This window comes from Halocynthiibacter namhaensis (assembly GCF_000812685.1).
Lineage (GTDB): Bacteria > Pseudomonadota > Alphaproteobacteria > Rhodobacterales > Rhodobacteraceae > Halocynthiibacter > Halocynthiibacter namhaensis.
Map to the genome: position 1 here is coordinate 1 of NZ_JWIF01000022.1, position 84,186 is coordinate 84,186.

The following is an 84,186-nucleotide window of genomic DNA, read 5'->3' on the forward strand; positions in this document are numbered from 1 at the left end:
TGTCAAGGGCGGAGCAAAAATGGGCCAGTGAGGCGGCGTAAAAGTAGGCCAGTTGAGGCGTTGAGTGACGGTTGGTTTGAGGCGTGCGCCCGGGAACCAGCGGCTCGTCATAAAGCAAGCGTGTTCCCGGGCGTATTGCCCCTATTGGGGCAATTTCTGGTCAGTGTTTTTGGGTAGTTTTTCGGCTCTGTCCGAGGCGATAGCTTTCGCCATTCATTTCCAGGATGGAGACGTGGTGTGTCAACCGATCAAGCAGTGCACCGGTGAGGCGTTCGGATCCGAAGGTCTCGGTCCACTCCTCGAAGGGCAGATTGCTGGTGATCAGGGTTGATGACCGCTCGTAGCGTTGCGAGACCAGTTCGAACAACAGTTCCGCGCCGGTCTTGCTGAGGGGCACGAAGCCCAACTCGTCGATGATCAGCAGCTTTGGAGCCAGCATCTGTTTCTGCAGGCGCAGGAGACGTTTCTCATCGCGCGCTTCGATCAGTTCATGAACCAATGCTGCGGCTGTGATAAAGCGCACTGGCAGCCCTCTCTGGCATGCTGCCAACCCGAGCCCGAGGGCAATGTGGGTCTTGCCAGTTCCGGACGGGCCCAAGGCTATGACATTCTCACGTCGTTCGATCCAGCCGCAACGCGCCAATTCCAGCACCTGCACCTTGTTGAGCGCCGCGATCGCCTTGAAGTCGAAGCTGTCCAGGCTCTTTGGCGCAGGGAACTTCGCCGCCTTGATCCTGCGCTCCACCATGCGCCGTTCCCGATCGATCAGTTCCAACTCGATCAGGCGGCTCAGATAGGGCACGTGCCCCTTGTTCTCAGCAGCGCATTGTCGGGCCTGCTTCTCATACTCGCGCAACACCGTAGGCAGTTTGAGCTTCTTGAGGTGATCGGCCAGCAGAAGGTCGGAGGCCTCATTCATGATGCCCCCTCCGACAGCAGCGCCATGTAGCTTGAAGCCTTCGTGGTCTGCACTGCTGCACGCGGCAGATAGGGATAGAGCGACAGGTCGAGCCGTGCGGGACGGCATTCCACCTGACACAGCACCAGATGCTTGATTGCGTCAAAGGCGATGGCCCGCTTTTGCAGCGCCACGCGCACCGCCGCACACAAAACTGGAAGCTCAAAGCTCTCCAGGAGCCGTAGAACCTGGGTGAACTCACGTCGCCCCTGTCGGGCCTGACGCGCCTCCATCAAGCGGCGCAAGGTTTGCAGCTCTTCGGGCATCTCCCAATCGGCCAAGGGTGCAGCCTGATCAAGGGCACCGGGCTTTCTCTCCAGAAGCGCAAAGTAATGTACCGGATTGAACACCATCTGTTCCCGCTCGTAGCAACGGGGATGGCGGGCAATGATCTCGCCACCACAGCCGATCTCCACCACATTCACAAAGGCCCGGATCGTCACATCCCGGAAGCCATAGGTGCTGGGCACCGAGTAATCATTAGTCTTGTAGCGCACCAAGGATTGTGAACTGACGCGGCCAGTGGCTTTGGCGCAAGCCTCGTAGGCTGCGCTCGGCAATGGCGACATCGCCGCAAGGTCACCCTGCAAACGCTGGCCAATCGTCTCCGTATGCCCATGCAGAACCGCTGATTGTCGCTTGCGACATTGCTCTTCCAGCCAGGCGTTGAAGCTCTCGATGTCTGCAAACTCCGGCAGTGGCACCATCAAATTGCGCCGCGACCAACCAACCAGACCTTCCACCTTGCCCTTATCGTTGCCCTTGCCTGGGCGGCCATAGCGATCATCAAACAAGTAATGCGACAGCATCTCTGTAAACATCTGCGTCCGACGACGACGGCCATCCGCCTCGATCTTGGCAACAAGACAGCTATCGTTGTCGTAAACCACAGACAGTGGCACCGCGCCAAAAAAGCCAAAGGCGTGAACATGGCCGTCCATCCAGGCCTCTGATGTGGCCGCGTGATCGGCTCGACTGTAACAGCCATCGCCTTGGGGAAGCTCGAAAGCAAAGAAGTGACCCTTCTGCTGAATGCCGGCCAAGACAACAACGGCCTCGCCAAAATCCGCCTGCCCATGCCCGGGCGGATGCGCCAGCGGAATGAACATCTCGCGCGCCTTCTGACGGTGGGCCCGAACGTAGTCCTTTACCGTCGTATAACCACCGGTGAACCCTTTCTCCGCACAAAGCCGGTCGTAAATCCGCTTCGCCGTGTGACGCTGCTTCTTCGGGACCTCCAGGTCCTTCAAAAGCCACGCATCGACATAACCCGTGAACCCATCCAGCTTCGGACGGCGCACATCCTTCTCCCGCCGGTAGCCCGGCGGCACCGGAAACGCGCACATCTTGTCAACCGTTCCGCGCGCCAAGCCAAAATCACGTGCTATCGACCGCTTGCTGCGACCCTCATCAAAGTGCGCCCGGCGCACCTGCAAATAAACTTCCACAGTGTAAATCCTCCAGCCCTCCCTGCTCAAACAGTTCAGACAAAAAGTGGACGACTTTTGCGCCGCCCGCACCGGTGAAATACCGGCGCTACTGTGGCCTAATTTTGCACCGCCCTATACACGAAATATGCTAACATAATCCATGAAACTAAACTGGGGGAAAATTATGATTATTAAGAAAGCTATTCTATCATCGGCTTTGGTATTGGCGCTAAGTGCCGCAAGTGTGAGCGCCGGGGAAGTCCTGCCTCCGCCTGTAACCAGTTCAAGCTCGAATGACAGTGGTAAACTTGTGTTGGGCGCGCTGATTGTAGGGGCCTTGATTTGGGCGTTTACCAGTGGTGGTTCACAGGCGGAAGAACCCGAAGTCAGCCGGCAAACACCTGTTGAAGGTCGCACCAAAGGTGCTGTCGTTATGGAATTCTGATTGGGTCTATAAGAATCCAAAATCAATTGGGCCCAGTCTGCATGTCAGATTGGGCCTTTTTACTTATCATTCCGCTTTGGAAATAGACGTGATCGCATCTGGACCAGAGGGTAGGTTAAATTGTAAACCAGATCGTTTTCACGGTTTTTATCCTTTGACGCATCTTCTACGCCCAGAGTTATTTTCTCTTCGGATTCAATAATATATAGGGTCCCGAATACCCAATCCCAAACCGCAAGCGTATGCCCGTAGTTTTTGTTAAAATGCTTGGGGTTGGTGCTGTGGTGGACCTGATGTTGCGCGGGCGAGATCACGAGGTGCTCAAACAGCGGGCCAAAACTGATCCAAAGATGTGAATGGTGGAAGTTTGCCATGGCAAAATTCGCTAAGACAAATAACGCATTGATGCCAGCAATCGTGACAATCATTGTGCCGGGATCAAGCACACCAATCAGTAACCCTTGGAACAGGCCAATAAGGCTGCTGTTGATCACTAGAGATGACACAAGAACCAGCGGGTGTTGGCGATATGCGGTAAAAGGGGTGAGGACCTGGGCGCTATGATGCACGGCATGCAGCGGCCAGAGCAAATGGATCTGATGGTGGATACGATGGCTGCAATAGCTGGCAAAATCTGCAGCCAGCCACAACAATACGGTTAGGATGATGGGCGAAACAACCGCACCATCCGATTGACCAACAAGGGATGCGACGCCAACTGCCACGACACTTGTCAACGAGAGGCGGCCAAATACGTTGAAAAATCCCAACAATCGGCCGATGATGAACAGCTTTAAGTCCAAGACATGGGATCTGTGAAACCATATTTTGCGCGGCATAACCCATGACCAAAATCCGTTATCGACCTTGCGAAAACGATAAATAAGCCAAGCAATAGGCAGGCTGAACAGCAGATATTCAGGGGCTGTCATTATATACGAGCCAAAGAAAGATGCGTATAGATCGAGAAATGTTTCTTGCAAAAGAGGGACCTAAGCTTTGATTTCAGGGAACGCTTGACCAAGGAACGAACGCGGCAAGCAATGATGACGGTTAGTCTAAGCCCAGGAGGGCGTAATCGTAACCACGAAATCCAAGGTGCTGTGCCTACGTCTTTATATCAATTGTGCGATATCCGTCAAAGCACCATCTTGATATTTTCCCCATCACGGGCGCAGTCGCAGTTTCTGGGAAAAATCAGCTGAAGGGGGGCTTCTGCAATCGACACGCGGGCATTTGGGTGGTAATTGGCGCGCAAAGGAATCTTAGCCGGAGCGCCACAATGACAGATGCAAAAAACGGGATCACCTATGCGGATGCGGGTGTGGACATTGATGCGGGCAATGAGCTTGTCGAACGCATCAAGCCAGCAGCCAAGCGCACAACGCGTCCAGGCGTCATGTCTGGTCTTGGCGGTTTTGGTGCGATGTTTGACCTGAAAGGCGCGGGCTATAACGATCCGATCCTTGTGGGTGCGACCGATGGCGTTGGCACCAAGCTGCGCATCGCGATTGACACGGGAAACTTTGACACCATTGGCATCGATCTGGTTGCCATGTGTGTGAATGATCTGATCTGTCAGGGGGCTGAGCCGCTGTTTTTCCTAGACTATTTTGCCACCGGCAAACTGGACCTCGAAAGCGCGACCACCATCATCAATGGTATTGCCGAAGGCTGTGCGCAGTCTGGTTGTGCCTTGATCGGTGGCGAAACCGCTGAAATGCCCGGCATGTATTCTGAGGGCGATTTTGATCTTGCGGGCTTTGCGGTTGGCGCGATGGAACGCGGTGCGACTTTGCCGGCGGAAATGTCTGAAGGCGACGTGTTGTTGGGGCTTTCTTCCAATGGTGTGCATTCCAACGGTTACAGCCTTGTGCGCAAACTGGTTGATCTGTCCGGGCTTGGTTGGGACGCGGATTGCCCATGGGGCGACGGTACTTTGGGCGCGGCTTTGCTTGCGCCAACCAAGCTGTATGTCAAAGGTTCTGTTGCGGCGATGAAAGCGGGCACATTGCGCGGTTTGGCCCATATCACCGGTGGTGGTCTGACGGAAAACCTGCCGCGCGTCTTGCCTGAGGGCATGGGCGCTGAGATCGACTTGAATGCATGGGAATTGCCTGGTGTGTTTAAATGGCTGGCGGCGCAAGGTGGTATGGCCGAATCTGAGATGTTGAAAACCTTCAACTGCGGCATTGGCATGATCGCGGTCGTTTCCGCTGACAAAGTGGCAGAAGCACAGAAAATCTTTGAGGACGCAGGCCACGATGTGTGTACCTTGGGGCAGCTTTCCGCAGGCGAGGGCGTGTCTTACAAAGGCACTTTGCTGTGATTGCAGACAAAAAACGGGTCGCCGTCCTGATTTCAGGGGGCGGCTCGAATATGATGACCTTGGCGCAGGATATGCTGGGCGATCCCAGCCATCCCGGCACGCCGGTTTTGGTGCTTAGCAATATCGCAGATGCAGATGGTTTGGCGAAGGCGCAAGACCTTGGCATTGCGACCCAAGTCATTGATCAGAAAAGCCATGCCTCGCGTGAAGAATTTGATGCGTCCCTGAATGACGCATTGCGCCAAGCGGCACCGGATGTGATTTGCCTTGCAGGTTTTATGCGCATTCTATCCCCTGTGTTTGTGAACGCATGGGACGGAAAAGTTTTAAATATTCACCCATCTTTGCTGCCAAAATATAAAGGCCTGCACACCCATGCCCGCGCGATTGAAGCGGGTGATCCAGAAGCTGGATGTTCGGTGCACCGTGTCACGGCCGGGCTTGATGAAGGCCCTGTCTTGGGGCAAGCGCATGTGGATATTGAACCAGACGACACGCCTGAGACCCTTGCAAGCCGGGTTTTGGTACAGGAACACCTTCTCTATCCGGCGGTGTTACGTCGTTTTTTGGGGGGAAACGAGGGGCATTTGCGTCTCTGATCTTGTCCTGACGGGGCTTTGTGTCTTAGAATTACCGAAAAGAAAGTTTAAACAGGCCCTATGCAGACAATCACAACGACCGAAGCGCTTGCCGAATTCTGTGCCCGCGCCGCCCAACATCCTTATGTTACTGTAGACACCGAGTTTTTGCGGGAACGGACGTATTACTCCAAGCTGTGCCTCGTGCAGATGGCCTATTCTGGCAATGGTAAAAACGACGCTGTGCTGGTTGATCCCTTGGCGAATGGTTTGTCGCTTGAGCCGATGTATGACCTGTTTCGCAATGAAGATGTGGTCAAAGTGTTTCATGCCGCGCGCCAAGATCTTGAAATATTCTTTATCGAAGCGGGTGTTTTTCCAATTCCTTTGTTCGACAGCCAAGTTGCAGCGATGGTCTGCGGCTTTGGAGAGCAGGTGGGATATGAAACGCTTGTGCGTAAGATCGCTAAGCAACCTCTTGATAAATCGTCACGTTTCACTGATTGGTCGCGCCGTCCATTGACGGATGCGCAGAAAACATATGCCATTGGGGATGTGACTTATCTGCGTGAGATATATGAGAAATTGGCGGCTGACCTTGCGAAAAATGGCCGTACACCGTGGTTGGAAGAAGAACTGAAGGTTCTCTTGTCCCCCGAGACCTATCTTATTCAGCCGGAAAACGCTTGGAAGCGTCTGAAAACGCGCTCTAGTTCGGGGTCGTTTCTTGCGATCGCACGTGAGCTGGCGAAGTTCCGCGAAAGCTATGCCCAGGATCGCAATATGCCGCGAAACCGGGTGATGAAAGATGATGCGTTGATGGAACTTGCGTCGACCAAACCCCAGAACGAACAAGACTTGGGGCGTTCGCGCCTGTTGTTGCGTGAGGCCCGTAAAGGCAATATCGCTGATGGTATTCTGGCTGCGGTGAAGGCAGGGCTTGCGGTTGATCCAAAGGAATACCCCAAAGTTGCCAGCGACAAAGATAAATTGCAGGTTAACCCGGCACTTGCAGATCTGTTGCGTGTTCTGTTGAAAGCAAAATCTGAATCGGCAGGTGTGGCGCAAAAAATGATTGCGACGGCTTCTGAGTTGGATGAAATTGCTGCAGGAAAACGCGATGTTCCGTCTTTAAAAGGATGGCGCGGTGAGGTCTTTGGTGAAGATGCATTACGCCTATGCGATGGTGAAATCGCCCTGACGGCAAAAGGATCATCTGTGAAAGTGGTGAACCTGTAAAGGTTCACCTACAGATGTTTTGAACGCGCGTTAGGGGCGGGCGCTTAGCGCATTAGACGCGCCAATCACGCGGATGCTGTTCACACCTGTAAGCGCGCCATCTGACACATAGGTCGCAACAGTGACTTCGCGTGATGCTTGGGTGGATTCACTTTGAAACCCACTTGATGGCAGAGCGCGGAATTCAAAACTTAGCACGCCGTCAATGGCCACGCCTTCGTTGCGCGCAACCAGATCTGCATGGGCCCAACCTTGAACTGGTGGCAAACCTACGGCGTGAACGATGACCCCACCGGATGCGGGTTCAAGTTTCAAACCAATGATCTGTGGCATCAAAGGACGGGGATCGGCGGGGGCTTGCGCCTCTGTCGCAGCTTCTTGGGCGCGGTCTTTGCCACCAAACCAGTTAAAGGGGTTCGCCGAACTAAGAGAGCTCGCTGACCCACCACAGGCAGACAAAAAGACGCAACCTGCCAGCAGTGCGCTGATTGGTTTTACAGCAAAAATCGTCATGAAATACCCTCCGTTTGGGGGAAACCTACCGCAATACACACAGTTTGCAACCCCCGTGACGGTCCTCGGGCTGGACCTTTTAGTTCAAAGCCCCTAAATCGAACGAGACGGGCAATACGCCCATAAAAACCGCAGGACGGGGAAGATTGATATGGCCAGCGCCGCTTTTGAAAACATCGCAGAAGACTTTGATTTTCTTGATGATTGGGAAGATCGCTATCGCTATGTGATTGACCTTGGCAAAGAAATGCCTGGATTGGATGAGGCGCTGCAAGTGCCCGCGACCAAGGTTGACGGCTGTGCCAGTCAGGTTTGGATCCACCCAACGCTGGACGGTCAGGTGTTTCAGGCGAAAGGCGAGAGCGACGCGATGATTGTCCGCGGGCTGATCGCGGTGATCTTGGCTTTATACAACGGGCTGACTTTGGCAGAGGTCCTTGCGACAGATGCACAAGCAGAACTGTCGCGGCTTGGTCTTGATGAACATCTCTCGTCGCAGCGGTCAAACGGTGTGCGCGCGATGATTGAGCGTATTCGACTGGTCGCCACCCAGGCATCGGCTTAACGCCTTATTTATTAAGTGCGGCCAGTTCATTGTGTAAGTCGCCATATCCAGTGAACCGGCGTTCATAGCGCAACCCAAGGGTTTCGGCGGCTGCCTGCGCTTTTTTATCAAGGTCTGGGTCATTGACTTGGGCCTGATATACCAGTTTTTCATAGTTCCCAAAATACATCTCACGCAATTGCGGATGCTTATCAAGACCCATAGGTTTCATGATAAAGGCATCAAATTGGCGCACCAAAAAGTCAGTCAAATAGAAGGCCGTTATTTCGTCTTCGGCAAGATTGGCGAAGGTGTCGTTTCCTTCGTAGAAGGAATAGCAATGGGGGCCTTGCAGCATTTTAATGCCAAGGTCTTCGCATTTCGTTTGCAACATCCCACCTGTACCGCAATCGGCATAGACGACGAATATCTCGTCATAGGTTGAACGATGCTTTGCAACCGAGGCCTCGATCTCGGGGACGATCTTATCAGGAAATAGGTGGTATTTCGCAGGCAAACAGGTCAGATCCATATGATCCCAGCCATTTATATCTTTCAGCGCCAAGATCTCACGCGCCAACGCCCCACATGCGATCAATAGGATACGGCCGGGTTTTGTCGCAGCTGCACCATCAAGGCCGGTCTCTGTCAGTGTATTGTCATCGGGCAGCATTGGCGATCTCCTGGGTGTTCAACGATCCTGACACGGATGCTGGCAAAGAAAAACCCCAGTGCGAACACCAGGGTTAGGTCACCCGGATGCGAACATCCAGGAGAGTGATTTCGTTCGTTTAGCCCGCAGCGAGAGCGTTGTGCTTACGCGCCATGAATTCTTTTGCGGTCTCAACGGCAACAGCCGCGTCACGACAATATGCGTCGGCACCAATGGCTTTGCCAAATTCTTCGTTAAGTGGCGCGCCACCAACAAGAACGGTGTAGTCGTCGCGGATGCCTTTTTCGACCAGCGTATCAATCACAACCTTCATGTAAGGCATTGTGGTCGTCAGCAGGGCGGACATGCCGAGGATGTCAACATCGCCAGCGTCAAGCGCTTCGAGGTATGATTCAACCGCATTGTTGATGCCAATGTCACGCACTTCAAAACCAGCGCCTTCCATCATCATGCCAACCAGGTTTTTGCCGATGTCATGGATGTCACCTTTAACGGTGCCAATAACCATGGTGCCCATACGCGGAGCGCCAGTTGCTGCAAGCAAAGGTTTCAGGATGGCCATGCCGCCCTTCATTGCATTCGCTGCCAGCAGAACTTCAGGCACAAACAAGATGCCGTCGCGGAAGTCTTTACCAACAACAGTCATGCCGCCAACAAGTGCGGTGGTCAGAACATCATAAGGTGCCCAATCGCGGCCAAGCAAAATATTGACGCCTTCTTCGATCTCTTCTTTCAGACCGTCATAAAGGTCGTCATGCATCTGCAATACGAGTTCGTCATCGGGCAGTTCGGAGAGGATGATATCTTCTTCGTCAGACATGGTATTTTCCTGGCGTTTAGCGGGGAGTCCCCGGTGTTTCTCTCTTCCTTAATCTGCGATTTCTTGCCGCGCAACCTGCCGATTTCCGACATCAAGTGAGAGAGTTGCGACGATATCGATCTTTCTCTGGCAAAAACTTAATAAATGTTCTATATTTGTTCTCATGATTGAACAATGTGACGCGCCACCGCACCTAAGAATTAAGGGCCGTGCGGCCCTTGCCAATGAAACCCCACGCTTTGAGGCCCACACACGTGAAAATATCAGCGACGGCTGGGAAGCGGATCTAGATGATTTACCGGTGTTGCGCACAGAGGTTCGGGAAGAACGGGTGCGAAGCGCAATCAACAAAGTGCGTTCGCCAGATCTGCCGTTTGACCGCACATTAAACCCATATCGGGGGTGTGAACATGGTTGCATCTATTGTTTCGCACGTCCCAGTCACGCCTATCTCAATCTGTCTCCAGGGTTGGATTTCGAAACCAAACTTATTGCGCGCCCGAATATGCCCGAGGTTCTGGAACATGAATTGCGTGCACGGCGTTATACAGTTGCGCCGATGGCGATTGGTTCAAACACGGATCCTTATCAACCGATTGAAAAGGAATACGAGATCATGCGCGCCCTGTTGGACGTGCTGGCGCGTTACAACCATCCGGTGGCGATCGTGACCAAAGGCAGTCTGATCGAACGTGATATTGATATTTTGGCCCCGATGGCCGCCAAAGGTCTGGTGCGTGTTGGAATATCTGTAACCTCACTGGATCGGGATCTGTCACGGAAGTTGGAACCACGGGTGCCTGCGCCAGCGCGGCGTCTGGCAACGATCAGGCGTCTGGCAGATGCGGGCATTCCGGTGCGCGCCATGGTGTCGCCTATGGTGCCTGGGCTTACCGATCACGAGATGGAACAGATCTTAGAAGCCTGCCATGACGCAGGCGCACGCGCGGCCAGTTGGATCATGTTGCGCTTACCACGCGAGGTGTCGCCATTGTTTCAGGCGTGGTTGGCACAGCATTACCCGAATAAGGTCGAAAAGGTGATGGGTAAGCTGCGTGATATGCATGGCGGCAAAGAATATAGTACGGATTGGCATAAACGCATGCGTGGTGAAGGGCCTTATGCCGCGTTGCTTGGGGCCAGGTTTCGGCAGGCTTGTAGGCGGATGGGGCTAAGTGAAAAAGCCGCGGATCTGCGTTGCGATCTGTTTGAGGTGCCGCTGGAAAACGGACGGCAAATGGCCTTGTTCTGAGAGGCCTATTTTTTAAAAGCTTTCCGGAGAAATACCAGAATGGCGAAAAATAGAAACAGAAAGACCGCAACGGGCAGATAAAAGCCGAGCAGGATAAAACGATCTGGGGGTAGTTCCCACGGCCAGTTCGGGTCGCATGGCGCTATGCTGACATCTTCGCAATGTATCACGGATGTAAACAGCCAGAACCCGAACCAGGGGGGACAAATCATAAAAAATATTATCGCAGCAAAAGCTGCGATAAAGAGATGTCTCAATGCATCAGCCGCGACGGCGGGTGCGGCGTGGCTCGGGTGCATTGCCATCCGTGCCATCAGAACCTGAAGAAAAGCCGCCAAGTTTTTCAGCGATTTTGTCAAGTGATGGGCGCGGGCCAGAAGCTTGCGTTTCAAGCGCCTCACGCATGGCGCGCAGGTGCTCGGGCATGGTTCCGCAGCATCCACCAATGATCTTTGCACCACAATCACGTGCAAGCACAGCATATTCGCCCATCAATTCAGGTGTGCCATCATAGTGGATGTGGCCGTCCACATACTTTGGAATGCCCGCGTTGCCTTTGGAAATGATCGGCGTGTCTGCGCCTTGTGCGCTAAAGCCAAGAACTGTGCGCAACAGATCGGAGGCGCCAACGCCACAGTTTGCGCCAAAGGCGAGGGGAGGCGGAACAATTCCACCAACCAGTTCCGCCATGTCCGCGCTGGTCACACCCATCATGGTGCGCCCTGCGGTGTCGAAACTCATGGTGCCGCACCAAGGCATATCGACCATGGCAAAGGCTTCGGCGGCCGCTTTGAATTCTTCTGGGGCGGAAATTGTTTCAACCCAAAGCACGTCCACGCCACCGGCTTTCAAAGCTTCGGCCTGTTCATGGAACATTTCAACGGCGCCGGCATATGTCAGCGTGCCCATGGGCTGCATGATTTCGCCCGTCGGCCCAACCGAGCCAGCAACAATGATTTTACGGTCAGATTTGTCTGCAACTTCACGACCCAATTCAGCAGAGGCCCGGTTCAATTCATCCACACGTCCATCTGCGGCATGCAGCTTCAAGCGTGACGCATTGCCCCCGAATGTATTCGTCAGAAACAGGTCACTGCCCGCATCCACCGAACCCTGATACAGCGCGCGGATCTTAGCAGGTTCATCAACATTCCAAAGCTCAGGTGCGTCGCCAGAAGAGAGGCCCATATTGAACAAGTTGGTTCCCGTTGCCCCGTCAGCAAGGATCCAATCGCGGCTGTCCAGCATGTCTTTTAATGGGTTGTTCGCAGAAGCAGTGGTCATTTTCTGAGCCTTTGTTTTACTATCGGGGCTGCGTCTGCAGCGGCATAACAGATAAAGTTACAATTGCTGCGCGTGTCATCGCGCGATTAAATCCCGACATGACATGATCTCGCGGACAAAGCAAACTTTGCAATTGGCGATGCCTGTCAAAAAATTCATAATCATTGTGAGTTCTGTTCAATGTAATTTGCTGAGACATCGCGACATTGATGTGGCCTAGGCATTTGGGGGGCGACTGTTGCCGTTGGCCCTGCTGGGTATCAGTGTTGATATCATGTTCGAACCTCTCGGAAATTGGTCTGTTATCGATGTTTTGCCTGAAACAGACCCTGTTGGGATTTTGGGCGGTGATGTGATTGCACGACAGATGTCGAAACCGGCAAGGGTCAATCCCACCCAGCCAGGGCCGGCCATGTAAAGCGTTGTGATGTTGGGGGCGAAACTCTGTTTGAATTGTCGCAGCCCTTGGCCTTGTAAGCGCGCAGAAAACCGGTGCCAATTTGTTAGGAACAGACCACCTATGCCGCCCATAGGTTCTCCCTGCGTTTCAGCACTCGGGCGCGGGCAGGGCATTGCTGCAAGGCTTAAACGGAGGTCGGTTTTCGGTGCTGCATCAATGGCCGCAACGATCAACGCCTGCATCGTGCCATCGGCGCAACCGGGCCGGTGGCGCATAAGATCCAGCGCCCATTCACGTTGGTTGTGGTGAAAACTTGCAAATGCGGTGATCCGCCCGTCTTCGCAGGCAATAAACAGTTTTTGCCGCGACAGATGCTGGATGCAAAACCGCCCCATTGAAAACCCACGTTCGCCGCCGTTCTCTGATGTCCATGCCGCATTAATATCGCGGATGCTTTTCTGTTCAATCGCGGTCAAATGGTTCACTTCATATACCTGAAGATCTGACTTTTTTGCTTTGCGTAACTTTCGGCGCAAACCGCGGCGCGACGGGGTGTTCAGATCCCATGTGGCAGGCGTGACCCAAGCTTCCTCGGCGACCCTAAAGACGGCCCACCCGCGCTTGCGTGCGGCTTGGGCCATGCGGGCGGAACATTTATATAGGCAGGGCAGCTTTCCGCGTGCGCGTGCTGAGCGGATGAGAACTTGCAAAGCTGTATCCGGGCAGTTGCTTGCCAGCGGATCGCGTAAAGCGGTCAAGGCTTGTCCTGTCTCGCCGATCAGCCAAGAACAAGACGCCCCGGAAGCTGAGGCAACTTGGACTTGTCCTTGCCATGCCAGGGCGGCTTCTGCGAAGGGGGCGCTGTCAATCAAAAGCGCCCGTGGTTGAGAGCGCTTTTGAGTGTCCTCAAGGCGGCCTTCACGGGCAGGGGAAATGCGATGTTGTCCAAAGGCCAATGCACCTATGCCCAAGATCGCGGGGATGATGTAATAAACCATCCGCCACGCCAGGACGCCCGCCAGCAGTGGCCCGTCTGCGACCATGGGAAGCAGGGCAAATAATGCGACTTCAAAGGGTCCAACCCCGGCGGGCGATCCACATATTAGGCCAAGGCCAAACGCCAGTAAGAACACAGGGAAAAGCGTCATGAAATCAAGATTGGTGGTTTCTGGAAGCAGCGCCCAAAGCGCCCCACATGCAGCGACTGTATCGATCAGGGTCAAAACAAGCACCGAAAGTAAGATGGTGATCGGTGGGATCGAAGGTAGGGCGATGCGATGGGGAATTGGGACGACGTATTTCGCGAAGATTTGCGTTAACACCTTTGGGATAGGCAGGTGTTTGGGCTGCAACAATGAGGCCGCCAGTGAGAAAACTAGAACCGATATACCAATGAGGGTGACCAAAAAAATTAACCCTGGGGGACTTCCTATGATCGACGGGGTGAACGCGCCAAAAACCAGTAAGGTAAGCGCCGCAGCGACGACCCATCCGGACAGAAAGGTTACGGCAACGACAGCCGTCATTTGCGTCGCTTTCCAAAGGGTGAGTTCTGGCAACATGCGAAACCGCGACAGCGCCCCCGTGAACAAGCCAAAACCGGTGGTTTGGCTGACCGCGATGGCGACCATTCCCGCTTGGCTGGCCCGACGCGCGGGGACACCCGTGCGCAGTATGCGGTGTACGACGGCATCATATCGCCCGACAGCCATAAAGCTGATCACTGTGAAGATGAGCGCCCCAAACCATTGATGCGGCGCAACTTCGCGAGTCATGGCAAAGACCGCGACAAGATCCAAGTGATCCAACTGGCGAAATAAGAACAGTATAAAGGCGCCTGCGATAATCAGGGGCAATGCCTGTCGAAAGATTTGACGATAGGCCATACGACGTAGGAACGGGATGGCCGAATGTTGATGCGGTGAAGCTTGGCCTCGAGGGGGCACATTGCGTGAATGGGTGATGCCGGCATCTTGATCCGAAGACAGGAACTGCGTGTGATGCACAGGCCCGGTTCCATTTCGATTAGATATCTTTATTGAATTCAATCCCCAACGCATCAACGTTTCCCCTTATCCACTTAACCCAAGTGAATTATGAGGCAGGAGGGTGAGCTATTGTTTAACAGATAAAATTGTTCGGTAATTTAAAGGCGGTAATTTAAAGGCGGGCCAAGTTATAGGGACGCGCGGTGTTTTCGATTACCATTGAACAGTGGGGCAAACAAAAAACGCGCAACCCAGTGGTCACGCGTTTTTGTAGATTTATCGTTAGAGGCGTCAGTGTTTACTGTCGTCTCGGCAGGAGGTTAGACTTCGGACATCAGCTGTGATTTTGCTTCGGCCAAGCATTCTGCCATCTTTGCGCGGATCGCATCTTCAGACGCTTTGTCGCCCAGATCGGCAGAAACTTTACGCACGACATCATCATCGCCTGCTTCTTCGAAATCAGATTTGATCACATCTTTCGCATATGCGGCAGCTTCATCACCGGTTTTGCCCATCAGTTCAGCGGCCCAAAGCCCAACCAACTTGTTGCGACGGGCTTCTGCTTTGAACTGCATTTCTGCATCATGGGCGAATTTGTTTTCGAAAGCGGCTTCACGGTCGTTAAAGGTGTTCATCTTGTTCGGTTTCCTTTTGGAAATGGACATTTTAGGAGCGTTAATACCCATATGCCCCCCTTCTAAGCGCACATCAAGAGGGGAGATCGGGGGAATTTTGTGAAAACCACGCCGAAACAAGTGACGTCAGGGCCTCTGGCGACTTGCCCCAAAGCGTCGCTTACCTTATAGGGCGGCGAAAGCCTGTCAGAAAATCGTGTCAATCTACACGATCATTGCTGCGGCGGGCAAAAAAGGAGTTCCCATGGCCAGACGTAAGAAAATCTACGAAGGTAAAGCGAAAGACCTTTTTGAGGGCCCTGAGCCAGGCACGCTTGTCCAGTATTTTAAGGACGATGCGACAGCGTTCAATGCCGAAAAACATGACACAATTGATGGCAAGGGTGCGCTGAACAACATCCTGTCTGAATATTTCATGAATGGTTTGACCCAAATCGGCGTTCCGAACCACTTCATCAAACGCCTAAACATGCGCGAACAGCTGATCCGCAGCTGTGAAATCGTGCCGTTGGAAGTTATCGTGCGCAACTATGCCGCGGGATCCATGTCCAAACGCATGGGCATCGAAGAAGGCACACAATTGCCGCGCCCGATTGTGGAATTCTCTTACAAAGATGACGCTCTGGGTGACCCTTTGGTGCCTGAGGAATACATCATCGCATTGAACTGGGCCTCGCAACAGGATCTGGATGACATCATTTCACTGGCGCTGCGCGTCAATGATTTCATGTCTGGTGTGATGTATGGCGTTGGCATCAAGTTGATTGATTTCAAAATCGAAATTGGTCGCGTTTGGGAAGGTGATTTTATGCGCCTGATCGTTGCGGATGAAATCAGCCCAGACAGCTGCCGTCTATGGGACATTAAAACCGGCGAGAAACTGGATAAAGATGTGTTCCGCCGCGATCTGGGCAGTTTGACTGACGCCTATACAGAAGTTGCTCGTCGTCTTGGCGTATTGCCGGGCAATGTGGCCAATGCACCCAAACCGACAATCGTTCACTGATTTTTAAAATTGGATGAAGAGATTTAAAAAGGCCGGAGTTTTTGCTCCGGCCTTTTGTTTATTCTAGGTGGTTATTCCAGCCCATCGGTTATTAGGGCTTTTTTGTGATAATTGTGAAAACCGCCCCAAATAAAGGCCAGCCCACCGATCACAAAAGCGTATCCGGTGATTTCGGCGCCAAGGTTGTCCCGTAGAAACCCTACAATGGCGTTAAAGCTTGCAGCGCGTCGGGCGGAGTCGACGATGATCTCGTGACCCAGAGCTGTATAAGCCCCGAACCAGATCGTTACAAAACCAAGCGGAAGCAAGATCAGGCCGATAAAGAAATGCGGCAGTCTTTTGAAAAACGTTTTCATGATCAGGCCTCCTGCGCTGTGCTAGAAGAAAGCAGTTGGGCACGCGCACGCAGTCGAAGCAGGCGTTTGCTATGGGCTTTGTGGTAATACTCAAAGGTTGAATAAAGCAAATAGAACCCCAGACCCACGTAAAGCCAGCCTGTTGCTGCTTCACCAAGTGCACTCATTTGAAAATCAAAGATTTGAACAAGCAGGGGAGATTGCATGATTTCATCCATCAGGCTTGGTCCGGTGCTGGAAAATACGAAATTGAAGAAACGGGTCATGGCGCTGCCCCATAAGACATTTAACCCCATCCAAATCGTGAGTAGGCTGCAAAAGAGCAGCAAAAGCGTAAGCCCCCCACAAGAAGAGCGTAAAGTAGGCCTGTAATTTTTAACATGATGTTCTCGAGTTACTGTTTAACAAGCGGCAACTTCGCGGAAAATGGAGGGAAAGGCAATTAATTTGATGACGGGGCTTTTGAATGAGATGCAAAGCCTTGTTCCATGCAAGGAAGGCGTGTAAAGCCTGCGCAACGACTAGGCACAGACTGCGCTTTACTGGAAGGATCGATCTCATGAAAGCCCGTGTTCATATTATGCTGAAAAATGGTGTCCTTGACCCACAAGGTGATGCGGTGCGTCACGCGCTTGGCACGCTTGGGTTTGATGGCGTGAATGGCGTACGTCAGGGCAAAGTGATCGAACTTGATCTGGCCGAGACAGACGCGGCGAAGGCCGAAGCCTCTGTGACTGAAATGTGCGAAAAGCTACTCGCGAACACTGTGATCGAAAGCTACACAGTCGAATTCGTTTAAAGTGAGGTCATGATCGGCGCCTTGCCGGGATTGCCGTCACATTGATATAATGTCGCATCGATATAATAAAGGCCGCGCAGTGAAGAACTGCGCGGCCTTTATCTGTTTGAACTGGGCAGGAAACCGTTCCGAAATGTAAATTCATACGCGCGACAGAACACTGTTGGTATGAATTTACATTTTCAAAGTTTGTCCTACTTAGAACGGAATTTCATCATCTAAGTCAGATGCTGGGGCAGGGCCACCTTGATTGCCACCGCCTTGATTGCCGTAACCGCCACCTTGATTGCCGCCGCCTTGGTTGCCGTAACCGCCACCTTGGTTACCACCGCCTTGGCTGCCGCCATAGCCGCCACCTTGGCCACCGGATTGACCGCCGCCAAATCCGCCACCACCTTGGCCGCCGCCGCCTTCGCCGCGTCCATCAAGCATGGTCAGCGTGGAGCCGAAGCCTTGCAGAACAACTTCTGTGGAATAGCGATCATTGCCGGATTGGTCTTGCCATTTACGGGTTTGAAGCGCGCCTTCGATATAAACCTTGGACCCCTTGCGCAGATATTGCTCAGCAACGCGCACGAGACCTTCACTGAAGATCGCAACCGTGTGCCATTCAGTCTTTTCACGGCGCTCGCCGGTGTTCTTGTCTTTCCAAGTCTCAGACGTCGCGATGCGAATGTTGCAGACTTTGCCGCCGTTTTGAAAGCTGCGGACTTCGGGATCGGCACCGAGATTACCGATCAGAATGACTTTGTTGACTGAACCTGCCATGAAGCATTTCCTCTTTATGCGAATCTGTATTGATTTCACTGAAACTACACGACCTGCGGGTCGGGAACAGCGTTTAACGTGGTTTCGGGGGATCATACAGGCAGAACGCTGGGGATAAACCTAGAATTTCCCGATTTTCGGCAAGAGAGCGCCGTCACTCGTCGCAAAAATTGCGATCCCACTGGAGAAATGGTAAACAGCCTCTATATTGTGGGATGCTGGTATTTTGCCGGGTGTAATTGGGGGACGCATGAAAAACCTTTTGATCGGGGTGTTTTGCACAGGGCTTGCGGCAACTGTTGTGGGTGCGGCTTGGGCTGACAGCACGTCATCACGTCAAACGCGTTTGCTTCAGCAGATGTCGGTGCTTGATGGGCGTGCGGCGTCTCAATACACGAATTCCGTTAGATTACAGCCGCCCACGGTGCAGACGCCGGGGCGCGGATCTGATGTTCCAAGCTATGATGGACGGTATCGCGGTGAATATCTGAACATGGCACGTGCTGCGGCGCGGCGCTATAGTATCCCTGAAGATCTGTTTTTGCGCTTGGTTCAGCAGGAAAGCAATTGGAATCCCAATGCCCGCAGCAGTGCGGGTGCAATTGGACTGGCACAGTTGATGCCCGGAACCGCGCGAATATTAGGTGTAAACCCCAGAAATCCAAGGGAAAACCTTGACGGCGGGGCACGGTACCTGAAAACACAATACGACAAGTTCCGCAGCTGGCGCTTGGCATTGGCCGCCTATAACGCGGGCCCAGGGGCTGTGGAAAAACACGGTGGCGTGCCGCCTTATCGTGAAACACGCAACTATGTGCGCCGCATCCTCGGCCGAAGCTAACGCTCCATAATGTTGGCGGCTGCAGCCGTTTAATGCAGTTGTGCGGCGTTGATGAGATGATCAAAGACCTTGTCTTGCGCAAGCTCTGAATTCGTGACAAAGGGGCTTTCAAACTAAGTCAGGAAAGCTGTCATATGTCAGAGGCCAGCCGTGTTCAGAAAATTGCCAATATTGGGGAAGCCCTGCATCGCAGTGGCTGTGCGCCCTACAAAATTGAAAAATACGTGCAACATTACGCGCGAAAGCAAGGCATGACGACGACAGTGCAGGCGACACCCACAGGGGTCAGCGTGCAATTCCCGGATGATGACAATCGGATTTTGATGCGGCGCATGGATCCGGCGGGCATTGATTTAAGTCTGCTTGCCCGGACAATTTTGCGCATTCATGAGAACGCAGACGCGCCGGATGGGCCGCCGGACAGATATCCTGCTTGGTTGCTGGGATTGGCCAATATCGCAATCCCGCCAATTTTTCTGATCCTTGTGGGCAGTACGATAACCGCGATCGGCATTGCTGCCTTGCTGGGGGTTTTGGTTTGGCTGTGTCAGTTGATGTGCAGCGGGGATCGGGCGAATTTCGTTGAATTTCTCAGTGCGCTTGTGGTCGGTGTGACGGTTTCTGCGATCAATGCTGCGGGCGTAGATGTGCCCGTTTGGGGGCTGTGTATTGCGGCAATTGTGCTGTTTGTTCCGGGCTTGTCGATTGCCAATGCCTTGGAATGTTTGGCGTTTAACGATCTGATATCCGGCACCAGCCTGTTTGCGCAGGCGATATTTGTGTTTACGAAACTGTTTATCGGCATCTTCATGGGCCTCAATATTGGGGGCGCGATTTGGGGCGCTGGCCTGCATGTTGAAAACGTGAATGAGGTCATATGGTGGGTGCCGATCATCGCATTGCCGCTGTTTTCCGCAGCGCTTGGCGTGATTTTTAACGCGCGTTTGGTGGACATAGCATTGGCCTTGCCGGTGACGGCTCTGGGGCTTTGGGGGCCTGTTTGGTTGGGATTTGGTGCTGGTTGGATCGTGGGCACTTGGGTGACTGCGGTGTGTATCACGCTCTATGGCACATGGGTTGCCAAGATGATGAACCTGACCGGCGCGATCTATATCATGCCGGGGATTTTGCTGTTGGTGCCGGGCAGTCGTGTGCTGTTTGGTGCGACACAAACCCTGTTCAACGAAAGCCTCATGCCAGTGCAAGGTATTGGCCTATCAGCATTTTTGATGTTCGCGGCAATTGTCGCCGGGCAGATCACCGCACTTTCACTATATTCCCAGAAGAACCGGAATTTGGTGAGTTGAAAGTAAAAAGCCCGGGCGTTTGACCCGGGCTTTTGTTCTGGTTGTGGTCGCTTTATTCAGCGGCCATTTTGATGACGGGGCCCATACGGGCCAGGACATCGTCAGCAAGGTGGCATTTGATTTGGTGCTTGCCGTCGAACATCCGCATTGGCGGTACTTCCTTATCGCAAAGACCGCCAGGAACCTCAGATTTCCAGCGACAGCGTGTCTGAAAGGGGCAGCCAGATGGTGGGTTCATGGCCGATGGGATGTCGCCCTCAAGAACGATATGTTCTTTGGTAATCGAGGTGTCCGCGATGGGAACCGCAGACAGAAGCGCCTCAGTATAGGGGTGATAGGGCGGTTGGAAGACCTGATCGGTCGTGCCCAGTTCCACCACATGGCCCAGATACATCACCATGACGCGATCCGACAGATAGCGCACAATCGACAGATCGTGGCTGATGAACAGCAGCGTGGTTTTGTTCTCGCGCTGGATTTCCATCAGCAGATCAGTCACGGCCGCCTGTACAGATACATCAAGCGCGGACACGGGTTCATCCGCCACTACGATTTGTGCATCACCGGCAAAAGCCCGAGCAATACCAACACGTTGCTTTTGACCACCTGACAGCTGACGCGGCATACGATCGGCAAATGCACGGGGCAATTTCACCAGATCCAGCAGTTTCAGCATCCGTTCACGACGTTCATGATCATTGTTGCCAATGTCAAAGATTTCCAACGCGCGAATGATTTGACGACCGACGGTCATGGAAGGGTTCAGCGTATCAAAGGGGTTCTGGAACACCATTTGAACAGAGGAAATCGTTTCTGTGTCGCGGTCTTCAATTGGGGTGTCTTGGATCTCGTTACCATTTAGGATGATCTTACCATCCGTCGCGGTTTCAAGCCCCATAAGCACCTTGGCGAAGGTCGATTTACCGCAACCAGATTCACCCACAATTGCCAGGGTTTCACTTTCGCGAGCCTCAAAACTTAGGGTTTCATTGGCTTTGACGACTTTCTTATCGCCGCCGCTGAACAGGGCATTTGCGGCCACCTCATAATATTTTTTGAGGTTTTCCATCTTCAGAACGACTTTGCCGGGTTTGGCTTTTTCTGTCTGATTACCGGCGACAATTGGGGCGTTCCAATCGATTTCCTTGAACTTCAGACAGCGACTTTCATGTGTGCCGGCCTCGTTCGTGGGATCCATCATGATGTAGCCCTGGTCACAGCGCCCTTCCTCAAAATAGTCACAACGCGGGCCAAAGTTACAGCCGTTTGGACGTTCATGGGGCAGGGGGAAGTTGCCGGGGATCGCCACCAAGGGGCGTGCATTTTTGTCAGCACCTGGCAGAGGGATCGAACGGAACAGCGCCTGTGTATACGGGTGCTGCATCTCGTCGAACACCTCAGAGATAGAGCCACGTTCAACGGCCTCACCGGAATACATGACGCAAAGGCGGTCACAAGTTTCAAGCACCAGACCAAGGTTGTGCGAAATGAACAGCATAGAGGTGCCGTATTTCTTGCCAAGGTCTTTCACCAATTCCACAACTGCGGCCTCAACCGTCACGTCAAGCGCGGTTGTGGGCTCATCAAGGATCAGCAATGAAGGTTTTGACATCAACGCCATAGCGATGACGATGCGCTGTTGTTGACCACCAGAAAGTTGGTGCGGATAACTTTGTAACATCCGTTCTGGGTCGGGCAGTTTCACGTCGGTGACCACTTCTAAGGCACGCGCATAGGCGTCTTCCTTGCTGGCACCGTCATGCAACATGGGCACTTCCATCAGCTGCTGACCGATCTTCATCGCGGGGTTCAGGGATGCCATGGGTTCTTGATAGATCATGGCAATCTCATTGCCGCGAATATGACGCAGTTCTGCATCATCCATATCGGCCATATCGCGGCCTTTGAACTTAATGGAACCGCCCACGATTGAGCCGTTTTTGCCAAGATCCCGCATGACGCCAAGCGCCACCGTGGACTTGCCGCAACCGCTTTCCCCAACAAGGCCGACGGCCTCGCCAGGGGCGACAGAGACAGAAAAATCCATCACCGCCGGGATTTCATGAAGCCGGGTAAAAAAGCTGATGGAAAGCTTTTCGATTTCAAGAACCGGGCCGTCGTATTCAGGCTGTTTGTTCATCGTACTCTCCTATCAGTCTTTCATTGCTTCTTCGCGCAGGCCATCGGCCAGCAGGTTCAGACCAAGCACAAGGCTAAGCAGCGCAAATGCAGGGATAATCACCGGATGGGCGTAGGCGCGCAGAAGGCCGCGACCAAGGTTAATGGTTGTGCCCCAATCCGGGCTGTTGGTCTCAAGGCCAAGGCCAAAGAAACCCAAAGTTCCCAGAAGGATGGTGGCGTAACCGATGCGCAGACAGAAATCGACGATCAGCGGGCCGCGCACGTTTGGCAATATTTCCCAAAGCATGATGTACCAAGGACCTTCACCACGGGTTTGACCCGCCGCAACATAGTCGCGTGATTTGATGTCCAGGGTCAGGCCGCGCACGATACGAAACACAGTGGGTGAGTTCACGAACACCACGGATACGAACACAACAAGGATGTTTGGATCTGGGTTGAAGGCGTCAAGCGCTGCGGGCAGGATGCGGATTGCACTGTCGCCGCCATGCTGAGAGATGAAGGACAGGTAAATCCAGCCTCCAATGACCCAGACCGCGATAAGGATCGGGTTGCGCTTGCCCGGATCCGTGTAAAAGCGCGAGTTCAGCAACACGGTGAGGAAGACAAGTGGGAACATGAACAAGACCGCCGCCATATATTGTGGCAGGCCGGTTGCGACGATTTCCTTGGTGACCAAAAGGTAGAACAGTAGGATCACAGGGAACGCAAGGATCAGGTTGGCTAGGAACGATAAGACCGTGTCCAGTTTGCCACCGAAATATCCCGCAGGCAGGCCCAATGTGATGCCGACCATAAAGGCCATCAATGTCGCAAGTGGTGCGATCATGATCACGATGCCGGAGCCGTAAATCATCCGAGAGAACACATCGCGTGCTTGTTTGTCGCCGCCCAAAAGGTAATGACCTGATCCGTCGGGCAGGGCTTCGCCGGGCAGGGCGTGTTTCATCGAGACCTCAAAGAACTGAGGATCATTTGGCATCAGCCAGCCGAAGACATTAGAAAAGAGCGCAGCAAACACCCAAAACATCACAATGCCAAAGCCGATCATGCCAACGGTTGAGTCAAACAATTTGCCATAAAGGCCCAGTTTGCGTTTGTTAGAAATTGAGATCCAGAAGGTCGCGATAAGCGCAATCCAAACGGGGCTCAATTGAAGGAAAATGCGGGTGATGATACCACCCCAGGATAAAGTTTCCATCTTTCAGGCTCCCTTAAGAAATGCGGATACGCGGGTTGAGGAAAACATAGCCAATGTCAGAGATCAGCTGCGTCAGCAGCACGACCACAACAGAGACCACAGAGACCCCCAGCAACAATTCGATATCATTGTTGCCCGCAGCCTGAACAAGCGCCCAGCCGAAACCTTTGTAGTTAAACAAGGTTTCCACGATGACGACACCATTCAGAAGCCAGGGAATTTGCAGCATGATCACGGTAAACGGCGCGATCAAAGCGTTGCGCAATGCGTGTTTCATCACGATTGTGCGGAAACCAAGACCCTTTAGGCGCGCGGTGCGAATATATTGCGCGGTCATGACTTCGGTCATTGAGGCGCGTGTCATCCGGGCGATGTAACCCATGCCGTATAGGGAAATGGTGATCACGGGCAGGGTGAAGTTCTCAAGGCTTGGTTCGTCCATCGCCTTGGTGGCACTGCCTTTAAAGATCTTCCAGCCAACACCGGATGCAAAGAAGGTGATCAACAAAACACCAGACACATATTCCGGTGTCGCGGTGGTGATGATCGACAGTGTAGACAGGGATCGGTCGGTGCGGGACCCTTCGCGCATGCCTGCCAAAACCCCGATGATCAGAGATGATGGGACCATAACGATCAACACCCACATCATGAGATATCCAGTTAGGCCCAATTTGGTCGCGATGATCGATGAGACTTCGTCGTCAAGTGCCGTGGAACGGCCCCAGTCGCCTTGCAGAATGCCGCAGTAGCTGGGGGCGTCTTCGGCTGCTTGGCCGGGGGCAATACAACGTCCTGTGGTCTTGCCTTCTTCATTGGTGAAGGTAAACCCTGGTGCAATGCCAAGCCATTCGCCGTATTTCACATAAAGCGGTTGCGCATAGCCGCGTTCGGCAAGCCAACTGACAACTTCAGTATCCGCCATGCGTTGGTTGCCTTCGCTTTTCGCGAGTTTTTCCAAGTTCGGATAAAGGTTGGTTAGCCAGAACACTACAAATGTTAGGCAAAGCGCCGTGAGAATCATAATTCCCAGGCGACGTAGTATAAATAGTCCCATAATTTCCCCGCTGTCAGCTGACTGTCGTCAGATACATATGAACTGCGCCGTTGATCGGCGTCTGTCGCTGGCTTTAGCGTGCCCAGTGGTTGCGACAATTCTATGTGAATCTGTCTGTAACCATGTGGCAAAACGGGGCCGCGATGCAGCCCCGTTTATTATTCCCCGTTAGGGATTAGGCTGAAAAGCCCCATTTGTAGTGATGGTGTTCAAAGCCAATGTGCGCTTCGGTGCCGTGCAGACCTTCGATGGTGTGACGATACAGGTTGCGCCAGTATGGCTGAATGGTCACGGCTTCTTCTTGGATCAGTGCTTCCATCTTCGCCATAACTTCACGACGTTGATCGGCATCTGCCAAAGACAGAGCTTCTGTCAGAAGGGCGTCGAATTCTTCATTCGCCCAGCCAAATTCATTCCAAGCCTCACCGGAACGGTATGCCAAAGCGTGAATTTGCACGCCAAGTGGACGGTGGTTCCAGTTGGTCAGTGAGAACGGATATTTTGTCCAGTCGTTCCAGAAGGTAGAACCAGGCAAAACAGTGCGTTTACAAGGGATGCCAGCATCATTGAGCTGCGCAGAAACTGTGTCACAGGTATCTGAACGATAGCCGCTGTCGATTGAAATCAGCTCGTGCTCATAGTCACCCATGCCAGCTTCTTCCATCAAAGCTTTGGCGGCAGCAGCGTCAACAACTTGTGGAGGCAGCGGTGCATATTCAGGGTGAACAGGGGACACGTGGTGGTTTTCAGCAACTTCACCATTGCCGTTCAGGCCAAGCTGAAGACAGGTCGCGTTGTTCACTGCCATTTGCAGCGCCTTGCGCACACGTACGTCAGCATAAGGCTTAACGCCGTCAACTTCAGCAAGTTGGTTTGCACGCACAACAACGGTCGCAGCGGTGGTCACTTGGGATTTCACGAAATCAAGGCTGTCGAGAATCTCAATGTATTCACCTTCAGAACGGTGCAACATGTCGACTTCTTCGCCTTCCATGGCGGACAGATATGCAGCTGGCTCTGTGCCGTAATCGATATATTCGATCGCATCCAGATATGGACCACCATAAACAGCGGTGCCCCACCAGTCCATGCCAGTGCGTTCAATGCGGCCTTTAACGCCAACTTCGATTCCGGTGATCTTATATGGACCTGTGCCGATCAGATCTTCTGCTGCTGCTTCTGGATCGTAATCTTTGTGCACAACCGCTGCTGGATAGTCAGACAGACCTGGAATGATAGAAATATCCGGCTGTGGCATGGTCACGACAACAGTGTGCGTGTCGGATGCAACAGCTGCACCTTCGATCATTTTGCCAGTGTCAGCGTCGACAAGCGTTGCCATACGACCCGCCATTGAGTTCGCATCAACACCTTTGTCACACCAACGTTCAATGTTGCGCACAACATCTTCAGCGGTGAAATCAGAACCATCAGACCATTTTACGCCCTGACGGACACTGAGTGTATAAACAGTCGCGTCTTCATTTGCTTCCCAGCTGTCCAGCAGCATGCCGCGGAAAGAACCGTCGTTGTTATATTCAACGAGATATTCCAGCGTGCCACGGGTCATGTTCGCGATTTCTGACCAGTCGGCAGTGCGTGTGTCTTTTGGTGCGCGCACTTCCATTTGAACACGAAGCGTGCCGCCAGGTTTGATGTGACCATCCGCAAGGGCTTCAGACGGAGCAACCGCGCCGATCAGGCCGTAAGCCGCAGTTGCGCTTACGCCAAGTGCGGTAGAGCGGGTCAGAAATTCACGGCGGCTAAGTTTGCCCTCAGTAAATTCCTTCGCATACATATCCGCAGCCGGATGCATCTTGTTTGAAGTTGTGGTGTTAAGCGTCATCGTTTTCTCCCTGTGACACGTTATTTATCAAAGTCGCTTTGCCGTTGATCCGTTTTGCGTGGATCAGTTAGGATCTTCCTGAGATCTGACAGGCCCTGGTAGGCGGGCTCTTTTTGAATGCGGCAGCAAGCAGACTAATATTGTTACTTTGCCATTCGGCACCAGAAATCCCCCGGGGTCAATGTTTACATTCGGCATAAGAAGGGCTGTTTGCGACATTTATCGATCAAAAAAGCGACACGCCCCTGATTTCAAGGTTTTCGCGGTGCCTTGCTACGCGGCGGGCTCGGCAGGTAGTGGGTTTTTGTGAAATTTTCTGTCGCAGCGGAAGAATTTGCGCAATCACGCCCAATAATACAGTGGGATCCCTATATTTTACACTACAGAATCACCTGCGCAGCAGATCATGAAGTCATCACGTCGGTAGATTGACCGGATTCCAATCAGACATGCGTTTTCTAAACCAAGTGCGTTGGCGCTTGGCATATTGCCGTGATGCGATAACCGCAGCATCTCGGGCCTGCGCCAAGGTCATATCGCCGCGAAGATAAGAAATCAGTTCAGGTGCGCCGATGGCTTTTGAGGACAGCAATTCTTGATCCCAATGGGGCATCATGGATTGTGCTTCTTCGATCGCGCCACCCTCTAACATTTGGTCAAATCGTTTCTCGATGCGTGTATTCAGCCAATCCACATCCGTGTTCATCACAATTGGCACAGCGTTCTGCAGGGGCAGCAAAGGCGGGGGCGTGTCATCTTGCCAAGCCGCAATGCCGCGACCGGTTGATTGCAACACTTCCCAAGCGCGTTGAACCCGGATCGGGTTTTGTAGATCAATGCGATCACAAGACGGGGCGTCGATTTCATCAATCATATCCGACAAGGGCCGTGTCTGGCGAAACGCATTGCCGCGCGCACGTATATCGTCGGGAGTCGCAGGGATCTCGGCCAAGCCTTCAACAAGCGCGCGGAAATAAAGGCCCGTGCCGCCAACGATAACAGGGCGTGGTCGGTCTTGCGCCAAGAACGGCGTGACATCGCGCAACCAAGCGCCGACAGAATAATCCTGCGTAAAGGGAACATGCCCATATAAGTGGTGCGGGGCTTGGTTTTCTTCCGCGGCGGATGGGCGCGCCGTCAGAATACGCCAGCCACTATATACCTGTAGCGCGTCCGCATTGATGATGACGCCGCCACCACGGGCTACAATCTCAAGCGCCAAGGCGGATTTACCTGACGCGGTTGGGCCGGCAATCAGGACGGGTTGGTCATTGGGAATGTCAAAGGCAAGATCACGCATAAGGAAGGGTTTAGGGGCGGACAGAAGCAAGGTCAAACCAGCCTTTTGAAAATCGCGTGGAAAAAAGCTGCAAACTTACGCCGAGAAGGCGCCTTGGCGGTTGTATCCAGGCGCGAGGTCTGACATTTTAAGTCAGTTCCAAAACAGATGCCTCACAGATGCGCAGCCTTTGCGCGCAGATTGTGCCACAACCGGGAGACACCAGATGTCAGGTGACAACCAAAGCGCGCCGCAAGCCGAAACTGCGGAAATTCAAGAGAAATCAAAGTTCAAGCGGGTGATGTTGAAAATCTCCGGCGAGGCATTGATGGGCGATCAGGGCTTTGGCCTGCACCCGCCAACCGTTGAACGCATCGCGCGCGAAGTGCAAACCGTTCAAGCCATGGGCGTAGAAGTTTGCATGGTGATCGGTGGCGGGAATATTTTCCGGGGTCTGCAAGGTTCAGCCCAGGGGATGGAACGCACAACTGCGGATTACATGGGCATGCTGGCGACCGTGATGAACGCGCTGGCGATGCAGGGCGCTTTGGAAAGCCTCGGCATTCATTCGCGTGTGATTTCGGCGATTCCTATGGATCAGATCTGTGAACCCTATATTCGCCGCCGCGCCGTGCGCCACCTTGAAAAGAAACGGGTTTGTATCTTTGCCGCCGGCACGGGCAACCCATATTTCACAACCGACACTGCCGCGACTCTGCGCGCCAATGAGATGCGCTGTGAGGCGATCTTTAAGGGCACGAAAGTGGATGGTGTTTATGATAAAGACCCTGCAAAACATGCGGATGCCGTGCGTTATGATTATGTATCCTATGACGAGGTCCTGCAAAAGCATCTCGGCGTGATGGATGCCTCTGCGATTGCCTTGGCACGTGACAATGACTTGCCGATCATCGTGTTCTCATTGGATGAACCAGGCGGGTTCCGAGGCATTCTTGAAGGCGAAGGCACCTATACACGCGTGCACAGTTAACGTTATATATAGGAAAAGCTCGGTGCGTTTGGCGCGTCGGGCAGCTCGTTTATCATGTGAGCAACAGGCCAAAAAACAAAGAGAGACTGATTATGTCCGACGATTTCATGCTTGATACCGACGATCTGCAACGCCGTATGGATGGCGCTATGGGGTCATTGAAAACTGAATTTGCATCTTTGCGCACCGGGCGCGCATCTGCGACCATGCTGGAACCTGTGATGGTCGATGCCTATGGATCGCGCACACCAGTAAACCAAATCGGCACGGTGAACGTGCCAGAACCACGCATGGTCACTTTGAATGTTTGGGACAAAGCCCTTGTTGGACCTGCTGAAAAAGCGATCCGCGAAAGTGGCCTTGGCATTAACCCGCAGTTAAATGGCACGATCATCATGTTGCCCATCCCGGAATTGACCGAAGATCGCCGCCGCGACCTTACTAAAGTTGCTGGCACCTACGCGGAAAACGCACGGGTTTCCGTGCGCAATGTGCGTCGTGATGGCATGGATCAGCTGAAAAAGGCCAAAAACGATGGTCTGTCTGAAGATGATCACAAGATCTGGTCCGATGAAGTTCAAGAACTGACCGACAAGTCGATCGCAGCTATCGATGCAGCGCTTGAAGTGAAGCAAGCCGAAATTATGCAAGTATAAAACGTTTAAAGCAGGGGGTTACCCTGCTTTTTCTTTGACGGGCCGTTTGAACTGTGTCCCGTCAAAGCGTGGTCATTCCGACCAAGTTTTAATGTGAAAAGAGACGCATTTGTCTAAACCATTGCAGAATGCCGACACGGATGATGTTGCTGATCAGGCGTGTGAGGTGTCAGGTGCCAATCACGTTGCGATAATTATGGATGGCAACGGTCGATGGGCGACACAGCGTGGAAAACCGCGCTTATTCGGCCATCGGGCTGGGGCCAAGCGCGTACGTGAAATCGTCGAAAGCTGCCCTGATTTTGGCGTTAAATACCTTACGATATTTGCGTTCTCGACTGAAAACTGGAAGCGCACGCAAGCCGAAGTTGCTGGCCTGATGATGTTGTTTCGCCGCTATATCACGCGTGAAACCCAAGCTTTGCACGAAAAAAATGTGCGCGTGCGCTTTATCGGTGACCGGGTGAAGTTGGACAAAAAGCTTCAATCTTTGATGGATCATTTGGAAGATTTGACCAAGGATAATACTGCGGTTAATCTGACGATTGCCATCAACTACGGTGGCCGCGACGAGGTTGCGCGCGCCATTCGTGACATCGCTCGTGATGTGAAAACCGGCAATCTTGATGCTGAGAAAGTGAATGAAGAGACGCTTTCAAGCTATTTAGATACAACGGTTTTACCTGATCCTGATCTGGTGATCCGCACCTCGGGTGAGGCACGGATTTCGAATTTTCTACTGTGGCAATCGGCCTATGCGGAATATGAATTTATCGACACGCTTTGGCCGGATTTCACCCGTGATGTCTTCGCCGAAGTGTTGCAACGTTTTGACGGGCGTGACCGTCGCTTTGGAGCCGTAAAAACATGAGTAAATGGGACGACCTTAAACCCCGTGTGATCTCTGCCGTTGTGATGTTGGTCGCGGGTATTGTTGTGACGCTGTTTGGCGGCGTTCCATTTGATATTCTGATGCTGATGATTGCGTTGATCGGCCTGCGCGAACTTTGGATGATGATCCGCAAACGTCTGGGCAGCCCGATTGATGTCATGATCCTGTTTGCATATGGTTTTATGATCACTGCAGGTTGCTTGGCCTTTGCAATTGTGCGCAATGATCCAAACGGGTTGTCAGAGGGGGTATTCCTCCTTGCTGGGATTGTTATTATATCTGATGTTTCTGGCTACTTTGCGGGGCGTTTGATCGGAGGTCCGAAGTTTTGGCCACGTATCAGCCCAAAGAAGACTTGGTCTGGAACTATTGCGGGCTGGATTGGTGCGGCACTTTTTGGAATGTTCTTTGTTATTTTCCAATATGGCGTCGATTACAACTTTTTGGTGTGGTCGGTGATGTTTGCTGTACTCGCTTTTGCGGGGCAAATGGGTGATATTATTCAAAGCGCCATAAAGCGACGCTGTGGCGTGAAAGATAGCTCCGACTTAATTCCCGGGCATGGAGGTGTCCTTGACCGCTTCGATGCCATGATTGGTGTTGGTTTCGTTGTCGCCATTTTCAAGTTGATCGCCGAAGGTTAAGTCAAATGTCGCGACGTATATCGATATTTGGTGTCACGGGGTCCATCGGGCAAAGCACCGTGGATTTGATTAAGCGTGACATGCAAGCTTATGATGTTATTGCGCTTTCCGGTGGTCGAAATATCAGCCAGCTGGCACGTGACGCCATCGACTTAAAGGCGGATATCGCGGTCACGGCCTTTGATGATCAGTTGGATAATCTGCGTGATGCCCTGGCTGGAACAGGGATCGAATGTGCGGCGGGCACCCAAGCCTTACTTGATGCCGCGGATCGCCCCACAGATTGGTGCATGAGCGCAATCGTCGGGCTTGCCGGGCTTGCCCCTGGGCTGCGCGCCTTGCGTCATGGCGGTACGTTGGCTTTGGCAAATAAGGAAAGCCTTGTCTCGGCTGGACCGTTAATCATGGCTGAGGCGGCCAAATATGGCGCGACGATCCTGCCTGTCGACAGTGAACATTCAGCGATTTTCCAAGCTCTTATTGGCGAGCCACGTGACGCGGTTGAACGTGTGATCATCACGGCCTCTGGTGGGGCTTTTCGGGATTGGCCATTGGAAAACCTGAAGGACGCAACCTTAAAGCAAGCGTCATCCCATCCCAATTGGGATATGGGCCAGCGCATCACGATTGACAGCGCTTCTATGTTTAACAAATCCATGGAAACTATTGAAGCTAAAGAGTTTTTTGACTTCTCGCCTGACCAGATTGAAGTGCTTATTCATCCGCAAAGCATGATCCATGCGATGATTGGTTATGCCGATGGCGGGTTGATGGCCCATGTTGGCCCGGCTGATATGCGCCACGCGATTGGTTTTGCGTTGCATTGGCCTGAACGCAAATATCTGCCCGTGGAACGTTTGGATTTCGCCCGCATTGGTCAGTTTGAATTCCGTGACGCCTGTGATCATCGCTATCCTGCCTTGCGCTTGGCGCGCGAGGTGATGCAGGCGGGCGGTTTGACCGGTGCTGGCTTTACGGCCGCCAAAGATGCCGCACTTGATGCGTTTATCGCTGGGCACTGCGGATTTATGGATATGGCCGGTATAGTGGAAGACGTGTTAAGCGCGCTTTCACGAAATAATGAACATAACATGGGTGATCTCACCCTTGAGAATATCCGCGTGACGGATCAACTTGCCCAGAAATTTGCAGCTGATGTCATCAGCGCGCGCATCGCCTGAATACGAGGAAAGTATCTTGGAAATAATGTCGCTTTTTAACGCCCTCGGTGGTGGTGTCTGGACTGCTGTGATCTTCATCATTGCCCTGTCGGTGATCGTGGCGATCCATGAATATGGGCATTACATTGTCGGGCGTTGGTCAGGCATTCATGCCGATGTGTTTTCGCTTGGATTTGGCCCGGTGATCTTTGCCCGGACCGACAAACATGGAACACAATGGCAGATTGCTTTGTTGCCGCTTGGCGGCTTTGTGAAATTCGCAGGGGATGCTGACGCGGCCTCGGCGGGCAAAGATGATGAAGCGTTCGAAGGGCTGAATGAGGCCGAGCTGCGCCGCACGATGCATGGCGCACCTCTCTGGGCGCGTGCGGCGACCGTTGCAGCGGGTCCGATGTTCAACTTTGCCCTGTCGATCATCGTATTCTTTGTGTTTTTCATGTTTTCGGGCAAAGCCGTTGATCCGGTGACTGTGGGTGAAATACGAGCTTACCCTCAGGCTGAAACGTCGCTTTTGGTTGGGGACCAGATCCGGAAAATCAACGATCAAACCCCACCTGAAGACGCTGTTGGGTATCGGACGTTTATAGATGCGCTGCCGAAGGATTCATTGCTGCCTTATACGGTTGGTCGGGGTGATGAGGAGATCATCGTGATGGCCCCACATCCATCGCCCCCAGCGGTATCCATGGTTGCTGCGCGTTCTGCCGCGCGAACGGCAGGCATGCAGATCGATGATGTTATCACTGCCGTAGATGGCCAACCTGTGGCCAGTTTTGATCAAATGCGTGATATTATCCTAGCGTCAGAAGGGCAGCCTGTTGTGTTGGATGTATGGCGCGGGGGCGAGACGCTTCAGGTGACTTTATCCGCACGTGAACGCGATCACCAACTGGCGGATGGCAGTTTTGAGAAACGCTGGCAAATCGGCCTGAGCGGTGGCGTGCTGTTTACGCCTGCCAGAGAAGGGGCCGGGATTTGGGAAAGTGCATCTGGTGCTGTGCAACAAACCTGGGCGATCATTTCCGGAAGCTTAGAGGGGCTGTACCACATTTTTTTTGGTACAATCAGTACATGTAATCTGAATGGCCCCGTGGGTATGGCGCAAAATGTATCAGCCTTCGCAGAAGCGGGTATTGCTGATTTCATTCGCTTTATTGCGCTGCTATCCACCGCAGTTGGGCTTTTAAATCTGTTCCCAATCCCAGTTCTGGACGGTGGACATCTGGTGTTCTTTGCTTGGGAAGCTGTCACAGGCAAACCACCAAGTGATAAGGCTCTGCGCATTTTGATGAGCATCGGCCTAACGGTTATGCTGTTGGTTATGACCTTTGCTTTGGGCAATGATCTGCTCTGTAAATAGGGTTTTTATGTCTGAAAAATGAGTGCTTTGCGAATTCTTGCGTTCGCAGGGCACAGGCTTTTGACAAGAGGATTTGCAGAGGGTACTCAGTGTTAAGTTTTTAATACGGACGGGGACCCGATGAGCTGCTTTTTCAAAACCACTGGCACAGGCCAGAAGACACCTATTTCTGATCGAATTTTGCCTGCGACACTGGGTTTTTTCCTTTTGACATCAGCCGCTTCCGTGTTCGTTCCCGATGTGGCTTACGCGCAGCAATTTCGTTTCTCATCCGTTGAGATCGAAGGCAATCAGCGCATTGAAGGTGCAACGATCTTGTCCCACGCTGGAATCGGACGCGGGGAAAGCGTATCGGCAGCTGAGCTGAATGACGCCTATCAGCGTATTCTTGCAAGCGGATTGTTCGAAAGCGTTGAGATCGTACCAAGTGGTTCGCGCCTTGTTATTCATGTGGTTGAGTTCCCGACGATCAACCGTATCAGCATCGAAGGCAACCGACGTCTGAAAGACGACGACCTGTTGACTGTGCTGCAATCCAGACCGCGCCACGTGTTCAGTGCGGCGGTTGCGGAAGCCGACGCGCAATCAATCACAGAAGCCTATAGCGCGTCAGGCCGTTTGGCAGCCACGGTGGAACCCCGGATCATTCGCCGTTCTAACAACCGCGTTGATTTGGTCTTTGAAATCACTGAAGGCAAAGTGGTAGAGGTCGAACGCCTTAGCTTTGTAGGCAACCGTGCCTTTTCTGAGCGTCGTTTGCGGCGTGTGCTTGAAACGAAACAAGCTGGATTTTTCCGCGCTTTGGTCCGTTCCGACAGCTTTATTGCCGATCGTATTGAATTCGACAAACAAGTGTTGCGCGATTTCTATTTGTCCCGCGGATATGTTGATTTTGAAACCTTGTCCGTGAACTCAGAACTTGTACGTGCACGCGACGGTTTCTTGGTGACCTTCAATGTGCGCGAAGGTCAGCAGTTTCGCGTGGGTGAGGTGACTGTTGTTTCTGATTTAGAATCGGCAGACCCAGATCTATTCCTTGACGAAACGCGGATGAAGTCTGGTGCCGTCTATGCGCCGTCATTGATCGAAGAAAACATTGCCCGCCTTGAACGTTTCGCCATCCGCGAGGAAATCGATTTCCTACGTGTGGAGCCGCGTGTCACACGCAACGACGCAGATTTGACCCTTGATGTCGAATTTGTACTAACACGTGGGCCACGTGTTTTCGTAGAGCGGATCGATATTGAAGGCAACAACACCACTTTGGACCGTGTTGTTCGTAACCGTTTCCGCGTGGTTGAAGGGGATCCCTTTAACCCACGTGAAATTCGTGAATCAGCAGCGCGCGTCCGCGCGCTTGGGTACTTTAGCAATGCAGAAGTAAACGCGCGCGAAGGGTCATCTGCCGATCAGGTCGTGATTGACGTGGATGTGGAAGAACAACCAACCGGCAGTCTCAGCTTCGGGGCAAGCTATTCTGCTGACAGTGGCGCGTCCTTTGCCATTGGTTTTTCAGAGCGCAACTTCTTGGGGCGCGGACAGACGATTTCTGTCGATCTAAACACAGCATCCAGCAGTCAATCCGGTAAGTTTCGTTTTGTTGAACCCAACTTATTGGGTCGTGATTTGGCCTTCGGTCTTGATCTGGGATATGTGACCACGGATTCAAACAATTCAACATTTGATACGCGCCGCATTAATTTTTCGCCGTCGCTTACCTTCCCTGTGTCGGCAAACGGACGGTTACAGGTCTATTATTCTCTTGAGCAGAATAAGATCTTTAATGTCAGCAATACGGCCAGCCAAATTCTGCAAAACGATCAGACTAATGGCGCGCAAGTCACCAGCGCACTTGGGTATAACTACAGTTTTGACACGCGGCGGACTGGGCTAAATCCTGACGCGGGTGTCGTTTTGCGCTTTGGTCAGAAATTCGCTGGGCTTGGTGGCGACAGTAAGTATATTCGCACAACCGCGCTGTTGGGGGCTGAGGCCAAAGTCTGGAACAATGAAGTCACGGTGCGTGGTATTTTGGAAGGTGGGATACAGCATTCCCTCAGCGATACCAACAGTTCCGTGTTGGACCGTTTCACGCATTCCAGCAGCCAATTGCGCGGCTTCTCAAGCAACGGCATTGGCCCGTTTGATGCGGGTGATCACCTGGGCGGCAATAAATACGTTTACGCACGTTTGGAAACCGATTTCCCCTTGGGCTTGCCAGAAGAATACGGCATCACCGGCGGCTTGTTCGTGGACGCTGGATCTGTCTGGGGCTTAGATGACAACCTTGCTGGCGCAATTGATGATAGTTTTGAGCTGCGGGCCGCAGTCGGTTTCTCTGTTTTCTGGACGACACCTTTGGGGCCGCTACGGTTCAACTTCTCTCAGCCGTTAAAAGAGTTTGCAAACGACGACACGCGTAGTTTCGATCTGACGATCTCGACACAGTTCTAAAATGAAAATTTCTGAACATATTCCGGGCATCTGCAGTTTGTTTTTGCCCGGTCTTCAGGTCTCTTTGAGGTCCATGATCGGCGCATTGGCTGTGATTGGCTGGGGGAGCCATGTGTCATGGGCCCAGGATACAGTGCCCTCAGGCGCACCATCGGTGTCCACCCAGGTATCTACAGCACAGTCTGGTCGACCGATTGCCAGTCTGCTGACCATCGAACAAGACCAGTTGTACAACCAAAGCCGATTGGGCATGGCGCTTGAGGCGATGTTGACGCTTGAGCGCACCGATCTTCAAAATGAAAACCAGAAGATTTTCGATGCTTTGTCTGCAGAGGAAACGGAACTCGTTGAGTTGCGCAAAGAAACCGACCAAGATGCGTTTTCGGTCTTGGCGCAAGCATTTGATCTTCGCGTGCAGAGGATCCGTGCCGAACAAGATCAAAAGCTTCGCGATCTCGTACGTCGACGGGAAGATGTGCAGAAAGCTTTTTTTGCTTTGGCTCTTCCTTTGGTGGCGCATGTCACGCGTTCACGGGGGGGATTGGCTGTCATTGATCGGCGCAGTGTGATTTTGGCGGTCGAGAACATTGATATCACTGTTGATGTGATCGGGTTGATTGATACGACTTACCCTGATGGGCAAATTCCCGAAATGTTTTCGCCGACGCCTGCGGAACCAGCCCCAGTTACCCCCGCGCAGGAATAAGCGCATTTTTCAGTATTTTGCAGTGCATTCCCATTGGTAACTTGTTTGCCCGTGTCGGACAGGGTATTCACGGGTAACCCTGAGATACAGGATACTACAAAATAAGGAAAACCAATGTCCGACAAGATTACTGAAGCCGATCTAGATATCATTCAGCGGATTATTCCGCATCGTTACCCGTTTCTTCTGATCGACAAAGTACGTGACATTGTGCCAAGCGAAAGTGCTGTGGGCATTAAGAATGTCACCTGTAACGAACCGCATTTTCAAGGGCACTTCCCTGGTGCGCCGATCATGCCTGGCGTGACAATCATCGAATCCATGGCGCAAACTGCGGCTGTCATGGTCGGTGTGACCTTGGATCTGATAGATCGTGACCTGCTGGTGTACTTCATGTCCGTTGATAAATGTAAGTTCCGCGGCAAGGTTGTCCCAGGCGACGTGCTTGAACTGCATGTGGAAGTGATCCGCGCAGGTACAAAAATCTGGAAATTCCGTGCCGATGGTAAAGTGGACGGCAAGGTCGTTTGTTCAGCTGAATTCGCGGCCATGATTGATCTGTTGGACGAAGCTAAATGAGCATCGCGCAAAGTGCTGTGATCCATCCAATGTCCCTCGTTGAAGATGGGGCTGTGATTGGGGACGGCGCAAAAATTGGTCCGTTTTGCACCGTGGGGGCCAATGTAACGATTGGCGCCCGCAGTGAACTGCGCAGCCATGTGGTGGTGACTGGCCATACGACGCTTGGGGAAGACAATGAGGTTTTCCCTTTTGCGTCGATCGGCGAGGTACCACAAGATCTGAAGTTCGGCGGCGAAGACAGCACTTTGATCATTGGTGATCGCAATCGTATTCGCGAAGGCGTGACCATGAATACTGGCACCGAAGGTGGTGGTGGCGTGACGCGTGTCGGCGATGACGGTTTGTTTATGGCGAATTGTCACGTGGCCCATGATGTGCAGATCGGGAACAATGTGATCTTGGTCAACAATGCGTCGGTTGCCGGGCATTGTGTGATTGAGAATGACGTTATCATTGGTGGGTTGTCCGGGGTGCATCAATGGGTGCGCATCGGAAAAGGTGCGATTATTGGCGCTGTGTCGATGGTGACCAATGATGTGATCCCTTATGGTCTGGTTCAGGCCCCACGTGGGCATTTGCACGGGCTCAACCTTGTCGGATTGAAACGCAAGGGTATCGCACGCGCGGATATCACAGCTTTGCGTGCGGCCTATCAGATGCTGGCCCAGGGCGACGGCACATTCCAAGATCGCACACGCCGTTTGGGCGACGAAAGCGACAGTGAATATGTTCAGGACATCGTGGCTTTTGTCACCGGAAATTCTGACCGTTCCTTCCTAACACCGGAGTAGGCGATGTTTGCGATCATTGCAGGGCAGGGTGATCTGCCGTGGCTTTTGGCTGCGCATTTGATGGATCAGGGCCAAAAACCCCTGATCGCTGCCATGGAAGGCTTTGCGCCGGATGCGTTGGAGGTTGATCTCAGCTTCCGCGTCGAAACCCTCGGCTCGTTTTTGGTCGCTTTGGGCGATGCAGGCGTTACAGATGTCTGTTTTGCCGGATCAGTTGCACGGCCAGCCTTGGATCCATCAAAGATTGACGCACAAACCATGCCGCTTGTGCCCGTGATCATGCAGGCCATGCAGGCCGGCGACGACGGTGCTTTGCGTGCAGTCCTTGATATCTTTGAGAAAACCGGATTCAAACTGCATGGCGCCCATGAGGTTTTGCCTGCTTTGCTGCCCAATGCGGGGATTGCCACCAAAGCCCAGCCCACCGATCATCACAAGAAAGATGCGGCGCGTGGCCAAGTGATTGTTGCCGCGATGGGGGCTGCGGATGTCGGGCAAAGCTGCGTGGTTGCGCGCGGTCAAGCCCAAGCGATTGAGGCCCAGCCGGGTACGGACTGGATGTTGCGATCTTTGCTGGCCACGCCGGTCGAGCATGAGAAAACCTTCCTTGATGAAATTATGGATGTTGTCAGCTTAGGCGATCCAATCCCAGACAGCCGCCTGCCTGAACTCGATCCAAAGATTGTGCCCGGTGGCATCCTTTATAAGGCCCCAAAACCCGGTCAAGATCGGCGTGTCGATTTGCCGGTGATTGGGGTCAACACGGTCTCTGCTGCTGCTGAAGCGGGACTTGCAGGCATCGTGATTGAGGCGGGTGGCGTGATGGTGCCCAACCTTGAAGGTGTGATCCAAGCGGCAGATCTGTGCCGCATGTTCCTTTGGGTGCGCGAGGCCAGCGAATGAAGGTCTTTCTCATCGCGGGCGAGGCCTCTGGCGATAAGCTGGGTGCTGCCTTGATGGAAGGCCTTCAAACACTTGTGCCGGAGATCGAATTTCACGGAGTTGGCGGTGAATTGATGGCCGCGCAAGGGCTGGTCAGCCAGTTTCCCATACATGAACTGTCGATCATGGGAATCGCTGAGGTCGCCCCGAAATATTTCCATTTGAAACGTCGTATCCGCGAAACCGCCCAGGCCGCTTTGGCCTTGAAACCCGATGTGATGATCACAATTGACAGCCCGGATTTCTGCCTGCGTGTGGCGAAAATCGTCAAGGCCGCGTCAAACATCCCGACCGTGCATTATGTTGCGCCTTCGGTTTGGGCCTGGCGCGAAAAGCGGGCTGTGAAAATGGCGAAAGTCATTGATCATGTGCTTGCGCTTTTGCCGTTCGAGCCGCCTTACATGCAGGCGGTCGGTATGACGTGTGATTTCGTTGGTCACCCGGTTGTGGCGGAAGCTTTGGCGACCGCGGATGAGATCGCGGAATTCACGCAAAATCACCATATCACAGCGGATCAGAAGATCATGCTGCTGCTTCCTGGTTCACGCATGGGCGAGGTGACGCGCATGTTGCCGGTCTTGCGCGGCGTGGCCGAAGCCTTGCACGCAGACCACCCAAATATGCGTTTTATCCTGCCTGCGGCCCCTGGCCCTGTCAGCGATCTGATCTATTGCGAGACCGAGGCTTGGCCCATCGGTGCCGCACCTCTGATCATTGATCCCAGCAACAAAACCGCAAAACGCGCCGCCTTCGCCCGTGCCGATCTGGCCCTTGCGGCCTCGGGCACGGTGTCGCTGGAACTTGCTGCCAATAACACGCCCATGGTCATAGCCTATGACATGAACTGGCTGTCGCGCAGGCTGATCAAACGCATGCTGAAAATCGACACGGTGACGCTTGTGAACCTTGTGTCTGAAACACGCACTGTACCCGAATTTCTGGGCGAGAATTGCATCGCCACACAGATCATCTCCGCCGTTGAAGCCCTGCTGAAAGACCCAACTTCTCAACAAGATGCCATGTCTGTGACAATGGAGCGTTTGGGGCGAGGTGCAGAAGCACCGGGGTTAAGGGCGGCAAGATCGGTGTTGGCCCAAATTACGTATGATGTTTCAAATAAAAGTTCGGTTGCCGTTCCAGACCAACGCGCAGAAAACGAGGCAGTTCAAACGTTGGAGCTTTTCACATCAGAAGTTTTTGCGCGTAGGTATCTTAATGCTGGTGCCAATGATGATTTGGTCAATTGGGCTGAAAATATGGTGTTATCAGGCTTTGATAGCCCGCATTTGAATATACTTTTGGGGGAGATCAAGCCTTTTAACACGTTTGAGATGAACGATCTTCTTGATCGTATCCAAGCTGACCTCAATTTGCCTCGAATTTCGTCGGAGGCGGAGGCTCTTGAAATTATCGCTACAGGGTATGTTCAGAGATTTATGCAAGGCGTAACCAGCAGCGCGACCACTTTGTTTAAGCTTGCCGAACTGTACCAACATGATGAACAGTCTGAAACGATATATGACTTTTACGCTCTTCACTATGCTGCCGTCGATTTGGGATACAGTGAAGTTCAATATTATTGGCCAACCGCAAATCGACGTAATATTGAGAAAATCATCAAGGATAGATGTGTTGAATGGTTGAAGGACTATCCACTCGATGCGTGGCAGCGACACGAATGGATCCGAAGCTGTAAGCACATCTAAATTGGCTTCGGTTCATACTTGCAACCATCGTGACTACATTGACTGTTTATTGGCCCCGCCAAATCCAGCCGCCGCCAAAGATACGCGTGCTGTTCGGATCATAAAACACACAGGCTTGCCCTGGGGACACACCTTCTTCCGGGGTCAGCAGTTCGACCTCGGCTGTTGTCGCTGACAAAGGCCGCACGATCGCTTCGCGCGGAGGGCGGGTGGAGCGGACTTTAACGCTGATGTGATATTCTTTTTGCGCATCAAAGGCCTCATCGCCCAGCCAATTGATCTCGCGCACGGGAATGATGCGGGTGGCCAGCAGTTCTTTCGGCCCGACAATCACCTGACGCGCATCCACATCCAGCTTCACCACGTAAAGCGGTGTCTCTAGGCCGCCAATGCCAAGGCCACGCCGTTGGCCGACTGTATAATGCAACACACCGCGATGTTCGCCTAGAACATTGCCTTCAGTATCGACGATTTCGCCAGGTTCGGCAGCACCGGGGCGCAGTTTCTCAATCACGCCAGCATAATTGCCATCCGGCACGAAACAAATGTCCTGGCTGTCAGGCTTATCCGCCACGGACAGACCGTATTTGGACGCAAGCGCGCGGGTCTCGGCTTTGCTTGCCAGATGACCCAACGGGAAGCGCAGGTAATCAAGCTGTTCAGGGGTGGTTGAGAACAGGAAGTAGCTTTGGTCGCGGTTGGCGTCGGTCGCTGAATGCAGCTCTGATCCGTTCGCGCCGTCGAAACGTTGTATATAGTGTCCCGTCGCCATGCAGTCGGCGTTCAGGTCGCGCGCGGTGCCCAGCAGGTCTTTGAACTTCACACGTTCATTGCAACGGATACAGGGCACGGGGGTTGCACCCGCAAGATAGCTGTCGGCGAATTCGTCAATCACGGCTTCCTGAAAGATGTTCTCATAATCCAGCACATAATGCGGGAAATTCATTTCTTCGGCCACGCGGCGCGCGTCGTGAATGTCGATCCCTGCGCAACAGGCACCTTTCTTGGCCAAAGCCGCGCCATGGTCATATAACTGAAGCGTCACGCCGATCACGTCATAGCCTTCCTCAGCCAGTTGAGCCGCCACAACAGAGCTGTCAACGCCGCCTGACATCGCCACGACAACGCGGGTTTCTGAGGGTGGTTTTGCGAAACCGAGAGAATTAAGTTTTGTGGTGGTCATGATGCGCTCCGATGATCCTTGCGGAATATATGAAAATTAGAACGACTAACAAGGGGAGGGCTTCACTTTACTTTAAGGGAATGGGGGGATTGTTGGGTCAGTTTAGAATTGGGGTGACGTTATGTTCTTGAAAAAAGTCGATGGCCCGCGTGCCATCACCTTGCCGGATGGGTCTGTATTGTCTCGGGCTGATCTGCCGCCAGCAGATACCACGCGATGGGTGGCCAGTCGCAAAGCGATTGTTGTTAAGTCAGTCATCTACGGGTTGATTTCTCTGAAGGATGCGTTGGAACGCTATGGCCTGTCCGATGAGGAATATAAATCATGGGAAAATGCTATTAAAAAGCACGGTGAGGGCGCTTTGAAAGCAACTGCATTACAACAATATAGACAACCTTAAGGAGAGTTGATATAAATCTTCATATTGGTAACGCGCGATTAACCATTTTTGCTCAAGGTTAACGCAGCGTAGGGACAGTAAGCGGAGATTTATACATGCGGGTACTATTAGTGGAAGACGACCCCACCACATCTAAAAGCATTGAGTTGATGCTCACACATGCCAACCTCAATGTGTATTGCACGGATTTGGGGGAAGAAGGGATCGATTTAGCCAAGCTTTATGATTACGATTTGATCCTTCTTGACTTGAATTTGCCAGATATGAACGGTCATGAAGTGCTTCGCCAGTTGCGGCTGGCGCGGGTTGAAACACCGATTCTTATTTTGTCTGGGGCCGATGATACGGAAAATAAGATCAAAGGCTTTGGATTTGGTGCAGACGACTATCTGACAAAACCGTTTCATCGGGAAGAATTGGTTGCGCGAATTCATGCAGTCATCCGCCGTTCAAAAGGCCACAGTCAGTCTATCCTTAAGACGGGCCGCATCGCGGTCAATCTTGATGCGAAGACGGTCGATGTTGCTGGAAAAACAGTGCACCTGACGGGTAAAGAATATCAAATGTTGGAACTGCTGAGTCTGCGAAAAGGAACGACATTGACCAAAGAAATGTTCCTTAATCATCATACGGCGGCATGGATGAACCAGAGTTGAAGATCATCGATGTCTTTATTTGTAAGTTGCGTAAAAAGCTTACAGAAGCAACGGATGGGGAAAATTATATCGAAACCGTTTGGGGGCGTGGCTATGTATTGCGCGATCCTGAACCGGTCGATCTTGCTGCCGATCAGGTTGCCGTCGGGGCATAATCGACCACCGACAATAGAATATACGTCACGACCACGATGGACTTGGGCTCAGCATTTTGCTGGGCTCATTTTTTGGGTGGATAAGAACATTTCGTGCACATCTGCCTCTGGACGAAGCCGCATAAGCGTTTTATCACTGAGAAAACGCGCGGAGAACCAGCCATGACTGACATCAAAAATATGAACGAAGATGCCGTCTCGCTTGAGCTTGCGACACTTGCTGAAAGACTGCGATGTGCCAATATTGCCTATCACCAGAATGATGAACCTGATCTCAGTGATGCAGAATACGATCAGCTGAAGCGCCGAAACGCCGCGTTGGAAGTCGAATTCCCGCAGTTGATGCGCGATGATAGCCCTTCTCTGCAAGTCGGGGCACCCGTCAGCGAAAAATTCGGGAAGATCACCCACGCGGTTTCAATGTTGTCATTGGGAAATGCATTTGATGATGCAGATGTATTTGAATTCGATGCCCGAACACGAAAATTTCTGGGCCTTTCCTCCGAAAAGATTACCTATACCGCTGAACCTAAGATTGATGGTTTGTCACTGTCATTGCGTTATGAAAATGGCATCTTAATGCAGGCTGCCACACGTGGTGATGGCGCTGTTGGGGAAGATGTAACGTCAAATGCACGCGTTATTTCTGATATTCCACATCGCTTGACTGACGCGCCTGAGATTTTAGAAGTGCGGGGTGAGGTCTACATGTCTCACATCGATTTCGCTGAACTCAACGCGCGGCAAGAAAGTGAAGGGGCCAAACCATTTGCCAATCCGCGAAATGCGGCGGCAGGATCACTGCGCCAACTTGACAGCGCCGTCACAAAATCGCGGCCTTTGCGGTTCTTTGCATATGCGTGGGGCGAGGTGTCAGCCCCTTTGGCCACCACGCAAATGCAGGCGATTTCGGGGTTGAAAGACCTTGGGTTTTCGACCAACCCCTTGACCCAGGTTTGCGACACCCCGCAAGATCTGATTGACCATTACCGAGTGATCGAAGCTCAGCGTTCTGAGTTGGGATATGATATCGATGGAGTTGTTTATAAGGTCAATGACCTTGCGTTGCAGGAACGTTTGGGGTTCCGATCTACGACACCCCGTTGGGCAATTGCACATAAATTCGCGGCCGAGCTGGCGTGGACACGGCTTGAAGAAATTGACATTCAGGTGGGGCGCACCGGCGCACTTTCGCCGGTTGCACGCTTGAAACCTGTGACGGTTGGTGGTGTTGTCGTGTCAAATGCGACCCTACACAACGAAGACTATATTCGCGGCTTGGACAGTAAAGGCGGTGAAATTCGTGGTGGAAAAGACATTCGCGTTGGTGACTTGGTGCAAGTGTATCGGGCAGGGGATGTGATCCCGAAAGTCGCGGATGTTGATTTGACGAAACGTATCGAGAATTCCGAAAGTTACGCTTTTCCAACGGTTTGCCCGCAATGCAACAGCCCAGCTATTCGTGAAGAAGGTGATGCGGTGCGCCGATGTAGCGGGGGCATGATTTGCCCGGCACAAGCGGTGGAACGGTTGAAACACTTTGTGTCGCGTGCCGCGTTTGATATTGAGGGCCTCGGGGCCAAACAGGTTGAGCAATTCCTGAAAGATGGTTGGATTTCAGAGCCTTCCGAGATCTTCACCCTGCGTGCCCGATATGGCAGCGGCCTTCAGCAGTTGAAAAACCGCGAGGGGTGGGGCGAAAAATCAGCGAATAAGCTGTTCGACGCCATTGATGAGAAACGCATGATCCCTTTGAATCGCGTGATTTTCGCTTTGGGTGTTCGTCATCTTGGCGAAAGCGCGTCCAAGCTGTTGGCGCAACATTATGGGTCTTGGGGTGCGTTTGAACAGGCAATGATCGGCGCAAGCAATCCAGATGGTGACGCGCTGATAGATCTTTTGTCGATTGACGGTGTTGGTGCCGTGATGGCCGCATCGGCGGTGCAGGCATTTGCGGAACCGCGCGAACGTGCCCTGATTGACCGCCTTATTTCTGAGCTAACTGTTCAAGATGTGGCTGCTCCCACAACGACTGACAGCGCGGTCGCTGGGAAAACATTGGTGTTTTCCGGCACACTTGTAAAAATGACCCGAGCTGAAGCAAAGGCACGCGCCGAAACCCTTGGTGCGAAAGTTTCCGGGTCTGTGTCTGCCAAGACGGATCTGTTGATCGCAGGGCCTGGCGCTGGAAGCAAAGCCAAAAAAGCGGCGGATCTCGGCGTGGAAACCATCGATGAAGATGCTTGGATCGTATTGAGCGGCCAAGGATGAGCGGTCGCCCCGAAGCCCTATTTCCGCTGTTCTCAGATTTGGGGAACCTGCCAGGCGTCGGACCAAAATCAGTCACCAATTTCGCGCGGTTAGGCGTCGAAAACCCCGTGGATCTTTTGCTTACCTTACCCCATTCCGTCATTGATCGCCGGATTCGTGATGGGCTGCGGGACGGGCCTCTTCCCGGTGTCATCACAGTGCAGGTCACTGTGGAAGAACACCATGCCCCATCATCACGCGCGCGCCCTTACAGGGTGACAGTGACCGATGGGCATGAAAGTTTTCAACTGGTATTTTTTCATGCGCGTGGTGACTATATTCGAAAGGTTTTGCCCGAAGGGTCCATAAGGGTTGTGTCGGGTAAGGCTGAATTTTTTGATGCAATGATCCAAATCGTGCATCCAGATTTTATTGTCGCGGCCGAAGACGCCTCTGATATCACACGATTTGAACCCTTGTATCCTTTGACGGATGGCATCAATCAAAAGTTGATATCCAAAGCGGCGCAGGCGTCGTTGGCGCTGCTGCCGGACGTGGGTGAATGGATTGATCCGCTTTACCTTAAACAAGAAGCGTGGCCGTCTTGGAAAACGGCGGTGACGAAGGCGCATGCGCCGGAAACAGCTGAAGATTTCTCGCCATCGTCACCTGAACGGTTGCGTTTGGCCTATGATGAATTATTCGCCCATCAGCTGACCTTGGCCCTAGCACGAGAGAACAGTCGTGGCAAAAAAGGTATCGTCAATCGTGGGGATGGGGTTCTTCAAACCCGCGTGCGAAACCAATTGCCTTATACCCCAACAAACGCCCAATTGCGTGCGATTGCTGAAATTTCTGCCGATATGGAACGGCCCGAACGAATGAACCGTTTGCTGCAGGGCGATGTGGGCGCAGGTAAAACATTGGTTGCTTTCATGGCGTTACTGGTCGCCGTTGAAGCAGGCGGGCAGGGTGTCTTGATGGCGCCAACTGGGATTTTGGCGCAGCAACATTATGAAGGGTTGCGCGGCTTCGCTGAGTTTGCCGGAATCCGGCTTGAGATCCTAACAGGGCGGGATAAAGGTGTCACGCGACGTGAGAAACTCGCGGCACTTGCTGCGGGTGAAATTCACATTTTGACCGGCACACATGCTGTGTTTCAGAAGGACGTTGTGTTTTCTGGCCTTCGCCTCGCGGTGGTGGATGAACAGCATCGATTTGGGGTGCGTCAACGGCTAGAGTTGGGCAAAAAAGGTGTTGGAGCTGATGTTCTGGTGATGACCGCGACCCCAATCCCGCGTTCCTTGTCTCTGGCCCAATATGGTGACATGGACGTGTCGATTTTGGACGAGAAACCCCCTGGACGTAAGCCGATCAAGACTGTGCTTGTCAGTCAGGGCCGGATCGACGAAGTTGTTGATCACCTAAAGAAAGCCGTGGCGGAAGGGCGGCAAGCCTATTGGGTCTGCCCCCTTGTTGAGGAAAGTGAAAGCCTTGATCTAACGGCCGCTGAGGAACGTTTCAAAGCGCTTCGGGCTATTTTTGACGATGGGGTTGTCGGGCTTGTACATGGGCAAATGCCCAGCGACGACAAGGACACAGCAATGGCGAATTTCATTGCTGGGCGCAGCCGAATCCTTGTCGCCACGACGGTGATCGAAGTTGGGGTGGACGTGCCGAATGCGTCCATCATGGTGATTGAGCGGGCGGAAAGCTTTGGTTTGGCACAATTACACCAGTTGCGCGGCCGTGTTGGCCGTGGTGAGGCAGAATCAACTTGTCTGTTGATGTTCCAACCGCCGATGTCTGCCACGGGCGAGAAGCGTTTGAAGGCGTTGCGCGAAAGTAATGATGGGTTCTATCTGTCTGAGATTGACCTTGAAATGCGGGGTGCTGGTGATGTTTTGGGAACCGCACAATCGGGTTTACCTCGGTTCAGAGTCGCAGATCTTGAGGGGCAGGCGGGTTTGATGAAAATTGCGCAAAGTGATGCGCGAAAGCTTCTTTCTGACGATCCAAGACTGGTTTCAGAACGCGGCATCGCTGCGCGTATGCTTTTATGGTTACTGAGACGCGACCAGGCAGTTCGTTTGATTTCAGTGGGTTAAGTGCGTTTTGATGTTCCGATGAGAACATTTTTCACCAATGTTCTCATATTGTTCTTTACATGTGGTTAATAAAATGAGAACAAAGTGGCAACAAATTAACCAATATTAACGACGTAGGAGACCAGCATGATCAAAGATATTAAATCTGTCGTACGGAATTCCGGCCCAACTTTGCTTCAAGACCTGATTGGTGGAGCAGCGTTATGCGTGATGTTGGGAACGGCGTTGGTCTTACCTGGGATGATGTAAGTCACGAAAACAAAACAGTTATTGCCTGTATCTCGCTGTCACCACACATCTTGTCCCCAATTTGATGTGCTCGTCAGACACTGCCTGTTTGCCTCCGGGAACCCTCTTCCCCCTCAGGTTTCAGCGCGATACCACTGCCGCCGCGCCCGTGTCCCCGGGTTGCGGCGGCTTTTTATTTCTGGCTGTCAAAGGCCTCGGCCAAAGCATTGGCAACAAGCAAGATCGACGCGTGCCGGTTTTTAAAATCCCGTGCAGGACGCAAAGCTTCCAGCCCTTCAAAGGGGGCGGATGGCGCCGGGCCGTTTTCCTTTAGCATCGCCGTCAATTCAGAGTTCAGGCGGGTAATGTCCATTTGATTACAACCTATTACTGTGGAGCCAATAACAGATGCTGCGGATTGACCAAGCGCGCAAGCTTTGACGTCCTGGCGAAAATCGCTGATTTTTCCGTCAAGGAACGTCACGGTTACTGTCACGGTAGATCCACAAAGCGGCGAGCGTTTCTTGACCTCTGCATCTGGGGTTTCCAATTTTCCCAAATTCGGAATATCTGCAGCCAAAGCCAGAATCGTGCCGGAATAAAGATTAATGAGATCGCTGTCGCCGGACATGGTGTCTTCCTGATAAAGCGGGTTTTCCCCGGGATTGTTCTTCACTACATAAGGGGCAAACGCATAAAGGCAATGGGGCAGCAATGAAATTTGATCCAAAGAAACTGCGGTTTAATGACCAGGGGCTTTTGCCCGTGATCGCACAAGATGCGGACAGCCTTGAGGTGTTGATGTTGGCTTGGATGAACGCCGAGGCGATCACGCGCACATTGGACAGTGGAAACGTAACCTATTGGTCGCGGTCGCGCCAAAGTTTTTGGGTTAAAGGCGAAAGTTCTGGCAACACTCAGAAACTTGTCGATTTACGATTTGATTGCGATCAGGACTGCATTTTGGTGTTGGTGAAGCAAACGGGCCCTGCGTGTCATACCAACCGTCGCAGTTGTTTTTACACCAGCGTCCAAAATGGCGAAGAAATTGAGCTGATGCAGCCGGAATAAGGCTATAGTCCGACCATTTTTCGGATGTCCGCAGCTGTAGCGCCCGCGTCGCGATATTGAGAGATCGCGCGTGCATCGTCACGTTTGGCCAGGCGTTTACCATCTTCGTCACGAATAAGGCGATGATGATGGTATCGGGGTCTGGGCAACCCAAGCAGATTTTGCAGAACAACATGCAGGGCTGTGGCCTCAAGAAGGTCCTCTCCACGGGTGACATCGGTGATGCCTTGCAAGGCATCATCAAGGACAACAGACAAGTGGTATGATGTCCCCATATCCTTGCGTGAAATTATGATATCTCCCGCAGTTTCAATGAGTTCTCGCGATACATTAATGTGTTGCGGCTGGGTGTCCATATCGGTTCCAAATTCTTGAAAAGTAAGATCATTCGCTAAATGGTCGAAAGCGGCTGCAAGGTTCAAACGTAAAACGGCCTTGTCAGGCATTGGGGTATGAAAGCTTTTGCAAGTTCCAGGGTAGATCAAACCATCTGGCCCAAAACGGTTAACGCCTTCCTGAGGGGCGCATAGCGCGGCCTCGATATCACGTCGATTGCAGCTGCAGGGATAGACAAGCCCCAACTTATGAAGCTTGCGGATTGCATCCTGATAGCGTGGCAAATGATCAGATTGGCGCATCACGGGGGTGACCCAAGATATGCCAAGCCATTGAAGATCATCATAAATCTGTGCTTCCCAATGTGGGCGGGCCCGGCTTTGATCAATGTCTTCCATGCGAAGCAGAAATTCACCACTATGTTTGCGTGCATGATCAAAGGCAAGAAGTGCGGAATAGGCGTGACCTAAATGTAGCGGGCCCGTGGGTGACGGAGCAAATCTTGTCCGCATTCTAAGCTTTTCGTAACACGTAAACTGTTGATTCCATATCTTTTCCAGGAAGGTGCGGCCCGTGTTCTTTGAAGAGAAGCGAGGCCGCGCCACAATCTACCCAATCCGATAGACGACTGGTATAATCGATCTCAGCCAGCGTGTGATCATTGTATGAAAAACAAAACAGCCCGCCTGACTTTATGGCGTGCATGATTTGATCGAACACAGAAGGTGGTGCAGCACCGGTTCCAATGACTCCGCAGCATACGATCACATCAAATTCGGAAGTCTCATCAGGTAAATCAGTATCTGCGGCAATGACTTGGGTGTTGGCATAAATGTCTTTTGCTTTGGCTTTCTCAAGCATTTCTGGTGTGATGTCCCAGCCTGTTAAGTTACTGAAACCGCTTTCTTTAAGGGCAATCCCAGCAAGTCCGGTGCCGCAGCCATAATCAAGGACGGAAGCATTTGTGTCTGTAAATTGGACCAAGGCGTTTACGATTCGTCCGGGCGTTGCATAGCCTTCTGAGCCAACTTCGTTGTCGTAACTGTCTGACCAATCGCCATAAAGTAGCTTGGAATCCGTGCTGGATTTCAGATTATATACGCTGTCTAAGAATTTCTTATCTGCCATGTCATCCCCCTAGCACGATCATAAGGCGAAGGGCGCATCTGTCCAGTGATCCGCGTTGATTAACTGTTTAACCACGCGGACCAGGCTTCTTTTGCGCGATCAGTATAGGCTTTATAGCGATCTTTACGTCCTCGACGTCCGCCTTTCAGACCGTCAACAGGTTGAAACAAACCGAAATTCACGTTCATTGGCTGGAATGTTTTTGCGTCCGCACCACCTGTGATGTGGTGGATCAATGCACCCATCGCACTGTTCAAAGGCGGCGTTTCAAGGGTTTTTCCTTGGATTTCTGCAGCGGCCAGACGGCCTGCCAAAAGGCCCATGGCAGCGCTTTCAACATAGCCTTCAACTCCGGTGATCTGACCCGCAAAGCGCAGGTTTGGACGCGATTTTAAACGCATCTGATCGTCCAGCAATGTGGGGGAATTCATGAATGTATTTCGGTGAATACCGCCAAGACGTGCGAAGGATGCATCTTCCAACCCTGGGATCATACGGAACACATCTTGTTGCGCGCCATATTTCATTTTTGTCTGGAATCCTACTATGTTATACAGCGTTCCTAATGTGTTATCGCGGCGCAATTGCACCACCGCATAGGCTTTGTTTTCAGGATCATGTTCGTTGGTTAGACCGACAGGTTTCATCGGGCCAAAGCGTAGGGTTTCACGACCACGTTCTGCCATGACCTCAATCGGCAGGCAGCCATCGAAATATTTAGCGGTTTCACCTTCGTGGAACTCAGCCTTGTCGGCTTCTAGCAGCGCGTCGATGAAACCCTCATATTGGTCCTTGGTCATCGGGCAGTTGAGATAGGCTTTTTGTTCTTCCTCAGTCGCGCCTTTGTCATAACGCGATTGCATCCAAGCCACGTCCATATTCACGCTGTCGAAATACACAATCGGCGCGATGGCATCAAAAAACGCAAGGCTTTCCGCACCGGTTTCACGGGCAATGCTTTCGCCAAGGGCACCGGATGTCAGCGGGCCGGTGGCAATGATCCAATTGCCATCCGTCGGCAATTCGGTGATCTCGCCTTCTTCAATCGTGATATTGGGATGGTTGCGAATGACTTCAGACACGCCGCGCGCGAAAGCTTCGCGGTCCACGGCCAAAGCGCCACCAGCGGGCAGGCGATGTTCGCCAGCCATGCGCATAATCAACCCGTTGGCTTCGCGCATTTCCCAATGCAGCAGGCCCACGGCGTTTTGTTCGCTGTCATCGGAACGGAAAGAGTTGGAGCAAACCATTTCAGCAAAATCGCCGCTTTGATGGGCAAAAGTTTCAACTTTTGGGCGCATTTCATGCAGGATCACCTGAACGCCAGCCTCCGCTGCCTGAAATGCCGCCTCTGAGCCCGCAAGCCCGCCACCAATGATGTGTAATGTGTTTTCCATAGGTTGAATTTATCCGTCTTGCGCCCAAAAGAAAAGCCACCCCAAAGGGTGGCCCTTGATTTTCTATTGCTGATTACATCAGCTTTCGGTGTTTGCCACCGGTGTTTCGACTGCATCAACCGCGTCGATTGTCACGTCGTCTTCATCCTCGTCGCGTTCCGCGATCCAGGCGACAGACACCACGGTTTCGCCTTTGCCTGTGTTGAAGACCTTGACGCCACCCGCAGAACGGGAACGGAAAGAAATGCCATTCACAGGACAGCGGATCGACTGACCTTTTGAGGTTGCCAACATGATTTGATCGCCAAGTTCCACAGGGAAGCAGGCAACGATATCGCCGCCTTTCATGGCTGCAACACCTTGGCCACCACGCCCAGAGACACGGTAATCATGGCTAGAAGTTAGGTTGCCCGCGCCAGTTTCATTCAATGTTACCAGCAGGTTATTCGCTGTTAGCATCTCCTGATAACGATCTTCGGACAAGTCACCTTCGACTTCTTCAACGGCTTCATCTTCAGCGACATCAATTCCAAATTCACCGCGGAAACGTTTGATGAAGGCTGTGCGTTCATCCGGCGTTGCATCGAAGTGACTGACCACTGACATGGAGACAACTTCGTCATCATTCTTCAATTTCACGCCACGTACACCAACAGAGGCACGCGAGTTGAACACACGCACATCGGTGCTTGGGAAGCGAATGGCGCGACCGGATTTGGTCACCAGCATCACATCATCATCGTCAGAACAGATGCGCGCATTGATCAGGCGGGTGTTTTCATTGTCGCCTTCGAATTTCATCGCGATCTTACCATTGCGCATCACATTGGTGAAATCGGACAGTTTGTTGCGGCGCACAGTACCAGCAGAAGTCGCAAAGACCACTTGCAGATCATCCCATTCCTCATCCGGCACGTCCACCGGCATGATCGCGGCGATAGAAACGCCAGTTGGGATCGGTAGAATGTTCACAATGGCTTTGCCTTTGGCGGTGCGACCACCTTGGGGCAGGCGCCAAGTTTTCAATTTGTAAACCATACCGTCAGTTGTGAAGAACAGAAGTTGCGTGTGGGTATTGGCCACAAATAGGGTGGTTACCACGTCTTCTTCTTTGGTTTGCATGCCAGACAGGCCTTTGCCACCACGTTTTTGCGCGCGGAAATCAGCCAGAGGCGTGCGTTTGATCCAACCACCAGAGGTCACGGTCACAACCATGTCTTCGCGTTCAATCAGGTCTTCGTCATCCATGTCACCAGACCAGTCAACGATCTGGGTGCGACGTGGAACTGCGAATTTTTCACGCACTTCAATCAGTTCATTTGCGATGATTTCCATGATCCGTTCACGAGACCGCAGGATATCAAGATATTCGCGGATGGCGGCGGCAAGTGTTTGCAGCTCATCCGTGACTTCTTTAACGCCCATCGCTGTCAGACGTTGCAAACGCAGTTCCAAAATGGCGCGCGCTTGGGTTTCGGACAGGTTATAAGTGCCGTCTTCATTAGCTTTGTGGCTTGGATCATCAATCAGCGCGATATATTCAAGAATATCGCCGGCAGGCCAGCGACGTTCCATCAATTTTGCACGCGCTTCCGCAGGATCAGCAGAGGCACGGATGGTCGCGACGATTTCATCGACATTGGACACAGCCACAGCCAAACCACATAGAATATGGGACCGTTCACGGGCTTTGCGCAATTCATAAGCGGTGCGACGTGCAACGACCTCTTCACGGAAATCAATGAACGACGTCAGGAACCTACGCAATGTCAGCTGTTCAGGGCGGCCACCATTCAGGGCCAGCATGTTACAGCCGAAATAAGTCTGCATCGGGGTGAAGCGGAACAGTTGGTTCAGAACGACTTCGGGGGTCGCATCGCGTTTCAGCTCAACAACAACACGTACACCGTTGCGATCTGATTCATCTTGAACATGGGCGACGCCTTCGATCTTTTTGTCGCGCACTTGTTCGGCGATTTTCACAATCATCGCGGCTTTGTTCACCTGATAGGGGATCTCATCCAAGACAATCGCGTAACGATCTTTGCGGATCTCTTCCACGCGGGTTTTGGCGCGGATCACAACAGAACCACGGCCCTCAAGATAGGCTTTGCGCGCGCCAGTTCGGCCCAACATAATCGCGCCGGTCGGAAAATCTGGGCCAGGAATATATTCGATCAACTGTTCAGAGGACAAATCCGGTTCTTCGATCAACGCAAGGGTTGCATCGATCACTTCGCCAAGGTTATGCGGCGGAATATTGGTCGCCATACCCACAGCGATACCACCGGCACCATTAACCAACATATTTGGATAACGGGCAGGAAGAACAGTAGGTTCGCGGTCTTTGCCATCGTAGTTATCTTGGAAATCAACGGTATCTTTGTCGATGTCAGCTAAGATAAAGGCGGCGGGTTTGTCCATGCGCACTTCGGTATAACGCATCGCAGCCGGATTATCGCCGTCCATGGAACCAAAGTTACCCTGGCCGTCCAAAAGCGGCAGCGACATAGAGAAATCCTGCGCCATCCGCACCAGCGCATCATAGATCGCACTGTCGCCGTGGGGGTGGTATTTACCCATCACATCGCCAACCGGGCGGGCCGATTTACGATAGGATTTGTCATGGGTGTTATTGGTCTCATGCATGGCATAAAGAATGCGCCGATGCACGGGTTTTAGACCGTCACGAAGGTCAGGAATCGCACGTGAAACGATCACGCTCATGGCGTAATCGAGATATGACGTGCGCATCTCGTCTGTAATAGAGATTTGAGGGCCGTCGTATACGGGCTTCTCGATTGCGGTTACATCAGTATTTTCAGGGGGTTCTGAGTTGTCGTTCACGTTGTTTCCGCTCTGCTACTGTTTATCTGCATCTTGTTGCAATTCTTATACATTAAGCGGGATATACTACGCAATGGTAGCGTGAATAAATCAGCTGTTTAGGGCGGTATTTCACCGCCCTAAACCGTGATTAGAACTGTCCGGTTGGGCGATCAAAAACGCGCTTGCCAAGCAGGGATGCTGTAAGATCCACCATCAGGCTTGCGGTTTTGCCACGTTCATCCAGAAATGGGTTGAGTTCGACCAAATCAAGGGCTGCAACACAGCCCGCATCATGCAGCATTTCCATCACCAAATGGGCCTCGCGGAAGGTCGCACCACCAGGAACGGTTGTGCCGACCGCGGGCGCGATTGCTGGGTCAAGAAAATCGACATCAAGCGAGACATGCAAAATACCATTGGCTGCTTTGACTTTTTCAAGGAAGGCGGCAAGCGGGGCAGCAATTCCGACTTCGTCAATGCGACGCATATCAACCGGATGCATCTCGCTTTTGGCCAAGGCTTCAGCTTCGGCGCTGTCGACAGAGCGCAACCCGATCAGGCAGATGTTATCCTCTGGCACGATGGCAGGCAAAGGTGGGAATGCATCAAACCCGTCGCGCCCCGTGACATAGCCCAAAGGCGTGCCATGCAGGTTGCCCGAGGTGCTGGTTTTGGGGGTGTGGTAATCAGTATGTGCATCCAGCCAAAGAACAAACAATGGTTTATCAATGTCTTGCGCATATTTTGCCATACCAGCCACGGTGCCAAGGGATAAAGCATGATCACCGCCTAGAAAGATCGGGAAACCAACCCTGGCGGCCTGGTTCGCCGCAGCAGATAAGGTCTTGGTCCATCCGATTGTCGTCAGATGATCGCGTGTCAGTTGATCGGCATCCGGGGGGATTTTGGGCGTATCAGGGCTGAAATTGCCGCGATCATCTATTGTGTGGCCAAGTTCGCGGATCATTTCGCTGATGCCTGCCGTGCGATAGGCGTCAGGGCCCATAACGCAGCCTTTGCGCGCTTTACCACTGTCGACGGGGGCGCCAACAAGAATGCAGTTTTTAAAAGTCATACGGACACCTGTCGTGTAGCTGAAACATCTGTTTTTGCCATTATCCATCCGAAATGCCGTATTTAACACTATCAACTTGCGCAATACGGACGTAATTTGACCAAACCGGAAGGTGATCTTCCAATATGAGAAGGTAAACTACATGGACGAACGCGACAGAGACATTATTGCGGCTTTACGGCGCGATTCCCGTGCCAGCCTGTCGGAACTTGCAGGGCAATTGAAACTGTCTCGCACGACCATACGCACCCGGATCGAGCGCTTGGTTGCGAGGGGGGATATCGTCGGTTTCACAGTCGTGTTGAAAGAAGACCGCAGTCAATCGCCCGTGCGTGGGCATATGATGTTGGGGATTGAAGGGCATGGCACCGATCGCATCGTGCACCGCTTGTCTGGTTTGCCCGAGGTTCAGGCCATTCATGCGACCAACGGAAAATGGGATTTGATCATTGAGTTGGGGGCCACATCACTTGAGGCGCTCGATGCGGTTCTGGGACAAATCCGGCGCTTGGATGGGGTGCAAACCAGCGAGACAAACCTATTGTTGGCCACGCGCAAATCCACTGTCGCGCGCGGTTAAATATACAGTTAGCTGCGGCGCGACGCCATGATCCAAATGCAGAATAAGCCAAGTGAAACCAACGCGTTCCATCCTGCCATTGAGATTCCAAACATATCCCATGGGATCTCGTCGCAACGTACCAATGGCGCATTCATGATCTGATTGAACAGATCATCTGTCGACATGCCACCAACAGGACCAGATGTGCAGCTGTCAGGCCCTTCAAAGATGCCTTTTTCCACACCCGCGTGGTAAAACCCGATCAGCGAGGTAATTAGGGTCGCCACCGCACCAAGCCAAGCAAACATGCGCTGCTTCATAGCCAGCGCCAGAACTCCGGCAAGAATTGCGATGCCGTGTGGCCAGCGCTGCCAGATACACATTTTACACGGGGGCAGATCGCCCAAATATTGAAAGCCAAAAGCGCCCAGCAATAATGCGGCTGACCCAGCCGTAGCAATCAGAATGAATGTCTTGTTCATAGAAATTTCACCGCCCAGAATCCCGCTAGTAGAACGACAACAAAGAGAGAGAACATCAAGCCCAAACGACGTTCAATAAAGTCGCGGATCGGCGTGCCGAAATTCCATAAAAGACCAGCGACAATGAAGAACCGCAACCCGCGTGCAACGATAGACGACAAGATGAAGATCGGTAGGGAAAGCCCTGTAACACCAGAGAAAATCGTGATTACCTTATAGGGGAACGGGGTTACGCCGGCGATCAAGACAGCCCATGCGCCATAATCGTTAAACTTGCCCGACATCTCGATGAAAGCATGTTCCTTGCCGTAGAATTCCAACAGGGGGGTTCCGATGGTTTCAAACAGCACGGATCCAATGAAATACCCGGCCAAACCACCCAACACCGATGCGACCATTGCAACTGCGGCAATGACAAAGGCTTTTGACGGACGTGCCAGGATCATCGGGATCATCAATAGGTCTGGTGGGATAGGAAAAAACGAGCTTTCCGCAAAGCTGACAAGGGCGAGAAACCACAATGCGTGCCGATGCGTCGCTAGGTTAATTACACTGTCATATAGCCGTCTGATCATTTGAAACCTGCATATTCGTTGCCTGTGTTTCGGCTACTCCTTGGGCGGGGTCAAGCACAAGCCAGGTTAAGGGGCTTGGCGTGGCGAAAATATGCGGGTTTGCGACTTATGGGTTTTGTTCAAATCCAAAGATCGCCTATTTGATGTCTTGGCAGTAGACGCCGGCCTCGACCTGTTCATATAGGGCGAACTCGGCTGATCTGGCGTCCATCAAACGGGCAAGACACGCATCACTCAGGGACAAAGGGGCAATCTCAGACATGTTTGCATCTGGAATCTCAAATGAAATTTCCAACCGCTTTTCCAAATAGGTGAACAAATCGTTGATCCGCGTATAGGGGTAAATACGGTCGGCGACAGGGGTTTCACCTTCGGCACACAGAAACCGGAACTGCGATCCAACATGGGCGAAAGGTGGGGGATTTTTGCTGATCACCGCGTCAATGAATTCTTCAAAACTTATGTTGGCAGTGCTGTTTTGATTGCCGTCAAGTTCTTTGCGCGCCCGGTACCGATACCAACTGCCCAGCCATTCCAGCGGATCGCGCATGACCGCGACTTGTTCAAATTCCCCCGGATCAAGCGGCGAAAACAGTTTTCGAAAGTTCCGCATTGTCCCGGCTTTTGCATGTTTTAATCGGGGCGGGCTTTTGAATTGGATGTCGGCAAAGGGATGCAGCACAGATTCAATTGCAGAACTTCCCGTCTTTGGGACCGCAAGGTAAACAAGCCGCTTTGGCCAAAAAACCAACATTTATCGTTCCTTTTTAAGGTGTTAGTAGATTTTCAAAAAATCAGTACCATCGTAAACCAATTGTTAAGCGACATCTACAAAAGTATAAATATAAAATTTCAATTGAAATGTTCTCTTTTTACCCTCATACATGAGAACAACACAAGAACAAAAGAAGAATTGCCGGGTGAACCTCGGTGTGAAATAAGGACGTTAACTTATGGCAACGGCAGATTTACTGAACATGACTGATAAAAAAAGCAACGACCGCCAAAAAGCGCTAGATTCGGCGCTTGCGCAAATCGAACGTCAATTCGGTAAAGGTTCGATTATGAAGCTTGGCGATGGCAACGCCATCCAAGAAATCGAATCCACATCGACGGGATCGCTTGGCCTTGACATCGCCCTTGGGATTGGTGGTTTGCCGAAAGGTCGGATCATTGAGATCTATGGCCCTGAAAGTTCAGGTAAAACCACATTGACGCTGCACTGCATCGCAGAAGAGCAGAAAAAAGGCGGTATCTGCGCCTTTGTAGATGCGGAACACGCGCTTGATCCGCAATACGCCAAGAAATTGGGCGTCAATATTGACGAGATGCTGATTTCTCAACCAGATACTGGCGAGCAATCTCTTGAAATCGTTGATACTTTAGTGCGTTCCGGCGCGGTAAGCATGGTTGTTATTGACTCTGTGGCCGCTTTGACGCCGAAATCTGAGCTGGAAGGCGATATGGGCGATAGTTCTGTGGGTGTGCATGCGCGTCTGATGAGCCAAGCCATGCGTAAACTCACTGGCTCCATCTCACGTTCCAAGTGTATGGTCATCTTCATTAACCAAATTCGCATGAAAATCGGTGTGATGTTTGGGTCTCCCGAGACGACCACTGGCGGGAACGCTTTGAAATTCTACAGTTCAGTGCGTTTGGACATTCGCCGCATCGGTGCCATCAAAGACCGTGATGAAATCGTCGGCAACCAAACCCGTGTGAAAGTGGTTAAAAACAAGGTTGCGCCACCGTTTAAACAGGTTGAATTCGACATCATGTATGGCGAAGGCATTTCGAAGATGGGCGAATTGCTTGATCTTGGTGTGAAAGCCGGTGTCGTCGATAAATCGGGGTCATGGTTCTCATATGGTGATGAGCGCATTGGTCAGGGGCGTGAAAATGCCAAGAACTATTTGCGTGAAAATACCCGCACTTCGCTAGAGATCGAAGATAAAATTCGCGCGGCGCATGGGTTGGAATTCGATATGCCACCCGGCATGGGCGACGATGACGCTGTCGTCGACAGTTAAGGTCTGAGGCCTCGCCATCAAGGCGACGTGACAGAAATCCAGAATGGATTGTGAAAAACCCTCGGGAGCAGAAGCTTTCGGGGTTTTTTTCTTGTTAATTTGCAAAAGCCTTGTTGCTTTGGTGTTCACCTGTGGACAGGGCGGCTGAGCAGATATAAATGTCATAAAAGCCCGTTACCAAACGCGAAAGACAGCTGATTATGCCCGGATTAAACGATATACGTTCTACCTTTCTGAACTTTTTTGACAAAAATGGTCATGCGGTGGTCGAAAGTTCGCCGCTTGTGCCGCGTAATGACCCAACATTGATGTTCACAAACGCCGGCATGGTCCAGTTTAAGAACATGTTTACCGGTGTTGAAACGCGGGATTATCAGCGCGCCACAACCAGCCAAAAATGTGTACGGGCAGGCGGCAAGCACAATGATCTGGATAATGTGGGTTACACCGCGCGTCACCACACGTTTTTTGAAATGCTCGGGAACTTCAGTTTCGGTGATTACTTCAAAGAAGAGGCAATCGCGTTCGCTTGGGATATGATCACCAAGGAGTTCGGCATTAACAAAGATAAACTTTTGGTAACAGTTTATCATGACGATGACGCAGCCGCCAATATCTGGAAAAAATACGCAGGTCTTTCGGATGATCGCATCATCCGCATTGCAACCGATGACAACTTTTGGTCCATGGGCGCGACGGGGCCTTGCGGCCCGTGCACTGAGATTTTCTATGATCACGGCGATCACATTTGGGGTGGCCCTCCCGGTTCGCCTGAAGAAGATGGTGATCGGTTTATTGAAATCTGGAATCTCGTGTTCATGCAATATGAACAGTTCGAAGGCGGTCGCCGCGAGAACCTGCCAAAGCCTTCAATCGATACCGGCATGGGGCTGGAACGTATTGGCGCGCTGATGCAGGGCAGCCACGATAACTATGACACCGATCTGTTCAAAGCACTGATCGAAGCTTCCGCGCATGCCACAAGCGTTGATCCTTATGGTGATAAAAACGTGCATCACCGGGTGATTGCTGACCACTTGCGGTCCACATCCTTCCTGATCGCGGATGGGGTTTTGCCATCGAATGAGGGTCGTGGTTATGTGCTGCGCCGTATCATGCGTCGCGCCATGCGCCACGCACATATTCTTGGCGCGAAAGATCCAGTGATGCATCGTTTGGTGCCTGAGTTGGTTGCACAAATGGGGCAGGCTTTCCCTGAACTTTCGCACGGTCAAACTATGATTGAAGAAACGCTTCTGAATGAGGAAACCCGTTTCCGTCAGACACTTGACCGGGGTTTGACCCTGCTTGATGCAGAGGTTTCTAAACTGCCTGACGGCGCTGATCTTCCTGGCGAGGCGGCATTTAAGCTGTATGACACATATGGTTTCCCGCTTGATCTCACACAAGACGCTTTGCGTGAACAGGGCCGTGGTGCGGATGTTGATGGTTTCAATACGGCGATGGCAGAACAGAAAGCCAAGGCGCGCGCGGCTTGGTCCGGTTCTGGTGATGCAGCGGATTCTACCATCTGGTTTGACATCGCAGATAAGAACGGTGTGACTGAATTCTTAGGCTATGACACCGAAGTTGCTGAGGGTCAGGTGCTGGCTTTGGTATCCGGTGGCAAGACACAAGACACAGCGGCTGAGGGCGATGAAATTCAAATCACTTTGAACCAAACGCCTTTCTATGCCGAAAGCGGCGGGCAGGTTGGCGACAGCGGTGCTCTGTTCACTGAAACTGGCGAAGCCATTATTACAGACACGCGTAAAACCGCAGGCGTATTTGTTCATATTGCCAAAGTGACGCGTGGGACAGTTTCGGTTGGGCAGGGTGCTGAACTGAAAGTTGATCGCACACGTCGCAGCCAAATTCGCGCGAACCACTCAGCGACGCACCTGTTGCATGAAGCTCTGCGCGTGCATTTGGGCGATCATGTTGCACAACGCGGATCGCTTAATGCGGATGATCGTTTGCGCTTTGATTTCTCGCATAACTCGGCGATGTCTGAGGCCGAAATTAAGCAAGTTGAACAGGATGTTAACACTTTCATCCGTCAGAACACTGCGGTTGAAACCCGGATCATGACGCCGGATGATGCCCGCGCCCTTGGTGCACAGGCGTTGTTTGGTGAAAAATACGGCGATGAAGTGCGTGTTGTTTCCATGGGTCGCGAAAGCGGTTCTGGAAAAGGCACGGATGGCGACACTTATTCGCTTGAGCTTTGCGGCGGTACACATGTGCGTCAAACCGGTGATATCGGGATGTTTGTCTGTCTTGGAGACAGTGCCAGTTCCTCAGGTGTGCGCCGGATCGAAGCGCTGACCGGGCAGGCGGCGTTTGATTACCTTGCCGCACAAAATGACCGAATGAATGATCTTGCAGGCAACTTGAAAGCCCGCGCTGAGGATGTTCCGGAACGTGTGAAATCTCTGATGTCTGAGCGTAAATCTTTGCAAACCGAAGTGGCTGATCTGCGCAAACAGCTGGCGATGGCCGGTGGTGGCGCAAGCCCGGATGCGCAAGAAGTGAATGGAATCAAGTTCTTTGCGCAACTTGTTGAAGGTGTTTCTCCGCGTGATTTGCCATCTTTGATTGACGAACATAAGTCCCGTCTTGAAAGCGGTGCTGTTCTGTTGATCGCTGATGCAGGTGGCAAGGCAGCAGTTGCGGCTGGGGTCACCGATGATCTGAAAGACACGCTTTCTGCCGTAGATCTTGTGCGCGCTGCCGTGCCCGAATTGGGGGGCAAAGGCGGCGGCGGTCGTGCCGATATGGCGCAAGGCGGCGGTAAATCAATTGAAAACGCTGAAGCTGCGATCAACGCGGCAAAAGCCATTATCGGAGGATAGATTATGGGTGCTCTCTGGATCGCACATGTCACTGTGACGGATGAAGAAGCTTACGGCAAATATGCCAAACTGGCGGGGCCTGCGATTGCGAAACATGGCGGTGAATTCATCGCGCGCGGTGGTCGTTTTGTTCAACTTGAAGGCAAGGAACGCCCGCGCAATGTCGTCGCGAAATTCCCTGATGTTGATACGGCAGTCGCCTGTTATCACAGTCCCGAATACCAGGAAGCGCTGAACCACGCGCGTGGTGCTTCTGAACGGGAACTGATGGTCGTTGAAACCAGCGAATGAATCTTCCCCTGAAGTTTCACATTTTCCGCCAAGATTTCAACGTCTTGTTTCCAGGTCGCCAGTACAGGATATATTAGGTGGATTTAAAAATGAACAACTATATGGAAACATAGATGAATATGAAAAGCAGCCTTGCAATTGCGGCACCATTGCGTCCACTCGTAAGAGCTCTCCCGCAGGTGAAATTTTTGCGGAAGAACTAATTTTGAATCCAGATTAACCGTTCAGATCTGCAACGATTCCATCAAGCAACGTACAATCATTTGTTTCCGTCGCAGCATTCATTGCTTCTTCCAGATAGGTTGAAAGCTCCATCATTTTGCCAGGATTGGTAACAGCCAAAGCTTGCATCCCGGCTGAGATTTCTAGCGTTTGCGCTTGAATATACTCTGCGTTACATTCTGCCGAAGCAGCAGTAGCTATTGCGGTGAATGCAACAGCGGTCAGGATTTTAAAACCGTTTTTCATCTTAGTTTTCCTCTTTCAAGTTAATATTTTTGAGATACTTCTAAGCAGTATTTCCACCGATTTAGGCGACGACCGTCACCTCTGGGTCGTGATCTCGGCAAGATGGATATTCCCGAGCTACAAAAGGAGGGCTTGCGCTGTATCACAGCTGCGTATTGACAGCATTAAAGCCCGATCCGCACGTTATAAGTGAGAACGTCCCGCTCATCGGTTGTTGTGCAGCAGGAACCATAAAATTACGCTATTCAACTGTTGGGGGGCTATTTCGTATCTGTGCACAAAAAGGGGGAAGCCTTGTCAGCCCCTCAAAAACCGGAAATGATCCGTTAACGGATCATATTGGACCTGCCGCAGTTTGGTGCCGCTTCTTTGATAGCATTTACTGCAATGAACTATGGGACTGAAACGGACGGGCGAATTTCGCCAAGATGCGGTGCGCATCGCACTGACGAGCCGGCTAACGCGTAAGCAGGTGGCGGATGATCTTGGTTGTTGGTATGTCGACGCTAAACAAATGGATCACCCAGCATCGAGACACGGACGTGATGTCAAAAGCGGATAAACGAGCACTTGGGGCGGCACGAAAGCGGGACAGGTCCAGTGCGATTTCATCATACAGTGAAGCCGAGGGGTGGATCCAAATTAGTACTCGAAGATGGTAGCATTCACTTAGTTCAAGCATCCGCTCTTAATCGGCCGCGTGCAACGCATCGTACAAACACGGGGCCGGTTTCTTTTTTAATACGTATTCTGGCTCTGCTGATGCTGTAACACCCGGTGCACGATCCCAAAGAGATAGCGTGTCAACATCACCAAAACTCACGCGGAAATTTGGTGGGAGTATGCAGTTAGGTCAAGCTGAAGATCAAAGATGTGTTTATCCCGCCAAAGGAAAAGTTATTAGACATGAGTGTGCTAACACCACCATTTGAACTGCTATCATTCCAGTAGTTTAATGCCGCGCATTCAGGATCGACGTGTTCAAGGTTCGCTGTTTTCGGAAACCAGTTAGACCGCATCATTTCGATCGCGAGCCAGGCTTCTATCGCGCCACATGCGCCTAAGGTATGGCCGAAGTGGCCTTTCAGGGTGTGAAAGGGCACTTTATCCTCAAAGACTGCATGCGTCGCGTGGGATTCTGCGACGTCTCCTCGGTCCGTAGCTGTGCCATGGCCGTTAATTAGTTCAATATCTTCCGGCGTGAGGTCCGCATCTTTCAAGGCCAAACGCATGGCTGCTTCCATCGTTTTCGCAGTCGGTTGCGTGACGTGGCTGCCATCAGAATTTGTGCCAAACCCCAGGATTTCCGCATAGATCTTTGCGCCCCGTTGCTTCGCATGGTCGTATTCTTCAAGAATTAACGTCCCGGCACCTTCGCCAATGACCAATCCATCGCGATCTTGATCGAAGGGACGGGGGCTTTGACTAGGGGCATCATTACGGGTGCTCGTCGCGTAGAGAGAGTCGAAGACAGCGGCCATGGAAGGGCAGAGTTCCTCAGAGCCCCCGGCGATCATAACATCCTGTTGACCGTATTTAATCGCCTCATAGGCAAAGCCAATGCCCTGACTGCCAGACGTGCATGCACTGGAGGTTGGGATGATCCTGCCATTGGTGCCAAAGAACACACCGATATTCACAGCGGCAGAGTGGCTCATCATTTTGACATAGCTGGTGGCGGTCAGATTGTGCATCGTCCCCTTGTCCATCAGTTCGGCGAAGGCGCTGATGGGTTCTGTGCTGCCAAAAGACGAACCATATGACACACCAAGCCGTCCAGAACGGAGTATTTCATCATCCAGCAACCCGGCATCAAGAAGGGCGTTTTCTGTTGCGTAAACAGCAAGTTGTGCCACGCGCCCCATGCTGCGGAGCTTCTTTCGTGGGTAGCGCCCTGAGATGTCAAACCCATCAACAGGCCCCGCAAGCCGGGTGTTCAGGTCAGTATAACGATCCCATTCCGGCATATGTCGGATACCGGTTTTTCCAGCTTCCATCTGTGCTCGGATAGCGGGCCAATCCTGGCCAAGGGATGTGACCCCGGCCATGCCTGTTACAACAACGCGACGGGTCATAGCATCCCTCCGTTCACGCCAAGCACCTGGCGTGTCATATAGCTTGCATCAGGCGAGCAGAGAAAAGACACTGCCCCTGCAACCTCATCTGCGGTTCCCATACGGCGCATAGGCACGGCACCTGCCACAAAATCCTTTGGAATATCTTGTACCATCTGTGTTTCAATCAGGCCTGGGGCAACGCAATTCACGGTGATTTTACGTTTGGCCAATTCAACAGCCAAGGCTTTTACTGCGCCAATCAGGCCAGCTTTAGATGCGGAATAATTAACCTGTCCGCGATTGCCCATTTGACCAGATACAGATGACATCGCCACAATGCGTCCGCCTTTGCGGGCACTGATCATTGGCATAATAAGTGGATGCAGAACATTGTAAAACCCATCAAGGTTTGTGCGTAGGACCGTATCCCAACCTTCGGGTGACATTGCAGGAAATGCATCATCACGGGTGACACCCGCATTCAGCACAGCACCGAAATAGGCGCCATGCTCTGATATATCCTGTTCAAGTTTAGATTTGCACTCTTCCCGATCCGAGATATCAAATTGCAGCAAACGACCCGTCCCCCCTGCATTTTGAATGCTATCGAGGGTTTCATTGGCACCAGTTTGATCACGGCCATAGTGGACGGCTATACCAAAGCCATCCTGGGCCAATCGCACAGCAATCGCGCGCCCAATGCCTTTGCTTGCGCCTGTTACAATTATTGTTTTTTCCATGCGTATCTAGCCTAATTCACGGAGGTTCGTGCCTTCAAATTCCAGCGGTTGATAAACGTTAAGACGCGCATTTGCCAGCATCGTTTCGTCTTTGTTCACCTGACAGTCAAATGAGGACATATCACCGAAATCATGTACCAACGAAACATGTATGGTGAGCGTCTCACCAAGGGAAAACTCTTGACGATTGAGGCTGAGGCGCCTTGTGCTGATCAGATACCCTTCGCGGATAGGCTGATCCGCATTTCGGGCCCTGATGCCACTGAAACAGGCCACGGATTGGGCCATATATTCCAAGCCAACATAAGCGGGTACAGATCCATCGTATAGAAACGGGGATGCTTCTGTGATGGTGACTTTGGCCTGTAACGCATCCTCTGAATATTGATCGATGGTATCAATCAGGATCATCGGGGCTGCGTGGGTGATAAGCTCTGAAATCACATAATCTGGGTGTGACATGATTTATCCTTTCCCCATGATCAGGCTGATGTTGTTGCCACCAAAAGCAAATGAATTGCTGAGCAGGGCTGTTGCCCCTTCCGCTGATTGCTGTCCGATTTTGGCGAAATTCGACAATGGTATATCTGGGTCGCTACACCCATCCCATAAATGTGGCGGTACGGGCAATGTGGCGTCGTTACAGGTTAACATCAGCCACAGAAAAGCGGCCTCATTTGCGCCAGCTGCCCCAAGCATATGACCTGTCATCGCCTTGGTTGAACTGCATAAGATATCAGGGCCAAACAATTGGGCAACAGCACGCCCTTCCATGGCATCATTTAATGGGGTCGCCGTGCCGTGCAGATTGACATATCCAATATCAGCGGCGGTGAGATTGGCGTCTGTCAATGCCGCGTCCATCGCGCGCAAGGCGCCTGTGCCTTCAGGATCCGGGGCGTTGATGTGATGCGCATCCGATGTTTCCCCTACGCCAAGCAAAACTATATCCGCAGGGGTACGGGTCAAAAGGAACGCAGCCGCGCCTTCGCCGATATTGATGCCATCACGATTCACACTGAAAGGGTTGCAGATATCGGCGGATAAAGAACTTAGCGCATCAAAGCCATTCACCGTCAGCCGACACAAGGTATCTGCGCCGCCGACAATTGCCGCGTCACACATGCCGGCGTTCATATATCGGCGGGCAGCAGCAATAGCTTTTGCACTGGAGGTGCAGGCGGTTGAAATCGTGACAGCTTGCCCCTTAAGCCCATAATATTTTGCGACGAATTCAGACAGGCCCGCGGGTTCCTGAAATTTGTAATCATAGGTGTCGGGAAATGACCCTGTGTTGATTTTCTCAATGATCCCGGGTTCCGCATCAGATAGCCCCATTGTGCTGGTGCCCAGTACAACAGCAACCCTGTCAGCGCCATAATGGTCGATCGCCTGACGGATTTCGGTGTCTATTTCTTGAAGGGCCAATAACATCAGACGATTATTTCGTGTGTTGTAATGAGGCATTTCTATCGGAATCTGGGGCAGGGGCGTTGTCACCGCCCCGACGCGAACAGTTTGATCCGTCAGCAATCCTTTCCGCCAGACCATGCCCGATTGCACTCCAGAGAAAAGATTGGCTGCCACTTGCTTTTTACCGACCCCCAATGGGTTCACGATCCCCAATGCACTCATATAAACTAGGTTATTCATTGGTGGCCTCAGCGGATTGGATCTCAACTGTCAGGTGACGCATTGGATCCCTTAAAGTTACAGATCCAACATAGCTTACACCGGGGGTAAAATCATAGTCTATCCGAATGTCCGGCCCGATGTCTCGGTGGATCAACCGGGCATCAGGCGCGGTGCTGATTTGTGCGCCCCTGAGCAATGCTTGCAATTTATCAAGCGGCCAATAGATTAAAACTAGGTCCGCAAGCACGCTTTCAGGTTGGACAAGATCCGGCAGCCAATCGGCAGTGTTGCTGTCAAAACCATCCACGCCCCAGCGCAGATCCATTGCACGCCGTCCCAGCATATCCAGAGCCACCATGCGGATTTCAGTGTCAGCTAGCTGCAAGCGCGCCTGCACAATAAGCTTATGCGAACCGGAGTTTACAGACATTTGCTGTGTCAGATCTGCCGTGCGATCCGGAGATACCCAGTTCGCGGTGCGTAGGTCAAGGACCGGTTTTGAACCAGGTTGTCCTGTGGGGGCAGCACATCCAACCAAGGTAAATATGACAAGGATGGTGTAAATTATTCGCATTGTAAGGCCACCAAATTCAGGTATTTTTTAGGGTTTCGAACAAAGACATTTGTCTCATCCCAGGCATATCCGGCCAAAACAGATACAATCTGACGGCGCACGATGTCACCTTCTGGCGATGGTGCCAATACAATTTTCTGTAGACTTCCTTCGTACCAAGCTTCTACGAAAGCCTTGAAACATTGCACGCCGACCGCGAGGGGGGCATCAAATTCCTGCTGCCAGTCAACCGTTTCACCTTTCAGTTGTCGCAACAGCGGGGCGATCAGAAGTTCAGCGGATTTCATGGCCACGGTTACGCCTGATGAAAAAACCGGATCGAGGAACTCTCCCGCATTTCCCAGCAAAGCAAATCGATCAGATGAGAGGGTGGTGACGTTGCTGGAGTATCCACCAATTGTCGCTGCGGGACGTTTTTCGACGGCATCGGACAGCAATTCGTGCAGATGTGGGTTCTCAGCGATCAACTGCCATAACTTGTCAGAGGCATCCCCCGTCAGGCCCGCCTGATATTGGGGTGTGGTGATTACACCGACAGAGGCTTTCCCATCGGTGAAGGGGATCAACCAGTACCAGATGTCGCTGTGATCTGGGTGGATGGATATCAAAATCTTATTGCGATCAAAGTCTTTTGTCACAAGATGATCCGAGATATGGGTGAAGATGGCTTGTCGAACCGGAAAATCAGATGGCGCTTCAAGGTTCAGAAGTCGCGGCAAAACCCGCCCGTAACCACTTGCATCGACAATAAAACGACATTCTACCCTGAAGGTTTCGCCCTTTTCATTATGGACGTCTACATGGGCACCTGTGCTATGCAGTTCTACCGCATCAACGCTATGGCCAAAGCGCACCTCAACACCCATCTTCTGGACTTCATCGGTCAGGATTTTGTCAAAACACGCGCGCTCCACCTGAAAGGTGGTACCGTGCCCAGCCGTTGTTTTCTCGGAAAATCTGATTTCCGAACGTCTATCCTGTTGGGAGAACGCCGCGCCATCCTTTAGCTGAAACCCGGCGTTTTTTACGGCCTCATATAGACCGGCTTTTTCGAGCAAATCCATGGATTGCGCCAAGAGGCTTTCACCGATCACAAAACGAGGGAAATGTGTTTTCTCGACAATCAACGCAGAAATACCCTGCTGAGCAAGGAAGGCCGCAGCCATGCTTCCTGCTGGACCTGCGCCGATAATAAGAACGTCGATGTTTAGTGTTTGTGTCATAATTCAGCTTTGTTTTCAGTGGTGTGTCGGCCAAGCGGGGCCAGTAGAAATGCAAGAGTAACCCCAGTCAGTATCGTCACGCCGAAGGCATGTACCGCGTATTGTTGACTGAAGGCGAGTAGGCCAAAAGCCAGAAGTGTCGAAAGGGCAGACAATGTGTTCGCAAGGAAGCTGATGTGCAGATCGTCTGCGGTGCTTTCGGCAAAAAATAGGACGTAATCCAGTCCCAAGGCGAGAACCAGGATCAGTGCGATCGCGTTGAAGAACGTGAATGTGCTGCCCAGGATTGCTAAGATTAAGGGTGTCAGGACGACTGCTAATATCGGAATGGCAGCAATACGAAGCCCTCGCGATAAACCATAACGCAGGGTTAAGAATATTGCGATGACTGCGCTAGCAATAGCGAGTAGATACAATGATTGCACTCGATATTGTGCTAATGTCGTGCTGATTTCAGCGGTGGTATCGACAAATTTCACACTGTCATCGCGTTGGGCCAGCGCGATCAGTATATCCAGATCTTGGACACCATTCAACAACACCATCTGTACGAACTGCCCTTCCTTGTCGGTCAGTGTCAGGCGGGTAACTGCGTCGAATTCTGACAAATCTGAAGGGACAAGAAATTCCTCGGCTTGGGTGTCGTACCCGGCTTTCGTTTCATAACCTATCCCCGTCAGATAATCCGTAAGCTGTCCATCCAGTAAGGTTGCTGCAATCCACGTGCGATTTTCCGTCTGACGCGCAACGGACGGCACAAGCGAGGACACAGCCGAATAGCCAGTAAGCGCCTGATCTGCAATCAATCGATCAAGGCCGCTGACAAGACGTTCTTCGGCCTGTAGAGCGAGCTCTCGACTTGTGCTTTCGACCAGGAAATACTGCCCGGCTTGATCATTGCCGATGATATCCTGAATTGCCTGATGTTCGGTTTGTAATTCAGCGGGCAAACCTTGCAGTCGGCGGGTATCATCATCCGATTGAAACCGGATCATACCAAACCCGATAACCAATATACCTAGGACAAGAAGCATCCTTTGGGACCTTCTGTGCGAGCCGCTGCTAAGAATGATCGTTTGGGTTTTATGGGCCAGGCCGATTATCCAATCGGGCGCCTCCTGTTCTGATGCACGATCCAGAAATGGGAAAACAAAAACCACGGTCAAATATGACATCGCAAGGCCCGACATGAAGAACAACGCGATTTGCTGCAATCCTGGAAAAGGGGTGAGCGCGAAACAGGCAAACCCGATCAGCGAGCTTATAAACCCCATGGTTAATCCGTTAAAGATTGAAGCGATACGTTGCTTAGGGGACTGTGCATCGCTTGAAAATCGGCCACAACAATAGTGGAATGCGTAGTCGACTGAAACACCAAGCAGGCCAACGCCAAACACCAAAGACATCAGGTGAATTTTTTCGAATATCGCGAGGTTCACAGCCAAACCAACGACCGCCCCGGATGCCATTGCAACCAAGGAAAAAAGAAGGGGTCTGAAGCTTCGAAAGACCATAAACACCAGTGCCAAAATACCAAAAATAGAGATCATCCCCACAGAGGATACTTCGCTTTTTGCACTTTGCGTGGCAGCGGAGGCGTAGAAAATGCTTCCTGCTTTCTGAATTTCAAGCGCGGGGATTTCGCCTTGTAGATCTTCTAAAAGTGCCGTCACAGCTGGGACAAAACGGTTTTGAAAACCGGGGGATGCAACAGGGCCATTAATTTTTGCATCTATGATGAAATGAAACCGATCCTTGTCAGCAATAAATGGCAACTGGCGGGTGGGATCAATGTCAAAGCTGTGGGTGTTAAGCCCGGTCATAAAACGCGGAAACAGCAGATAAGGATCGTTGCGCAGCACATCTTGGTCGACAATGCCAAAAGGGGAATACAATTGCGCGAGGGCGCTTTGCCGGATCCCTTCTGGATTGTTTTGGGTCATAAATACGCGATCCTGCGCGGACAAAAGCCCCAGTCGGAAGGGAAATAACGCGGTACCGATTTCCTGCGTATCAGATGTGGTTTGTGGTGTAGGTGGCGTTTGAATTAAGTTTTGATCAATCAACACTTTACGAAGTGACGTTGCAGCGCTTCCAGCGCTGGATTGTTCCGTATGTGACACCACAAAGACCACACGCTGAGACACGTCTGTCGTGATCCGATTGCGTGCATCAACGGCCCAGGGTTCTTCGGTGGTTTTTTGTGGTAATAAAGCGAGCATATCACTTTCGAGCGGCAAACCCGCGCTAAGGCGCACACCGATTACCGCAAGCGCCAACGCCAGAATGCCAAGCCAACTACAGATGCCTACTTTCGTCACCGAAACAGCCTCGAAACCTGGCGTATTTCTCGTAGCGGCCGGATGCGATGCCCGGTGAAACGGATCACATCACGATCCCCATTCCGGCGGAATATCTCAGCGGTTTCGATATAGTCAGCACCCGTCAGTTCAATGGCACGGATAGGACCACGACCGGGCGGCACATAGGTTAGTTTCCAGCCCTGTTCATGGGGTTCGCGCCGTGCGGAAAATTCACGTTCCAACCGGTCCCAGTCGCCTTGTAACACGGCGGCAAAGATCAGATGTAAGGCATCCGCCCCCGGAAGTTGGGACACCGGGACTTGCATCACCTGTTGCCCCTGAACCATTTGCCGGATGTTGTCTTCGCCCACGATCAGATCGCTGGCAAAGGGGGTTATCGTTCGCCAGGCAACACCTTTTTCCGGAAGCAGGTAAAATTCACCGGCAGAACGTGTCGCGCCGTTGAACCCTTCGAGGTACCGGTCTTGTTCAAATTGCGCACTTAAGGCCTGGCCATCTTGCAAGGTAATGCTCTGTGCGACGGCGGCTAGTGGCAGCAAGCACGCAAAGATCAGGCCTGCGAATAAAGATTTTGGTCTCATAGTAAGTCCGGCACCTTTTTCAGAAAAACATCGGGAGAGACAAAACACATCTCTTCAGTCTTGGTGTTGACCGCGACCTGGATGGTTTCGCCTTTTGTCAACTTCGTACCGGTTTCAAGGTCTGTGATCACATATCGGATCTTCATGCGGTTCTCGACCTCAACAAACGTGGCGGTGACCCGGATTTCTTGCTGAAACTTCAGGGGACGGACATATTTGATGTGCACATCGACGATTGGCCAGATGTACCCACTGTCGTGCATTTCCACGTAATTATACCCGATCTTGTCAAGGAGTTCACAACGTGCCTGTTCGAAGAATTCCAGATACTTCCCATGCCAGACGATATTCATCGGATCTAGATGGTAGAACTGAACTTTCAGATCAACGGATGCTGAGATCATATTGGGCCTCTCAATCAATCTGTATAAAGCGACCAGGATTGGTCATTTAGTTGATCGATGAGCGCACGCAAAACACCTTCCAGAGGTTTGTCTTCATCAATGAAGGGCACAGTCTTCTGGACATCATCGAGGAATGTGCGAAGTTCGGGGTTCAGATTGCTGGGCTGAATGCCCCCGTCACGCAGGCGCAACGCTATGGCCTGACATGTCGCGATCATATGTCCTGCAATCACCTGATTTGTCAGGTCAAGATTGCGGATACAGTCGCGTGCGGCGATGGTGCCCATGCTGACTTTATCCTGGTTGTGGCATTCGGTGGACCGGGAAAAGACGCTGGCAGGCATCGTGTTCTTGAGGGCTTCGGCAGTCCAGGCTGACACGCCAATCTGCACAGCTTTCAAGCCATGATTCAGCGGCGCACGATCACCCGTTGCCCCCGACAAGTTGGAAGGCAGTCCATTGTTAAACTTCACGTCAACCAAAAGCGCCATTTGCCGATCAATAAGGTCGGCGACATTGGCCACAAGGTTTTTCATACTGTCCATGACAAAGGCGATATGGCCGCCATAGAAATGGCCGCCGTGCAGAACGCGTCCTTCGGCGGTATCGATGATCGGGTTGTCATTGGCGCTGTTTAGCTCAATCTCAATCATCTGACGAAAGGTCGGCAACATATCTTGCAAGACACCGATCACATGGGGCGCGCAGCGGATGGAATACCGATCCTGTAGGCGATCCGGTTGCTCATCTTGCTGGCCTGTATCCAGGTCGGATCGTATCCACGCGGCCACCATATTTTGACCGGGATGTGGCTTGGCAGCAAACAAAAATTCATCAAAATGTTGGGGGTTGCCCTTCATCGCAATGCTGGTCAGTGCTGTCAGACGAGACGCCATTTTCACGAGATATTCTGACCGTTCAAACGCGAGTACTGCAAGACCCGTCATTACAGCCGTGCCATTCATAATGGCGAGGGCTTCCTTCGGGCGCATGGTGAGGGGCGTGATCCCCAGTTCATCAAACACGTCTTTCGTGGGGCGGCGTTCCCCTTTATAAAGAACATCACGTTCCCCAATCAGAGCGGCCGCAACGTAAGACAGCGGGGTCAGATCGCCGCTTGCGCCAACAGAACCTTCCTCAGGAATGAGCGGAAGAATATTCGCGTTCAACATTACGACCAGCAGATCAAGAAGCTCTTTGCTGACGCCAGACACCCCGCGTGTGAGAGAGGCAAGGCGCACAGCCATGACGCTGCGGGTTGCAATGGGATCAAGGTGTTTTCCAAGGCCGCATCCGTGAAAACGCGACAGGTGGATAGGCAGTTCATATGCTTGTTCAACCGGAACGGCCCGTGTGCAGGAATCGCCATAACCTGTTGTGACACCGTAGATCACGCCATCTTCGGACAGCATATTATCAAGAAAATCAGTGCCTTCTTGAATTTTTTTCACAAAGTTATCAGCTGTGGAAAGTTGGCAATGCCTGCCGTGAACTGCAATTGCGGCGACTTGTTCAATCGACAGAGGGGTATCGCCGAACACGACAGAGGAAAGAGTTTTCATGGGGTATTAGTTTCTATTGTTGGTGTCGGCTGGGTTTTTAGAACCTTGCCAAAAGTTGAAAAAGTTATACCACTGCAAAGGGTATTTCTTCGTGTGTTTTTCCAGAAAACGCACGTAGATTTCTAGGTGATGATTGATTTTGTCTGTGCGATTTCCACCGCGCAAATTAATCTGATCTGACAGTTTTTCAAAGATAACTTTATGGCGGGGGCCATCGCGCAGGCACAGCATCATATAAACGGGTGCTTTCAGCAGCCCAGCTAAAATCACACTGCCCTGGCCGAAATCGGCGGCTTGTCCAAGAAAGTCAAATGTTGAAATACGTGTGCTGTCAGTGACAGGTGTTCTGTCGCCGGCCATGACAATCCATTCGCCACGCGCCAGACGATCCTGAAGCTCAATCGCCGTGGCCGGGCCAAGATCAGTGACCTCAACCATATCAATCGCAGCTTCCGGGTTCATCTTGGTCAGGAGTTGATTGAAACGCATAGCATTTTTTGAGTGGATCAGAACCGTGACTTTTACGCCGCTGCGTTTTCGTGAAAGCGCACGACAGATCTCCATGTTACCTAAGTGAGAGGCTATAATAAAAATACCCTCACCAGTCTTGATAACCGCATCCATTTTGGGCTGATCAACGATATCAAGTTGCTCCAGCGTGATATCATTCATCCAAACTGCGACCTTATCCAAAGCCGTACGTCCAAAGGATCTAAAATGTCGGTAGCTCTGCAACCATCCGGGTTGAATTTCTGGCGAAAGCTGGGGGCCGATGAGGTGCCAAAATGCATCAGACGCCCGACGTTGTTGCCCGCCTGTCAGGAAGAAATAAAGGAGGATGGGGTGGGCGATCAGGCTGCATATCCGATATCCGAAAAGGCGATAAACAACTGACAGAAACCAAAGGCCCCAAGACATGCCACGTTCTTCAAGTTTTGCCCAATGTGTCGCTGGGGTAAGGCGGGGTGGACGGTTTTTCAAAATTGAAGGCAAACGCACAAGCATCGTAAGCACAAGGCGCGTGTGCATTTTTGTGATCCGTAAATTGTCCCGTAGAACATCAAAGTTTGAGGTATTGTCGTCAGGGTATGTGACGCGAACCGGTGTCATTATGACGGCTGTGCCGCGCCAGAACAGTCGAACCATAATATCGGTGTCAAAATCCATGCGATGCCCGACGTCTTCGTTTTGCAGCAAGGATCGACAAGCCTTGAGCGGATAAACGCGATACCCACACATGCTGTCAGTGATCTGAAAGGACAGGGTTTCGACCCAGACCCAGACATGAGTTAGCCATCGCCCAATTTTACGTGATGTTGGGATCGTGTCGTCGTAAACTGGCTTGCCGCTGATCAGAGCCTCGGGGTGCAAAGCGGCAAGACGCAGCAATTCGGGAAGCGCTGCCGGGTCATGCTGCCCATCTGCATCAACCTGAACGCCATGGGTAAAACCCACATCATGAGCCGCATTCATGCCCGCAATCACGGCTTTGCCTTTGCCCATGTTTTGTGCAAGCCGCAGTACCGTCACACCGTCATCAGGCGCATGCAAGGCAGCGATCGTTTCGCGTGTTGCAGTTTCACTGCCGTCGTCGACAATCAGAACTGGTATATCCAATGCGCGCAACGCGTCTACAACGCCAGAAATTGCGTTGTGATGGTTGTAGCTGGGGACAATTGCGCAGGGACGGAATGTCATGTGGCCGGATCCAGGTGAATAATCCCGGACGAGCAGGGCGCGCCTTGATGGTCTCGGTATTCAAACATTACGCAGTGTTTTGAAGGGGCGTAGTCAAGCTGAAGTGCTATTGGATCTTCTGGCAAGACCAATTGTTTGAATTTCAATTTGGTGACCTGACGTATGTCACAGGATAATTCAAGGTACTCACTACTGAAACGAACGGCCCAATCAAGTTGCGCGACCCCAGGCAAAATTGGATGATTAGGGAAATGGCCTTGAAATTGGAAAAGATCGGCATCTAGGCCAAGTTCAAGACATACAGAATGATTTGAATGCCGAACATCCAATACAAGTGGCCTAATTTTACCTGTTGCCCAGGATGACATGCATTTTCCAAGTGAATGTTAGAATTATAGACCCATTCCACTAGAATAGGTCAGTCAAATAGCGCGGATAAGTCGCGATGTAAACGCTTTCCCTCTGTGTTTTCAGGGATTTCGGCCACAAATCGCCACCGTTTGGGTTGGGCTGCTAAATCAAACCGACCATGCATTTCATGGCGGATCATTTGACCAAAGCGGAACGCCCCTTGACTGTCTAGTTTTTCTTGCCCGGCCTCAGTTAAGGTTGCGACGCAAGCCAAGGGTTTTCGCCCTGTAGTGAGTAAAAGAACATTTGCATCGGCAATCCATTCATGCGCCTGGATCCAGATTTCAATTTCGATCAGAGACACACGTTTCCCTTCGACTTTGACGATGCGGTCATTCCGTCCTTTTAGGGTGAATTCCTTTTCGGAATGCAGTGTCACCATGTCATTGGTTTGATACCAACTCGTCGTGTCCAGATAGGGGGAACGGATCTGTAAAACCCCATCGATTTCAGCCAGATCAACAACGGAAAATTTACACCAAGGGCTGGCAGTTGTTGTTTGTTGGCGAAATGCGATGCCACCCGTTTCCGTGCTGCCAAAGACCTCAATTGGGCGAAAACCTAAGTGTTGCTCGCTGGCGTTTGCGGCCTCAAGGCTGAGTGGCCCACCGGATGAAAACACCATGTTTGCTGCAAAATGAAACTGATCGGGGAAGCGGTTCAGATGTGCCGGGCTTGAAACAAGGCAGATATTTTTCGGGGTGAGGGCTGTGATGTTCTCCCAATATAAAACCTGATCTGCAACAAAGGGCCTACCCGCACACAGCGGCCACAGGACTTTGAAAAGCAGGCCGTAGATGTGTTGGTGAGAGACCGTCGCAGCTGTCGTGCAACCCATGAGGCTACTCTCCCAGGTTTCTTGCAGCACGGATATTTCGGCCTCGATCTGATGCAAATTTTTGGGGATGATTTTCGGGGCACCAGTTGAGCCGGACGTGTAAAAACTGATCTTACCCGATTGCAGTTTTTCGGGGGAAAACGTGATTTCGTCAGATGATGCATCGCATATGGAAATGACAGATTGGTCACGCAAAACAGTTATGCCCTGCGCGCTCATATCCTTTAATGTGTCCGCTTGATTGTTTGGTGGCAAAATGATGGCGACTTCTGCGTATAATGCGGCGAATAAGGCAACTGAGAAATAATAGCTGTTGCCAAAAGCAAGAGTGCATTGGTGAACCTTGGCGTCCCGTAGGTATCTAGCTGTAATGCCTACTTCACGATGGAAACGCGCGAAATCGATCATTTCTCCGTTCGAAACGGCAACCAAGTAATCTGGTGTTCGTGCGACAGAAAGCAGTGATGACACTGATAAGAACGTCATGAGGACCCTATGTGGTTGGATTTTTTGAACTGGCGGATAATAAATTCACCGGCAAATAGCACCCCCATCAGAACATAGGAAATAAAGCCATTGTAAAGCGTCCATAGCTGCATATCTCGGCTCAGGGCGATACAGGCGGAAATCCCGCCATTGACGATGAAAAAACCAATCCAGACCTGTGTCACACGGCGTGTATACATCACACCTTTTTCATTTAAATTCGGTTCGTGAAGGCGGGCGATTTTTTCAATAATGCTGGGTGGGTATAGGATGGAATGGGTGAAAATGGCAGCAAACCCGAGGTTCATGATCAAGGGATACATCAGAAGCGCCAAGGCATCATCAATCAAGATCAGGCCGCCAACCGTCACAAGGCCAGCGGCGAAAACTGCATTTTCGAAAATGGTTTTTTTGCGATCTGTCCAGATGTGACGTGCAACAATGATTAAAACCAGCAACGCCCCAAGTGCATAAGCCGGAAAATGACGCAGACCAAACAGGATGACAAAGGGATAGGCAATGCCAACAAGGGGCAGTATCGCCTGAAAGGCCTTAGATGGGGGCATCAATAAGGGTTTGCACCTGTGCAACAACATCATTCACGGTCCTGACGGATTTGAATTCTTCCGGCGCAATCTTTTTCCCAGTAAATTCTTGCAGTTTGATTGCCAGATCAACCGCATCAATACTGTCTAGATCCAGATCCTCATAAAGATTGGCCTCAAGGGTGATGTCCTCAGCGGGTACTTCAAAGAGGTTGGTCAGGATTTCTGTTAATTTCGGAAGGATATCGTCATGTGTAAGCATCATATTATCCTTTGCGCGCTGCAGCAATGAACTTGGCCAGGTTGCTGACTGATGCGAAATGTAATTTCACATCTTTGTCTTGTGCATCAATTTTCACCCCAAATTCACGCTGAACCGCGACGCCAAGCTCAAGAGCATCAATAGAATCCAATCCCAACCCTTCGGTGAATAGGGCCTCATTGCTGATGATGTCTTCTGCATGAAGGTCTTCCAGTTCAAGTGCTGAAATAATCAGGTTTTTAATCTCGGTTTCGAGTTCAACTGAATCACTATTTGACATAAGGCTGTTCTAATCTTCGGGTAAGGTTGCGGGCGGAAATGCTTCGTGTGTCGTGCAACAAATACGTGGAAATGTCCAGACGTTCGCCGGATTCTACATCAATTTTGACGCGTGATCTTGCCACGTGATACCAAGGCTGGCCTTTTGTCAAAGTTGATGGTGTCACGGTGATAAATACCAGCTGAATATCCGCCCCGGATGCAAGCGCTATATTCGCAGCACCACGTTTGAATTTTATGGCAGTGCCAGGCTGGGTGCGGGTGCCTTCAGGAAACAGAATGATATTTTCCCCGGCCTTTAACTGCCTGCTGCATTCTTCAAACAGTTGTTCCGAGCTGACGTCGTTGCGAATGTACCCTGCTGAACGGACAGCGCCGCCCAGAAAACGATTGTCCCACAACGCACTTTTCACGAGGCATTGCGCCCGTGGCATAAGAGACATCAAAACCACCACATCCAGCAGGGAAGGGTGATTCGCGATAATCAGGCATCCTTTGCAAGAATTGAGCTTATGTTTATCCTTCGTGCTGACTTTTATCAGAAATAGCGCTTCTAGCATCAGGATATACACCCGAAAAAGCCCATGGATGAGGTGCTGGGCCCGGCGGTGTCGTTCATCTCGATCTCGCGTCGCCAGCGCAATCGCTGGAAAAGCAAAGGCCGTAACGCAAAGCCCGCCAACCCCAAACAGCACCATGGATACGGTTGTCGCCACGACGCGCCATGCATAATAGAGCTTATTAAACATGCTGTTTGCAAATCCAGTTTCTCTGTCCGATGGGGGATCGCCATTCTGGATGTCGCCCGAGGATAAAGCGGATAAAATCCAAAACAGGATCAACGGATGGTGGTTGGCTGACTGAAACGTCACTTGTAAGTGTCATTTTCTGATGTGAAGTGTCATCTACGGTGCTCATCAATAATGCAATCGCGATGCTTGCCGTTCCCTCATTACAAAAGCTGTCAAAGAACTTTGGGAGCGGGATATCATAATATACAAGAAGCACGGATCTGTGGCGGTCTTCCTGCAAAATTGCCTGAGCTTCTAGCAACCCATGGGCAAAACTTTCCTGGCCTGCAGATATCATGGTATGTGGTGCGGTATTTTTTGTGTGAATAGAATATAGCCCCGCGATGGCATTATGTACTGACGTGCTGAATTTTGCCGGGGATACAGGTTGATCCTTGGCTATGTCGTCTAAAATAGCCGGCGTAATGCCTGCATCCCCATGGCGAGACGCAAAGACCAGGTGCATATTTTCACGATTATCATCTACATCCAGAGCGGCACGAAATGCCATGCGCGCAAGCGGGGGTAAGCGCCGCCGCAGCATCATAGGGATATCTCTGACGTCCGGTTCTATCTTTTCCTCGCTGAGTTCTGTCTTTGGATGATCAACCCATGTCTGCCAATCCGGTCGCGATTGACAGGCCGGTGTCCAGGCCGACCAGGCCTCAAGTGTAAACATCGGTATTGAGGGCATGGTGTTCGCTTAATTTCCGTTTATGACGTTGCTGAGTTCAACGGCGATGTCATTTTCTAGATTGCGAACCCAACGGTTATAATTGCGGTGGATGCGCCCGTTGCGATAATTCAAGTTTTGGCTGCCGACATAGGTGATATTATAGACCTGACGATCAAAAGTGATATCCACAATAGCAGTATGGGCGCGAACTTCCAGACGTGCGCGCACTGTATTGTTGTTCACCGCTTGCATGATCCAGCCACGCTTTGTCCCTGCGCGTACAATTGCGCGGGCAATACCACGAGTCGGCAAGTTATGTGAAAAAGCAGAAATAGGGTGATTTTCAACATTTTTTACCGTATCGGCCTGCACAGGTGCAGCCAGCGAAAGTGAAAGCAAAATGCTTGCGGCACACAGAAATTTTCTTGGTTTCATAACGGTTTCCTGTTAGCGATTGAAAGGCGATGCCGCATGTTTATTCCGGCACCTAGGGTGGCTATACATGAAAACCTACGCAATAATCGAGAGCGATTTACGCTATGGATGCGCAGGCAGTCTTATGGATAATCTGACAACGCCCGAAGATGTCGCTTATTGTCGGAAATATTCCCGAAAAACACGACAGGATCAAAGCCTACTTGCACGGGCAATTTTGCGTAGGGGCCTTGCAGAGCACACTGGCACCAGCCCATTTGACTGGGGAATATCTCTGGGCCAGGACCATTACTTCAAGGCTGACCATATTGCTGGTTCAATGTCGTTTTATATCAGCATCAATCATAGCAAGCATAAAGTTGTTGTTGCCTGGTCGGAAAAACATCGAATCGGTGTGGATATTGAATGGCTCGATCCGAAACGAAATATGAACGCTGTCTTGGGCCAGATTAGCCATGCACATGCAGATATTCCAGAAGACTTGGCTCAGCAGTATCGCCTGTGGACCATGTATGAAGCGTATTTCAAGGCTTCAAATTTAGAACCTGTTCGGATACCCGTAGCTTTGTCCCAAATCGTATGCTTGAAGCCAGATGATTATGTACAGACACTCGCATTCGGCGAAGATAATCTTACCTTTGAAACTTGGCTTAACGCCGATTACGTCACCACAATCTGTTATACGGAGTGATAGGTGATTGACCATGCGGAAAAGGCGGACTTAATAGCATAGGCAGCATGAGCAAAATTAAGGCTCATGCGTTTTTCTCCCCATATCGGTCCCATGGGAAAAACACCTTCACGCGGCCATGTTCATCGCAGTAAATTTCTTCGCCCTCGGGCCCGGTTACTGTTGCGATTTGCGGGCCATCAACCAAAGGCTTGCGCATAAGTGGTGGGCGATAGGGCAGGCGTGCGGGCATCTACGATGTCAGACCTGTTTGGTGATGAGGCGCGTGAGCTGACCAAACTATTGAACAACATGGAACTCATGCCTGAGATGTTGGGAATGGTTGCGGATGAGACGCAATACCTTGGAAGTTCAGAGGCTGAATATGCTGAGAGATCGAAAACCACGGCGAATAATATGCAGTTGGCGCGCAATCAAATGACACGATTGGGGGTGAGTATTGGTGAGGTGGTTTTGCCCGCTCTCAATGAATTGCTGACAAAATCTCAGGTGTTTATTGATAAGATGGTGATCTGGACGAAAGAGCATCCAAAGCTCACGAAATGGCTGGTTATCGGTGGCCTTGCCCTTGGGGCCATGGCTGTCGCCGGTGGCGTTTTGTTGACCGTGGCTGCGGGGCTTATTGGCACTCTGGCCGTTTTGCGGTTTGGGTTGGTCGGCCTTGGTGCGCGTGCAATGTTTGCTGGTGGTGGGGTCTCGAACTTGTCAGGGCGGTTTGGGCGGCTTGGACGAATGCGCCGTTTTAGGTTGGCACGACTGATTACTCCTCTACGTTGGGGCGCAAGTTTAATTCCTGCAATCAACTGGGGATCTATGTTTGGCCGCTTGGGGCGGTTTGGCATGAATGCATCGGGCTGGGGGCGGTTGATTACACCGCTCAAATGGTTGGGGCGTGGGGCTATGCGGTTTATCCCTGTTATTGGTTGGGCAATTCTTGCTGCAGAGATTGGATACTTTGCTTGGAATTCCATCATCAAACCGCTTGGCTGGGATAAATACCTCAGCCGCGACGGCCTTGTTGAAGGGCTCAATGGTTTGACGCCGGGGTTTGAGTGGGGATGGATCATTGATCAGATCCGCTGGACCGCCTTTCTTCCCGTGACTGCATTGATGTCCGCTTGGAAAGTTCTACGTGGGGAAGCGACTTGGCGCGATATCATTGAAGATATTCCTTGGATGAGTTGGTTCAACTTTGAATGGATCGATCTTTTACCTTCATGGGATTGGTCCGCAATTATACCTGATTTTAATCTTGGGGGTATGTTCGCCGCAGTGCCGGGCGCTGCTTCTGAAGTGCCAGGTGGGGCGGCTCCCTTTCAACGTGGCGCTGACAGAGGCTATGGAGGGGAGCGTGCATTGGGTGGTCCTGTGGCTGCAGGGCGACCCTATCTCGTGAATGAAAACACGCCACGTTCTGAGATTTTTGTGCCGTCAACATCGGGTGGGATTTTGAATGTCTCCCAGGCACAAAGTGTCATGCGAAAATCTTTGCAAGGTGGGGGCCGTATTCGAGCGGCCGGTCTTGCAGCGCTTACATCCTCGGCACTTGTTGGGTCGGCTGCGGCGATGCCTTCTAGCGGGGCACCAGTCGGTCAATCCACCACAACGCGCGTGGAAATTGGCAGCATTCAGATCACGGCACCCTCAGGCGTTTCTGATCCTGAAGGGTTGGTCAATCTTTTGGAGGCGCGATTGGGAGACCGTATCTCGGCGACCCTTGCGGCAAGCTTTTCGGATTAAGGAGGCATCATATGTCTGGACCCGTCACCATGGCCCTTGGGCCGTTTATGTTTAAGTCACATGGCTTTAGCTACTCAGATGTCAGTCGGAAGCTGGATACGACCTGGGCGGAACTTGAAACCGTAGGTGGCCTGAACGCGCTGCAATGGACTGGCCCGCGTTCTGAAACCATCACCATCAACGGGGTTTTGTTCCCCGCTGAATGGGGTGGGGCTGGAACTTTGGAAGGGGTGCGTCTGGCCGCCAAAAACGGGTTTCCGCTCATATTTGTGAGTTTAGGCGGAAAGGTGTTTGGCAATCATGCCATCCAAACCGTTGATGAAGATCGCACAGTACATGATCGCCATGGTGCGCCAAGGCGGAATGCCTATTCGATTGGATTGAAACGCATGGGGTCGGGCTTTTCTTTGCGCTCTCTCTTGGGAGGGATGTGATGTCGTCCACATATATTACCAAAGAAAATGATGCGTTAGATTTGATTTGTGCGCGCCATTATGGTCGCCAGGCTGGTGCCGTTGAAAGGGTTCTGGAGGCAAACCCGGATATTACGCCCATTGCACATCGCCCACCTGCTGGTGTGCGAATTACTCTGCCAGATGTTGTCTTGAGTAAATCCAAGGGGGCGGTGAAACTATGGGACTAATTACGCATCCAAAGGTTCATGTTGATATCGATGGTGTGCCTGTATCGGGGCTGTTTTTCAAACGCCTGATAAGCCTTGAAATCATTGACCGTGAGGGCATCCGTTCAGACACATTGCGGTTGGTGTTTAACGATGCTGCGCCGCATTTTGACAGTCCGCGTCGGGGAGCCGTTGCCAATGTGACGATCCAACCAAATGACGGGGGTGGTGGGTTTGTTGGATCCTATGTGATTGATAGCGTGGATTACAATTGCCATCCTTTCACGATCTCTGTTGGGGGACATTCTGCTGACTTACGTTCCGAAATGAAGACGCAAAGATCGAGGCATTGGGATGATCGATCGGTCAAAGACATCGTGTCGGAAATCGCGGGTGCCTATGATCTGGAGGCCAAGATATCAGATGTTGTGTCGTCTCATGTCTATGGTCTTGTCCCGCTTACGTTCCGGTCTCTGAACTCATTTATGCGGCCTTTCGCTCAAAAGCCAAGGGACTTTTCCCGCCAAGCGATGAGTGGCGACGGCGCGGGTTATAGAACCCGTTGATATACTGGAAGATCGCGCCTTCAGCCTGACGGCGTGTGTCCCAACGGTTGCGCCAAATCAGCTCAGCCTTAATGGATTTGAAGAACGTCTCGACCATAGAATTATCATAACAATTTCCCTTGCCGCTCATCGAGACCTTGAAACCGTGCTTGGACAAGCGCTTCTGATACTCATTTGAGCAATATTGTGAACCACGATCCGTATGGTGAATGCAATCCTCCGGTGGTTGGCGCAAAGCAACGGCCATATCTAACGCCCGGATTGCCAGATCCTTCTTCATGCGGTTACTGATAGCCCATCCGATGACGCGGCGAGAATACAGGTCAAGGATGACGGCAAGATACAGCCAACCTTCGCTGGTCCAAATGTAGC

General features: G+C 51.9%; 85 protein-coding genes and 2 pseudogenes. 38 read left to right on the top strand and 49 right to left on the bottom strand.

The genetic code is table 11. The annotated features are described in order from the left end of the window. Window positions 1–160: 160 nt before the first annotated feature. Both istB and istA read right to left on the bottom strand, forming a co-directional pair. Window positions 161–919 (bottom strand): IS21-like element helper ATPase IstB, encoded by a 759-nt coding sequence (gene istB, locus RJ38_RS04095; RefSeq protein WP_202903862.1) that lies wholly within the window; start codon window positions 917–919, stop codon window positions 161–163. Beyond that, window positions 916–2,415, bottom strand: a complete 1,500-nt coding sequence (istA, locus tag RJ38_RS04100; protein WP_156121749.1) for an IS21 family transposase — start codon at window positions 2,413–2,415, stop codon at window positions 916–918. The genes istB and istA overlap by 4 nt, the downstream gene beginning before the upstream one ends. 157 nt (window positions 2,416–2,572) lie before the next feature. On the opposite strand from istA, the gene RJ38_RS04105 reads away from it, so the two are divergent. Next, window positions 2,573–2,833 carry a hypothetical protein gene (locus tag RJ38_RS04105; protein ID WP_039017632.1) on the top strand — a complete coding sequence of 87 codons (261 nt, stop codon included), beginning with the start codon at window positions 2,573–2,575 and terminating at the stop codon, window positions 2,831–2,833. Window positions 2,834–2,892: 59 nt separating this feature from the next. Here RJ38_RS04105 and RJ38_RS04110 read toward each other — a convergent pair whose 3' ends face one another. After that, window positions 2,893–3,765, bottom strand: coding sequence for a sterol desaturase family protein (locus RJ38_RS04110; protein WP_052245188.1), 873 nt, complete (start codon window positions 3,763–3,765; stop codon window positions 2,893–2,895). Between the two features lie 350 nt (window positions 3,766–4,115). Here RJ38_RS04110 and purM point away from each other — a divergent pair, with 350 nt between their 5' ends. From purM to rnd, 3 genes are read left to right on the top strand one after another with little or no spacing between them, the layout of a single operon-like run. Further along, complete coding sequence (gene purM, locus RJ38_RS04115; protein ID WP_039017633.1) at window positions 4,116–5,162, top strand: phosphoribosylformylglycinamidine cyclo-ligase; 1,047 nt, start codon at window positions 4,116–4,118, stop codon at window positions 5,160–5,162. Next, on the top strand, window positions 5,162–5,761 hold the full coding sequence (gene purN, locus RJ38_RS04120) for a phosphoribosylglycinamide formyltransferase (RefSeq protein WP_039017699.1): 600 nt from the start codon (window positions 5,162–5,164) through the stop codon (window positions 5,759–5,761). The genes purM and purN overlap by 1 nt, the downstream gene beginning before the upstream one ends. Before the next feature lie 60 nt (window positions 5,762–5,821). Then, on the top strand, window positions 5,822–6,979 hold the full coding sequence (rnd, locus tag RJ38_RS04125; protein WP_039017634.1) for a ribonuclease D: 1,158 nt from the start codon (window positions 5,822–5,824) through the stop codon (window positions 6,977–6,979). A 30-nt stretch (window positions 6,980–7,009) separates the two neighbouring features. Here the strand turns inward: rnd and RJ38_RS04130 are convergent, their stop codons facing one another. Beyond that, window positions 7,010–7,492, bottom strand: coding sequence for a hypothetical protein (locus RJ38_RS04130; RefSeq protein ID WP_039017635.1), 483 nt, complete (start codon window positions 7,490–7,492; stop codon window positions 7,010–7,012). A 151-nt stretch (window positions 7,493–7,643) separates the two neighbouring features. Between RJ38_RS04130 and RJ38_RS04135 the strand changes: the two genes are divergently transcribed. After that, window positions 7,644–8,057 carry a SufE family protein gene (locus RJ38_RS04135; protein ID WP_039017636.1) on the top strand — a complete coding sequence of 138 codons (414 nt, stop codon included), beginning with the start codon at window positions 7,644–7,646 and terminating at the stop codon, window positions 8,055–8,057. Between the two features lie 4 nt (window positions 8,058–8,061). Here the strand turns inward: RJ38_RS04135 and RJ38_RS04140 are convergent, their stop codons facing one another. Next, the gene (locus tag RJ38_RS04140; RefSeq protein WP_039017637.1) at window positions 8,062–8,709 is read right to left on the bottom strand and encodes a DUF1638 domain-containing protein; all 648 of its coding nucleotides are present in this window, start codon (window positions 8,707–8,709) and stop codon (window positions 8,062–8,064) included. A gap of 118 nt (window positions 8,710–8,827) precedes the next feature. After that, window positions 8,828–9,529, bottom strand: coding sequence for a corrinoid protein (locus RJ38_RS04145; RefSeq protein ID WP_039017638.1), 702 nt, complete (start codon window positions 9,527–9,529; stop codon window positions 8,828–8,830). Window positions 9,530–9,692: 163 nt separating this feature from the next. On the opposite strand from RJ38_RS04145, the gene RJ38_RS04150 reads away from it, so the two are divergent. Continuing rightward, window positions 9,693–10,781: a PA0069 family radical SAM protein gene (locus RJ38_RS04150; RefSeq protein ID WP_039017639.1), complete on the top strand. Its 1,089-nt coding sequence runs from the start codon at window positions 9,693–9,695 to the stop codon at window positions 10,779–10,781. A gap of 261 nt (window positions 10,782–11,042) precedes the next feature. Here the strand turns inward: RJ38_RS04150 and bmt are convergent, their stop codons facing one another. From bmt to RJ38_RS04170, 3 genes are all read right to left on the bottom strand, one after another. Then, window positions 11,043–12,065 carry a betaine--homocysteine S-methyltransferase gene (gene bmt, locus RJ38_RS04160; RefSeq protein WP_052245189.1) on the bottom strand — a complete coding sequence of 341 codons (1,023 nt, stop codon included), beginning with the start codon at window positions 12,063–12,065 and terminating at the stop codon, window positions 11,043–11,045. Window positions 12,066–12,281: 216 nt separating this feature from the next. Next, entirely contained in the window at window positions 12,282–14,525 is a 2,244-nt protein-coding gene (locus RJ38_RS04165) for a phosphatidylglycerol lysyltransferase domain-containing protein (RefSeq protein ID WP_052245190.1), read from the bottom strand. A gap of 248 nt (window positions 14,526–14,773) precedes the next feature. Further along, a complete protein-coding gene (locus RJ38_RS04170; RefSeq protein WP_039017641.1) occupies window positions 14,774–15,088 on the bottom strand; it encodes a DUF1476 domain-containing protein in 315 nt (104 codons plus the stop codon). Between the two features lie 244 nt (window positions 15,089–15,332). Between RJ38_RS04170 and purC the strand changes: the two genes are divergently transcribed. After that, window positions 15,333–16,094 (top strand): phosphoribosylaminoimidazolesuccinocarboxamide synthase, encoded by a 762-nt coding sequence (gene purC, locus RJ38_RS04175; RefSeq protein WP_039017702.1) that lies wholly within the window; start codon window positions 15,333–15,335, stop codon window positions 16,092–16,094. Window positions 16,095–16,165: 71 nt separating this feature from the next. On the opposite strand, the gene RJ38_RS04180 is transcribed toward purC, so the two are convergent. Both RJ38_RS04180 and RJ38_RS04185 read right to left on the bottom strand, forming a co-directional pair. Next, window positions 16,166–16,450, bottom strand: a complete 285-nt coding sequence (locus RJ38_RS04180; RefSeq protein ID WP_039017642.1) for a hypothetical protein — start codon at window positions 16,448–16,450, stop codon at window positions 16,166–16,168. Between the two features lie 2 nt (window positions 16,451–16,452). Further along, window positions 16,453–16,716, bottom strand: coding sequence for a hypothetical protein (locus RJ38_RS04185; protein ID WP_039017643.1), 264 nt, complete (start codon window positions 16,714–16,716; stop codon window positions 16,453–16,455). 293 nt (window positions 16,717–17,009) lie between these two features. On the opposite strand from RJ38_RS04185, the gene purS reads away from it, so the two are divergent. Then, window positions 17,010–17,249 (top strand): phosphoribosylformylglycinamidine synthase subunit PurS, encoded by a 240-nt coding sequence (gene purS / locus RJ38_RS04190; RefSeq protein WP_039017644.1) that lies wholly within the window; start codon window positions 17,010–17,012, stop codon window positions 17,247–17,249. Window positions 17,250–17,447: 198 nt separating this feature from the next. Here the strand turns inward: purS and ssb are convergent, their stop codons facing one another. Continuing rightward, window positions 17,448–18,017: a single-stranded DNA-binding protein gene (gene ssb / locus RJ38_RS04195; protein ID WP_039017645.1), complete on the bottom strand. Its 570-nt coding sequence runs from the start codon at window positions 18,015–18,017 to the stop codon at window positions 17,448–17,450. Window positions 18,018–18,267: 250 nt separating this feature from the next. On the opposite strand from ssb, the gene RJ38_RS04200 reads away from it, so the two are divergent. After that, entirely contained in the window at window positions 18,268–18,858 is a 591-nt protein-coding gene (locus RJ38_RS04200) for a lytic transglycosylase domain-containing protein (RefSeq protein WP_039017646.1), read from the top strand. Window positions 18,859–18,992: 134 nt separating this feature from the next. Next, window positions 18,993–20,165 carry a threonine/serine exporter family protein gene (locus RJ38_RS04205; RefSeq protein WP_039017647.1) on the top strand — a complete coding sequence of 391 codons (1,173 nt, stop codon included), beginning with the start codon at window positions 18,993–18,995 and terminating at the stop codon, window positions 20,163–20,165. A 52-nt stretch (window positions 20,166–20,217) separates the two neighbouring features. On the opposite strand, the gene RJ38_RS04210 is transcribed toward RJ38_RS04205, so the two are convergent. The 5 genes from RJ38_RS04210 to miaA all read right to left on the bottom strand — a co-directional run bounded on the left by RJ38_RS04210 (window position 20,218) and on the right by miaA (window position 27,711). Beyond that, window positions 20,218–22,305, bottom strand: coding sequence for a dipeptide ABC transporter ATP-binding protein (locus RJ38_RS04210; RefSeq protein WP_039017648.1), 2,088 nt, complete (start codon window positions 22,303–22,305; stop codon window positions 20,218–20,220). Between the two features lie 12 nt (window positions 22,306–22,317). After that, window positions 22,318–23,508, bottom strand: a complete 1,191-nt coding sequence (locus RJ38_RS04215; RefSeq protein ID WP_039017649.1) for an ABC transporter permease — start codon at window positions 23,506–23,508, stop codon at window positions 22,318–22,320. Window positions 23,509–23,521: 13 nt separating this feature from the next. Next, on the bottom strand, window positions 23,522–24,565 hold the full coding sequence (locus tag RJ38_RS04220) for an ABC transporter permease (RefSeq protein WP_039017650.1): 1,044 nt from the start codon (window positions 24,563–24,565) through the stop codon (window positions 23,522–23,524). A gap of 175 nt (window positions 24,566–24,740) precedes the next feature. Continuing rightward, a complete protein-coding gene (locus RJ38_RS04225; RefSeq protein ID WP_039017651.1) occupies window positions 24,741–26,411 on the bottom strand; it encodes an ABC transporter substrate-binding protein in 1,671 nt (556 codons plus the stop codon). Window positions 26,412–26,826: 415 nt separating this feature from the next. Further along, a complete protein-coding gene (gene miaA, locus RJ38_RS04230) occupies window positions 26,827–27,711 on the bottom strand; it encodes a tRNA (adenosine(37)-N6)-dimethylallyltransferase MiaA (RefSeq protein ID WP_039017652.1) in 885 nt (294 codons plus the stop codon). A gap of 280 nt (window positions 27,712–27,991) precedes the next feature. Here miaA and pyrH point away from each other — a divergent pair, with 280 nt between their 5' ends. From pyrH to lpxB, 12 genes are all read left to right on the top strand, one after another. Continuing rightward, window positions 27,992–28,681, top strand: coding sequence for a UMP kinase (gene pyrH / locus RJ38_RS04235; RefSeq protein ID WP_052245197.1), 690 nt, complete (start codon window positions 27,992–27,994; stop codon window positions 28,679–28,681). A 92-nt stretch (window positions 28,682–28,773) separates the two neighbouring features. Further along, complete coding sequence (gene frr, locus RJ38_RS04240) at window positions 28,774–29,337, top strand: ribosome recycling factor (RefSeq protein ID WP_039017653.1); 564 nt, start codon at window positions 28,774–28,776, stop codon at window positions 29,335–29,337. A 121-nt stretch (window positions 29,338–29,458) separates the two neighbouring features. Beyond that, the gene (locus tag RJ38_RS04245) at window positions 29,459–30,208 is read left to right on the top strand and encodes an isoprenyl transferase (RefSeq protein WP_272945935.1); all 750 of its coding nucleotides are present in this window, start codon (window positions 29,459–29,461) and stop codon (window positions 30,206–30,208) included. Beyond that, window positions 30,205–30,873 (top strand): phosphatidate cytidylyltransferase, encoded by a 669-nt coding sequence (locus RJ38_RS04250; RefSeq protein WP_039017654.1) that lies wholly within the window; start codon window positions 30,205–30,207, stop codon window positions 30,871–30,873. The genes RJ38_RS04245 and RJ38_RS04250 overlap by 4 nt, the downstream gene beginning before the upstream one ends. 5 nt (window positions 30,874–30,878) lie before the next feature. Continuing rightward, window positions 30,879–32,054 carry a 1-deoxy-D-xylulose-5-phosphate reductoisomerase gene (gene dxr, locus RJ38_RS04255; RefSeq protein WP_039017655.1) on the top strand — a complete coding sequence of 392 codons (1,176 nt, stop codon included), beginning with the start codon at window positions 30,879–30,881 and terminating at the stop codon, window positions 32,052–32,054. Window positions 32,055–32,079: 25 nt separating this feature from the next. After that, window positions 32,080–33,414 (top strand): RIP metalloprotease RseP, encoded by a 1,335-nt coding sequence (rseP, locus tag RJ38_RS04260; protein WP_156121750.1) that lies wholly within the window; start codon window positions 32,080–32,082, stop codon window positions 33,412–33,414. A 120-nt stretch (window positions 33,415–33,534) separates the two neighbouring features. Beyond that, a complete protein-coding gene (gene bamA, locus RJ38_RS04265; protein WP_052245191.1) occupies window positions 33,535–35,868 on the top strand; it encodes an outer membrane protein assembly factor BamA in 2,334 nt (777 codons plus the stop codon). Between the two features lies 1 nt (window position 35,869). Next, on the top strand, window positions 35,870–36,574 hold the full coding sequence (locus tag RJ38_RS18015; protein WP_052245192.1) for an OmpH/Skp family outer membrane protein: 705 nt from the start codon (window positions 35,870–35,872) through the stop codon (window positions 36,572–36,574). A 114-nt stretch (window positions 36,575–36,688) separates the two neighbouring features. Beyond that, window positions 36,689–37,153 (top strand): 3-hydroxyacyl-ACP dehydratase FabZ, encoded by a 465-nt coding sequence (gene fabZ / locus RJ38_RS04275; RefSeq protein ID WP_039017656.1) that lies wholly within the window; start codon window positions 36,689–36,691, stop codon window positions 37,151–37,153. After that, a complete protein-coding gene (lpxA, locus tag RJ38_RS04280; protein WP_039017657.1) occupies window positions 37,150–37,947 on the top strand; it encodes an acyl-ACP--UDP-N-acetylglucosamine O-acyltransferase in 798 nt (265 codons plus the stop codon). Before fabZ ends, lpxA begins: the two co-directional genes overlap by 4 nt. A gap of 3 nt (window positions 37,948–37,950) precedes the next feature. Then, complete coding sequence (locus RJ38_RS04285) at window positions 37,951–38,850, top strand: LpxI family protein (protein ID WP_039017658.1); 900 nt, start codon at window positions 37,951–37,953, stop codon at window positions 38,848–38,850. Continuing rightward, on the top strand, window positions 38,847–40,595 hold the full coding sequence (gene lpxB / locus RJ38_RS04290; RefSeq protein WP_082005627.1) for a lipid-A-disaccharide synthase: 1,749 nt from the start codon (window positions 38,847–38,849) through the stop codon (window positions 40,593–40,595). Before RJ38_RS04285 ends, lpxB begins: the two co-directional genes overlap by 4 nt. Before the next feature lie 46 nt (window positions 40,596–40,641). On the opposite strand, the gene mnmA is transcribed toward lpxB, so the two are convergent. Next, window positions 40,642–41,778: a tRNA 2-thiouridine(34) synthase MnmA gene (mnmA, locus tag RJ38_RS04295; protein WP_039017659.1), complete on the bottom strand. Its 1,137-nt coding sequence runs from the start codon at window positions 41,776–41,778 to the stop codon at window positions 40,642–40,644. Window positions 41,779–41,899: 121 nt separating this feature from the next. On the opposite strand from mnmA, the gene sciP reads away from it, so the two are divergent. From sciP to RJ38_RS19385, 5 genes and pseudogenes are all read left to right on the top strand, one after another. Further along, window positions 41,900–42,178 (top strand): CtrA inhibitor SciP, encoded by a 279-nt coding sequence (gene sciP, locus RJ38_RS04300; protein WP_039017660.1) that lies wholly within the window; start codon window positions 41,900–41,902, stop codon window positions 42,176–42,178. Between the two features lie 95 nt (window positions 42,179–42,273). After that, window positions 42,274–42,989, top strand: a pseudogene (ctrA, locus tag RJ38_RS04305) (response regulator transcription factor CtrA). A 162-nt stretch (window positions 42,990–43,151) separates the two neighbouring features. Further along, window positions 43,152–45,260, top strand: coding sequence for an NAD-dependent DNA ligase LigA (ligA, locus tag RJ38_RS04315; RefSeq protein ID WP_039017662.1), 2,109 nt, complete (start codon window positions 43,152–43,154; stop codon window positions 45,258–45,260). Then, window positions 45,257–47,347: an ATP-dependent DNA helicase RecG gene (gene recG / locus RJ38_RS04320; RefSeq protein WP_039017663.1), complete on the top strand. Its 2,091-nt coding sequence runs from the start codon at window positions 45,257–45,259 to the stop codon at window positions 47,345–47,347. Before ligA ends, recG begins: the two co-directional genes overlap by 4 nt. A gap of 126 nt (window positions 47,348–47,473) precedes the next feature. After that, on the top strand, window positions 47,474–47,596 hold the full coding sequence (locus RJ38_RS19385; protein WP_272945934.1) for a hypothetical protein: 123 nt from the start codon (window positions 47,474–47,476) through the stop codon (window positions 47,594–47,596). Between the two features lie 172 nt (window positions 47,597–47,768). Here RJ38_RS19385 and RJ38_RS04325 read toward each other — a convergent pair whose 3' ends face one another. Next, window positions 47,769–48,206, bottom strand: coding sequence for an iron-sulfur cluster assembly scaffold protein (locus RJ38_RS04325; protein WP_039017710.1), 438 nt, complete (start codon window positions 48,204–48,206; stop codon window positions 47,769–47,771). Window positions 48,207–48,289: 83 nt separating this feature from the next. Here RJ38_RS04325 and hisI point away from each other — a divergent pair, with 83 nt between their 5' ends. Further along, entirely contained in the window at window positions 48,290–48,646 is a 357-nt protein-coding gene (gene hisI, locus RJ38_RS04330; protein ID WP_039017664.1) for a phosphoribosyl-AMP cyclohydrolase, read from the top strand. A 2-nt stretch (window positions 48,647–48,648) separates the two neighbouring features. Here hisI and gluQRS read toward each other — a convergent pair whose 3' ends face one another. From gluQRS to rocF, 5 genes are all read right to left on the bottom strand, one after another. Then, window positions 48,649–49,494, bottom strand: a complete 846-nt coding sequence (gene gluQRS, locus RJ38_RS04335) for a tRNA glutamyl-Q(34) synthetase GluQRS (RefSeq protein ID WP_039017665.1) — start codon at window positions 49,492–49,494, stop codon at window positions 48,649–48,651. A 1-nt stretch (window position 49,495) separates the two neighbouring features. Further along, on the bottom strand, window positions 49,496–50,110 hold the full coding sequence (locus RJ38_RS04340) for a class I SAM-dependent DNA methyltransferase (RefSeq protein WP_039017666.1): 615 nt from the start codon (window positions 50,108–50,110) through the stop codon (window positions 49,496–49,498). A gap of 59 nt (window positions 50,111–50,169) precedes the next feature. Further along, entirely contained in the window at window positions 50,170–51,507 is a 1,338-nt protein-coding gene (gene trmFO, locus RJ38_RS04345) for a methylenetetrahydrofolate--tRNA-(uracil(54)-C(5))-methyltransferase (FADH(2)-oxidizing) TrmFO (protein WP_039017667.1), read from the bottom strand. Window positions 51,508–51,585: 78 nt separating this feature from the next. Continuing rightward, window positions 51,586–54,354 carry a DNA gyrase subunit A gene (gene gyrA, locus RJ38_RS04350; protein WP_052245193.1) on the bottom strand — a complete coding sequence of 923 codons (2,769 nt, stop codon included), beginning with the start codon at window positions 54,352–54,354 and terminating at the stop codon, window positions 51,586–51,588. Between the two features lie 130 nt (window positions 54,355–54,484). Then, window positions 54,485–55,411: an arginase gene (rocF, locus tag RJ38_RS04355; protein ID WP_039017712.1), complete on the bottom strand. Its 927-nt coding sequence runs from the start codon at window positions 55,409–55,411 to the stop codon at window positions 54,485–54,487. A 142-nt stretch (window positions 55,412–55,553) separates the two neighbouring features. Between rocF and RJ38_RS04360 the strand changes: the two genes are divergently transcribed. Continuing rightward, window positions 55,554–55,991, top strand: coding sequence for an Lrp/AsnC family transcriptional regulator (locus RJ38_RS04360; protein WP_039017668.1), 438 nt, complete (start codon window positions 55,554–55,556; stop codon window positions 55,989–55,991). An 8-nt stretch (window positions 55,992–55,999) separates the two neighbouring features. Here the strand turns inward: RJ38_RS04360 and RJ38_RS04365 are convergent, their stop codons facing one another. The 3 genes from RJ38_RS04365 to RJ38_RS04375 form a co-directional block, all read right to left on the bottom strand. Continuing rightward, window positions 56,000–56,455: a disulfide bond formation protein B gene (locus tag RJ38_RS04365; protein WP_039017669.1), complete on the bottom strand. Its 456-nt coding sequence runs from the start codon at window positions 56,453–56,455 to the stop codon at window positions 56,000–56,002. Beyond that, a complete protein-coding gene (locus RJ38_RS04370; protein ID WP_039017670.1) occupies window positions 56,452–57,030 on the bottom strand; it encodes a YqaA family protein in 579 nt (192 codons plus the stop codon). Before RJ38_RS04370 ends, RJ38_RS04365 begins: the two co-directional genes overlap by 4 nt. 136 nt (window positions 57,031–57,166) lie before the next feature. Next, entirely contained in the window at window positions 57,167–57,784 is a 618-nt protein-coding gene (locus RJ38_RS04375; protein WP_039017671.1) for a sulfotransferase family 2 domain-containing protein, read from the bottom strand. 199 nt (window positions 57,785–57,983) lie between these two features. Between RJ38_RS04375 and recA the strand changes: the two genes are divergently transcribed. The 3 genes from recA (at window position 57,984) to RJ38_RS04390 (ending at window position 62,206) form a co-directional block, all read left to right on the top strand. Beyond that, window positions 57,984–59,060, top strand: a complete 1,077-nt coding sequence (gene recA / locus RJ38_RS04380; protein ID WP_039017672.1) for a recombinase RecA — start codon at window positions 57,984–57,986, stop codon at window positions 59,058–59,060. Between the two features lie 200 nt (window positions 59,061–59,260). After that, entirely contained in the window at window positions 59,261–61,915 is a 2,655-nt protein-coding gene (gene alaS / locus RJ38_RS04385; protein WP_039017673.1) for an alanine--tRNA ligase, read from the top strand. A gap of 3 nt (window positions 61,916–61,918) precedes the next feature. Continuing rightward, window positions 61,919–62,206, top strand: a complete 288-nt coding sequence (locus RJ38_RS04390; RefSeq protein ID WP_039017674.1) for a DUF1330 domain-containing protein — start codon at window positions 61,919–61,921, stop codon at window positions 62,204–62,206. Window positions 62,207–62,422: 216 nt separating this feature from the next. Here RJ38_RS04390 and RJ38_RS04395 read toward each other — a convergent pair whose 3' ends face one another. Beyond that, on the bottom strand, window positions 62,423–62,674 hold the full coding sequence (locus RJ38_RS04395; protein WP_039017675.1) for a hypothetical protein: 252 nt from the start codon (window positions 62,672–62,674) through the stop codon (window positions 62,423–62,425). A 394-nt stretch (window positions 62,675–63,068) separates the two neighbouring features. Between RJ38_RS04395 and RJ38_RS04400 the strand changes: the two are divergent. Next, a pseudogene (locus tag RJ38_RS04400) lies at window positions 63,069–63,270 on the top strand (transposase); the annotation flags it as partial. Window positions 63,271–63,522: 252 nt separating this feature from the next. On the opposite strand, the gene RJ38_RS04405 reads toward RJ38_RS04400, so the two are convergent. From RJ38_RS04405 to RJ38_RS04495, 19 genes are all read right to left on the bottom strand, one after another. Further along, window positions 63,523–64,749 (bottom strand): beta-ketoacyl-ACP synthase, encoded by a 1,227-nt coding sequence (locus RJ38_RS04405; RefSeq protein ID WP_039017676.1) that lies wholly within the window; start codon window positions 64,747–64,749, stop codon window positions 63,523–63,525. After that, on the bottom strand, window positions 64,746–65,471 hold the full coding sequence (locus RJ38_RS04410) for a 3-ketoacyl-ACP reductase FabG2 (RefSeq protein WP_039017677.1): 726 nt from the start codon (window positions 65,469–65,471) through the stop codon (window positions 64,746–64,748). The genes RJ38_RS04405 and RJ38_RS04410 overlap by 4 nt, the downstream gene beginning before the upstream one ends. 6 nt (window positions 65,472–65,477) lie before the next feature. Continuing rightward, window positions 65,478–65,933, bottom strand: coding sequence for a hotdog family protein (locus tag RJ38_RS04415; protein ID WP_039017678.1), 456 nt, complete (start codon window positions 65,931–65,933; stop codon window positions 65,478–65,480). Window positions 65,934–65,936: 3 nt separating this feature from the next. After that, window positions 65,937–67,124, bottom strand: coding sequence for a beta-ketoacyl-[acyl-carrier-protein] synthase family protein (locus RJ38_RS04420; protein ID WP_039017679.1), 1,188 nt, complete (start codon window positions 67,122–67,124; stop codon window positions 65,937–65,939). Further along, window positions 67,117–67,536, bottom strand: a complete 420-nt coding sequence (locus RJ38_RS04425) for a DUF3261 domain-containing protein (RefSeq protein ID WP_162183548.1) — start codon at window positions 67,534–67,536, stop codon at window positions 67,117–67,119. The genes RJ38_RS04420 and RJ38_RS04425 overlap by 8 nt, the downstream gene beginning before the upstream one ends. A gap of 134 nt (window positions 67,537–67,670) precedes the next feature. Further along, the gene (locus RJ38_RS04430; protein WP_039017681.1) at window positions 67,671–68,903 is read right to left on the bottom strand and encodes an NAD(P)/FAD-dependent oxidoreductase; all 1,233 of its coding nucleotides are present in this window, start codon (window positions 68,901–68,903) and stop codon (window positions 67,671–67,673) included. Further along, on the bottom strand, window positions 68,900–71,224 hold the full coding sequence (locus RJ38_RS04435; protein ID WP_039017682.1) for an MMPL family transporter: 2,325 nt from the start codon (window positions 71,222–71,224) through the stop codon (window positions 68,900–68,902). The genes RJ38_RS04430 and RJ38_RS04435 overlap by 4 nt, the downstream gene beginning before the upstream one ends. Continuing rightward, entirely contained in the window at window positions 71,221–71,808 is a 588-nt protein-coding gene (locus tag RJ38_RS04440) for a LolA family protein (RefSeq protein WP_039017683.1), read from the bottom strand. Before RJ38_RS04440 ends, RJ38_RS04435 begins: the two co-directional genes overlap by 4 nt. Beyond that, window positions 71,805–72,212 carry an acyl-CoA thioesterase gene (locus tag RJ38_RS04445; protein WP_039017684.1) on the bottom strand — a complete coding sequence of 136 codons (408 nt, stop codon included), beginning with the start codon at window positions 72,210–72,212 and terminating at the stop codon, window positions 71,805–71,807. Before RJ38_RS04445 ends, RJ38_RS04440 begins: the two co-directional genes overlap by 4 nt. Window positions 72,213–72,226: 14 nt before the next feature. After that, complete coding sequence (locus RJ38_RS04450; RefSeq protein ID WP_039017685.1) at window positions 72,227–73,774, bottom strand: HAL/PAL/TAL family ammonia-lyase; 1,548 nt, start codon at window positions 73,772–73,774, stop codon at window positions 72,227–72,229. A gap of 6 nt (window positions 73,775–73,780) precedes the next feature. After that, a complete protein-coding gene (locus tag RJ38_RS04455) occupies window positions 73,781–75,472 on the bottom strand; it encodes a glycosyltransferase family 2 protein (protein WP_039017686.1) in 1,692 nt (563 codons plus the stop codon). Continuing rightward, entirely contained in the window at window positions 75,469–75,840 is a 372-nt protein-coding gene (locus tag RJ38_RS19470; RefSeq protein WP_039017687.1) for an ApeI family dehydratase, read from the bottom strand. Before RJ38_RS19470 ends, RJ38_RS04455 begins: the two co-directional genes overlap by 4 nt. 50 nt (window positions 75,841–75,890) lie before the next feature. Further along, the gene (locus RJ38_RS04465) at window positions 75,891–77,207 is read right to left on the bottom strand and encodes an AMP-binding protein (protein WP_039017688.1); all 1,317 of its coding nucleotides are present in this window, start codon (window positions 77,205–77,207) and stop codon (window positions 75,891–75,893) included. Further along, a complete protein-coding gene (locus RJ38_RS04470) occupies window positions 77,204–77,773 on the bottom strand; it encodes a COG4648 family protein (protein WP_039017689.1) in 570 nt (189 codons plus the stop codon). The genes RJ38_RS04465 and RJ38_RS04470 overlap by 4 nt, the downstream gene beginning before the upstream one ends. Further along, a complete protein-coding gene (locus tag RJ38_RS04475; RefSeq protein ID WP_039017713.1) occupies window positions 77,760–78,014 on the bottom strand; it encodes an acyl carrier protein in 255 nt (84 codons plus the stop codon). The genes RJ38_RS04470 and RJ38_RS04475 overlap by 14 nt, the downstream gene beginning before the upstream one ends. A 4-nt stretch (window positions 78,015–78,018) precedes the next feature. Then, a complete protein-coding gene (locus RJ38_RS04480) occupies window positions 78,019–78,294 on the bottom strand; it encodes a phosphopantetheine-binding protein (RefSeq protein ID WP_039017690.1) in 276 nt (91 codons plus the stop codon). After that, entirely contained in the window at window positions 78,284–79,042 is a 759-nt protein-coding gene (locus RJ38_RS04485; protein ID WP_039017691.1) for a lysophospholipid acyltransferase family protein, read from the bottom strand. Before RJ38_RS04485 ends, RJ38_RS04480 begins: the two co-directional genes overlap by 11 nt. Further along, the gene (locus tag RJ38_RS04490) at window positions 79,035–79,778 is read right to left on the bottom strand and encodes a beta-ketoacyl synthase chain length factor (RefSeq protein ID WP_082005628.1); all 744 of its coding nucleotides are present in this window, start codon (window positions 79,776–79,778) and stop codon (window positions 79,035–79,037) included. The genes RJ38_RS04485 and RJ38_RS04490 overlap by 8 nt, the downstream gene beginning before the upstream one ends. A gap of 9 nt (window positions 79,779–79,787) precedes the next feature. Beyond that, on the bottom strand, window positions 79,788–80,195 hold the full coding sequence (locus tag RJ38_RS04495) for a hypothetical protein (protein WP_039017692.1): 408 nt from the start codon (window positions 80,193–80,195) through the stop codon (window positions 79,788–79,790). A 67-nt stretch (window positions 80,196–80,262) separates the two neighbouring features. On the opposite strand from RJ38_RS04495, the gene RJ38_RS04500 reads away from it, so the two are divergent. After that, a complete protein-coding gene (locus RJ38_RS04500; RefSeq protein ID WP_156121747.1) occupies window positions 80,263–80,886 on the top strand; it encodes a 4'-phosphopantetheinyl transferase family protein in 624 nt (207 codons plus the stop codon). A gap of 64 nt (window positions 80,887–80,950) precedes the next feature. Here the strand turns inward: RJ38_RS04500 and RJ38_RS18775 are convergent, their stop codons facing one another. Further along, window positions 80,951–81,118 (bottom strand): hypothetical protein, encoded by a 168-nt coding sequence (locus tag RJ38_RS18775; protein ID WP_202903863.1) that lies wholly within the window; start codon window positions 81,116–81,118, stop codon window positions 80,951–80,953. Window positions 81,119–81,123: 5 nt separating this feature from the next. Between RJ38_RS18775 and RJ38_RS04505 the strand changes: the two genes are divergently transcribed. Genes RJ38_RS04505 through RJ38_RS04520 form a run of 4 tightly spaced genes read left to right on the top strand, consistent with a single transcriptional unit; the run spans window position 81,124 to window position 83,814 of the window. Further along, window positions 81,124–82,626, top strand: coding sequence for a phage tail tape measure protein (locus RJ38_RS04505; RefSeq protein ID WP_039017694.1), 1,503 nt, complete (start codon window positions 81,124–81,126; stop codon window positions 82,624–82,626). 11 nt (window positions 82,627–82,637) lie between these two features. After that, the gene (locus tag RJ38_RS04510) at window positions 82,638–83,060 is read left to right on the top strand and encodes a phage tail protein (protein WP_039017695.1); all 423 of its coding nucleotides are present in this window, start codon (window positions 82,638–82,640) and stop codon (window positions 83,058–83,060) included. After that, window positions 83,060–83,269 carry a tail protein X gene (locus tag RJ38_RS04515; RefSeq protein WP_039017696.1) on the top strand — a complete coding sequence of 70 codons (210 nt, stop codon included), beginning with the start codon at window positions 83,060–83,062 and terminating at the stop codon, window positions 83,267–83,269. Before RJ38_RS04510 ends, RJ38_RS04515 begins: the two co-directional genes overlap by 1 nt. Beyond that, the gene (locus RJ38_RS04520; RefSeq protein WP_052245196.1) at window positions 83,260–83,814 is read left to right on the top strand and encodes a phage late control D family protein; all 555 of its coding nucleotides are present in this window, start codon (window positions 83,260–83,262) and stop codon (window positions 83,812–83,814) included. Before RJ38_RS04515 ends, RJ38_RS04520 begins: the two co-directional genes overlap by 10 nt. Here RJ38_RS04520 and RJ38_RS18430 read toward each other — a convergent pair. Beyond that, on the bottom strand, window positions 83,732–84,186 hold a 455-nt coding region (locus RJ38_RS18430; RefSeq protein ID WP_156121748.1), incomplete at its 5' end, for an IS3 family transposase. The two genes, RJ38_RS04520 and RJ38_RS18430, sit on opposite strands and share 83 nt — an antisense overlap.

What these genes read in the sequence shown, in the direction of transcription:
- rnd (WP_039017634.1), top strand. Translation starts at nt 5,822, where the DNA reads ATGCAGACAATCACAACGACCGAAGCGCTTGCCGAATTCTGTGCCCGC.
- RJ38_RS04185 (WP_039017643.1), bottom strand. Translation starts at nt 16,716, where the DNA reads ATGACCCGTTTCTTCAATTTCGTATTTTCCAGCACCGGACCAAGCCTG.
- RJ38_RS04420 (WP_039017679.1), bottom strand. Translation starts at nt 67,124, where the DNA reads ATGAATAACCTAGTTTATATGAGTGCATTGGGGATCGTGAACCCATTG.
- RJ38_RS04490 (WP_082005628.1), bottom strand. Translation starts at nt 79,778, where the DNA reads ATGCCCTCAATACCGATGTTTACACTTGAGGCCTGGTCGGCCTGGACA.
- RJ38_RS18775 (WP_202903863.1), bottom strand. Translation starts at nt 81,118, where the DNA reads ATGCCCGCACGCCTGCCCTATCGCCCACCACTTATGCGCAAGCCTTTG.
- bmt (WP_052245189.1), bottom strand. Translation starts at nt 12,065, where the DNA reads ATGACCACTGCTTCTGCGAACAACCCATTAAAAGACATGCTGGACAGC.
- RJ38_RS04480 (WP_039017690.1), bottom strand. Translation starts at nt 78,294, where the DNA reads ATGTCAAATAGTGATTCAGTTGAACTCGAAACCGAGATTAAAAACCTG.
- miaA (WP_039017652.1), bottom strand. Translation starts at nt 27,711, where the DNA reads ATGCGTGATCTTGCCTTTGACATTCCCAATGACCAACCCGTCCTGATT.
- frr (WP_039017653.1), top strand. Translation starts at nt 28,774, where the DNA reads ATGTCCGACGATTTCATGCTTGATACCGACGATCTGCAACGCCGTATG.
- RJ38_RS19470 (WP_039017687.1), bottom strand. Translation starts at nt 75,840, where the DNA reads ATGTCATCCTGGGCAACAGGTAAAATTAGGCCACTTGTATTGGATGTT.
- RJ38_RS04450 (WP_039017685.1), bottom strand. Translation starts at nt 73,774, where the DNA reads ATGAAAACTCTTTCCTCTGTCGTGTTCGGCGATACCCCTCTGTCGATT.
- recG (WP_039017663.1), top strand. Translation starts at nt 45,257, where the DNA reads ATGAGCGGTCGCCCCGAAGCCCTATTTCCGCTGTTCTCAGATTTGGGG.
- RJ38_RS04405 (WP_039017676.1), bottom strand. Translation starts at nt 64,749, where the DNA reads ATGACCCGTCGCGTTGTTGTAACAGGCATGGCCGGGGTCACATCCCTT.
- purS (WP_039017644.1), top strand. Translation starts at nt 17,010, where the DNA reads ATGAAAGCCCGTGTTCATATTATGCTGAAAAATGGTGTCCTTGACCCA.
- RJ38_RS04390 (WP_039017674.1), top strand. Translation starts at nt 61,919, where the DNA reads ATGGGTGCTCTCTGGATCGCACATGTCACTGTGACGGATGAAGAAGCT.
- RJ38_RS04360 (WP_039017668.1), top strand. Translation starts at nt 55,554, where the DNA reads ATGGACGAACGCGACAGAGACATTATTGCGGCTTTACGGCGCGATTCC.
- mnmA (WP_039017659.1), bottom strand. Translation starts at nt 41,778, where the DNA reads ATGACCACCACAAAACTTAATTCTCTCGGTTTCGCAAAACCACCCTCA.
- RJ38_RS04250 (WP_039017654.1), top strand. Translation starts at nt 30,205, where the DNA reads ATGAGTAAATGGGACGACCTTAAACCCCGTGTGATCTCTGCCGTTGTG.
- RJ38_RS04465 (WP_039017688.1), bottom strand. Translation starts at nt 77,207, where the DNA reads ATGACGTTCTTATCAGTGTCATCACTGCTTTCTGTCGCACGAACACCA.
- RJ38_RS04145 (WP_039017638.1), bottom strand. Translation starts at nt 9,529, where the DNA reads ATGTCTGACGAAGAAGATATCATCCTCTCCGAACTGCCCGATGACGAA.
- RJ38_RS04200 (WP_039017646.1), top strand. Translation starts at nt 18,268, where the DNA reads ATGAAAAACCTTTTGATCGGGGTGTTTTGCACAGGGCTTGCGGCAACT.
- fabZ (WP_039017656.1), top strand. Translation starts at nt 36,689, where the DNA reads ATGTCCGACAAGATTACTGAAGCCGATCTAGATATCATTCAGCGGATT.
- alaS (WP_039017673.1), top strand. Translation starts at nt 59,261, where the DNA reads ATGCCCGGATTAAACGATATACGTTCTACCTTTCTGAACTTTTTTGAC.
- RJ38_RS04455 (WP_039017686.1), bottom strand. Translation starts at nt 75,472, where the DNA reads ATGACATTCCGTCCCTGCGCAATTGTCCCCAGCTACAACCATCACAAC.
- rseP (WP_156121750.1), top strand. Translation starts at nt 32,080, where the DNA reads ATGTCGCTTTTTAACGCCCTCGGTGGTGGTGTCTGGACTGCTGTGATC.
- RJ38_RS04105 (WP_039017632.1), top strand. Translation starts at nt 2,573, where the DNA reads ATGATTATTAAGAAAGCTATTCTATCATCGGCTTTGGTATTGGCGCTA.
- ssb (WP_039017645.1), bottom strand. Translation starts at nt 18,017, where the DNA reads ATGGCAGGTTCAGTCAACAAAGTCATTCTGATCGGTAATCTCGGTGCC.
- gluQRS (WP_039017665.1), bottom strand. Translation starts at nt 49,494, where the DNA reads ATGCGGACAAGATTTGCTCCGTCACCCACGGGCCCGCTACATTTAGGT.
- RJ38_RS04285 (WP_039017658.1), top strand. Translation starts at nt 37,951, where the DNA reads ATGTTTGCGATCATTGCAGGGCAGGGTGATCTGCCGTGGCTTTTGGCT.
- RJ38_RS04205 (WP_039017647.1), top strand. Translation starts at nt 18,993, where the DNA reads ATGTCAGAGGCCAGCCGTGTTCAGAAAATTGCCAATATTGGGGAAGCC.
- RJ38_RS04505 (WP_039017694.1), top strand. Translation starts at nt 81,124, where the DNA reads ATGTCAGACCTGTTTGGTGATGAGGCGCGTGAGCTGACCAAACTATTG.
- RJ38_RS04500 (WP_156121747.1), top strand. Translation starts at nt 80,263, where the DNA reads ATGAAAACCTACGCAATAATCGAGAGCGATTTACGCTATGGATGCGCA.
- recA (WP_039017672.1), top strand. Translation starts at nt 57,984, where the DNA reads ATGGCAACGGCAGATTTACTGAACATGACTGATAAAAAAAGCAACGAC.
- RJ38_RS04180 (WP_039017642.1), bottom strand. Translation starts at nt 16,450, where the DNA reads ATGAAAACGTTTTTCAAAAGACTGCCGCATTTCTTTATCGGCCTGATC.
- lpxA (WP_039017657.1), top strand. Translation starts at nt 37,150, where the DNA reads ATGAGCATCGCGCAAAGTGCTGTGATCCATCCAATGTCCCTCGTTGAA.
- RJ38_RS04410 (WP_039017677.1), bottom strand. Translation starts at nt 65,471, where the DNA reads ATGGAAAAAACAATAATTGTAACAGGCGCAAGCAAAGGCATTGGGCGC.
- RJ38_RS04325 (WP_039017710.1), bottom strand. Translation starts at nt 48,206, where the DNA reads ATGTCCGGCGACAGCGATCTCATTAATCTTTATTCCGGCACGATTCTG.
- RJ38_RS04220 (WP_039017650.1), bottom strand. Translation starts at nt 24,565, where the DNA reads ATGGGACTATTTATACTACGTCGCCTGGGAATTATGATTCTCACGGCG.
- RJ38_RS04215 (WP_039017649.1), bottom strand. Translation starts at nt 23,508, where the DNA reads ATGGAAACTTTATCCTGGGGTGGTATCATCACCCGCATTTTCCTTCAA.
- RJ38_RS04375 (WP_039017671.1), bottom strand. Translation starts at nt 57,784, where the DNA reads ATGTTGGTTTTTTGGCCAAAGCGGCTTGTTTACCTTGCGGTCCCAAAG.
- ligA (WP_039017662.1), top strand. Translation starts at nt 43,152, where the DNA reads ATGACTGACATCAAAAATATGAACGAAGATGCCGTCTCGCTTGAGCTT.
- RJ38_RS04130 (WP_039017635.1), bottom strand. Translation starts at nt 7,492, where the DNA reads ATGACGATTTTTGCTGTAAAACCAATCAGCGCACTGCTGGCAGGTTGC.
- sciP (WP_039017660.1), top strand. Translation starts at nt 41,900, where the DNA reads ATGTTCTTGAAAAAAGTCGATGGCCCGCGTGCCATCACCTTGCCGGAT.
- bamA (WP_052245191.1), top strand. Translation starts at nt 33,535, where the DNA reads ATGAGCTGCTTTTTCAAAACCACTGGCACAGGCCAGAAGACACCTATT.
- RJ38_RS04515 (WP_039017696.1), top strand. Translation starts at nt 83,060, where the DNA reads ATGTCGTCCACATATATTACCAAAGAAAATGATGCGTTAGATTTGATT.
- RJ38_RS04140 (WP_039017637.1), bottom strand. Translation starts at nt 8,709, where the DNA reads ATGCTGCCCGATGACAATACACTGACAGAGACCGGCCTTGATGGTGCA.
- RJ38_RS04340 (WP_039017666.1), bottom strand. Translation starts at nt 50,110, where the DNA reads ATGGCAGATAAGAAATTCTTAGACAGCGTATATAATCTGAAATCCAGC.
- RJ38_RS04470 (WP_039017689.1), bottom strand. Translation starts at nt 77,773, where the DNA reads ATGCCCCCATCTAAGGCCTTTCAGGCGATACTGCCCCTTGTTGGCATT.
- RJ38_RS04430 (WP_039017681.1), bottom strand. Translation starts at nt 68,903, where the DNA reads ATGACACAAACACTAAACATCGACGTTCTTATTATCGGCGCAGGTCCA.
- RJ38_RS04135 (WP_039017636.1), top strand. Translation starts at nt 7,644, where the DNA reads ATGGCCAGCGCCGCTTTTGAAAACATCGCAGAAGACTTTGATTTTCTT.
- RJ38_RS04520 (WP_052245196.1), top strand. Translation starts at nt 83,260, where the DNA reads ATGGGACTAATTACGCATCCAAAGGTTCATGTTGATATCGATGGTGTG.
- rocF (WP_039017712.1), bottom strand. Translation starts at nt 55,411, where the DNA reads ATGACTTTTAAAAACTGCATTCTTGTTGGCGCCCCCGTCGACAGTGGT.
- RJ38_RS04370 (WP_039017670.1), bottom strand. Translation starts at nt 57,030, where the DNA reads ATGATCAGACGGCTATATGACAGTGTAATTAACCTAGCGACGCATCGG.
- RJ38_RS04210 (WP_039017648.1), bottom strand. Translation starts at nt 22,305, where the DNA reads ATGAACAAACAGCCTGAATACGACGGCCCGGTTCTTGAAATCGAAAAG.
- RJ38_RS18015 (WP_052245192.1), top strand. Translation starts at nt 35,870, where the DNA reads ATGAAAATTTCTGAACATATTCCGGGCATCTGCAGTTTGTTTTTGCCC.
- purM (WP_039017633.1), top strand. Translation starts at nt 4,116, where the DNA reads ATGACAGATGCAAAAAACGGGATCACCTATGCGGATGCGGGTGTGGAC.
- RJ38_RS04495 (WP_039017692.1), bottom strand. Translation starts at nt 80,195, where the DNA reads ATGAAACCAAGAAAATTTCTGTGTGCCGCAAGCATTTTGCTTTCACTT.
- RJ38_RS04365 (WP_039017669.1), bottom strand. Translation starts at nt 56,455, where the DNA reads ATGAACAAGACATTCATTCTGATTGCTACGGCTGGGTCAGCCGCATTA.
- RJ38_RS04165 (WP_052245190.1), bottom strand. Translation starts at nt 14,525, where the DNA reads ATGCGTTGGGGATTGAATTCAATAAAGATATCTAATCGAAATGGAACC.
- RJ38_RS19385 (WP_272945934.1), top strand. Translation starts at nt 47,474, where the DNA reads ATGATCAAAGATATTAAATCTGTCGTACGGAATTCCGGCCCAACTTTG.
- dxr (WP_039017655.1), top strand. Translation starts at nt 30,879, where the DNA reads ATGTCGCGACGTATATCGATATTTGGTGTCACGGGGTCCATCGGGCAA.
- lpxB (WP_082005627.1), top strand. Translation starts at nt 38,847, where the DNA reads ATGAAGGTCTTTCTCATCGCGGGCGAGGCCTCTGGCGATAAGCTGGGT.
- RJ38_RS04225 (WP_039017651.1), bottom strand. Translation starts at nt 26,411, where the DNA reads ATGACGCTTAACACCACAACTTCAAACAAGATGCATCCGGCTGCGGAT.
- trmFO (WP_039017667.1), bottom strand. Translation starts at nt 51,507, where the DNA reads ATGGAAAACACATTACACATCATTGGTGGCGGGCTTGCGGGCTCAGAG.
- RJ38_RS04440 (WP_039017683.1), bottom strand. Translation starts at nt 71,808, where the DNA reads ATGAGACCAAAATCTTTATTCGCAGGCCTGATCTTTGCGTGCTTGCTG.
- RJ38_RS04485 (WP_039017691.1), bottom strand. Translation starts at nt 79,042, where the DNA reads ATGTTTAATAAGCTCTATTATGCATGGCGCGTCGTGGCGACAACCGTA.
- RJ38_RS04395 (WP_039017675.1), bottom strand. Translation starts at nt 62,674, where the DNA reads ATGAAAAACGGTTTTAAAATCCTGACCGCTGTTGCATTCACCGCAATA.
- RJ38_RS04445 (WP_039017684.1), bottom strand. Translation starts at nt 72,212, where the DNA reads ATGATCTCAGCATCCGTTGATCTGAAAGTTCAGTTCTACCATCTAGAT.
- hisI (WP_039017664.1), top strand. Translation starts at nt 48,290, where the DNA reads ATGAAATTTGATCCAAAGAAACTGCGGTTTAATGACCAGGGGCTTTTG.
- istB (WP_202903862.1), bottom strand. Translation starts at nt 919, where the DNA reads ATGAATGAGGCCTCCGACCTTCTGCTGGCCGATCACCTCAAGAAGCTC.
- RJ38_RS04415 (WP_039017678.1), bottom strand. Translation starts at nt 65,933, where the DNA reads ATGTCACACCCAGATTATGTGATTTCAGAGCTTATCACCCACGCAGCC.
- RJ38_RS04475 (WP_039017713.1), bottom strand. Translation starts at nt 78,014, where the DNA reads ATGCTTACACATGACGATATCCTTCCGAAATTAACAGAAATCCTGACC.
- RJ38_RS04425 (WP_162183548.1), bottom strand. Translation starts at nt 67,536, where the DNA reads ATGTCTGTAAACTCCGGTTCGCATAAGCTTATTGTGCAGGCGCGCTTG.
- RJ38_RS04510 (WP_039017695.1), top strand. Translation starts at nt 82,638, where the DNA reads ATGTCTGGACCCGTCACCATGGCCCTTGGGCCGTTTATGTTTAAGTCA.
- RJ38_RS04150 (WP_039017639.1), top strand. Translation starts at nt 9,693, where the DNA reads ATGATTGAACAATGTGACGCGCCACCGCACCTAAGAATTAAGGGCCGT.
- pyrH (WP_052245197.1), top strand. Translation starts at nt 27,992, where the DNA reads ATGTTGAAAATCTCCGGCGAGGCATTGATGGGCGATCAGGGCTTTGGC.
- purC (WP_039017702.1), top strand. Translation starts at nt 15,333, where the DNA reads ATGGCCAGACGTAAGAAAATCTACGAAGGTAAAGCGAAAGACCTTTTT.
- RJ38_RS04110 (WP_052245188.1), bottom strand. Translation starts at nt 3,765, where the DNA reads ATGACAGCCCCTGAATATCTGCTGTTCAGCCTGCCTATTGCTTGGCTT.
- RJ38_RS04170 (WP_039017641.1), bottom strand. Translation starts at nt 15,088, where the DNA reads ATGAACACCTTTAACGACCGTGAAGCCGCTTTCGAAAACAAATTCGCC.